We start from the raw sequence: 115343 nt of genomic DNA, 5'->3' as shown, positions 1-115343 counted from the left end.
GCTCGTCCAAATCGCGAAGCAGCGCCGCAAAGTTATAGTCTTTCATATCCGTCCCATAGCCGCCTGTATGGATGCCTGTTAAAACAATCTCTTTATAGCCGGCGCTGACTAGCTGCTGCGCCTGGCGGATAATTTCTTTCGGGTCGCGGGAACGCATTAATCCGCGCGCCCATGGAATAATGCAAAAGGTGCAAAAGTTATTGCATCCTTCTTGGATTTTTAAAGAGGCGCGCGTCCGGTCGCTGAACTCCGGAACGTCCATTTCTTCAAACACGCGCGTTTTCATGATGTTATGAACGGCATTAATCGGCTGGCGTTCACGTTGAAACTGTTCCACATATTCTAAAATCTTTCCGCGGTCTTGCGTGCCGATGACAATGTCCACCCCCGGAATCGCCATTACTTCCGCCGGTGACGTTTGCGCGTAGCACCCCGTCACGCACACAACCGCATCCGGATTCCGGCGAATGGCGCGGCGAATGACTTGGCGGCTTTTTTTATCGCCTGTGTTCGTTACCGTGCAAGTGTTGATGACATACACGTCGGCACGGCTTTCAAAATCTTTCCGTTCATAGCCCGCATTTTTAAACAATTGCCAAATCGCTTCTGTTTCATAATGATTCACTTTACATCCAAGCGTATGAAATGCAACCGTTGGCATTGCTCTCACCTCACTGTAGTTCAAATTGGTACGAAGCAGCCGCCAACAAATAAAGCGGCGCCGTTTCAGTCCGCAAAATCCGCGGGCCAAGGCTGCAGGAAAAAAAGCCATGCTGCTTCAAAAGGTCCACTTCTTCCTCGGAAAAGCCTCCTTCCGGTCCAAACACGGCAAGAAGAGATTGTCCACGCTTCATCTGTTGAAAAATAGCAGCAAGCGTTTGATGATTGCCGTGCTTCGCCTCCTCTTCATAGGCAACGACTCGGCAATCTATCGTTTTCGCAAACTCAATCAGCTCATGGATCGTTAGCGGAGCGTACACATCAGGAATTTGGCTGCGGTGCGCTTGCTCCGCCGCCTCTTTTGCAATCTTTTTCCATCGCTCTATTTTTTTATCCGCCTTTTTTGCGTCCCATTTGACAACAGAGCGAGTCGCCAGAAAAGGAAGGAAAGCAAAAGCGCCAAGCTCCGTTCCTTTCTGAATCACAAACTCCCATTTATCTCCTTTCGGCAGCCCGTGGGCAATATAAATGCGAATCGGCAGTTCCGTTTGTTCTTCTACCCATTCTACAACACGGACTACTACATTCTCACTGGTAATTTGTTCAATTTCACACCGAGCCGTTTTGCCGCCCGAGAGGACGCAAATCAGTTGGCTTCCCTTTTCCATGCGCATCACGCGGACAATATGGTGGTAGTCATCGCCGCCAATGGCAATCCGGCCGTTCGTCTGTTGATTGTCGGGAACAAAATATCGCTGCAACGCAATCCCTTCTTTTCATCGTTTTTTGGCGATAAATGCCACCCAATCTTCCATCACTAACGTTTCCTCAATGACAAATCCAGCCGCTGTTAAACCGTCTTTGACTTCCTGCTTCTTCGCTTGAATAATTCCAGACGTAATAAAATATCCGTCTTTTTCAAGAAGGCGATACGCATCATCAACAAAGCGCAAAATAATTTCCGCCAAAATATTGGCAACAATAATGTTTGCCCGTTCATCGATGTAATCAAGCAGATTGTTTTGCGAAACAGTCACGATATGCTGCACCTTATTTAGCTTGACATTCAGCCTTGCACTATCGACAGCTACTGGATCCAAGTCAAGAGCGCGGACGGATTTGGCGCCTAGCATTGCTGCGGCAATGCTTAAAATGCCGGAACCAGTGCCGACATCAATGACCGTATCTCCAGGCTTTACATATTTCTCCAGCGCTTGAATACACATGACTGTTGTCGGGTGAGTCCCTGTGCCAAACGCCATGCCTGGGTCCAATTCAATAATCAATTCGTCGCTCGACACTGGCTCATAAACTTCCCACGTTGGAACGATCGTAAATTTTTCTGATATTTTCACAGGATTATAATATTTTTTCCAGGCGGTTGCCCATTCTTCTTCATTCACTTCACTGATGGTAATCTTATTTTTTCCAATATCAATATCGTACAATAATAAATTGTTAATCGCCTGTTTAATTTCTTCCACCGTTTCCCCAAGAAAACTGTTGACCGGCAAATAGGCTTTAATAATGACGCCTTCTTCCGGATAATCGTCCGGATTCAGCTCATAAACCTCCCCAAACCAGTCTTCTCTTTCTTTCATTAAATCATGCGGGTCTTCGATCACGACCCCTCCTGCGCCTGCTTCGTGCAAAATATTCGAAATCGCCTCGACTGCCTCATGCGTCGTATGAATGCTGATTTCTGACCATTTCATAAAATTCATGATTCTCCTTTAAACGCTTTTTTTACCTTATCAAAAAAGCGGTCATGTGGTTCATGATGCATGCTCGAACCGCCTAATTGGTCAAATTCGCGCAACAATTGCTTTTGCTTTTCCGTCAGTTTCGTCGGCGTAACAACGCGGACAATGACATGCTGGTCGCCATAGCCATAGCCGCGCACATTCGGCACTCCTTTTCCTTTTAAGCGGAATCTCGTTCCTGTTTGCGTGCCTGCCGGAATTTTCAACTTCACTTTCCCGTGAAGGGTCGGGACTTCGATTTCATCCCCAAGCGCAGCTTGCGCAAACGTAAGCGGCACTTCGCAATAAATATCATCGCCGTCACGTTCAAAAAACTCATGCGGCTCCACATGAAAGACAATATATAAATCTCCCGGCGGCCCACCGTTAATCCCCGGCTCTCCTTGGCCGGCAACGCGCAATTGTTGTCCATCATCAATTCCGGCCGGGATTTTCACATGGATTTTTTTCCGTCGTTTTACGCGGCCGGTGCCGCCACATGTCGTACATTTTTCTTTAATATATTGCCCTGTCCCACCGCAATATGGACAGGTGCGACGATTGACGATGCGCCCAAACGGGGTGGATTGCTCCGTGCTTATTTGTCCTGCCCCGTGACAATGCGGACATGTTTCCGGCTTTGTGCCCGGTTTTGCTCCGGTGCCATGGCAAGTGTTGCACGTTTCTTCGCTCGGAATTTCAATATCGGTTTCTTTGCCAAACGCTGCTTCTTCAAATGTCAATGTCATCGTATATTGCAAATCGGCTCCAGCTCTAGGAGCATTCGGATTGCGCCGGCGACCACCGCCAAAAAAGGTGTTGAAAATATCCTCAAAACCGCCGAAGCCGCTAAAGCCACCTAAATCAAAATCATCGCTGCGGAATCCGCCGAAGCCTTGATTTGGATCGGCGTGGCCAAATTGATCGTAATGGGCCCGCTTTTGATCATCGCTTAAAACTTCGTACGCTTCTTTAATTTCTTTAAATTTCTCCGCCGCATCGGGCTCTTTGTTTACATCTGGATGATACTTTTTCGAAAGCTTCCGGTACGCTTTTTTAATCTCTTCTTTTGTCGCGTTTTTGCTGACTCCGAGAATTTCATAATAATCACGCTTCGCCATGATGATCATCCACTCCCGATTCACTCACATAAAGATAATTTTAGCATTTCTCTCTTTTTGATTGCAATAGATTTAAGCCGGCATCTTTGTATTAGCAAAAAAGTCAAAGCCAAGACAGGCCTGACTTTGACTTTTCCACCAATGTATTATTTATCATCTTTTACTTCTTCGAATTCTGCATCAACTATATTATCATCTTTCTTCGTCGCGCCGTCAGCTCCCGCTTGCTGATTTTGCGCTTGCTTAGCCGCTTGTTCGTATAGCTTAATCGATAGTTGCTGCACCGCTTCTTGCAGCGCTTCTTTCTTTTTGCGGATTTCATCGAGATCGTTTTTCTCGAGCGCCGCTTTCAGCGCGTCTTTTGCTTCACGCGCTTTTTTCACTTCTGCTTCGTCAACTTTTCCTTCCACTTCTTTTAACGTTTTTTCCGTCGTAAATATTAATTGGTCGGCTTCGTTGCGCAGTTCGGCCGCTTCTTTTCGCTTTCTGTCCGCTTCGGCGTTTTCTTCCGCCTCTTTAATCATGCGCTGAATTTCTTCTTCGGAAAGACCGGATGACGATTTAATGGTAATCGATTGCTCTTTGTTCGTGCCTAAATCTTTGGCGCGGACATGGACAATGCCGTTGGCGTCGATATCAAACGTTACCTCAATTTGCGGTACGCCACGCGGTGCCGGCGGAATATCCGTCAATTGGAAACGGCCAAGCGTTTTGTTATCGGCAGCCATTGGGCGCTCCCCTTGCAACACGTGAATGTCGACCGTTGTCTGGTTATCTGCGGCTGTCGTGAAAATTTGCGATTTGCTTGTCGGGATCGTCGTATTGCGTTCAATTAATTTCGTAAATACGCCGCCCATCGTTTCAATTCCAAGCGACAGCGGAGTGACGTCAAGAAGAACAACGTCTTTCACTTCGCCAGCGATCACACCGCCTTGAATCGCCGCGCCGATTGCGACCACTTCGTCCGGGTTGACCCCTTTATGCGGCTCTTTGCCAAGTTCGCGTTTAATTGCTTCCTGTACGGCCGGAATGCGCGTAGAACCGCCGACAAGAATGATTTTGTCAATGTCCGCCGGTGTCAAGCCCGCATCTTGCAGCGCTTGGCGGACTGGCCCCATCGTACGTTCGACAAGATGGGCGGACAGCTCTTCAAATTTTGCTCTTGTTAATGTCGTTTCTAAATGAAGCGGACCGTTTTCATTAGCGCTGATAAACGGCAAGGAAATTTGCGTTTGCGTAACGCCGGAAAGCTCTTTTTTCGCTTTTTCCGCAGCGTCTTTCAACCGTTGCAGTGCCATTTTATCTTTGGATAAATCGATGCCGTGCTCCTGCTTAAATTGGTCGACTAAATAATCAATAATCACTTGGTCAAAGTCGTCCCCGCCAAGATGGTTATCACCGGCCGTCGCTTTTACTTCAAACACGCCGTCCCCAAGTTCGAGAATCGATACGTCAAACGTACCGCCCCCTAAGTCGTAAACAAGGATCGTTTGATCTTCTTCTTTATCCAAACCGTACGCAAGCGCAGCAGCCGTCGGCTCGTTAATAATGCGTTCTACTTCCAAACCAGCAATACGTCCGGCATCTTTCGTCGCTTGACGTTGTGCATCGTTAAAGTAAGCCGGAACGGTAATGACTGCTCTTGTCACCGGTTCTCCCAAATAATCTTCCGCATACGATTTTAAATATTGCAAAATAATTGCCGAAATTTCTTGCGGAGTATATTTTTTGCCTTCGATTTCTACTTTATAGTCCGTTCCCATATGGCGTTTAATGGAGATGACGGTATTTGGGTTCGTAATTGCCTGCCGTTTCGCTACTTCGCCAACTAAGCGCTCTCCGTTTTTAAACGCCACAACAGAAGGAGTAGTGCGGTTTCCTTCCGGATTTGGAATGACTTTCGGCTCGCCGCCTTCTAATACGGCAACGCAGGAGTTGGTTGTTCCTAAGTCAATACCGATAATTTTGCTCATTACGATCACCCTCCTATACTCATTCACTGACTTACTTTCACCATTGCTGGGCGAATGACACGGTCTTTCAGTTTATAGCCTTTTTGAAATTCTTCCACGACCGTGTTCGGTTCATAGTTGCTGTCTTCTACTTGCATCACCGCTTGATGCAAATGCGGATCGAATGGTTTGCCAACCGCTTCGATCGCCTCGACTCCTTCTTTTTTTAAGGCGTCTAATACGGAACGGTAGACCATTTCCATTCCTTGTAAAATCGATTTCGCCTGTTCGTTTTCCGTCTCTATTTTTAACGCGCGCTCAAAGTTGTCCAAAGCTGGCAATAGATCGCTCACTAAACTTTGGGCGCGGTACTTTTCTGCTGCTTCCATTTCCTGACGTGTGCGGCGACGGAAGTTTTCAAAATCGGCATATAAACGAAGATAGCGGTTTTCCATTTCTTTTATCTTCGCTTCGAGTTCGGCAATTTTCGCGTTTGCAGCCGCCAGCTCATCGTTTTGTTCTTGCTCCGCTTTTGGCTGTTCTTCAAGCGCTTCTTGTTGCGCTTGCGTATTTTCCTGCTGCAAGTTTTCCGCATTTTCTTCCTGCAGTTCATTTCCGCCGCGCTCTTCTGCTTTCTCCTCTTGCGGCTCTGGTGCTGTCCACTCTTCATATGTAGCTTGCTCTTGAGTTGCTTTTTGTTCTTGTTCCATCGGTTTCACCTCCCTTTAAAGAAGCCTGTCTATGTATAAATGGTCACAAGGAAAGGATGGATTGTGTCCATCCATCCATTACCAATATGACCATCGCTAACCATTTTGATACCATTTCGTCAACGCGATGGATAAATCGGAAGCCACCCTGTTTAAAATGGTAATGACGCGTGAATACTCCATTCGTGTCGGTCCAAGAATTGCAATGGTCCCCAGCTGCTCATCGCCGATCGAATACGTCGCTGTTATTAGGCTGCAGTTTTCCATTTCGCTCAATTGATTTTCACGGCCGATCGTCACTTGAATACCTTTTCGGTTATGTTTGCGCAACAAACGGTAAAAATCTTTCTCCTGCTCAATCATTTTCATGAGCGGACGAATTTTTTGAATGTCGTTAAACTCCGGCTGGTTAAGCATATTCGTTTTCCCGGCAAAAAACATTTTTTCTTCCTGCGGGATGTCCAGCGTTTCGACAATCGTTTTCAACATGCTATCGTAGTTGTGAATATGCTTGCGCAGCACATCGGCCACTTCTTTATAAATTTTATCCTTCAAATCGACCAGCGGGACACCAATAAGCCGTTCATTGAAAATATTCACCATTTTTTCTAGATCCGATGGATTCACTGACGCAGGAACGGTAATGACATGGTTTTCTACATGTCCTGTGTCGGTAACAATAATCGCCACAGCGGTTTGCTGATTCAATGGAATGATTTGGATTCGTTTTAATTTGTTTTCTTTCACCGCCGGCCCAAGGGCTATCGACGTATAATTCGTCAAATCGGACAAAATTTGCGCCGATTTTTGTACTACTTTCTCCAATTCGTAAATTCGCTCGGCAAAAATGGATTTGATTTTTTGAATATCGTCTTTCGTCAAACGCTGCGGCGATAACAAATGATCGACGTAATAGCGGTATCCTTTTTCCGATGGCACCCTGCCGGAGGATACATGCGTTTTTTCAATATATCCAAGCTCCTCTAAATCTGCCATTTCGTTGCGGATCGTCGCCGAACTTAGTGCAATTTCATGTTTTTTCGATAACGTCCGCGACCCAACAGGCTGCCCGGAGCGGATAAAATCATCAATAATCACTTGCAAAATAAGCAATTGGCGCTCTGTTAACACGCTCATCACCTCTGTTAGCACTCAAATACCCCGAGTGCTAAATCTATTATTAAGGTATCAAATCCATATGCTAATGTCAATGTTTACATTCCGGTGAGAAACGCTTGAAACACCTCGTTGCCAAGGAGTCGGCCGCGGCGTGTCAGGCGCACGTGCGTAGCTGTTTCCTCAAGCAGCCCCTTTTGCTGTTCGGCACGAATGGCTGCCCCAAACACATCATGCACGTCGCTTCCAAACTTTTCAAAAAAGCGCTGTTTGGATACTCCTTCTGTTTTTCTTAGCCCCAAAAACATTTCTTCTTCCATTTGCTCCATCCATGTGACCGGATGAATTTCGCGATACGGCAGGCCCGTTTCCCGTACTTTGGCGATGTATTGTTTAATCGGGCCGATATTGACGCGGCGAACGCCGTTCACATAGCTGTGGGCTCCTGCACCGATGCCGTAATATTCTTCATTGTTCCAATACGTTAAATTATGGCGGCTTTGAAAGCCAAGACGCGCATAGTTGCTAATTTCATATTGCTGATATCCTTGAAGTTCCATCTGCCGCATCGCTTCCTCATACATTTCCGCTTCTTCCTCTTCGCTCGGCAGCGGGAGCGTTCCTTTTCTCCACAAATTGTAAAAAATCGTTTTCGGTTCAATGATGAGGGAATAAGCGGAAATGTGCTGAATATCAAGGGAAAAAGCAACGTCCAAGTCCGCCTGAAACTGCTGCAGCGTCTGGTTGGGCAAGCCATACATTAAATCAATGCTAATATTGTCAAAGCCGACTTCTTTCGCTAATGAAATCGTACACATGACATCGTCATAGCAATGTGTCCGCCCTATTGCCTTTAATAAGGAATCATGAAACGTTTGTACTCCGAAACTTAGGCGATTGACTCCCGCATCTTTTAACAATTGCAGCTTTTCCTTTGAAAGTTCATTTGGATTCGCTTCAAACGTAAATTCCACTTCGCCTTTGGAAAAACGAAAGTGTTTATAAATGCTTTCCAGAAAAAAATCAAGCTGCTTCATTTCTAAAACAGTCGGAGTTCCGCCGCCGACAAACAAAGTATCAAGCCGCTCAGGCGGGAAGGCTTCCACCGTTTTTTTCATTTCTTGTGCCATCGCTTGCAAATATTCATCCACCGGCTGTCCTTGGAAAAACACTTTATTAAAATCGCAATAGTAGCAGATTTGCGCACAAAACGGTATGTGGAAATACGCCGATTTCACCAACGTCAACATCCTTTCCTATAAATAAACAAGGCTATCCCAGAAAAAGGAGACAGCCTTGCACTACCTTTATTTTTTATTATCATCGATTTTTAAGACGGCCATAAACGCTTCTTGCGGAACTTCGACCGAACCGATTTGCTTCATCCGTTTTTTCCCTTCTTTTTGTTTTTCCAACAGTTTGCGCTTCCGTGATACGTCCCCGCCGTAACATTTCGCTAACACATTTTTTCGCAGCGCTTTAATGGTCGAACGGGCGATAATTTTATTGCCGATGGCCGCTTGCACCGGCACTTCAAACTGCTGGCGCGGGATTAAGTCTTTTAATTTTTCGACAATCACTTTCCCCCGCTCGTACGCGGCATCGCGATGAACAATGAACGATAGCGCATCAATTTTTTCACCGTTTAAAAGAATATCCATTTTCACCAATTTCGACGGCTTATAGCCAATCAGTTCATAATCAAACGATGCGTATCCTTTTGTGCTCGACTTGAGTGTATCAAAGAAGTCATACACAATTTCCGACAATGGAATGTCATAAATTAAAGTGACGCGTTTTTCATCTAAATATTGCATATCAACAAAGATGCCGCGTTTCGCTTGGCATAGCTCCATCACCGGCCCCACATAATCATTCGGCACCATAATCGTCGCTTTGACGTATGGCTCCTCAACACGGTCAATTTTTTGCGGCTCCGGCATATTGGACGGATTATCGACTTGTACTTCCGTCCCGTCTGTTAAGTATACTTTGTAGACCACGCTAGGTGCTGTTGTGATTAAATCAATATTAAACTCACGTTCAATGCGCTCTTGAATAATTTCCATATGCAGTAACCCAAGGAAGCCGCAGCGGAAGCCAAATCCGAGCGCTTGTGATGTTTCCGGCTCAAAATGGAGTGCCGCATCATTCAATTGCAGCTTTTCTAACGCTTCGCGCAAATCGTTATAGCGGGCCGTATCGATCGGATACATGCCGCAAAAGACCATTGGGTTTAGCTTGCGGTATCCTGGCAGCGGCTCGGAAGCCGGATTTTCTGCATCAGTAATCGTATCGCCGACACGCGTGTCGCTTACATTTTTAATGGAAGCCGTTAAATAGCCGACATCGCCGACCGTTAGTTCATCGACTTGCTTTGGCTTTGGCGTAAACACACCGACTTCAACGACCTCAAACTCCTTGCCGGTGGACATCATTTTAATTCGCTGCCCCGGCTTTACCGTTCCGTCAACGACGCGAATATAGGCAACAACGCCGCGATAAGAGTCGTACAGCGAATCAAAAATAAGCGCCTTTAATGGTGCGTCCGGATCGCCGGATGGCGCTGGAAATTTCTCAACAATTTTTTCTAAAATTTCTTCAATGCCAATGCCGACTTTGGCCGAAGCGAGCACCGCATCCGATGCGTCAAGCCCGATCACTTCTTCAATCTCCTGGCGGACGCGTTCCGGTTCGGCGCTTGGCAAATCGATTTTATTAATAACCGGCAAAATTTCTAAATTATTATCGATCGCCAAATAGACATTGGCCAGCGTCTGTGCCTCAATGCCTTGGGCCGCATCGACGACAAGAATCGCCCCTTCGCAGGCGGCAAGGCTCCGCGACACTTCATACGTAAAATCGACATGGCCAGGCGTATCGATTAAATGGAAAATATATTCTTCTCCATCTTTTGCTTTATACTTTAACTGAACCGCGTTTAGTTTAATAGTAATGCCGCGCTCCCGCTCCAAATCCATCGAATCTAGCATTTGCTCTCGCATTTCCCGTTCGGAAAGCGCACCTGTTTTTTCTAAAATGCGGTCTGCTAGCGTCGACTTTCCATGGTCGATATGAGCAATAATGGAAAAATTGCGAATCCGCTCGCGCCGTTTTAATCTTTCTTCCCGATTCATCTCTCTCACTCCTATTGTTTCCCGAAACTACACTAGCTTTGATTATAGCAACAGAGCAAGCAAGATTCAATGACATAGTTTTGCAAACGCTCCCGTTATAAAGAAAAAACATTGGCGAACCGTTTTCCTGCGTTTCGCCAATGTCCTTTTGCTTCCCGATTCGAGCCGGTTTTTCACTTCTCGAACAGTTTTGCCAAAAACGAAAGCAGCTGTTCCATCAACGTCTCGATTGCGTTGGCAAATTGTTTGCCAAGCTCGGAAAAGAGGTTGAACGTTTTTATATTTTCGATTTTTTCTTTTTTCTCCTCAAGATCATCTACTTTCACTTTTTTTCCAAATACAGATGCCTCGATTTCTCCGCTTTGGCTTTTGGAAAGATGGAGTACGGACGGCAGTGACGTGTCCTCATATCCTCTCATCTTTTGCATTCCTTCATTTGCCTGCTGCATGCCGAGCAATACGCCAAAAAAGAGGAGCAATACGGCAAAGCAAAATTGAACGATAAATTTGGCCATGTCACTCCGCTCCTTTATTGTTTTTCCGCCGGTGCGGGTGCCTGAACTTTTTGCGCCTGCCAATAATATTCGCTAAACACATCAGCAAGCGCGGATGCAGACCGAAACAGTTCTTCAAATGTATTGTCCACTCCACCGATTTCAATTAAAATTGCATTTTCCGATAAATCTTGATTAAACTTTCCGTTTGTTCCCGCCCCCATTTTCTCAATCACACCTCGGCTAAGTCCCGGATATTTTTTTTGCAGTAAATGGTGTAATTGCGCAGCAAGCTGCAAATTTTTTTCGTATTTCGCGTTTTCGCCGCCGATAATAAAGGCAACGCGGGCATAATCGACGCCATTAATCGTGACAGTGGTGTATTTTCGTCTGCGCGAATCGCGATGGATATCGATAAAATATTGCAAATCACGATCATGGCTCATCGCTTCGACAACAAATTTTCTTGACATATCGTATGCTTGGTAATATTTCATGCCTTTTTTCTGCAGCTCTGCTACAATATCAGTCGTACTTACTTCCGCACCAATTCCTCGTTTTTTCAATTCTTCCGCCAGTTTTTCTCCCACTTTCGTGACATTCACCGTACGATGGAACGCTAAATCAGGATCAGTAACTCCTTTTAAAGCAGGCAAGTATGATTCACGTGTATGCGTAAAGTAAATATATACGACTTTTCTTCCCCCTGTCGTTTGAGACGGCGGGGGAACTTGTTTTTCTTCATGCTGTTTGTCTGATTCTTCCAGACTCTCTAAAGAAGCTTGCCGTTCTGCAAGCATTACCTCAAGCGGCGGAGCGGATTCGTACGGCATGTTGGTGTAGTCCGTCCCCTCTCCCGCAACGATAATTTTGCTGTCATATAAAGCAAATCCCGGAAGCTCGCTGCCAAGCAAGCTGCGGGGATCGTCCGGATTCACGCTGGTTGCCATGCGAAACAGCATTGCGGAATAATTCACTTTTTGCCGCTCCTCTGGCAGCATTTGCGAAAAATAATGGTTTTCAAAACCAAATAAGCGGACAAAGGTCTCATTTGGAAACTGATTCGTTACGTAGTTCACGGACGAAGAAGAAATGCGGTATTCGGGTTTTAATGATGTAATCGCTCCTACCAGCGTAAATACCATCATGCAGCCCAATACCGCTAAAATCATGATTTTTTTTAGGCTAGCGCCTGGAACGGCAACGATCACGTGCGGAGAACGCCACTTTTTCATGTTTTCACCCTTTCCCAGCTTGTCTACTAATTTAACGTATGGCCAAGCTGGAAAAGATAGAACCTCTTTTTTCTCTATTAATGGGTATAGGAACCGGTATTATGCTGATCGACTTGCTCATGCAATGCGGCATTAAGCCCGCTTGCTAATAAATTGGCCATGTCGCCGATAAACATATCGACTTCTTTTGGCGTCACCATTAAATTATGGCCAAGCGGAGCAAGCACTTCATAAATCAAGCGGCGCTTTTCCTCTTCCTCAAGCGTGCCAATCATGCCAAGAAATGTCGAACGCTGCTCTGGCGACGGCATATCATCCTCTGTGAGCGCCTTTTTCTTGCCAAATGTCCATCCCCCTGGGGCAAGAGCGCTAGACGGCCGTTTTCCTTCACGTATTTCCCTGCCAAAATGCTTCAAAATAAAATCAATCGTATCACTTGTAATCGATACCGCATCGACCACGGTTGGCACCCCAATGGAAATAACAGGGATTCCTAACGTTTCTTTACTTAATTCCTTTCGTTTATTCCCTACCCCTGAGCCTGGGTGAATTCCTGTGTCAGAAATTTGAATCGTTGCGTTGACACGTTCAATCGAACGGGACGCTAAAGCATCAATCACAATAATAAAATCCGGCTTTATTTTTTGGACAATCCCATCAATAATATCGCTCGTTTCAATCCCTGTTGTCCCCATTACCCCCGGAGCAATTGCGCTTACCGGACGAAATCCTTCTTCCACGCTTTCCGGCTGAAGCTGAAACAAATGTCTTGTAATCAGCAAATTTTCCACCGTCAACGGCCCCAACGCATCCGGGGTCACATTGGAATTGCCCAGTCCGACAACAAGGCAGCTCGCTTCTTTGCCAATGTTCAATCGCTGCAAAAATTGGCTTAACTCCTTGGCGAATATTTCTTGCACTTTGCGCTGCAGTTCCGTATTATGCTCGCGAATGCCTTGCGCTTCAATCGTTACATAATTTCCCGGCTTTTTTCCAATCGATTTCGCTCCTGCTTCTGTTACTTGTACATACGACAACTTAACTCCATCTATTTCGCGGTCGTGAATCATGACGCCTTCAATCGGTGAGGCGCTTTCTTTTTTCTGTTGCAGGCGTTCCTCGACGGCAATTTCATGAGCTTCGATCGCTAAATCTGTCCGCACCGAATACATGCTTAAATCCACTGACTGATCCATATCGTTCCTCCTAAAACATATTGTTTTTCTTTTATTGTCGCCGCTTTTCGTACTTCTCATTCGTTTTTTGCACCATCAGTAAAGTATTTTTGCTTGAACACTCTTGCATAATTAGACCTCGTTTGATAGAATAACACTTGTTCTTACAAAATTATTTACCACGAAAGCCCGTGACTTAAGTCTTAGGGTGAAGTGGAAAACGGTTTTAAACCGAGCGACAGGGCGTGAAACACCAGCGAGGTGTTTGTCCATGAAAGTTTGGCGGAACAAGAGTGAGCGCCTGCACGCAGGTGTAGGAAAAACTCTTTAGTACGTCAGAACCCACCGACTTTAGTCGTGTGGAGATTCAGTGTTCTTTAATACCTGAAATAAGTAAGAAATGGCAGAATGACGGAGGTGAAAGAACTTGGCAAATATTAAATCGGCCATTAAACGTGCAAAAACAAGTGAAAAGCGCCGTGCTCACAACGCTTCGATGAAATCGGCAATGCGTACAGCGATCAAAAAATTTGAGGCGTTGGTTGAATTAAAAGATGTAGAAAAAGCCCAAGAAGCATTCGTTATTGCTTCCAAAAAGCTAGACAAAGCGGTAAGCAAAGGCCTCATTCATAAAAATACAGCTAGCCGGCAAAAATCCCGTCTAGCGAAAAAGCTAAACAGCATTATCGCATCGTAATAAAAAACGACCTGATGGCAGGTCGTTTTTTATATATGATTATTCGGCTTTAGTGAACATTCCTTCATTCCAGCGCATCAGCAGCAGTTCCATTACCAGCTGCCGGTCCATCGCTCCGCTTTTCATCTCATAGTCCGCCTCGGCGATTTGCCTTACAGCCGCCGTCAACTCTTGTTCGGAAAACAGCGCCGCTTGTCCCATCGCCAGCTTAATGCGAAACGGATGCACTTTTAAAATAGAAGCGATTTGTTGCTGGCCATATCCTCTCGACATCAGCCATTTTACTTGATATAAAAGGCGGAATTGGCTGGCGAGGAGCGCCAAAATTTTCAGCGGCTCCTCATTATTTTCGAGCAAATCGTAAAACACCTGCAGCGCCTCGGCGATTTGCCGCTTCGTCACTTTTTCTACTAATACGAACACGTTTTGCTCTAACGTACGGGAAACGAGCATTTCCACCGTCTCTTGCTTAATCGTTCCTTCCGGTCCGACAAACAAAGCAAGCTTGTCTAACTCGTTGGCAAGCGTTGTTAAATTCGTTCCCGCCAGCTTTAACAAAGCATCAATCGCATTTTCTTCTATCGTTACATTGCCTTGTTTTACTCTCTCCGCAATCCAGACGCGCAATTCTTTTTCCGCAAGTGGGGATGCCGCTAAAACCTCGGCATGTTCTTTTATTAATTTTGTTATTTTTTTACGCTCATCTAATTTTTCATATGGACCCGCGAAAATGACGATCGAAAAAGAAGAAGGAGACATTATGTACGATTCTAATTTTTTTAAGTCATGCTCCACTTCTTTTTCCTTCTCTGCTGTAAAAAAGTAAGGGTTTTTAATAAGAATGACACGTTTCTCTCCAAAAAACGGAAATGTTTCTGCGTCTTCCAACGCTGTTTGCACCGGAATCTCTTCGCAATCGTACACTGATGCATTCCATTCCCGTTCCTCTTCGGTTAATGCGGTGCGAAGCAAAAGTTCATATGTTTCCGTTAATAAAAATGATTCGGTCCCATATAATAAATAGAGGGGAGATAGACGTCCTTTTTTGATTTTTCCCCAAAAGTCCACCACCATATTTCTCTTCTCCATTTCTGTGAACAATTTTTCTCTGTTGAAAAGATACAATGTTTTTCTTATTTTTACAAGGGAACCGGTTAGCGGGAAAACCGGTTCCCCTTTATATAAACGTTGACAAATAAGTCCTAGGACCTTATTTGTCAACGGGTTATTTTTATATTTTCCCGAGCGTAAAAAAGTATTTGTGTTAACTGTTGTCAACGAAGGAAATGGACATGGGGATATAGATTTTTTTTTCTTTTTCGTCTATACTAAAAATGATTGCATGAGGAGGGGTAAAGGATGAACGTATTTGAAAAAGACGTACAAAGCAAACGCAATGATGCCGTTGACTCTGCTGTTGGTTTTGCCGTTTCATTTGGCTTTTTCGCAACGATCTTCATCATTGCCACATTAATTAAATTTTTCGGATCGTAAAGAGATTGCTTACATAAGCAGTCTCTTTTCTTTTTCGTACTATATGTTATGGCAGCATGACAGAAAAGGTTCCATGATTTTTCGCATAAGTATAGCGCACCGCACCATGCTGATCCGTCCGTAAAATAAGCGTATTTCTTTTCTGCAAACGTTCGAGCACGGACGGAGAAGGATGATGGTAACGGTTATGTTCGCCTACCGAAATAACCGCTATTTTCGGCCGTATTTTGTCCAAAAATAATTCGGTTGTCGAAGTAGCGCTTCCATGGTGCGCGACTTTTAACACGTCCGCTTTTAACTGCGGGAACGCGCCGATCAGCTCTTTTTCCCCCGCCTCTTCTAAATCCCCAGTGAACAGCCATGACAAGCCGCCGATTTTCGTATACAATACAACAGAATTATTATTATCATCCGGATGCGTCGTAGATGGATGGAGGACATAAAAAGAGATTCCTGCTTTGCTCCATCGGTTGCCTCTTCTGATTTCCTGCACGCTGACCTGCTTTTGCCGGGCGATTTGCATTAGTTGTTCATATATTACCGAATTTTTTTTCATTCCTTTACTGACTAGCAGCTGCTTGACGTCAAACCCACGCACAATTTCTTCTGCCGCACCAATATGATCGACATCTTCGTGGGTAGTAATCAGCTTTTCAATCGTCCTAACTCCATTCGATTTTAAAAAGGGAATGACAACGTCTTTGCCGACATCCCAGTTTCGATGGCGTTGCTGCCACGGCTCTTTTTGCTGTGGCAATGTTCCGCCGGTGTCAATTAGATACACCGCTTGGCGATAAGGCAATTCAATATAAATGCAGTCCCCCTGTCCGACATCTAAAAAAACAACTTCGCCATAACGGTCGATATACGGGCTCAACGCATGAAACGCGATGACAGCGGCAATCCATCCTATCCCCCAATAACGCCGCTTCTCTATATACACAAAAGCAGCCAAAACCGCCGCAACATAGCTAATCAACAACAAAAACGAAGGGCGCCCGAGCGTAAGCGATAGCGGATAGGAAGAGGAAAACAAGAGAACAACTTTGTCCGACCAAACAATCACCTTTTGCAGCAACCACATAAAAGGAACAGAAAGAAGCGGAGTCATTGCACATGCAGCAACGGATATAACAGAAAGCGGCAAAATAATAAAGGAATAAAGAGGTACAAAAATCATATTAAGAACGATGCTCCATAGCGAAATTTCAAAAAAATAGTAAACAAGAAACGGCAGTGCGCTCAACTGGGCAATCAACGCCGTCCAGAACAGGCGCCACAGCGTGGAATCGTGGAACATTACTACCTGTGAGGATAAAATGAGGGCAAACGTCACCGTAAACGATAATTGAAATCCGACATCCCATAACATATAAGGATCCGTAATCAGCATAAGGAGAAAAGCGATGCTTAACGTGTCCAGCGGCAGCAATGTCATCTTTCGGTAATTTGCTGCTAAAAAGAGCATCGCCGTCAAACAGGCGCGAATGACAGAAGGGGAAGACCCGGTCAGCACGATATAAACAGGCAGAAGAATCAGCAGCATAATCGTAGCTGTTTCCCTTGTGAACAAACGAATCAATAGAAAAAATACTGCTCCAACCAACAAGGTGACATGCAACCCAGAAATAGCCAGCAAATGGATTAAGCCGAGCTTCTGATACCCTTCTAACAGCATCTCATCCAGTTGTTTCCGCTCCCCATATATCAGTGCCTGCACAATGCCAGCCGTTTCTGCCGGAAAATGGTCTTCAATTTGGCGAATTCCTTTTTCACGAAGAGAAAGAAGCTGTTCGTATATGGTAGGAGAAGAATGGTGGCAGTCTTGCAAAAGGATGGATTGAGGGGTTAAAATCCAATGAATATGGTGAAACCACAAATAACGGCGGTAATGAAAAGCATTTGGATTGCGCGGCAACGCCGGACGCTCAAGCGTTCCCTTCACTTTACAGATGGTTCCTGGAGCCAAAAGTGACGAAAGCAATTGTTTTTCCCCTGGAGACTTTATGTAATACACAAGCTGAAGTTTCTCGCCGTCTACATTGGCGATGGCCTGCAGCCGATCCCCATCTATCGTAATAGGGGCCGTCAAACGAAACAAAAATACTGTCATGTCGTCCGAGAGATGTGTGTTATTCTGCTGATCGATATAAACAAAATGCAAGTAAAAAAGACAGATCGTAGCGACAGAAACAAGAAAAAGGCGCCTTTTACGGATGAAGAGAAACAAAACGTAAAGAATGAGAAACAGCCAAGCAGCATTGGACCGCGCATAGGCAGTCGTTATGGCGAAAATAGCGGCTGCAGCTATATAAACAACATTTCCCTTCACGTCTGCGCCCCTTTCTACGCATAATTCCGTCCGTTACTTTTGTAAAAGCGACAATATTTTTTGATCGAATGGTACCTGTTGTACGTGGACTTTCGCTTGTTCAAACAGCTCAAGCGCATATGGATGGTTTTTATAATCTTTCGCATAATATACGGCGCGAATTCCGCTTTGAATGATCGCCTTGCAGCAATGCAAGCACGGAAAATGCGTGACATACATTTCTGCTCCCTCTGTCGGGACGCCAAACTTGGCACATTGCAAAATCGCATTCATTTCCGCGTGGATGGTACGAACGCAATGCCCATCAATAACGTAACATCCCTCATCAATACAATGGGCGCCGCCAGCGATCGAACCGTTGTATCCTCCGGCAATAATCCGCTTATCACGGACGATCGTCGCCCCCACCGCCAGCCGTGTGCATGTGCTGCGCAGAGCTAGCAAATGGCTTTGGGCCATAAAATATTGATCCCATGTAATCCGCTCCATATTTTCTCCCCCGCTTGTCCATTGCAAATCGTTTTTTTCATGTTTATATGGCATACAGACATACTTTTAGTGTAATCGCACAGCTAGCCAGGCGTCAACGCCCGTTATGGCACAACAATATACTCTTTTATCTTTTCAAGCGTCTTTTCGCCGATCCCCGTCACGTTTAATAAGTCTTCCGCCTTTTGAAAAGGGCCATGCTCTTCGCGGTACGCAATAATCGCCTGTGCTTTCGTTTTTCCGATTCCAGGAAGCTGAGATATTTCTTGTTCTGATGCGGTGTTAATATAAATTTTATTCGAATCATCTGCCTGGAGCGATGAGGAAGCGAAAGCATTCGCTTCCCCGCGCACCGGCACGTAAATCATCATTTCATCATGCACTTTCGCTGCTAAATTTACTTTTGTCTCGTCAGCTTTCTTCGTAAATCCTCCAGCTAAAGCGACCACATCATTCACCCGCGCCGTATTCCGTATTTCATACACCCCTGGGTGTGCAACCGCCCCTTTTATATCGACCATAACCGTATTTTTTTCCCCTTCCCCTTTCCTTTCTTGCGCTGTCTGAGGAACGTTTTGTTCTACTAATATCGGTGCTTGTTCTTTTTCCGTTATTTCGTTATTTCTAAACAACATAATGGCGCCGGCCGCTAACATCGCGAAAAACAAGCCGTACCATCTTTTATCATATTTTTTGATCGTTTCCCACACGGGCATCATCCTTTCCATTTAGTCATAAAATAAATAAAGCGCTCATACATATCGTTGAAGAGACATATAGGTAATGCTAGGGGAAGGGGGGCAGTGAAGAATGAAAATTGGTGTTATTGGCACGGGAAATATGGGAAGGATTTTAATTGAGGCATTTCTCGAATCGGGTGCCGTCAAAGAAAATGAGCTGATTATAACGAACCGCACGTTGGAAAAAGCGTTAGACATAAAGCGGGTTTATTCCGGTATATGCGTTGTTGCCAGCGCGGAAGAAGTCGTGCAGCGGGCAACAATCGTATTTTTATGCGTAAAACCGTTAGACATTCACCCCCTTTTGCAACAATTATCTTCCTTTTGGACAAAGCAACATTGTCTTGTATCGATCACTAGCCCGATTAGCGTAGAGCAGCTGGAAGCGGTCGTACCTTGCCATGTTGTTCGTGTCATTCCAAGCATTGCAAACCGCGCGTTCGCCGGCAGCACGCTGATCACGGTTGGAAAACGCTGCTCTTTGCACTACCGAAACTATATTGAAACGCTGTTCCGTCACATTTCTACTCCTGCTTATATTGACGACGAAATTACGCGGGTCGCTTCTGATATCGCGAGCTGTGGCCCCGCCTTTTTTAGCTATTTGCTGCAGCGTTTTATCGATGCCGCCGTTGCAAAAACCGCGATCTCAAAAGAACAGGCAACAGCATTGGCAACGGACATGATCATCGGACTAGGGGAGTTACTAAAACATAATCTTTACACACTTCCAACGCTCCAGGAAAAAGTTTGCGTCAAAGGCGGCATTACCGGAGAAGGAATCGCAGTGCTTGAAAAGGAAATGGAAGGGGTATTTGAGGGAGTATTTGATAAAACACATGAAAAATTTAAAGACGACGTCGAAAAAGTAAAAAAGCAATTTAATCATTGAATTCGCCAAGGCACAAAAAAATCCTGCTTAACTACGAAAAATGTTTCATGAAAAAGAAAACAAGCTTTTCTGTCAAAGCCCGAGCACCATTTCTATACAGGGCTTTGGCAGAAAAGCTATAGTTTTAAGGATAGGAAAAGCATTCCCTTGCGTATTCCTCTGCAAAACCTGCCATCATACTGTTTTTTGTGCAACAAAGAAAATACGCTCAGACGTTTCCGTTGGCGCTTCATCGGTAAAATCCGCAGTTATTTCCAGCACCGTAAATCCCGCTGCCGTTAACCATTGTTGATACTGAATCATTTCATACGTGCGCTGCTGATGCAGCTCATCATACCGCTCATATTTTCCATCGCCGCCGCGGACAAAAAATGTGAGCTCATGCTCCACGCCATGTGGAAAAGGAAGCGGATAACACGACCAAATATAACTGATTTCTTCATCATTGCTGGTAAACACGGCATCGCGAAAAACGTGATCCATTTTATACGGTGAATGAACGTCAAATAACAGCAAACCGTCTTTGCGCAACAGTTTATAAATACAAGAAAATGTTCGCTGCACTTCCCTTTCTTCCAATAAATAGTTAAGAGAATCGCAAAAAATCGTCGCACAGTCAAAGTCGGAAAATCCTTGGAGGTCCGTCATATTTTGCTGAAAAAATTCCACTGCTACCTGTTGCGCTTCCGCTTTGGCTTGTGCAACCGCGAGCATATTTTCCGATAAATCGACACCGGTGACAAAAAACCCTGCTTTTGCCAGTCGAATCGCTAACTCTCCGGTGCCGCACCCAATATCGAGAATGCGTGCTGCACCGCGATGCCCATACTGCCGCAGTTTACGTTGTACAAATGATTGCCACGCATCGTACGGCGCTTCTTCCATTAACGTGTCATACCAATAAGCAGATGACTCATATGTCATTGCTGCAACACGCTCGCCACATCTTCGAGCGGCGCATCTCCCCATAAACGCTCTAAATTATAATAATCGCGCTCTTCCTTATCGAAAACATGGACAACAATATCGCCTAAGTCGACCAACACCCATTTTGCCTCATGAAACCCTTCGATTCGTTTCACTAGGATATGATGTTCTTCCGCTTTCTCTTTTATTTCCCGCGCAATTGCCTGTACTTGTTTTTCCGAATTGCCATGGCAAATAACAAAATAATCCGCGACAAGGGAAATTCCTTTCATATTAAGGACAACGATATTTTCTGCTTTTTTATCGTCAGCCGCGCGAACCACTAAGCGCAACATTTCCTGCTCCGTCATTGTTCTCATTCCCCCTTTATTTCCATCATTAAAGAATTATAAGTATGAATCGTATCCGGGTAAATAAGCTGATTTTTTTTCAGCAAAAATTGAATCGTGTTTTGTAGTGCTTTGATTAGTGCTTTATTCAAATCTTGTTTGGCAAGGTCGCGGACTTCCTCCACCCCTGGGAATATGCGCCCAGGCTCAATATAGTCAGCCAGGTAAATAACTTTTTCCAATACCGTCATATTGGCGCGGCCGGATGTATGATAACGAATCGCATTTAATATTTCTTCATCGTCAATGCCTACTTCCGTTTTCACCAAATAGGCGCCAACGGGCGCATGCCATAGTTCAGTGTTATGGAAAAGCAAGTCTTTTGGCATATTTTGCTCCAAAATAATTTGTTTCATTTCTTCTTTTGGGCGAAACTTGGCATAATCATGAAAAATCGCCGCCAACTCTGCTTTTTTCACATCGGCTCCATACCGCTTCGCCAGCTCGATTGCCGTTTCCATGACGCCAACAGTATGCTGGTAGCGGTGTTCGGTCAATTGCTTTTTAACGATAGTTAACGCTTCTTGTCGCTCCATATAACTTCTTCTCCTCAATATAAAGTCTTACGCCTTCCGGCACTAAGTAGCGAATGGTTTGTCCATTCCTTACCCGTTCGCGAATGAAAGAAGAAGAGACGGAAAACTGCGGCGCTTCCACCTCGATAATCGGGTAGGATGTTTCCATGGAAAAGCCCGGACGTTTGACACCGACAAATGTCACCAACTTGATCAGTTCATCGATTTTATACCAGTTTGGCAAATATTCAACCATATCTGCACCAATAATAAAATAAAATTCATCATCCGGATGCATAGAAAGAAGTTGACGCACCGTATCATACGTATAGGAAGGTCCTTCTCTTTCCAGCTCGATCGTTTCAATATGAAAACGCGGATGACCATCAATGGCTAATTCGAGCATGCGTAAACGATCTTCACTTCTTGTCACTAGTTCGTGTTGTTTATGAGGAGGGATGCGGTTTGGCATAAACCAGATTTCCGATAGCTCAAGGGCGTGCAATACTTCGTTCGCCATTAATAAATGCCCACAGTGAGGCGGATCAAACGTCCCTCCGAAAATGCCTATTTTTCTCATCGTCTTTCCCTCCGCCGTGTCTACACGCGGCTTTGCCGTTCAGTGCGGCAACACAATTTGCTTGTTTTCTTTTGATTCTTTATACAATACAATTGTATTCCCAATTACTTGTACAAGTTCCGCCCCCGCCTCTTGTGCAAGCTGGTCGGCGACAACATGGCGGTCTTCTTCGCAGTTTTGCAGCACGCTCACTTTAATCAGCTCGCGCGCTTCCAGCGCATCGACAATTTGTTTAATCATATTTTCATTTACCCCGCCTTTGCCAACTTGAAAAATCGGCTTTAAATGATGGGCTTTCGCCCGCAAAAAACGTTTTTGTTTTCCTGTTAACATAGGTTACCTCCTAAGTTGTTCCATCACAATTTTTTTCATCCGCTCCACATCCGGAAATACCCCTGTCCACTTTTCGAATGCGAGCGCACCTTGATAAATAAACATGCCGACGCCGTTTTGTACAATGGCATTGCGTTCTCGTGCTTCCTTTAGCCATTTTGTTTCTAACGGGTTATAAATAATGTCGGAAACAATCGTTCCTTCTTTCAGATTGGCAAGCGATAGCGGCATTTGTTCCACGTTCGGATACATGCCGACCGACGTCGTATTAATGACAATATCATATTCCCCTAAACGTTGTTCCGCTTCGCTTAACGAGAAAGCAGCCGACGAAACCGCGGCATCGCCTTCTTCAATAAGCTGTTTTGCTTTGGATACCGTACGGTTGCAAATATCAATCCGTTTGGCTCCGCGATCGATAAGCGAAAAATAAATTCCTCTTGCCGCTCCGCCGGCGCCGATGAGTAAAATGCGCTTTTCTTGGATATCAACGTTTGTTTCTTCCTCAAGCGCTCGGACATATCCTAGGCCATCTGTATTATAACCGATTAAGCGTCCGTTTTCATTGACGATCGTGTTCACCGCTCCGATGCGGCGCGCCTCTGCATCGATATCATCAAGCAATGCCATGATTGCTGTTTTATGAGGGATCGTTACATTTAATCCGGCAATCCCGAGAGCCCTCACTCCGGCAACGGCATCCTGTAAGTGCTCCGGTTCTACATGGAAGGCGTGATAATGAGCAGCGATGTTCATGCGCTGAAACGCATCGTTATGCATAAGCGGCGACAAGGAATGATGAACCGGACAACCAAACAGCGCGTATAGTTTTTCCATTTTCTCCCCTCCCGTTTACGCTGCTTACACAGCCGCTAAATCAATGATTTTCTGATGAAAATGTCGACCCCTTTTGGAGCGTAGGCAGTCACTTGCGCTCCTGGGTCATTGCAAGTTACCCAGCCAAGCCCGGAAAATACGATATCGGTTTTTCTTTCTTTGATGGTAAAAGTGTGAGCCTCTAACGGCGGGAATTGCTCGGCGTAATGTCTGTTTGGCGGCGAAAGAAGTTCGCCTAATTGGCTCGCATATAAGGCATCCGCCTTTTCCAATTTTGTCCGATGAATGAGTAATTCATTGGAAAAATAACAGACGAAAGGCCGCCGTCCTCCTTTGACGTAGTCAAGCCGGGCAAGGCCGCCGAAAAATAACGTTTGCTGTTCATTCAGTTGATATACCCGCGGGTGGATTTCCCGCTTTGGCGTAATGATTTTTAAATCTTTTTTATCCACAAAGTGCGCCATCTGATGATGGTTGATAATTCCCGGCGTATCGTAAAGCGTAGCTCCATCCTCTAATGGAATTTCGATCATATCTAACGTTGTTCCCGGAAAATAAGAAGTAGTAATGACATTTCCTTTGCCTGTAACTTCTTGAATAATCCGGTTAATAAATGTCGATTTCCCGACATTCGTGCAGCCAACGACATACACGTCTTTGCCGAACCGGTATTTCTCGATCGCTTCCATTACTTTCGCCATTCCGATTCCTTTTACCGCGCTCACTAAACAAATATCAACCGGCTTCAAACCAAGATCGTTTGCCGCCTGCTTCATCCAGTGAATAAGCTTCGGATATTTCACCGATTTTGGCAGCAAATCCACTTTATTGCCAACGAGCAAAATCGGATTGTTAACCGCAAATCGATGCAAACCTGGAAGCCAGCTGCCGTTAAAGTCAAAAATGTCGACAATTTTGACGACTAGTGCTTCCGATTGCCCGATGCGGTGCAAAATTTTTAAAAAATCATCATCGGTCAGCGGAATGTCCTGTACCTCATTATAATGTTTCAGACGAAAACACCGCTGGCAAATGACTTCTTCTTTCTCTAGTGCACTTTCGGGAGCGTATCCAGGCTTTGTTTGATCCTCCGATTGGATAACCGCCCCACAGCCAATGCAGCGAATTTGTTGTTCCACCATCATTCCTCCCAGTAAACCATGCCTTTTTTTCGCATCATATCTAAAATTTTTCGCTCCATCTTGCGGTTGAATCGGGTCCACAGCCCATCTGTCTGTGCAACAGGAACGACTAAAATCGTATTTAACCCTAGGCGATTGCCGCCAAATACGTCTGTCAGCAATTGATCGCCAATGACAACCACTTCCTCTTTGCGCAACTGCATCGTCGCTAACGCCTTTTGAAAAGCGCGCGTCAACGGCTTGCGTGCTTCGAAAATAAAAGGAATACCGAGCGGCTCGGCAAAAGATTGTACCCGCTTTTTGTTATTATTCGATACGATCATCACCTTAATGCCTTCCCGCTTCATCTTTTCAAACCACTCCGTTAGCTCTGGAGTAGCGCTCGGCCGATCCCATTCGACAAGCGTATTATCCAAATCAGTAATGATTCCTTTAATCCCCTTCTCTTTTAACTCGCTAGGAGTGATGTCCAATACGCGTTTAACAAACTGATTAGGTAAAAAATAATGAAGCATACCAATCACCTTACCTTTTGGCCTTTTCTTGCCTTTCCTCATCATACATAATTTTTTCATACCTTTCAAAACAAACGTCGACAAATGTATACAAAGAAAAAAATTTTTTCGACAAAATCCGTTATCCACAAAATTGTGGATAAATTTTACCCACATCATTCACAAGCTTACCATCATACTTCCATAACTTTATAAACACATTTTCCACATGTTATCCACGAGTTGCTGTGGATAACAGAACGGTTGTTCTATCCCAAAAATCATGATACAGTTAAAGTAACTTACCATTATATGTATTGATTACAAAATATATTCCATTGCTGAAGGAGGTTTTCAGCATGAAACATCTATCCGATGAGTTGTTGATCGAATCGTATTATAAAGCAAAAGAATTAAATTTAAGTCCTGAATTTATTGCGCTCATTGAAAAAGAAATCCAGCGTCGTTCGTTAAGTCATAAAATTAAGTTGTCATCCTGATTTTCGCCTCAGGGCTTTTTTTATTTTAAATACCCAAGCCGTTCCCCAACTTTAATTCCCATTGGCACGACAATTCGTTCATCAAGCTCAATGCTATCTTTTTCAAATAATAAAACAACGGTAGAACCAAAAGAAAAATAGGCAATTTCCTGTCCTTTTGTCAAATGTTTACTTGCATGGGTAAGCTCAATACTGTTGACAAACATCGCTCCTATTTTTACGATCGCAATATGCTTTCCGTTTGCATCCACTTCTGTAATTATACGATAGTTTTTTGATAACGGCTGTTTGCCGTACTTTAAGCCAAGGCGATTAACTGGATACGATTTTTTTCCAAGCACCCATTGTTTTTGCACCACTCCAGATATCGGACTGTGGATGCGATGATAATGGCTGGGACTTAAATATAAAATAATAAATAATCCATTAACATATTTTTGGGCGGCTTCGCTGCTGCCAAGCATCTCGGCGATTGAATACGTTTTATTTTTCACAACGATTTCACTGTTTTCTCGGATCGTCCCAATATCTTCAATAATTGCGTCTACTGGGCTGATCACTCCGTTTTCCGTTTCGTCAATCGGCCTTGTTCCTTCTTTTAGCTTACGAATAAACAATTGCTGCAACGTTTTATAATTTTTTAATTTTTTTTCCATCTCTTCTTGATTAATATTATAAATTTTTGCATACGATGGAATAAGTACCGCGCTCAAACGGGATTTCGTAAAAAGGGCAATCATTTTTGATGAAAGCGAATGATTAGTCAGTTCAACCATCAGGCGATACAACCATTTCAGCAAACATATTCCCTCCAATTTGCGGTGATTGTGTTTTTTGCTACCTTTCATATTACAAGGAAAATGAGTATAATGGTAGTAGATTTTGTCGGCCGTGTTTGATGGCGAAAAGGAGTGAGGAGAAATGTTTTTATCGGATTATTTAGATTCCACATTGAAAAAGTTAAAAGCAAACATCGCAAATATTCTAACCATAACTAATTTATCGCTAGGCGGTTTCTCCGTCCTAACAACGTTAAAAGGAGGGCTTCATGTCAGCCTGCTCCTTATCTTTTTAGCGGCTTTAGTCGATCGCTTTGACGGGGCTGTTGCGCGAAAACTAAACATTGAATCGGAACTTGGCAAACAATTGGATTCGATGAGTGACATCATATCCTTTGGAGTAGCCCCTGCGCTGTTAATGTATCAGGCCTTACTGTACGAATTTGGCGCACCAGGTGCGTTTTTCACTATTTTATATATCGGCTGCGGCGCCTTTCGTCTTGCTCGGTTCAATATTACAGAAAATAACGGCTACTTTTCCGGGCTTCCCATTACGGCAGCCGGAGTGCTGCTAACGTTAAGCTATTTAACGATTCATTATTTTCCACCGCAGTTTTTTATTTTCCTAATGATCACCCTATCGTTTTTAATGGTCGGAACATTTAAGCTGAAAAAAATATAAAACATAAGCAAGGCTGTCCTTTCCAACAGTGAAATAATAAACGGATTGGGCAGCCTTTTTATTTCCTTATCACACCATTTTCCCTTTTCAATCCTTGTTATTAATTATATGATAAATGTGGACTTATTATAAAGCACAAATTGAATATCGTGCTTTCAATGTAACGGGGGGATTTCATTGGATAAAACATCGATTATTGGAATTCTTCTTGGCATCATCGCGGTTGTATTAGGAATGTACTTTAAGGGGGTCAATTTTAATGTATTAATTAACCCGGCAGCCATTTTAATTATTATCGTCGGAACGATCGCATCTGTTACCATCGCGTTTCCGACCCGCGAAATAAAAAAAATCCCGAAGTTATTAGCCGTCATTTTTAAAGAGCAAAATATTCCAACGGTGGAGGAATTGATTCCGCTGTTTGTCGACTGGGCGAACATAGCCCGGCGTGAAGGGCTGCTCGCCTTAGAGGCGAAATTAGATGAGATTGACGATTCATTTTTGCGGAACGGCTTAAGCATGGTGATTGACGGGCAAACGCAAGAATTTATTCGCGATGTCATGACTGAAGAAATTGAAGCGATGGAAGAGCGCCATGAGACAAATGCATCTATTTTTTCACAAGCAGGTACATATGCGCCGACACTTGGAGTGCTCGGTGCAGTCATCGGGCTCATTGCAGCATTGGGCAATATACAGAATATCAGCGAACTTGGTAAGGCGATTAGTGCGGCATTCGTCGCCACTTTGCTCGGAATTTTCACCGGATATGTGTTATGGCATCCATTTGCCAATAAATTAAGAAGAAAATCAAAGGAAGAAGCAAAAATACGGCAAATCATGATAGAGGGAGTCCTTTCTATTTTGGAAGGACAGGCGCCGCGAACGATTGAACAAAAGCTTGCTTCGTATCTTCCGGAAGGCGAACGTCGGAAACTGATGGAACAGGGAGAAAAAGGAAATGAGTAAGAAAAAGAAGGTGAAGCAGGAACAGCATATTAGCGAATCATGGCTGATTCCGTACGCTGACTTATTAACACTATTGCTTGCCCTTTTTATCGTTTTGTTTGCGAGCAGCCAAATCGACCAAAAAAAATTCCAGGAAATTGCCCGCTCATTTAGCGCTGCGTTCACTGGCGGGACGGGTGTCCTTGATTTTGAAAGCCCGATTGCGCCAAAACAGCCTCCTTTATCGCCAAAGCAAGACCATAAGCAGCAGGAGGAAAATAAAAACGCACTCGATAAACAAGATCAAGAAGAGTTACAGGACGTTAAAGAAAAAATTGATGGGTACATCGTGCAAAATCAGTTAAGCGGGAAATTGCAGACCTCTTTAACGGAAGAAGGATTAGCGATCACGATATTAAACGATATTTTATTTGATTCGGGAAGTGCGGAAGTGCGGGTAAAAGACCGGAAACTTGCCAAAGAAATTTCCGAGCTGCTCGTTATGAATCCGCCGCGCAATGTTATTATTAGCGGACATACGGATAACGTGCCGATTCATAATGCCAAGTTCGCTTCCAACTGGGAACTAAGCGTGATGCGGGCCGTAAATTTTATGAAACTGTTATTGGAAAACCCGAAGCTCGATCCGCGCTTATTTAGTGCGAAAGGATACGGGGAATTTAAGCCGGTCGCATCGAATGACACTCCCGAGGGGCGGATGAAAAATCGGCGCGTTGAAATTTTAATTTTGCCGCATACGAAAACAGCAAACCATTCCCTTAACTGAAAGATTGCATAACCATGTTTGCGCACTAAAGCAAAACAGGCTGGCATATGTTTGCCAGCCTGTTTTTGCTTAAAGCTTAAAAGAAAATTTGATCACTCCGGCTTTTACCATCGTTTCTACTAAAATCACCAACGCCGGCCCAATAAACAATCCGATGAAACCTAGCAGCTGAAACCCTAAATAAACGCTGATTAATGCGGCCAAAGGAGAAATGCCTAAGTTCGTTGAGAACACTTTCGGTTCAATAATACGGCGCACTACAGTAATAATGACAAACAATACAAAAAGACCAATTCCGAGCCCGCTATTGCCATTGGCAATACTAATGATTCCCCATGGCACCAGCACAGAACCGGTTCCTAAAATTGGCAAAATATCCACAATCACAATAATTAATGCCATGACAACAGCATAGTCCACTTTTAACAGCAATAAGCCGGCCAAGGCAATAAAAAAGGTGATCAAACTGAGCAAAAACTGCGCTTTAATAAAGCCAACGCCCGCTTTGCTTAACTGCGCCACCACCATCGCCAGCCGCTGATACGTCCGTTCGGACAAATATTTTCTCGTTCCTTTTTTTAGCTTCGGCAAATCTAAACTAATGAGAAACAACGCTATTAAATATACTAAGAAGTGAATAAGAAAGCCAGGGATAAGCGTGATGTAGTGAACAATCGACTGCGTTAAATTAGTGGCAAACTCTAAAAGCAGATGTTGAATCGTTTTTACACTATTTTCTAATGAATCAATCATTTCTTCCGGAATCGAGCTCGAGTATGACTTCCACATCTGAATTAAGCGATCTAATACTTGCGTTGTCTCACTCAAAAAGTGCGGCAGTTTTTGCGAAAAAGTTATCATTTGCTGTACAAGGATGACGATCAGGAAGTACAAAGAAAAACCGACGATGACGAGAAATAACGAAAAAACCGTCGTTACCGCATGCGCCCGTTTCAACCGATAATCGATTTGCAAACGATTCACTGCCGGTTCCAATAATAACGCCGTCGCTAATGCGAAAACAAGCGGCAAGCTATATGGCAGCAAAAACACCCCTGCTGCAATGATAAGAGCAATAACAATAAATTTTTTCACTATCGTACCCCATTCGATTAAAATTTTTTCTTGAATAAGCGGGAATCTATCATAAATATAGCGAATGACAAAAGAACAAGCAACCATTAGAACCTCTCCCACCTACATTTTATTTAGAGGTGGGAGTTTTGCTAGATCACCGTCTGCGCCGATATACTTGTATGCCGATATAAACGACCATAGCGGCAACTGCAGCAAAGATAATCGGCCGCAAATACGGGCGGGCAATTTCATCAATCTCCTGCCAGTGGCTTCCTAACCGTTCCCCTAAAAAAATAAAGAAAATCGACCACGGAATAATCGCGCACGTTGTATAGAAAGTGAATTTCTTCCATGACATTTTCGCGATGCCTGCCGGGATCGAAATAGCGTGGCGAACAACCGGAACGAACCTTGCGGTAAATATGACGCCTGGACCGTATTTTTCAAACCATTGTTCCGCTACATCAAGATGTTTCTTTTTAATCAACAAATATTTTCCGTACTTATCAAGAAGCGGTCTGCCGCCATAATACCCCATCCAATAAAGAAACAGTTGGGCGATCGTTCCGCCGATCGTTCCCGCTATCACTGCTCCAATAAAGGATATTTCTCCACGCGATACTAAATAGCCGGCATAGGCAAGTACAATTTCGCTTGGAATAATTTCAATCATTAATGCCAAGGCAACTCCGAAATATCCTAAATCCGCCAAAAAGGTAAAAACCGTCTGTACCAACTCGTGCATCGTTTTCCTCCTATGTATAAATATTAGCCAAGCCGTTCATTACAACCTTATTCAGCAACAAATTATACTATACTGCTCGGAAGAAAAAAATAAATTTGACTAAATCGCATGCCAGTCTGCTAAACTTTTGGTTTAGCGGACATCTTCAGGAACTGTTAAATTGGCATGCAACATGCTTGAATTTATCCAAAGAAAAAAGCTGACCTTTCATGTCAGCCTTTTTCTCATTATGCACTTTGCTGCAGTTCGGAAATATATTGTTTTCCTTTTTCTTCGTTATATTGTCCTTCCCATTTGGACATAATGACTGCCGCCAGCGAGTTGCCAACGACGTTGACAGCCGTGCGAGCCATATCTAAAATGCGGTCGATTCCAGCAATAAACGCCAATCCTTCTACCGGAATTCCTACCGTTCCCAACGTTGCGAGCAACACGACAAACGAGACGCCCGGTACTCCGGCGATTCCTTTCGATGTTACCATTAACACAAGCAAAAGGGAAATTTGCTGCGAAATCGGCATATCAATGCCGTACAACTGCGCGATAAAAATGGCAGCCAGCGCCTGATATAAAGTAGAGCCGTCTAGGTTAAACGAATAGCCTGTCGGAATGACAAACGATGTAATCGCTTTCGGACAACCGAATTTCTCCATCTTCTCCATGATTTTTGGAAGAACCGTTTCCGAACTTGCCGTACTGTACGCCAAAATCAATTCGTCCTTCAAAATTTTAATAATATTAAAAATATTTATACCAACAAGCTTAGAAACTCCTCCAAGCACTACAACAATAAAGAAAATCATCGTTGCATAAACGAGAATGACAAGTTTGCTAAGCGGAATGAGCGACTCAACCCCAAATTTCGAAACCGTTACACCGATCAGTGCAAACACGCCAAACGGCGCAAACTTCATAATTTGGTTTGTCACATAAAACATCGCTTCCGCGGTGCCTTGGAAAAATTGCAGCACTGGCTTTCCTTTCTCGCCAATTGCCGCTACCCCTAAACCGAACATGACCGAGAAGAAAATAATCGGCAACATATTTCCAGTTGCAAGAGATTCAAAAACATTTTTTGGGACAATGTTAACGACCGTTTCAATCATGGAGTGGTGCTGCACTTCATTGGTTGTGTCAATATAGCTTTGAATATCTGTTTTCTCCAATGATTTCATGTTCACGCCGGCTCCCGGCTGAAAAATATTCGCCGCCAATAAACCGACGACAATGGCGATCGTCGTGATAATTTCGAAATAAATAATCGTTTTTCCGCCTAGTTTTCCAAGCTTCTTCAAATCCCCTACATTGGCAACGCCAACAACAAGGCTTGAAATCACAATTGGAATCACAATCATTTTAATAAGGCGAAGGAAAATATCTCCAATCGGCTGCAAATAAGTAGCCACGTTTGGATTTCCATAGAAAATAGCCCCAACAGCAATCCCTAGAACAAGTCCGATAAAAATTTGCCAAGCTAATCCAATCTTCCTCATTTCATCGCCTCCTTTAAAGATTTTTGGACAAAAAACGACAAAATTATTTTACTATTACAACATTCGTACGTCAATAATATTTATTATTTACGTCTTTTTGTCCAAACACGTACAACCCCCTTCCGTCATATACATAAGTAATAGGCCATTGCCTACAACGACATAGGGTGGGGTGACAGAATGTCCAGTATTTTATCAGCGTTTGCGTTTCTAATGAAGGAATTGATGTTTTTAGTATCATACATTAAAAACAACGCATTTCCCCAACCGCTAAGCGCTAAAGAAGAAGAAAAATACTTAGAGCTGATGGCGAAAGGAGATCAACAGGCCCGCAATATTTTAATTGAACATAATTTGCGTCTTGTTGCCCATATCGTAAAAAAATTTGAAAATACCGGTGAAGATGTGGAGGACTTAATTTCCATCGGCACCATCGGCCTGATTAAGGCGATCGAAAGCTACTCGTCAAGCAAAGGAACAAAACTGGCCACATATGCAGCCCGCTGTATTGAAAACGAAATTTTAATGCATTTACGCTCGCTAAAAAAATCGCGAAAGGATGTCTCACTACACGAACCGATTGGGCAAGATAAGGAAGGAAATGAAATTAGCTTAATCGACATTTTAAAATCAGAAGGAAACGATATTGTAGATGAAATTCACCTTAACATGGAACTCGAACAAATAAAAAAATACATCGATGTGTTAGATGAGCGGGAAAAGGAAGTGATTATTAGCCGGTTCGGCCTTGATATGCAGCAGGAAAAAACACAGCGGGAGATCGCGAAAGAGCTCGGCATTTCCAGAAGCTATGTATCCCGTATCGAAAAGCGTGCATTAATGAAAATGTTTCATGAGTTTTATCGGAATGAAAAGGAAAAGCGGAGATAAATGTGCAAAAAGGTGTCCCAAGACTGCTGTTAGGACACCTTTCCTTGTTCTTATTTTGTTTGCCTGAAAAGAGAAACTGCCGAACTCGGGCAATAGCTGTAAAGCTTTTCTCCAAAAATAGTTTAAATTTGTTTTCTCGTTGCCATTATTCCTTGTTCGTGTTCCTTAAATAGTAAATATAGTCTGTAGATATTCCCTGATACCCCAACTGTCTGATCATCGCTGAAATATTACCACGATGATAAGTTCCATGGTTAACTATATGGTAAATAATTTCACGGATACTGTTGCTAAAGCGTTTCCCTTTCGTGTTATGGTAAACGACTGTTTGTTCCAAATCATCTTGGCGATTGAGAAATTCTAAAATCTCATTATGTAAATAGGTAAATGCATCATTAATTTCTTGTATTGTCTTAAATTGCTTCGATTCGATGGAATCGACACTTTTGCCGTTTATCCTTAAAAACCATAATTCATCCACGGCATACATATGTGCAAAAGTTTGTGAAATGGAAGGAAAAACGCTATTTACTTCTTTATTAATAATTTCTTTTGGTAACTTGCTAAGATGTTCTATAAGTTGTTTGTTTGCCCACGAATGATAATGAAAAAATTGCAATGTCAACTTTTTCATTTTCTAATTCCCCCTAATTTTTGCGATATACAACAAATTCGCTTAATTTTCCGAAATTTCCTGCTAAATTTATAGCCTTTGTTTTTGTAGCTAGCAATCCATATCTTTTAACATGAATACTTGTTTAGCAAAAAGATGAAAACCTGCATTTTCGAGTGTGGATACGAAATGATCATTGCTTTTCGGAAGATTAATAATTTTAAAATTGGCTCCTTTATAATTTTTGGTGAGAACATAAAAAGCAAAATCAATGATGTCCTGTTTATCTTCAACATCAGCTGTCTTACATTGGAAAATAGTAACATCTTCAACTTTCCCTAATTCATTGCAACTGCGTTTAAACAATACATATCCTAAAAGCGAATGATTTTGATAAATGAACAATACTTCTCCATTTTTTACAGAGCGGAAATCGGTTTGCCAAGGCACAATGTCTGGATAAAAATGGACAGCAGCAAGCTCTTCTGCTAATTTCACCTCTCCACTATATGTAGATAAAAGCTTCTCAGCAATACTATATGTTTCCACTTCTTTTTTCTCCAATAACAGCAGCTCATCTACAATTTGATAACCCATTTTTTCATAAAGCTGAATCGCTTTTTTATTTTGGCTTAACGCTTCTAATGTCGCTATATGAACATTTTCTTTTTTATACATTGCAATGGAGGCCTCAATCAACATCCTTCCAATTCCTTGCTGTCTGTATTCAGGAGCTACGGCCGTTCCCCCATTCCATGCAATGATCTTACCTGTTTTTGTTTTCCTAAGACCGTTTAACACTATTCCAATCGGTTTTTGTTCATCAAAAGCTATGAAAGAATGTTCTGGAGACAGGTTTTGTATATCCATTCTTGAAAGGAGCTGTTTCATATTCATGGATACATTGACATCATACCCTTGAAATCCGTTGTTCCAAGCATTGAGAATGTCGTTTAACGAACATTCTGTTAATTGCTTTATTAAAACTGCCATTGTTACTGCCTCCTTTTTTAAATAGCTATTTTCAACCTATGAAAATTTCGTATTTCTAAAATTATACTTTAATTTTATATAAAAACGAAAAAGAAAAACGGAGATAAATGCAAAAGGTGTCCCAAGATTACTGTTGGGACACCTTTCCTTGTTCTTATTTTATTAATTTTGCGTTTGCGCTTCCGCGCTTACTTCCGCTGTTATAATTAAAGCGATCGATGCTGTAATCACAATCCCCATCACCATGGCGAACATCCCTTGTTCCCCCTCCTTGTAATTCTTCCTCTTTATTTTACACGAAGGAACAAGCGGTTTTTTCGCATGGTTTTGAACAATTTATGAAATTCCATCGTCAACAGCAAAACCCGAAGCATCATTGACACTCCCCCTTCACAGTCAGGTGGAATCTCCCTTTCTTTTCATCCACATCATCATTAATGCTTGAATCATCGTTTTTCCCTCCTTTCTCTTCTTTGATTAAAATGGACGATGATGCATCATACATTTACGGTCCAAGATTTCTTCTTCAATTTCTCGCAAAAAACGTTCTTGCTCTCTGTCTTTCTTAGCTGGTCTTCTGCGCTCGATCGTTATCGTTACGAAAAATAAATGAATCGTCATGATTATATTTCACCTCCTTCATATATAAAGAAAACCGCAGTGAGAATCCCTCGCTGCGGCTTCAAACATAAAAAGCCGCAGAAAGAGGAACTATTCCCCCTCTGCGGCTTTGTTTGCTAATTCATCGTGAACATAATTAAGCCAATGCAACCAGAAGGTCGAATAGCTCTTTCTCGTTGTTTTCTGTTTTTGTGATCATCATTGTCATCATTACTGTCATTGTCTTCGACCTCCTTTTGCTATCATTATTATAGAGGTAATTATATCCAAAAGAAATGGGTTTGTAAACAATTTTTTGACAAAATGGCAAAAAAACCTGCCTCTTCAGCAAGAAAAGGCAGGTTTATTCGTCCGTTTCCCGCAATAAGCGGATATATTTGATCGCTCGTTGAAAAAAGGAAAATGCGCCTATTAACAATATCACAATGAAATAAAGCAAATACGCCTTTTTCTCCGGCGCAGCCGTAGGAAGAAGCGTGCCAATATATAAAAAGACACTTACCGCCAGCAGTACGCCAGCAAACATTTTATAATCAGCCGCTTTTTCCTTCCACTGTTGTTTTTGCCGTTCCATTGTATCCCCCACTTTCCATCCTTAACTGTATCATACAAGACAGAAAAGGTGGGGATGTAATTTTAACCATGCAATGCTTGTGCTAAATCTTCGATTAAATCTTCCACATCTTCCAATCCGACAGAAATGCGGATCAACCCATCGGTAATGCCTAATTGTTCGCGGCGTTCTTTCGGAATGGATGCGTGCGTCATTTTCGCCGGCAGCGAAATTAAGCTTTCGACTGCTCCCAAGCTTTCTGCGAGCGTAAAATAGCGGACACGGTTTAACACTTGGTCGGCTTTCTCTGCACTTCCGACATCAAAAGAGACCATACCGCCAAATCCGCGCATTTGCTTTTTGGCAACCTCATAGTTTGGATGTGTTTCCAATCCTGGATAATACACTTTTTGGACCGCTGGATGGTTCGCTAAAAATTCAACGATTTTTCTCGTGTTTTCTTCATGCTCCTCCATGCGCACGCCAAGCGTCTTGATGCCGCGCATCAAAAGCCATGAATCTTGCGGGCCGAGAATTCCTCCGGTAGAGTTTTGAATAAAATGCAGCTTTTCTGCCAACTCTTCCGAATTGACAACCGCCAGCCCTGCGACCACATCGCTATGGCCGCCTAAATATTTCGTCGCGCTATGGACAACAATGTCGGCGCCAAGGGCAATTGGCGTTTGCCAATACGGGGTGCTGAACGTGTTGTCGACGATCGTCAGCAAACCATGCTTTCTGGCGATGGCGGAAGCAGCTTGAATGTCCGTAATTTTTAAGAGTGGATTGGTTGGCGTTTCAATGTAAAGCGCTTTCGTATTCGGCTGGATATGTTTTTCGATGTTTGAGAGGTCGCTTGTATCAATAAAAGTCGACTCAAGCCCTAAGCGGTTTAGCACTTTCGTCATGACGCGATACGTGCCGCCATACACATCGTCGGTTAAAATGACATGGTCGCCGCTGTTAAACAGCATCATGACCGCCGTAATCGCCGCCATTCCGGAGGCGAACGCAAAACCGGCATATCCTTCTTCTACATCTTTAATCAGCTCTTCTAACGCGTAGCGGGTCGGATTACCAGTACGGGAATATTCAAAGCCTTTATGACCACCAATTCCTTCTTGTTTATATGTGCTAACTTGATAAATCGGAACAGAAACCGCTCCCGTATGCGGATCACCTGGGATGCCGCCGTGAATGAGTTTCGTTTTTCGTCTCATTTAAATCCCACCTTCATAAATTTTTTTGCTTAAATAGCGCTCGCTGCTGTCCGGAAAAATAACGACGATATTTGTCCCCTGCTGCGCCTTTTTGGCCTCAAGCAATGCAGCGTGAAACGCAGCACCTGAAGAGCTTCCGACGAGCAGCCCTTCTTTTTTGGCAAGTTCTTTTACCCGCTTAAACGCATCTTCATCGCTAATCGTATGAATCGCATCAAAATAGCTTGGATCCATATAATCCGGCAAAAATTCCATTCCGATGCCTTCTGTTTTATGCGGCCCCGGCTCTCCGCCGTTTAAAATCGATCCTTCTGGCTCGACAATGACCGTTTTGATATTCGGGTTTTTTTCTTTTAAAAACGTTGCCGTTCCCATAAACGTTCCGCCCGAACCGGCTCCGGCGACAAATATGTCGATTTGTCCGTCAAGGTCTTCCCATAGTTCCGGGCCGAGCGTTTTATAATATGTTCTTGGATTGGCCGGATTGGCAAACTGCTGCGGACAATAGGAGTTCGGAATCTCACGGGCCAGTTCTTGCGCCTTGCGGATCGCTCCTTGCATTCCTTCGCTCGTCGGCGTATGAACAATCGTCGCGCCGAGCGCTTTCATGATTTGCTGCTTTTCGATGCTAAATTTCTCTGGAACACAAAAAATCACGTTGATGTTTTTGCCAATCGCCGCCAGCGCCAGCCCAATGCCGGTGTTTCCCGCCGTCGGCTCAATGATCGTTCCGCCTTCCTTTAATTTTCCCGTTTCTAATGCGTCGCGCAATAACTCTTGGCCGAGACGGTCTTTAATGCTTCCTCCCGGGTTGAAATATTCCAATTTCGCAAATACGCGGACGCCTTCGGGCAGCGGAAATTGCGTAATTTCCATAACCGGGGTATGTCCAATCAGCTCGTGCACATTTTTGGCCACTCGCACGCTTGTCACTCCATTTCTTTACAAACATAGAAAGAGGAAGGAACGCCTTCCTCGGTTTATTTTTGCAATAATGACAGCATCGATACGACTAAACGGGCGGAATGTTTCGCCGCCGTATCTAAAAATTGTTCAAATGATATATCCGATTCCTTGCCGGCAATATCCGAGAGTGCACGAATAATGACGAACGGCACGGCAAATTGTGTACATACTTGGGCAATCGCCGCTGCTTCCATTTCGACAGCGCAAAGCTCCGGAAACTTGCCGCGGACAAACTCGACGCGCTCTGGGTCGTTCATAAACGAGTCACCGGTGGCGATAAGGCCTGTCACTACCTGCACATCGCTAATTTCTTGGGCGCCGCGTTTGGCAATGTCTATTAATGTTTTGTTCGCCTGATAGCGCGCCGGCATTCCTGGCACTTGCCCATACTCATAACCAAAAGCCGTCACATCGACATCATGATGCACCACTTCGCTGGAAATGACGATATCACCGACGTTTAACGTCGCTAAAAATCCTCCCGCTGAGCCGGTATTAATGACGTAATTCGGACGGAACCGCTCCAGCAAAATGGCCGTTGCCATCGCCGCGTTTACTTTGCCAATGCCCGATTTCAACAAAATGACATCGACGCCGTTGATCCGGCCCGTTGAAAATTCGCAATTGGCGATGACCGTTTCTTCCCGTCCTTCCATTTGGTCACGCAAAATCGTTACTTCTTCTTCCATTGCCCCGATAATTGCAACTTTCATGTTTCTGTCTCTCCCTCTTTCTTATTCTTGTTTTACCGCCTCCATCACCCATACAAATGCATTTTTTTGCGTAAATGTGACAGAGAAGCCGTGTTCTGCAAATAGTTTCGTCAATACGTCCAATGTCGTATAATATTCGCGTTCGAGGTCGTCGGCCAAGTTATGGAAACCGCGCGCTCTTGCCTCCTGTACGGTTCGCTGAAACGACTGTTTATCACGGAATGCCGTGTCAGCAAACACTATTTTATCACCTTTCTTTAATAACTCGCCATACTTAGCAATTGCTTCTCCTTTTTCCTCATCGGTAAGATGGTGAAAAGCATATGTGCTGACAATCGTATCGACCGGTTCTGGAGGGAGTGGAAACTGCAAAAAATCCCCGTCCACAATCGACACATGCGCCCCCAGCTTTTCAAGTGCTTTTTTTCGCATCGGTGCAGACGGTTCTACACCGTACACTGTTTTTCCTCGTTCGAGCAGCTTTTTCGTTAAATTTCCCGTGCCGACGCCGAATTCAAGCACGACACTCCCTGCCTTATCAGCGACTGTATTTAAAATACCATCATAATTTGCAAACACTTCGCGGTATTCTTCATCATATCCTTCCACAGATTGATCATATGATTCTGCCCATTCTTCAAACAAATCAAGAAACTCTCTACCCATAGTGTCACACTCCATAATTTTTATAATTCCTATGAATATACTATGTTTTTGCCTCAAATCTGTTCTCAATGTATCATAAGTTTTTATTTTCTTCAATGATAAAATATTTCTTACCTATTCGTTATTTTCCCAGGCAAGAAGCCTAGCTTGCGACAAAAACCGCAAATGTTTTCCGCGCTCCCAATAGATTATCACGTCAAAATCTGTTACACTTGGCGGTGAAAGGAGGCTGGAGCGATGAAGATTTCGCTTGATCTCATCGAAGATAAAATTGAATTTTTTGAAGCTGATGATTTGCAGACGCTCGAGAAAAAAATTAATGAACAAATCGAACATAATAAGGCGCTTTTGCTTCATGTCCACCACGTTTCCCACCAAATGCATGTAGCGGAAAACGGCAAACGGTTTTACAGCGCTGTCGTCCATTTCAAAGCAAAAAAATAGCGGATTTCCTTAAACATAGGAAATCCGCTACTTTCCTATCCCCTTTCTTTCAGCTTTTGCACTTTCGTCGGTTTCCAGCCTTGATTTTCGACCCATTCGATATATACCTTGTAGTGCTGTGTTTGATCTTTCGTAGAAATCGTAGCCACCGCTTTATTCGGCCCGTTATTGCCAATAAACCACACGATCATATCCGATTGGGAAATTCCCGTCGCGTAACTAACCGAGTCGAGCATTTCCTTCCAATCTACCGAATCTTTTTCAAATTGGGTGACATGCGGCTCTGACTGCGTCGTGCCAATCGGCTGCCATGCCGGATTAACGATTTCTTTCTCGATGTTAGAGCCCGGAGCTCCTGGCGTTTCTATCACTTCTTGTTCTTTTTCCTCGCTCGTCTCTTCCACCTCGTCGGATGGCTCACTTTCTTCACTTATTTGCTGCTCATCCCCCATCTCTACCTCTACTTTTTTATCATCATTTTTTTTCGTTTTTTCCATTTTTGCAGATGTGTTCGCCGCTTGCTTATGCGGCTCGTCGTCACCAGCAAATAAATTCCACGCCACTGCCACTATCAACAAAACGACCACGGCAATGGCGGTATTGAGAATACGATTGATTTTCCGGCGCTTTGCCTGCTTGGCAAAACGCGGTCCTATTTCTTTTGCCAACCGTTTCCAACCTGGTTACTAAAATCTATAAAAATCGACTCATCGCGATGGAACCAGCCAAACTGCTTGCCGCTCGGATTCTCACCGAGTTCCATCAGGAAGGGAGTCCCCTTGTCATTCACCTGCTGTGAAAGACACCCCGTGGCTCGCTGTCAGCGACGGCGCCTGTCGTGCACCATTCCTTCCCTCGGTCAGTACACGACAACGATTTTAGCAACCAGGTCTACACCTCCTTCAGTTGAATTTGGTCCTGGTTCAGCCAGCAGAATTTGTGCAAGATATTCCATAATGACCATTCATGCTCTTGTTTGAAGCTCTCGATTTTGCGTAACATCATGCCGAGATATTGTCGTTGTTTTGTTCCGCTTTTTGATTGCTTGTAGGATTCTTCCATCGACCCTAACACCGCAATCAAATGGCGTTTCACTTTCGTTTTTATGAGGTGAATGAGTTCTTTTGGCAATCGTTCATGATACCCTAATCCCCGCCTGCCAATCACCAAAGCGGCGCTTTCATGAACGGACAACCCATACTTTTTCCTATACTTGAAACGTCCAATGACGCTGGTGTACGCCGGATTCACTTTTTTGATGCGAAACCCAAGCCGCATCCCACGGCGAATGATGGTGTCAGTTAGCTTTTTCTTTTTGAAATGATGGGTCAAGCGATTGAATCGTCTGTCCGTATCGTGCCGCTGTCTTAGTTGGATGTTTTCGATGATCACTGCCCCAACATTCTCTTGAAGCAGCCAGTCATATACATCTCTTACGGTTTCTCCAACGATGTTGTTTCGTTTATTCGCCCGCACATATTCGAGTTCATGGCAGTAAAACACTTTCGATTTGATGAAGTTTCCTTGTTTCGAAACGATGCTTACGGCGATGCGGTCAATATTGATATCCATTCCTGCGATTCGTTCCGCTTGAATCGGTTCATCGTAGGAAAGTTCTCTGTCATATACCTCTTCTTCATAGATGAGATGGACATAATATTCCCCGTTTTTGCGTTTGATTTCAACAGTATATGGTTGATATTCGATAATGGGCTTTCCTTTTGCATTCACTCCGACTGGTTCTCCCATAACGAGATCGATGATTTCCTCTTCATATTTTTCAGGAACAGACACAGGGAATCGTAAACGGGGAGCGGTTTTACTTTCCTGTTGTCCAAGTGGATTCGCAATTTCTACATAACATTCATCAGTGTGATCGTCATACACGAGGCGAATATTTAAATTTCCTTTTTTGCTTTTATCGCCTCTGGCGTACAACTGATTGGAACGCAAATCTTTCCATTCTTCGTTCGTGATGTTTCCTTTTAAGCGCTTATAAAAGTTCTCTTTTCCACCAAAAATCACACGTGGAATCGTTCCTTGGTCGAGATGGTGCTTTAGCTCGGCTTCTTTCGCTTTGAGCTTTTCTAACCGTTGGTGCAATCCACCTAGACATGTTGGAAGATCGACTTTTTTTGGTGGTTTTCTTCCATGTTGGTACTCATCGATTTTCTTTTCGGTTTTTTCGATTTTCGCCTGCACATCCTCTAAGCGCATGGGAAGCAACTCAAGTTGAGAAGAAATCAGCGATTGAACAAGCAGGACCGCGTCTTCGGCAAACCGTTTGTTGAGCCGAAATGGGTGTGGAAGGTGCTGGATGATGTCTTTTGCGTTCCTTCCCTCCAACAAACGGTTGAACGCGTATCGCTTCGCGGAACCAAAGACGCGCATCAACTCATCTAATGAACGAAGTTGCGATTCATCATGAGAAACGATTTTCATCCCCCGAACCGTTTTCATCCCCTTACCTTCCCCCTTGTTTGAATCCTTAAGAACATATATTCGCCAAATATTCTTCATTTCCTTTTTACATGAGGAAGGGGGAGATGATTTTTTATCATCAGACAGGTGACGATGGAAAAGATGGAGAACATCCACCTCTCCACGTCCAATAACATTAGATATTTACATTTTCATAGATGTTTATCAAACTGCTTATACCTCCCTCATATAGCTGCTTTTATTGTATCACGGTGTCCCCTCCTAATAAACTGTTTCGTCGCTGTTATGAATTTCTGTCCTGTTTGTCCAACTCATATATTTTTTGCACGAGATCGTAAAAGATATCGTTCGTTACCGCCTCTGAATTGAGGCAGTCCAGTTCGACGACGACGAGCGCGTATTTCGGAGCATCGGCAGGAAAATAGCCGGCAAACCATTTATTCACCAGTTCTTCATTGGCAAGTCTTTTTCCTGTTTCTGCCGTCCCCGATTTTCCCGCAACCGCATACGGAAGCGATTGAAAGCGCCGTCCCGTCCCCTGTTCGTCTGTTACCACTTTTCGCAACAACCGCTGCAATTGATTGGCGGTAACCGGGGAAAGCGGCGGCTCATCGGAAAACGATTGCTGCGGAAACGTAAACAAGGTCGTACCGTTTTTATATAAAATTTTGTCTACCGCCTTCACTTGCCTTGCCTCGCCATTGCGGGCAATCGTCGCCATCATGTTGGCGACCGCCAGCGGTGATACGCGCACGTCTTTTTGCCCGATCGACGTTTGCGCAACGGCAAGGGGAACACGTTTATCGCGCTCATCATGCCATATCGTTCCTTTCCGCTCTTCTGGAAATTGTTTAAAATCTGTTTCATGATAGACATCGCCTCGCCATCCGGCGAGCGGATATAAGCCCAATTTTTTCGCATACGTTTCCAAAATGTCCGGCTCTTGTTCGACAAGCTTTTTGCCAAGCGTCGCAAACGCGTTGTTGCAGCTGACAGCAAAACTTTCCTCAAACCCTAGCGTTCCGTAATCATGATCTCGGTCCGGCGTCACTCCATCAATTTTTTTGCCGCAATCAAACATTGTCGTTGGCGATGCGATCCCTTTGTCGAGCGCAGCGGCGGCAACCACTGTCTTAAAGATGGAGCCTGGGATTTGCGGCAGCACCATCTGATTTTCCGCGCCGTGGTCTTTATACGGATTGTGCGGGTCCATATCAGGGCGGCTCACCATTGCAAGAACGCTGTTTGTTGGGATATCCAATAGTACAATGCCGCCTTTTTTTAAATGATGCTCATCAACCACCGTTTCGGCAATTTTTTGCAAATCGCGGTCTATCGTCGTTTTTACAGAAACAGGATAAAACGGATTGCTAGGGTCACTATACTTGACATCAAGACCAAATAAAGGACCGCCTGCCGCATCAACATGATACAGCAACTTTGTTTCTCCTTCCGGAATTAAAAATTCGTCAAATGCCTTTTGCAACCCATGAATGCCCACTTCCGTATGCGGGGGAAGATGCCGTTTTGGGTAGCGGGTACGCAAAAGCCGGCTGTCCGCGCGGGTAAATCCAATTAAATGGGGTGCATATACCTTTTCAAGCGGATACTGCTTGTTTACCGCAAACACGCCGGGAAGATGCAATTGATTGATCTCTTCCATTTGTTCTTCGCTCAGCACCAATGGACGGCCATCCATAGTCAACGCAAACGGTTCTTTTGCTTTTTGCAGTTGCTCGATGATGACTTGCGGTGAAATATGAAGAATGTTTGCCACTTGTTCTACTGGCCACTTCATCGTTTTTAAAAACGGGAATAACACAAGCGATGGAATATACTGTTTCGTAAGCGGTTTTTCATTTCGATCAATAAACGTTCCCCTTCCGTCGTCAATCATTAACTCCTGTGTCCGTTGTTTGACGCTTTCTTCAATCAAATTGACGTTTTTCTCGGAAAACGACTCTGTGCTTATTAACTGAATTTGAACAAGCCTGCCTATCAGAAGAAAAATGCCGATTTGGATAAGAGCGAGCACCACTATTACTCGTTTTTTCCACATAAATAAAACACCTCATCTTCATTTTCGACGAGGTGTTTTATTTTGAAACCTATTTAACGGCAACAATTTTTACAACCATTTCTCCGCCTGGCGTTTGCACGGTGACTTCTTCGCCAACTTTTCTGCCAAGCAGCGATTTCGCGATTGGGGAATCATTGGAAATTTTTCCTTCAAACGGATCGGCTTCGGCGCTGCCGACAATCGTATACGTTTCTTCTTCCCCATCTGGAAGTTCAATAAATGTCACTGATTTTCCCAGTGAAACGACATCAGGATTTTCCTTGTCTTCCTCAATGATCACCGCATTGCGAATCATATTTTCCAGCATTTGAATGCGCGACTCGACAAATGCTTGTTCATCTTTAGCAGCATCGTATTCCGAGTTTTCCGACAAATCCCCAAAACCGCGGGCAATTTTAATGCGTTCAACTACTTCCTTCCGCTTTACCGTTTTTAAATACTCAAGCTCTTGTTCCAGTTTCTCTTTTCCCTCTTTTGTCATCGGATATTGCTTTTCATTTGCCATCATCTTTCACTCCTCTATATATTTTCTTTTTTTATTGTGTGTATGTAAAACGTACGAACAACAAGAAAAGTTGCTCGTACGCTTACTTGGTTATAATATTTATATTGTTTTTATCTATGCCATGTTATTATAAAAACGATTTTTGTTCAAGAATTGTGTGAATTTTTGTGACCATTAAATCAATGGCGACATGATTTTGTCCGCCTTCCGGGATAATGATATCGGCATAGCGTTTCGTCGGTTCGACGAATTGATTATGCATTGGGCGGACGACGGAAACATACTGTTCGATCACCGACTCAAGCGTGCGACCTCGTTCCTTAATGTCGCGAAGCAAGCGGCGGATAATGCGGATGTCCGCATCGGTATCAACGTATACTTTAATATCCATTAAGTTGCGCAAACGCTCATCCTCTAAGACAAGAATCCCTTCTAAAATAATAACATCTTTTGGCTCGACGTAAATGACTTTATTCGATCGCGTGTGAAGTTTGTAATCATACACCGGCTTTTCAATCGGTTCATACCGCAATAATTTATGAATATGCTCAATTAACAAATCATTATCAAACGCAAGCGGATGATCGTAATTCGTTTTCAGCCGTTCTTCAAACGGGAGATGGCTTTGGTCCTTATAGTAAAAATCTTGCTCGAGCACTAAAATCGAGCGATCGCCAAAATGCTCATAAATTGCCCTTGCCACGCTCGTTTTCCCCGAGCCGGACCCGCCGGCCACACCGATGACAATAGGCTTCTTCCCCATGTTAGTTCTCCTTTCTCATCATGTTGTACGGGAAGACTTCGCGCTCTACTTTAAATTTGACAATTTGCAGTGGATGGCGCGCCGCATCTAATTCGTTTCCATCCTCGTCCCAAATTTTTTCTACTACTTGTGTGAAGTTTTCAATTTCCGGACCAAAAAATTCCACTTCATCGCCTGGTTTAAAGAAGTTGCGCTGCTGCAATGTCACCATTTGCGTTTCTTTATCATAATCGAGGACAAGGCCGGCAAATTCATGGGTCGTTTGGCGACCGTGCGAACCGTACATATGATCGTTGTACCCTGGCATTCCGTTAAAGAAAGACGGAGCTGTATCACGGTTGGCACATTTATCAAGCTCTTTTATCCATTCCTCGCGAATGACAAAATGGTCCGGATCTGCGCAATACGCGTCAATCACTTTGCGGTATACGCTCACGACCGTCGCCACGTAATGGATCGATTTCATCCGTCCTTCAATTTTTAAACTGTCAATCCCTAATTCAATCATGGCTGGAATAGCGCGAAGCAAATTCAAATCTTTGGCGCTCATCGCAAACGGAGCGTCGTTTTCATCAAAGAGTGGGATCTCTTTGTCTCCTTCTAATTTATATAAATCATAATCCCATCGGCACGATTGGCAGCAGCCTCCGCGGTTCGAATCGCGCGCCGTCATATGGTTGCTTAATACGCAGCGGCCAGAGTACGCCGAGCACATCGCTCCGTGAATAAACGCTTCAATCTCAATATCGACTTTTTCTTTAATTTCGCGGATTTCTTGCGCACTCGTTTCACGCGCAAGCACGACGCGCTCCAACCCTTCCTCTTTCCAAAACTGCACCGCTTTCCAGTTGGCGAGCGACTGCTGCGTGCTTAAATGCACTTCCAATTTCGGCGCCACACGGCGCGCCGTTTCGATAATAAGCGGGTCAGCGACGATAATGCCGTGAACGCCAGCTTGCTCTAATGCCTGTAAATATTCCTCAAGGCCTGGAATGTTTTCGTTATGGGCATAAATGTTGGCCGTTACATACACTTTGGCGCCATATTGGTTTGCAAACTGAACGCCTTCTTTAATTTCCTCGATGGTAAAGTTATCAGCGTTCGCGCGCAAGCTGTATTCTTGACCGCCGATAAACACCGCATCCGCACCGTAGTGCACGGCGATTTTTAGCTTTTCCAAGTTGCCGGCCGGAGCAAGCAGCTCGGGTTTTTTTACGATCACGCGTTTGCCGTCAATAATTTTGGAAATTTTATCATTTTTTAGCAGCATCCGCTCATTCCTCCTTTTCTTATTGTCTAGCGCCATGCAACGCATTCTCTGTTAGTAAACCGTTTCTTTAAAGAAAAATCCCGTATCCAATGGACGGTGTTTCGGCTGAATCGCTTCGATTTGCGCCAACAGCTCGTCTTTTTCTTTTTCGTATTGCGCACGGTTTTCCGCACATAAATCAATGGCGCGACGATATAGTTTTGTCACTTCGGTAATATAGCTTTGTTCATGCAGCACTCCATCGATTTTAAAGCTGTCAATCCCCGCGTCTACCATCTCGCTCAATTCGTCAATGATGCAAATATCGTTTGGACTCATAATATGTGTGCCGTTTTCATCCTCGAAAATCGGATATTTATTGTCGCGTTCTTTATCATATAAAAACATGCCTTTTTCATATTTTTTCCGTTCGATCTCCATCACTTTTCCTTGATATTCAAAATAGTTGCCGATCAATGAACGTTTCGACTGGTACATGCACGTCATCCCGTGCACTTGTACTTCGATTTCCACTTCAGCATGCTTTTTAATATCCAAAATCGCCTCCATATTTAATTCACGGGCAAGAACAGCGCGCTTTGCTCCCTTTCTTCCCCAGTAGTTGCACGTATACCAGTTTGTCGCCGTCGTTTCCGTATTCCAGTGCAGCTTCATCTGCGGGGCGACTTCACGCACGGTCATTAATACAGCCGGATCGCCAAAGACGATCGCATCGGCCCCGACTTCGGCAAGAAAGCGAACGTAATCACCAAGTTCGTCGACTTTATCGTTATGAAAAATGGCATTCATCGCGACATACACTTTCATGCCATATTGGTGTGCTGCTTTCACCGCTTCTGCAACATCCGCGCGGGAAAACTCCCCGGCGAGGCGCAGACCGTAGCGCTGCTCGCCGATCATCACCGCATCGGCACCGGCATTGGCTAAATCATGTATATGGGAAACGCTCGTTGGCGTCACTAACAATTCTGGTTTTTTCATTGCCTCTCACCTCGTTTTCTTGATATTGCCACCCCATCTCCAACCGGGAGAATGATCGTTTCGTAATCGTTACGGCTGGCAAGCCATTCGTTATAACGGCGAATTTTCGCCGCTAACTGACGAATGCGCTTGTTTTCAATTGGCTCCTCTGTGGCAACAAGCCCCTTGAACAATACATTATCGGTAATGATCAAACCGTTTTCTGCAAGCAGCGGTTCATACAGTTCAAAAAAGCGCTGATATTGTCCTTTCGCCGCATCAATAAACAAAACATCAAATGGGGCAGCTTTCGCGACATCGCTATAGACGTGAAGCGCATCGCCGAAAATCACGCGAATTTGCCCGCTTGTCCCTGTTTGGTTGATATAAAAAAGGGCGCGCTCATATCGCTCCTTGTCTCTTTCAATCGTAATAATTTCGGCGGCGGGAAGCGCTTTTGCCATGCGGATCGCCGAATATCCTATCGCCGTGCCGATTTCCAAAATCCGTTTTGGCTGGGCGATTTTCAATATGTGCAGCATCACTTCTATTCCCGTCATTTCCATAATCGGAATATCATATTTTTGCGCGTAACGTTCCATCTCTTTTATTTGCTCATCCCGCTCGGGAATAAACTGCTTAATATATTCGATTATTTCTTTCGATATCAAAAGAGCTCCTCCTCGAAAAAATAAGAGTCACTGAAGGACTCTTATTGCAGGATAGCGATTGATAACTTTATATATACTACCACAAAACACGCCAAATGCGAAATATTTTTGTCTATCGTCCAGCAATTCACATTCGATTCTATTGTTTTCCAATATATTTCTCCTTTTGCTGGTTATGTTCCTCTAATGTTTTTGTAAAAATGACATCCCCTGCCGGAGTGGCAAGAAAATAGAAATAATCGGTTTGCTCCGGTTCGAGCGCCGCCTTAATAGACATTTCGCTGCTGTTGGCAATCGGTCCCGGTGGAAGCCCTTTATGAATATACGTATTATAAGGAGATTGTACTTCCAAGTCTTTGTACAAAACGCGATCTTTATGTTTACCAAGCGCATACAAAACGGTCGGGTCTGTCTGCAACGGCATGTCCTTGCGGAGGCGGTTGTAAAACACGCTCGCAATTTTTTTGCGGTCCGCTTTTTCTGTTGCTTCCTCCTCGATTAAGGAAGACATTGTTAACAGCTGATGCACAGGCATGTTGACCGCCTTCCTATTCTGTTCGTACTTCGCTAATACTTCTTCCGTTTTTTTCAGCATCTCCTCAATAATATCGGAAATAGGAGGCTTTTTGTCCGCAAACGAATACGTAGCCGGAAACAAATAGCCTTCGAGCGGATAGCGGATGTTTTTATTGAAAATATCCTTCGACAAAACGGTCGGATATTTTTTCATCAAATGCTCAATATAAGCACGGTCATTTAACTGTTTTAGTATCTCTTCCTTCTTGTATCCCGTTTTTTCGGCAATGATGGCCGCGATTTGCGTTATTTGCGTCCCTTCCGGAATCGTCAGCTTTAGCCCGCTTTTTTCCGTTACTTTCCCTGTTTTTAGAACCGCAATGATGTTTTCCATCGACATGGACCGATTCAAATCATATTCTCCCGCCTGAAAATTGACATGATTTTTAAATTTTACATAATAGCGAAAAACGGTCGCACTTTTAATTAGCCTCTTTTTTTCTAACAGATTGGCAATTTCATTCACGGAAGAGCCGATAGGAATCGATATATGAACAGGCGTTTTATCCTGTGGATCGACTGGTTGCAATGCCGACTTGATATAGAAATAGCTGCCTGCCCCTATCGCTATACAAGCAACTAATATCGCAGCGCAAACCATCAAAACGATTTTTCGAACAATTTGTGTATCTTTTTGGAAAAACTGGTTATTATCCATCGAAAACCTCCTTTCACTCGTGATATTATACTACAAATTTTTGCATTTTTCGCTATTTGTTTGTCTTTTTCCATAAAAAAAGATGGCCCGCTATACCGGCCATCTTTTTCTTCTTACTCCTCCTGCTCCTCTTGTTCGGCACAGAACGTATTCCATACTTCTTCAATCATTTCCCATTCTTCTTCGGACTCAATTGGCAGCAGTTCCCCTTCCTGCTCTCCTTCACCAGGAATAAATGCCGACACATGAATTTCCGTTTCTTCGTCATCGTCTTCAAATTCCGCGCCTACCGGATAATAAAACACATACGATTTTCCAAAGTCTTCCGATTCAAACGTAAACAATATTTCACATAATTGCTCATTGCCGTTTTCATCGACAACAGTAATATGTCGATCGCCATGTTCCATATTTTTCTCCTCCAATTTACTGTTTACTATCCAAATACGACTGCAAAATGACGACAGCCGCCATTTTATCAATGACCTGCCTGCGCTTTTTGCGGCTGAGATCAGCGGCGATTAACATCCGCTCCGCTGCCATGGTGGATAAACGCTCGTCCCACAATATGACCGGCAGGGAAAATTCCCGTTTGAGCAATTCTGCGAAGCGCTGGCTCGCTTCGGCACGCGGACCGATCGTTCCGTTCATATTTTTCGGAAATCCGACGACAATCGTTCCAACCTGATATTCGTCAATAATTTCGCGAAGCCGCTTCAGCCCGTACTCTCCACGTTCCTCGTCAATCGCGATCGTTTCCAGTCCTTGCGCCGTCCAGCCCAGTTCATCGCTGACTGCTACTCCAAGCGTCTTTGTACCCAAATCAAGTCCTAATGTACGCATCGTTTAATCCTTTCGCTGCCCCTGTAGATAGAATTTCACCAATTCCTCAATTAATTCATCACGCTCCACTTTTCGAATTAACGTCCGGGCATCTTTATGGCGGGGGATGTAAGCAGGGTCGCCAGATAATAAGTACCCGACAATTTGATTAATCGGATTGTATCCTTTTTCTTGCAGAGCGTCATAGACTGTCAGCAATACTTCGCGAATATTTGTCTCGGCTGGCTCTTCCGAAAAATGAAACCGCATCGTTTGGTCAAACGAGCTCACCGTCTCCACCTCGCTCTCCGTTCTGGCATCTCCCTATCTTACATCCATTGTACACTATCTTCATCAATTATCAAACGGATTTTATCCATTTTTCGACATATTGCAAGGCTTCTCCAACTTTGCTTGGGTCTTTTCCGCCGGCCTGCGCCATGTCAGGGCGACCGCCGCCACCGCCGCCGCAGCGAGCGGCCACTTCTTTAATTAATTTTCCGGCATGGTATCCTTTTTCCACTAAATCATCCGTCACACCGGCAATCAAGTTTACTTTTTCCTCTTGTACAGCGGCTAGCACGATAATAGCGGATCCTAGTTTTTGTTTCAAATCGTCCACCATCGTCCGCAAATGATTCATATCTGTCGCATTGACTTTGCTAGCCAATACCGGAATGCCGTTTACTTCTTTGACTTTATGGACCAAATTAGCCGCTTCTAAATTGCCAAGACGGGCCGCGAGCGATTCATTTTCGCGCTGCAATTGACGAATTTCGTTCATTAATGCATCCAGACGACTTACTATTTCTCTCGGGTTCGTTTTTAATTTTTGCGCCACTTCTTGCAACAGAGCGATTTGCTCATTCATAAAGCGGTACGCTGCTTCGCCTGTAACGGCTTCAATCCGGCGAGTGCCGGCGCCGATTCCGGTCTCAGAGACGATTTTAAACAAGCCGATCGCCGAAGTGTTCGGCACATGGCAGCCTCCGCAAAGCTCTAAACTGTAATCGCCTACTTGCACGACACGGACAATCTCGCCGTATTTTTCGCCAAATAGCGCCATCGCCCCCATCGCTTTCGCTTCTTCAAGCGGCTTATAGAAAATGTCGACCGGGATGCTGCGCCAAATTTTTTCATTGACAATGGCTTCGATTTGCTCTAACTCCTCTGGTTTCACTTGACCAAAGTGGGTAAAATCAAAGCGCAAGCGGTCAGGAGCGACTAACGATCCTGCCTGGTTGACATGAGGCCCGAGCACATCCTTTAACGCCTGATGCAACAGATGGGTCGCTGTATGGTTTTTAATAATATTGGCCCGTTTTGCCTCATTAATTTGCGCTGTATATGTTTCTCCTTTTCTCAATGTTCCTTTTTCGACAACGACGTGATGCAGGTGCTGCCCGTTTGGCGCTTTTTGGACATCTTTCACAAACGCTTTTGTTGTTTCGCTTTCAATCCAGCCTTGGTCGGCGATCTGCCCGCCGCTTTCCGCATAGAACGGGGTTACATTCAATATGATTTGCGCTTCGTCTCCTTCTTTTACTTCATCGACAAGCTGCCCGTCTTTGACAATAACGGCGACCGTAGATTGCGTATGAAGCTGATCGTAACCGACAAACTTGCTTTCTACTTTAATATCGCCGAGCACACCGCCTTGTACTTGCATCGAGTCGACGTCCTGTCTAGCGGCACGAGCGCGCTCACGTTGCCGTTCCATTTCCCGTTCAAACCCGTCGTGGTCGACTTTCATTCCTTCTTCTTGCGCGTATTCTTCCGTTAGTTCAATTGGAAAACCGTACGTATCATAAAGGCGGAACACATCTTCTCCGGAAATGACATCGCTTCCCCGTTCTTTTTCTTTTTGAATGACGCTTGCTAAAATCGCTAACCCTTCATGAAGCGTTTCGTGGAAGCGCTCTTCTTCATTTTTGATCACTTTCTGAATGAACTCGGCTTTTTCTTTTACTTCCGGATAGAAATCGTTCATGATTTCACCAACAACCGGCACCAATTCGTACATAAACGGTCGCTCGATACCGAGCTGCTTAGCATAGCGAACCGCTCGGCGCAACAACCGGCGCAATACATATCCGCGCCCTTCGTTCGAAGGCAGCGCGCCGTCGCCAATCGCGAACGTAACCGCGCGAATATGGTCAGCGATCACTTTAAACGCCACGTCTTTCTCCTTGTCCACGCCATATTTTTGTCCGGAAATTTGTTCGGTTGCGCGAATGATCGGCATAAATAAATCGGTTTCAAAGTTTGTCGGCACTTCTTGCAAAATCGAGCACATCCGCTCTAGTCCCATGCCTGTATCAATGTTTTTCTTTGGAAGCGGCGTGTACGTGCCGTCTGGATTATGGTTGAATTGCGAAAATACCAAGTTCCACACTTCTAAATAGCGGTCGTTTTCCCCGCCCGGATACAATTCCGGATCGTCCGGATCGTTTCCGAATTCTTCGCCGCGGTCATAGAAAATTTCCGTATTTGGTCCGCTCGGTCCTTCGCCAATATCCCAAAAGTTTCCTTCCAACCGAATGATTCGTTCTTCCGGAATGCCGATTTCTTTATGCCAAATTTCAAACGCTTCCTCATCTTCCGGATGAACCGTGACAGACAATCGGTCAGGGTCAAAACCAATCCATTTTTCGCTCGTTAAAAATTCCCATGCCCAATGAATCGCTTCCCGTTTAAAATAGTCGCCGATGGAAAAGTTTCCGAGCATTTCAAAAAAGGTATGATGGCGTGCCGTTTTGCCGACATTTTCAATATCATTGGTACGGATCGATTTTTGTGCGTTACAAATGCGCGGGTTATCCGGAACTACACGGCCATCAAAATATTTCTTTAATGTAGCAACACCGCTGTTAATCCACAACAATGATGGATCATCGACAGGAATGAGTGACGCGCTTGGTTCAACGGCATGACCTTTTTCCTTGAAAAAATCTAAAAACATTTTCCTTACTTGTGCTGAAGTAAGCTTTTTCATCATGATCCTCCCTTTCTTCGCCATATTGAACTTGAATATAAAAAACTCTCATCCCCCTTCAGGGACGAGAGTTATGCTCGCGGTACCACCCTGTTTATGAACGACAAAAGCGTTCATCACCTCATTGGCCGTAACGTGGCCTAGACGTCAGGTTTTGCCTGCGCTCCGGATTAGCGTTCTGTTACCCTTCATCTGGAATTTCTTTCAGCCGCGGAAATTCCTCTCTGTGCGCGAATTCGCGCTTTAAGATGGACTGTAACATACTCGATCCGTCATCGCATTATGTATTCACTTTTTCATTGTATGATTATAGACAAGCTGTATCGATTTGTCAACGCGACTGGTAATGTTCTTTCCAATGAAGAAGAGCCACCTTCAATACTGCAAGAAGCGGAACAGCAATAATAAGGCCGATCACTCCGGCAAATTCGCCGCCAAAAAGCAAAGCAAACATAATCACGAGCGGATGCATATGCAAACTTTTCCCGACGATGAGCGGCGATAAAATATTTCCTTCCAAAAATTGAAGGAGAAAAATAATAGCAGCGACGATGAGCACCATTTTCACGGAAACGGTTGCCGCTAAAATGACGGCGGGAATGGCGCCGATAACTGGGCCGAAATAAGGGATGATATTGGTGATGCCGATGATGCAGCCAAGCAACAGCGGATAATCCATTCCGACAAGCCATAAAGCTAACGCGGCCACCGTGCCGATCACAGCTCCTACAAACAATTGCCCGCGGATATAGTTGCCAAGCGATTCGTCGACATCTTTCAAAAAGGCAATTCCCGGCTCCCGCCACCGTTTCGGCGTCATATACCATACCGCTTTTTTCAACAGTTCAATATCCTTCAACATGTAAAATACAATAAATGGAATAAGCAGAAACAACACCGCCGAATTGACCAACCCTTTTACACCATTCATCACCATCGTTACCATATCGGCAGCAGTTCGTTCCATTTGGGTCAGCATCGTTTCAATTCGCGTATGAATTTCCATTGGCCATGTCGATGTGTGATTATGAATGTCCTTCGCCCAATTCCGGTATGTTTCGATTAACGTTGGCAAGCTTTCGCTCAACTGTTTCAGCTGTTGAATAAACAGCGGAATGCCTTTATAAAGTCCGTAGCCAATGCCGCCGAAAAAAAGAAAATAGATCAATAAAATGGCTAGCCAGCGTGGGATCCCCTTTTCATAAATGTATTCCACCAACGGATGCAATAAATAAGTAATAAAAGCGGCAATGATAAATGGAATCAACGCAGTAATCAATAAATCAATGGCAGGCAGCCATACTTCTTTCATGCGAACCACTAAATAGATAATCACCGTAATTAGCAACCATTTGCCAATCCGGACAATCGATAACCACTGCTGTTCCCCCATCGTAACACCCCCTATCGTTAGTGTAGGAGAAGGGGGCAGAATTATACAAAAAAGTGCCAATCCCCGCTATGTTCACGGGAATTGACACCAACTTTCAGCGAATGGCGCGGGCTAAACGGCGGCGCATTCTTTTCATTGTGCGGTTGTCCATCCAGCCATTGCGTTGCGCTGCTTGATAGGCAGCAATGCCTAATCCTAATGCCAACAGCGAAGTCATTGTCCGATTCATGCTCGTTCCCTCCTAAAATTGGATCGTGCGCTCATGTTCATCAAATAGATCATCTAACGAGCTTAACGTCCCGTCTTCCTCGACTTGATGGGTATGAATAATCCCTTTTGACACGGACAATTCAATAAAGCAATCCCAGCAATAGTACTGGTTCACACCAATTTTCCCTAAATTTTTGCTTTTACAATTCGGGCAAATGAGCACGAACAGCCACTCTCCTTACATCGTTGTGTTTACAATAATCGCTTCTTCCCCCGCGGTAAAAGGGGCAGCGTCAATTCGCTTTTTTCCTTCCGTTAAATCGGCAAAAAAACCGTCTGTAATCTCATATCCTCCGATTATGCCCAATTGCCCGTGAAAATATACATCCTCTAATAATCCAAGTTTTTTCCCATCGGCCGTAATCACCGGTTTGCCGGCGATTCCGCGTTCACTGTAAAGAGAGTAGCCGGTTTGGAACGAGGAAAATGGTTGTAAACATGCAGCATCCTTTATGATAACCCCATCCGTCCCAACTGCTTGCACGGCGGAAAACGGGAGATAGCGATGGCGGGCAAGCCACCCTTTGCTTTCTACTGCAAATCCTTGCACTGTTCCATTATTCGTAAAACAAATATCGCTGATTTTTCCAACTGTCTTTCCCGTTTTTTGTTCATATACGGGAAGACCTTTCATATGAGAAAATGTTCGCAAAGATCTCCCCACCTTTCCAGCCATGCTTAGCTTGGCTAGCTGCTCATAAAATCATACGGTGAAACGTTTTCCATCCCTATGTTCGCATCTTCCATCGGCAGTTCTCCTTCGGCAAATGGCGCGAGAAACCGTTGCAATTTCTCCGTCAGCGTTGTCTGCCGCGTCCCGTCATCGCTGCGGGCGACTCCGAGCCGAAACGCCTCTTCCTCTCCACATAAAATTAAAAACTGTTTGCTTCTTGTCACGGCGGTATATAGCAAATTCCGCTTCAACATGCGGTAATAACTTTTGACAACGGGCAAAATAACAATTGGAAATTCGCTTCCTTGTGCTTTATGAATCGAGCAGCAATAGGCATGGGTAATTTGCGACAAGTCTTGCCGCGAATACGTGACCTCGATGCCATCAAACGAAACAACGACTAAATCCTGCTTTTCCGTATTTTCTTTCGCGTAAAAAATGGCGACAATTTCACCAATATCTCCGTTAAACACGTTATCATCCGGCTGATTGACAAGCTGCAACACTTTGTCGCCGACCCTGTACACGACATCGCCGACAGAAAGCTCCCGTTTTTTTTCAGACTTTGGATTAAATAATTCTTGCAGCACTTGGTTCATCCGGTCAATTCCGGCAGGTCCGCGGTACATTGGCGCAAGCACTTGAATATCTTTTACAGCAAAACCTTTTTTGCGCGCGTTATCGGCAATTTGCCGCACTACTTCGGCCACTTGTCCTGTCTGGCAACGAATAAAGGAGCGATCCGCTTTTTGGACCGTTAAATCGGAAGGAACAAGGCCGTTTTTCATCTGGTGGGCCAATTCAATAATCGATGATCCTTCCGCCTGCCGGTATACTTCAGTTAGGCGCACGGTCGGCACCACCCCTGCTCTTAGCAAGTCCTTTAACACTTGTCCCGGTCCAACCGATGGAAGTTGATCTTCATCACCAACAAGAATCACTTGCATACCGTCAGGGATTGATTTAAACAGTTGATTCGCCAGCCATGTATCGACCATCGACATTTCATCGACAATTAAAAGCTTGCCGCTAATCGGCTCATCCTCGTCATGCGTAAAACCTTCCGCTCCGTTCCAGCCAAGCAGCCGGTGAATCGTCACGGCCGGAAGCCCCGTCGCCTCGCTCATTCGCTTTGCTGCTCTTCCCGTCGGTGCGGCTAGCAAAATCGGAAACGGCTGGTCTTTCGTATAGTCTTTCGGATCAAGGGAAAGACCATGCAAATCAGCAAATATTTCCACGATCCCTTTAATGACCGTCGTTTTCCCTGTACCGGGACCGCCGGTTAAAATAAAAAGCGAAGAGGAAAGCGCCTGGCGAATCGCTTCTTTTTGCAGCGGAGCGTATTGTACGGACAAACGCTCCTCCAATCTGCCGAGCGCCAGTAAAAATTCCGATTCCGGAAACGTCATGACCACTTCCGTTTGCTGCAGCAAACGTTTTACGTTTGTTACAATACCTTTTTCGGCAAAATAAAGCGACGGAATATAAAACCTTTCCTCCTCCTCAATGAGTTTGCCTTCCTCGGCAAGCATAACCAACATTTGCTCAATCGTTTCGACGCGGATCGTTTCACTGCGTTTTGCTTCTAAAAGCTGCTTCACATGTGCTATCAGCTGATCTTTTGTCACATACACATGTCCCTCTTGCAGGCAATCCTGTTCTAGCACAAATAAACAGGCGGCGCGAATCCGCGCCGGGTGGCTTCCGGAAATGCCAAGCTGGTATCCTAATTCATCGGCGCGGCCAAAGCCAATTCCTTCAACATCTTCAACAAGCTGGTACGGGTTTTGCTGAATAATGGAAAGCGTTTCTTCATGATACACTTGATAAATTTTCATCGCTAACTGAGGCCCAAACCCAAATTGCGAAAGGGCGATCATCGTTTGCTCTAATCCCTCGTGGGTGCGCAGCGTTTCGTACAATTCTTTTGCCTTTTGTTTCGTTAATTTCGGAACGCCATCTAATACGCTTGGATCCTCCAAAATTTTAGAAATGGCATTTTCCCCAAGCGTTTCGACGATGGCCGTTGCCGTTTTTTTTCCGATTCCTTTAAATAAATCGCTCGATAAATAATGAATGAGACCCTCTTTTGTATTCGGGAACTGTTTGCGAAAATGTTCCACTACGTACTGCCGGCCGAACCGCGGATGGTTATGAAATTTCCCATAAAAAATATACGTATCCTGTTCGTTCATTTTCGGAAAATATCCGGTCACTACTACTTCTTGTTCTTCACAGGCTTCATTCGTTTCTTCTACGCGGACGCGGATGACGGAATAAAAATTTTCCTCGTTATGAAAAATCGTGGCAACACATGTTCCTTTAATAAACGACGCTTCGTCTAATGCAAACGATTCCTGTTGGTGCAATGGGAATCCCCTGCCTTTTTATCGTTGTAGCTTTTTTTCCATCATTTTTTTCCCATATCCTGCTAATAGATGATCCGGCTGGATTTCCAAAGCGGTTGCAAACATGTCGTGGGCGGTTTGGATATCCTCTTTGTAGGAATAGATGACGCCTAAATTATAATAGGCATCCGCATGACGAGGATCTAGCTGAATCGTTTTTTGGAAATAGTTCATCGCTTCGTCGACCAATTCGAGATGGGCAAGGCATAATCCTAGTTGAAACACAGCCTCCACGTCGTCTTCCTTCAATTCCACCGCCCTTTGTAAATACGGAAGCGCCAGCCGCGGCATCTCCAAGTTGATTAGCGACATGCCAAGCATAAAAAAGGCGTCGGCATCATGCAAACCTTTTTGAATCGCCTGTTCAAACATATTCTTTGCCTGGGCGAATTGCCCGCGTTTGTAATAAACGGAGCCTATTCCGTAATAAGCGGCGGCTGCATTGTCATCAAGCTCGAGCGCTTTTTGGAAAAACTGCAGCGCCTTTTCCTCTTCTCCCGCCGCGGCTAACACCGTGCCGAAATTAATGTAGCCGACTGGATCTTTCGGATTTTCTTCAATCGCATCATGGAAACATTGGATCGCTTTCTCGTAATTTCCTTGTTGCATATAGGCAATTCCTTGTTGATTTTTATCCCTCACTGTTTTGTCACTCCTTACACCAATTTTAGCACATATGTTCGTAATTTTCTATCATTTACAAAAACACCTCAACCCAGGCAAGAGTTGAGGTGTTTTCAGTCTGTAGCCGCTTTTTTCGCTTTCCAAGGCTATCGTGCTATCCTTTAACCGACGTACCAGAGTTTTTCGCCATCGCGGAACACTTCATCAATGGTGCCGCCGCCAAGGCACTCCTCACCGTTATAAAAGACAACCGCTTGTCCCGGCGTAACGGCACGAACCGGCTCATCAAACACCACTTCGACTCTTTCGTCATCGATCGGATGAACGGTAACGCCAGTATCCGGCTGACGGTAGCGGAATTTTGCCGTGCAACGGAATGACTGCGTCGGTTTGCGATCCGACACCCAATTGACATTGGTGGCAATGAGCGAAGTAGAGTACAAATATTCATTGTTGAATCCTTGCGCTACGTACAAAATATTTTCTTTAACATTTTTGCCGACGACAAACCACGGCTCGCCGCTTCCGCCAATACCGAGGCCGTGGCGCTGCCCGATCGTATAGTACATCACTCCGTCATGCGTTCCTTTTACTTCACCATCCAGCGTTTTCATCACGCCTGGCTGCGCCGGCAAATAATTGCTTAAAAACTCTTTAAAATCGCGTTCCCCGATAAAGCAAATTCCCGTGCTGTCTTTTTTTCCAGCGGTGGCAAGCCCCGCCTCTTTCGCAATTTGCCGCACTTGCGCTTTTTCAAGATGCCCGATCGGAAACATTACTTTTGACAGCTGCGCTTGTCCTAGCTGGTTCAAAAAGTACGTTTGGTCTTTATTTTGATCAACGCCCCGCAGCATTTTATATTCGCCGTCGCGATACGCCACGCGCGCATAGTGCCCAGTCGCTACATAGTCGGCTCCGATCGATAGCGCATGCTCTAAAAATGCTTTGAACTTAATTTCTTTGTTGCACATCACATCCGGGTTTGGAGTGCGTCCAGCTTTATACTCGTCCAAAAAATACGTAAACACTTTATCCCAATACTGTTTTTCAAAATTGACGGCATAATACGGGATGCCGATTTGATTGCAGACGCGCACTACATCTTCGTAATCTTCGGTCGCCGTGCAGACGCCGTTTTCATCTGTGTCATCCCAGTTTTTCATAAAAATCCCGATAACGTCGTAGCCTTGTTGTTTTAAAAGCAACGCCGCCACGGAAGAATCGACACCGCCAGACATGCCGACAACGACACGTGTATCTTTTGGCGCTTTGTTCATGTTGTTTCACCACCTTATTTATTTGTTAATCTTTTCACAATTTTTACCGTTTCCGTCGCTGCCCGCTCAATTTGTTCTTTTGTATTTCCAAGTCCAAAACTAAAGCGAATCGACGAGCGAATTCGTTCCGACTCTTTTCCGAACATGGCGACGAGCACATGGGACGGATCAATCGAACCGGCCGTGCATGCCGAACCACTGGAAGCAGCGATTCCTGCCAAATCGAGATTGACCAGCATCGACTCGACGTTTGTGCCTGGAAACGCCACATTGACGATATGCGGCAATCCGTCTTCGCTTCCGTTTACTGCAAAATCGATGCCGGATTCAGCAAAAATAGACAGCATCGTATTCCGCAGCAGGCGATACTCTTCCTGTTTCTGCTTCATCTTTTTTTGGGAAATTTCCACCGCTTTGGCAAACCCGGCAATGCCGGCGACATTTTCCGTTCCGGCGCGGCGCTTCCGCTCTTGCTCCCCGCCGTAAAAAAGCGGAGACAGCTTGACCGTTTCTCGGGCATATAAAGCTCCAATCCCTTTTGGGCCGTTTATTTTATGGCTTGAAACAGACAGCAGATCAATATGGTTCTCATTGACGTCAATCGGTACAAGTCCATAAGCCTGCACCGCATCCGTATGAAAATAAGCTTGGTGCTCTTTTAGTAATTCCCCGATTTCGCGAATCGGCTGTAGCACGCCTACTTCGTTATTCGCAAACATGATCGAAACAAGAATAGTGTCATCGCGAAGCGCCGCTTTGACATCGGCCGGAGAAACTTTTCCTTGTTCATCTACCGGAAGATAGGTGACATAAAATCCTTGTTTTTCTAAATATTGACATGCACGCAATACGGCGTGATGCTCAATCGCCGTCGTTATAATATGGCGCCCGCGATCACGGTTTGCTACCGCTGTGCCGATGAGCGCCATATTATCCGCTTCCGTCCCGCCGCTGGTGAAAATGACTTCCGTCTCTTTCGCGCCAATGCTTTTTGCTATCAAAGCCCTTGCTTCATCAACCGCATGACGGCTTTGTCTGCCAAAATAATGAATGCTGGACGGGTTTCCAAACACTTCGGTCATAAACGGAATCATGCGCTCGACCACATCCGGATGAACCGGTGACGTAGCGGCATGATCCAAATAAATCCGGTCCAATGATCATTCTCCTTTCCATCAAATATAAAACATATATGCCTCATTGCCATCTTCACTATACTTCGCCAAATCTTCCAGCGTCGTGCTGTCTAACACTTCCTCGACCGCGTCGCGAATGCGAATCCATAATTCCCGTTTGGCCGGTTCTTCTTCCTCAAGTTCTTCGACAGGCGTGATCGGCCCTTCCAACACACGGATCACATCCCCGGCGGTAATTTTCGCCGGGTGATCCGCTAGCACGTAGCCGCCGTAGGCCCCGCGGATGCTTTTGACAAGTCCGGCATTCCTAAGCGGTGTGACAAGCTGCTCCAAATAATGTTCGGACAAATTATTTGCTTTGGCGATCGAACGCAGCGAAATCGGGCGGTCGCCATATTTTTTTGCCAACTCAATCATAATCGTCAATCCATACCTACCCTTTGTCGAAATCTTCATATTACTCCTCCTATCGGCTTAAACCTTGTGTTTCTACATGAATTGGTTCTATGATACGTTCGGTGATTTTTCGACATTGCGGAAGGGCTATGCCAGCCACCGATCCGATCGTCACGCAAAAAATGAGCGTCCCTATCGATACCGGTCCGCCTAGCAGCCAACCGGCCAATAAAACAACCCCTTCCATTCCGATGCGAATATATTGCACTTTCCAGCCGGTTAAATCCATCAGGGCAAGCATCAAGCTATCGCGAGGGCCAGCGCCGACTTTGGCCGAAATATATAGTCCCATTCCATAACCGGCAATAACAATGCCAATCAGCAGCATCGCAAATCTTCCTGCTATTGTAGCAGGAGTTTGCAAATACGGAATCATCATATACATGTCGATAAATATACCGACAAAAAGCATATTCAAAAAAGCGCCGAGTTTCGGCAGCTGTTTGACAAGCAGGGAAGACAATGCCAAAATCACAATGCCGACAATAATCGACCATGTCCCAATCGTCAGCCCGAATTTCCGGTACAATCCGATATGCAACACATCCCACGGCGCACAGCCAACATCCGCTTTAATCGTCAGCACAATCCCAAATGACATCACTAAAAGACCAATAAAATAAATCGCCCAACGAAACAAAGACACGAATTTATGGTGAGAATGGGACATAAGCTCCCTCCATATTAAACAAAGTAAACAAATCGATTGTCATTATATCATAAAATTTTGTTTCCTTCATTTTTGAACATCGTTTTGCCGTTTTAATTGTTCCAGCCGCTCATATACTTTCGCATAATATTTCTCCTCTCCGTGCTCTTTCGGCACATAATATTTTATACCTGCCAACTTCTCCGGCAAATATTGCTGCGCTACCCAGCCGTTTGGGTAATCATGGGGATACCGATATCCTTTTCCGTGTCCAAGCACGCTTGCTCCATGATAATGCGCATCTTTTAAATGATCAGGAATATCGCCGATCTTTCCGGCACGCACATCGGCAATTGCCGCATCGAGTGCTTTATAGGCAGAGTTTGATTTCGCGCTTAAACACAGCTCGATCGTGACAACCGAAAGCGGAATTCTTGCCTCCGGAAGCCCTAACCGTTCTACTGCGTTGACCGCTGCTTGCACTTTCACTCCCATCATCGGATTGGCCAGCCCGATATCTTCATAGGCGATGACAAGCAATCTCCGGCAAACGGCTGCTAAATCCCCACCCTCAAGCAGGCGCGCTAAATAATGAAGCGCCGCATCGACATCGCTGCCGCGCACGCTTTTTTGAAACGCCGATAGAAGCGAATAATACGCATCCCCGTTTTTATCATGGGTAAATCCCCGGTTTGCTGCACACTCCGCTATCGTCTCCTCTTCGACATAAATCTGCCCATCCACTTCTCGAGAAGCATAGACAGCCGCTTCTAACAAATTTAGCGCGACGCGCGCATCCCCGCCGGACGCGCGGGCAATGCGAAAAAGCGACTGTTCTTCGATCACGATGCGAAAATTTCCCAACCCCCTGTCCGGATCTTGCAGCGCGCGCTGCAAGAGGATAACGATATCATCAGGCAAAAGGCGCTTCAATTGTTGAATTTGTCCGCAGCGGCTGCGGATCGCCGGATTTACTTCATGAAACGGATTTTCCGTCGTAGCGCCGATCAGCGTAATCAAACCATTTTCCACATGGGGAAGCAAATAGTCTTGCTGCGCCTTATTAAAACGGTGGATTTCATCGATAAATAAAATGACGTTGCCGGTAAGCTTCGCCGTCTCCACCACTTCTTCGATATCCTTTTTTCCCGACGTCGTCGCGTTAATGGCAAAAAACTCGCGCCCAGCCGTGCCAGCAATCGCATAGGCAAGCGACGTTTTTCCCGTCCCCGGCTCTCCGTACAGCAATAACGAAGGCACATACCCTTTTTGAATCATTTTGTACAAAGCGGTATGCGGCCCAATAATATGTTTTTGTCCGACAATCTCGTCAATGTTTCGCGGTCTCATGCGGACAGCAAGCGGTTCCGCCGTAAAAAGCATGAAACGATCCCTCGCTTATGAAAAATATCGTTGTTCTTTAGCTGCCCATGCAACAAAAGTCCTCTACAGCCGACAGAGAGCTTCTACCCATCGAAATAGCGCTCTATTGCCGCCATTAATTCATTGGCTATTTTTCATAAAGCAGCAGCGCATTCACCATAAACGGCCGTGCTCTTCTCCAATTATAAACCGAACCTTTCGCCATCCCGCTCTGTTCGGCAATTTCTTGCATCGATGTAGCATAGCGCAAACAGCTGCAGAGCCGTCTGAAATTTCTCCTTCCTTATTCCCTGTTTATGATTAATTATAATAGATTCTTTGGGCGAAAAAAATGAAACAAAAACGATGGATGGCCCATTGCAACATGGGCCATCCTTTCATTTACTGTTTCATCCGTTCTGCCTTCGCCTGCCGAATAAAGAATAACTCATACATAACTGGAATAAGAATAAGCGTTAACAAAGTGGAAGAGGTAAGACCGCCGATCACGGTAATCGCCAATCCTTTGGAAATCAATGTTCCTGACTCGCTCGTTAGCGCCAATGGAATCAGCGCTGTCACCGTCGCAAACGCCGTCATTAAAATCGGCCGCAGCCGTGTTTTTCCTGCTTCCATAATCGCGGCGCGAATCGCCATTCCCTTTTGTTCACGGTTTTGTCCAATGCGGTCGACAAGAACGATAGCGTTGGTCGTGACAATTCCAATTAGCATTAATAGTCCGATCATGACGCTGATGGATAGCGGCTCTTTTGCGATGTATAAACCGAGGAGCGAGCCGATCGGCACGAAAATGAGTGAAGACAGAATGACAAACGGAATGCGCGCTTTTCCAAATGTGACGAGCATCGTAATATAGACAAGGCCAATGGCAATAAGCATCGCGATGCCAAGCTCCTGGAACGTTTGCACCGTCTCATCGCTACCGCCTCCTCCCTCTAATGACACATCATCAGGAAGGTTCAGATCATTTTTCACATGGCGGATGACATCATTGGTGACTTTTTGGATGTTATCGCCAACGATTTGCGCGGATACACGGGCAAACACTTTTCCATTCAGTTTTTGAATTGACATATACGTATCTACCTCGTTGACAGATGCCAGCTCGGAGACAGGAACAAGACCTCTCTTTGTAAAAATCATCGTATTTTTCAGCTCATCTACCGATTGCAGATGTTGATTGTACGATAATTGAACGGTCCGCTCTTTTCCGTTTAGCGTCAATGTTCCGACCTCTACCGGCTTCGTGGCATCAGCAATCGTCCCTAAAATTTGAAATCCAGAGACGCCATAAGCGGCCGCTTTTTCCGGATCGATATCGACGACGATTTGTTTTTGCTTATCGGCAAAGTTGTTCGTTACATTTTTCAAATCATGACGTTTATTTAAATAGATTTCTACTTGTTTTGCTGCTTTTTGCAAGGAAGATAAATTGTTGGAATACAAATCAATATCGACGTTGTTATTTGTCGGCGGACCGCCGCTCTCCAGCTCGCTCACGCCGAACTTTGTCCCAGGCGCTTTTTCGTTGACGATTTGTTCCATCCTTTTCTCTAGCTTTTTGATTAATGGCGCAACAGCAACATCTTCTTGTAAATTGATAAAATAGTTTGCCTGGTTTTGACGTTTTAGCCCGCTGCGATAATCACGGCTGCCAATGGCTGCGGTGACGTTTTTGATTTCTTTCTGTTTGGCAAGCATTTTTTCTAATGCCAGTGATACATCATTTGTTTTTTCCAGCGACGTTGAAGACGGCAGTTCGATGCTGGCGACCAGCGTTTTTTGCTCTTCATTTGGCAAAAAAGTAAACCCTAGCGCCGGAGCGAGTGCAAATGAACCGACAAGCAATACAACCGATAGCAGCAAAACAAGCGCTTTATGGCGAAGCGCCCAGGCAATGACGTGTCCGTAAACACGCTGCAGCGCGCCTTCTTTTTCTTCCGGCGGAACTTTTTTAAAGGAGAATTTCGCCAAAATCGGCACAACCGTAACGGCAACAACCAAAGAAACCAACAGCGCGAACACAATCGTTAAAGCAAACGGCAGGAAAAATTCGCCGGTAATTCCGCCGACAAAGCCGAGCGGCAAAAAAACAACCACTGTCGTAATCGTCGAAGAGGTAATCGCTTTTAGTATCTCTCTCGTCGAATCTTGAATAAGTTCATCCGTTATTCCCGTTCTCGCCTTGCGCACACGGCGGAAAATATTTTCAATGACGACAATGCTGTCATCGACGACCCGCCCTACCGCTACGGCCATCCCGCCAAGTGTCATGACATTTAAAGAAATATCCATTCGATTGAGAAAAATGGAAGCGACTAATAGCGAAAGCGGAATGGAAACGATCGCGATGACCGTCGCGCGCACGTTGCGCAAAAAGAGAAGCACCGCAACCGAAGCGAACAGCGCCCCGAGCAATCCTTCACGGACGAGCGATTCGACCGATTTTTTAATTCCTTCCGCGGAATCAAAACCGATCGTGTAATCGAATTTGTCCTTATATGAATCCAATACTTTGATCACTTTGTCCGCCACTTCTACCGTGTTTGCGTCTTGCTTTTTCGTCACTGCCATCGATAGCGCTTCTTTCAAGTTAAAGCGCGTAAACTCGGCCTGATCGGTGACCGTTTCGATACGGGCGATGTCTTTTAACTTAATCGCTGGCTTTGTTTGCGCCACAGCCGGCATGGATTGCAGCACCGGCGATGTCAGCGTCACATTTTCCAGCTCTTTCACCGTTTCTAGCTTTTCTTGCACACGAACAGGAATTTGCAGCGTATCGGTATGAACATTGCCAGCTGGGAAAGACATGTATTTTTCATTGATTTGATCTTTAATCTGTGACAGCGTCAATCCTGCCTGCAGCGCTTTTTGCTTATCGACGGTAATTTTAACAATTTCTTCCTTCTCACCGCCGACAGAGATGGAATTAATTCCATCAATTTTATTTAATTCAGGAATGACTTCTGTCTCTAATATGTTTTGCAAATCCACGTCTTTCTTGGCGAATAAAGAGATATTAAAAATAGGAATCGTTCCAAATGAAAACCGGTTGACTTTTGTCTCTGCATTTTCCGGAAGGTCCGTGCTCTTTATTAATGTGTCAACTTGGCGTTCTACTTCATCCATATCGGTATGAAACGGAAACTCGAGATTAATAACGGCCATGCTTTCGTACGAAGAACTTTGCATTCTCTTTAGCCCTTCAAGCGACTTGAATTTTTCCTCCAGCTTCGCCGTTACTTGATCGTTTATATCTTGCGGTGATGCCCCCGGATAAACGATTTCAATCGATAATTGCGGAAATTCAATGTTTGGAAGCAAATCGACTTTCAGCGATGAAAACGAGTATGCTCCTAAAATAATCAGCAAAAAAGAAATAATGAATACGGCAACTGCATTTTTCAGGCTAAATTTTGTTAAAAAATTCATCTTTCCCCCTCTTTCTTCTCATCCCTATATACATAGTAGATCATATAGATTCATTATAAAAAGTGATCGGCAAACTTTCAAAATATAAAGTTTAAATTTGCTAATAAGGGGAAAACTATTATCTATCTAAATTTATTTGCGGGGTGTAACAAACATGAAAACAAGACAAGATGCCTGGTCTCACGAGGAAGATGTCGTGTTGGCGGAAACGGTGCTGCGATATATTCGTGAAGGAGGAACCCAGCTTGCCGCATTTGAAGAAGTCGGCAACCGCTTGAACCGGACGGCGGCCGCATGCGGGTTCCGCTGGAACGCTGAAGTTCGGAAACGGTATGTTGAAGCGATTGAACTGGCAAAAAAAGAGCGCAAAGAGCGGAAGCGCGCGCTGGAAATGGCCAAAAAACTACAGAAAGAAAATATTCTTCCAACATCAGAAAACATTTCTTATCAAGGATCGTCGCCATTTCTCCCTGCTTCACCGCTCACCCTTGAACAGTGCATCGCTTTTCTGCAAACGTTAAAACACGACTACGAACAGGTCGAAGCAATAAAAAAAGAAAATGAACGATTAAAACAAGAACAAGTGCAGCTGCAAAAACAGCGGGAAGAATTGCAACAAAAATTGGAACGTCTTGAAGCACAGCAATCCACTATTCAAGAAGATTATGAGGTATTAGTAAAAATTATGGAACGTGCCCGAAAACTCGTATTGGAAGAAGAGTACGGAGTACCGCCAGCCCATATTTTCCGTATGGATAAAAACGGAAATTTAGAACATATTGTCCGGTCTTAAGAAAAACGTCGCAGACGAAATGGCTGCGACGTTTTTTAATCTTCTCCAACCCGGTAAATTTTGATGTCTTTTAAGAGTTCTCGCACGACGTATGACGCCATGATCAGCCCTGCCACCGACGGCACAAACGCGTTGGAAGACGGCGGCATTTTCGCTTTGCGGATCGGGGACTGGTCATTGCCTACGACTTTGCGGACATCTTCGCGAATAATAATCGGCTTTTCATCAGAAAATACGACAGGAATGCCGCGGCGAATGCCTTCTTTGCGTAATTTGGCGCGGATGACTTTCGCGATCGGATCCGTGTGCGTTTTCGAAATATCGGCGATGCGAAAACGCGTCGGATCCATTTTGTTAGCGGCACCCATACTAGAAATAATCGGAATATTGCGCTTTAAGCACTCCTTCATTAAATGCACTTTATAAATAATCGTATCAGAAGCATCGATGACAAAATCAAGATCATAGCTGAAAAATTGCTCATATGTCTCTTCTGTATAAAACATTTGCAGCGCAATCACTTCACATTCCGGATTAATATCGGCGATTCGTTCTTTCATCAATTCGACTTTCGGACGACCGATCGTCGAAAGAAGCGCATGAATCTGCCGGTTGATATTCGTGATATCGACATTGTCCCGATCGACAAGAACGAGACGTCCAATGCCGGAACGAGCGAGCGCTTCTACCGCAAAAGAGCCAACCCCGCCGACGCCGAGAACAGCCACCGTTGCTCGTTTTAACTTTTCCAGTCCTTCTTTGCCGATTGCCAATTCGTTGCGGGAAAATTGGTGTAGCATCAATATCCTCTCCGTTGCTTTATTGTAATTTCCATACCGTTTTTTATCCTACAATAATCGGCGCTTTATTTTCAATCACATTTTTATACCAGCAAAACAAAACCCTATGTAAAGGGCGGCCTTTACATAGGGAAGTAGCCTGGCATATGTAGCGAAGCTTCAACTGTCAGTCCCAATCGTGCCGTCGATGCCTTCGTTTTGAACCCGCTCCCAAGCAGGTGGGTGCCCTGTCCCAAGGTTTGCACTTCCTCATACGGGGAGGCATGTACGCTGCTTGGAAACTCCGGGCTCCCGTATAACATATTGTTCGGTCAAAACAATAGGTTATACGACGAACACATCAGGACTATTTCTATTTGTATTTATTGTACCATAGATTCAATCACTTGTGAACCGCTCCGACCACATACTTTTGTGTAATCGATGGAAAAGGTGAAGACGATGAGAACCTGCTTACTCTTCTTTTTCCGATTGGACTGCTAAATGCAATTCTTCAAGCTGCTGCTTGCTGACTGGGCTCGGCGCTTCGGTAAGCAGACAGCTGGCGCTCGCCGTTTTTGGAAACGCGATCGTATCGCGCAAGTTGGAACGTCCCGCAAGCAGCATGACAAGCCGATCTAAGCCAAGCGCAATGCCGCCATGCGGCGGGGTTCCGTATTCAAACGCTTCAAGCAGAAAGCCAAACTGCGCGCGCGCTTCCTCTTCAGTAAATCCTAGGGTACGGAACATCTTTTCTTGCACATCGCGCTCAAAAATCCGCATCGAACCGCCGCCAAGCTCATAACCGTTGAGAACAAGATCATATGCCTGCGCTCTTACTTTTTCCGGGTTTGTTTCCAACGCCGGCAAGTCTTCCCGCACCGGCATCGTAAATGGATGATGCGCCGCGTAGTAACGTCCTTCTTCCTCGTCATACTCAAGAAGCGGCCAGTCCGTAATCCAAAGGAAATGGAGCTTTGTTTCATCAATTAAATTTAAATCTTTGCCAAGCTTCAGCCGCAGGGCGCCAAGCGCATCCGCAACCACCGCTTTTTGGTCGGCGACAAACAGCAATAAATCTCCTTCTTCCGCCTCAAGCGTTTTAACGAGTCCCGCTTGCTCTTCTTCGGTGAAAAATTTCGCGATCGGCCCTTTCAATCCGTCTGCTTCCACTTTCAACCATGCCAGTCCTTTTGCGCCGTAGCGGGCGACAAATTCGGCCAACGCATCGATATCTTTGCGGGAAAATTGCGCCGCTTTTCCTTTTACATTAATCGCTTTTACTTGGCCGCCGTTAGCGACAGCACCGGCAAACACTTTAAATGAAGAATGCTTCACAATTTCCGATACATCGACAAGCTCTAAACCGAAACGCGTATCCGGTTTGTCCGAACCGTAGCGGCTCATCGCCTCATCATACGACATGCGCGGGAACGGAAGGGAAACATCGATTCCTTTTGCTGCTTTTACAACGTGGGCCATCATTCGTTCCGTTAAGTCCATAATCTCTTCTTGGCTCATAAACGATGTTTCGATATCGATCTGTGTAAACTCCGGCTGCCGGTCAGCGCGCAAATCTTCATCGCGGAAACAGCGGGCAATTTGATAATACCGCTCAACCCCCGCAACCATTAACAGCTGCTTAAATATTTGCGGCGACTGCGGCAACGCATAAAATTCGCCTGGATGCACGCGGCTTGGCACTAAATAGTCGCGCGCACCTTCCGGCGTGCTTTTCGTTAAAATCGGCGTTTCCACCTCCAAAAAACCTTCGCCGTCTAAAAAGTCGCGAATCGCTTTCGCCACACGGTGACGCAGCTGCAGCGTGCGGAACATCACCGGGCGGCGCAAATCTAAATAACGATACTTCAAACGCACTTCTTCAGCAACATCTGTTTGGTCAGAAATAATAAACGGTGGTGTTTTCGCTTCATTAATGATGGTGACCTGTTCGGCTTGAATTTCAATTTTTCCTGTTGGAAGATTTGGATTGATCGTTCCTTCTTCTCGGGCAACAACCGTCCCCTCGACGCTTAACACATATTCATTCCGCACTTTCTCAGCAACATGCAGCGCTTCCTGCGATACTTCCGGGCTGAAGACAACTTGCACGATGCCCGTTCGGTCACGAAGATCAATGAAAATGAGTCCACCAAGGTCGCGGCGCTTTTGCACCCAGCCTTTGAGCACGACTTTCTCGCCAATCGCTTTTTCCGTAATTTCCCCACAATAATAGGTCCTGCCAAACATGATCATGCTCCTCCTATGCTAATCGTTCTTTTAAGAAATCGATAAATGACGGCAACGGTACTTCCGTTTGCTCCCCTGTACTCATTTCTTTTATATTGATGACGTTTTTGGCGAGCTCGTCGTCGCCAAGAATCGCCACAAATTTCGCGTTTAACCGGTCCGCTGCTTTCAGCTGTGCTTTTACTTTGCGGTCCTGGTAGTCTTTATCGGCGACGATCCCTGCTTTGCGCAGCCGATTTACCAGCAGCACGGATTCCTCTTGCGCTTTTTCGCCGACAGCAACTACATAACAATCGATGCCTGCGCGAACCGGCAATGTAATGCCTTCTGCCTCCAATGCGGCCAAAAGCCGCTCAATGCTAAGGGCAAAGCCGATGCCCGGCGTTTCTGGTCCGCCGATTTCCTGCACGAGTCCATTGTAACGGCCGCCGCCGCATAATGTCGTAATTGCGCCGAACCCTTCGGCATCGCTCATAATTTCAAATGTCGTATGGTTATAATAATCCAACCCGCGAACAAGGCGAGCGTCCACTTCGAACGGAATGCCCAACTTCGTCAAGTACGATTTGACTTTTTCAAAATACTGACGCGATTCCTCATTCAAATAATCAAGGATCGATGGCGCTGTCGCCATTAACTCATGATCGCGGTCTTTTTTGCAGTCAAGGATGCGAAGCGGATTTTTTTCGAGGCGCATTTGACAGTCTTCGCAAAGCTCATGAATCCGGCCTTGGAAATGATCGATCAACGCTTGGCGGTGCGCTTTGCGGCTTTCCGCATCCCCCAGGCTGTTAATCACTAATTTTAATTGTTTTAACCCTAATGTTTGATACAGTTCCATCGCCAGCGCAATCACTTCCGCGTCCATCGCCGGATCGCTGCTGCCAAGCGCCTCGACGCCAAATTGCACAAACTGGCGGAATCGTCCGGCCTGCGGGCGTTCGTAGCGGAACATCGGCCCTATGTAATACAGCTTCACCGGCTGATTCGGATCGCCGTACATTTTATGTTCCACAAACGAACGAACGACCGGCGCCGTGCCTTCCGGACGAAGCGTCAAGCTTCTTCCGCCTTTGTCTTCAAACGTATACATTTCTTTTTGTACAATATCGGTCGTATCGCCGACGCCGCGCAAAAACAGCTCCGTATGTTCAAAAATCGGCGTGCGAATTTCATGATAATTGTAACGCTCGCAAATATTGTGCGCGATCTTTTCAATATACTGCCACTTTTCGGCTTCACCTGGCAAAATATCTTGCGTTCCTCTCGGAATTTGAAAAGCCATTGCAAAACCCTCCTTTGCCAAAATAAAAACGCCCTTGTTCCCTATAAACGATAGGGACGAGAGCGCTGTTCCCGTGGTGCCACCCTAATTGAAGCAAAAAAGCTTCCACTTGTTGCCGATAACGCGAGACTCGCGTTCCCTTTTACTGGCGCCATGCACGTTCAAAGGGAAACCTACGGAGTGTCTTTCGTTAAGTCATCATGGAGAAATGCTTCCAGCCTCAGGCATTTCCTCTCTGGCCATGTGTATTCTTAACTACTTTTCTCCGTCATTGGTTGTGCATATGTATAATTTTTATAACTTATGTTACGAATGAAACCGCATTTTGTCAAGGAGAAAATCATTGTTTTTAGGAACGAAAAATTTGTTTTTTAAGTTTTTGTACGTCTCTTAACGTCAAGCCAAACTCAGACGCTAATTCAAAGGCGGTATATTCCGCCTCCTTTCTCATAAATTCGTGAAAATCGACATGAAATAATTCGCTTGCCTTGCGATGGGCAAACTCTCCTTTCGCGTTATGCCGCATTTTCCTCATCCTTCCTCATTGGAAATTCGCCGCGTCCGCTTGTTTTATTCTTTCCTATTTCGGCAAAAAATAAAATAAAAAAACGGGTGAACGCCATTAGTTCCCCGTTTTTTCCTTACTTTCGACAATGAGTGTCACCGGACCGTCATTAATGAGCTCCACTTCCATCATTGCACCAAACTTTCCCGTTTCCACGCGAATCCCTTTCTGCCGCAGCGCCTCGTTCAATGCCTCATACAGCGGCAGCGCATGATCCGGTTTTGCGGCTTCCATAAAATTCGGCCGCCGTCCTTTTCGGCAATCGCCGTATAACGTAAATTGCGAAACAGATAAAATATCGCCGCCAACATCCAACACAGAAAGATTCATTTTCCCCGCTTCATCTTCAAAAATACGCAAATGGGCGATTTTATCGGCGACAAAGGCGGCATCTTCGATCGTATCGCTATGGGTGACGCCGACAAGCAAGACCAGTCCGTGCCCAATCGCCCCGACCACTTCTCCATTCACCGTTACTTTTGCTTTTTTCGCTCGCTGTACGACTACTTTCATAAACCGTTTCCTTTCTAGTTATTCATGATTCGTTGTACCGAGTAAATATCTGGTATTTGTTTAATGCGGTCGACCACCTTTTGCAAATGGCTGACATTGCGAATCGCAATCGTCATATTAATGGTGGCGATTTTATTGCGGTGATCGGACCTGCCGGAAACAGCCGAAATATCTGTTTTTGTTTCATTCACCGCCTGCAGCACTTCATTGAGCAAGCCGCGGCGGTCAAAACCGGTAATTTCAATGTCTACGTTATATTCGCGGCTTGTTTTTGCGTCGCTTTCCCATTCGACCGAAATTAAGCGATCGGCCGCTTCTTCCGTCTGCACGTTAGGACAGTCGACGCGATGGACGGAAATGCCTCGGCCTCTCGTAATAAAACCGATAATTTCGTCGCCGGGAACCGGGTTGCAGCAACGCGACAGGCGGATCAGCAAATTGTCTATCCCTTGAACGCGGATGCCGCAATCGCGTTTTTTTCCGGCCGGCACTTTTGTTTCCGATATCGTCTCCGCCAATTTTTTCTGCTGTTCTTCTAAATCGCGCTGCTTCCGCCATTTATCTGTTAAACGGTGAGCAATTTGCGCTGCGGTAATCCCATGATAACCGACCGCGGCATACATATCCTCTTCGTTGGAAAAATTAAATTTCTCGGCAACGCGCTTGATGTTTTCCGCCGTTAAAATTTCTTTTACATCAAACCCGAGGCTGCGGACTTCTTTTTCGACAAGCTCTCGTCCTTTTTCAATATTTTCTTCTCGTCTTTGCTTTTTGAAAAACTGACGGATTTTATTTTTGGCATGGGACGTTTGCGCCAGCTTCAGCCAATCTTGACTTGGCCCATATGAGTGCTTTGAAGTCAAAATCTCGACAATGTCGCCTGTCTGCAACTTGTAATCAAGCGGCACCATTTTACCGTTGACTTTGGCGCCGATCGTTTTGTTGCCAATTTCCGAATGGATGCGATAGGCGAAATCAATCGGCACCGAACCAGCCGGCAATTCGATGACATCGCCTTTTGGCGTAAACACAAACACCATATCGGAGAATAAATCCATTTTCAGCGATTCCATAAATTCTTCGGCGTTGCTTGCATCATTTTGCCATTCCAAAATTTCCCGGAACCAGGAAAGCTTTTCTTCAAACGAATTCGGCTTAATCGTCTTCCCTTCTTTATACGCCCAGTGAGCGGCAATCCCAAACTCCGCGATTTGATGCATCTCAAACGTGCGAATTTGCACTTCAAGCGGCTCGCCTTTTGGACCGATCACAGTCGTATGAAGCGATTGGTACATATTCGGCTTTGGCATCGCAATGTAATCTTTGAAACGCCCCGGCATCGGCTTCCAGCAAGTATGGATAATGCCTAACACGGCGTAGCAGTCTTTAATGCTGTTGACAATAATGCGGACGGCGAGCAAATCGTAAATTTCGTTAAACTGTTTGTTTTGCATGACCATTTTGCGGTAGATGCTGTAAATATGTTTCGGTCGACCGGAAATTTCGCACGGAATCTGAACCTCGTTCAGCCGTTCACGCACTTCCTGAATCACTTCTTCCAAATATTGCTCGCGTTCGGCCCGTTTTTTCTTCATTAAGTTCACGATGCGGTAATATTGCTGCGGATTTAAGTAGCGAAGAGCGGTATCTTCCAGTTCCCATTTGATCTTGGAAATTCCAAGACGATGGGCTAACGGCGCGAAAATTTCCAATGTTTCATTGGCGATACGCCGCTGTTTTTCCGCCGGCAAATGTTTCAACGTCCGCATATTGTGAAGACGGTCCGCTAATTTAATTAAAATGACGCGGATATCTTGCGCCATTGCTAAAAACATTTTGCGATGGTTTTCCGCTTGCTGTTCTTCCTGTGATTTATATTTAATCTTTCCTAGCTTCGTCACCCCATCGACAAGCATCGCCACTTCAGCACCGAATTCCCGTTCCAAATCTTCTTTTGACGCCTCTGTATCCTCGACGACATCATGGAGAAATCCGGCAGCGATCGTGGCAGGATCCATTTTTAAATCTACTAAAATCCCCGCGACTTGAATCGGGTGAATAATATACGGCTCTCCCGATTTGCGATATTGATCGCGATGCGCATGTTTCGCAAACTCATACGCCTTTTTAATAAATTCGACATCTTTTTCCGATAAATAACAGCTCGCTTGTTCAATGACTTGCTCCGCTGTCAATACTTGTTCATTGGCCATAGGATCCTATCACCTTTACGTATAATAAAATCATGTATTGATACTATTATCATGAAAAAATTTTTTTATGTAAAGAGGTATGCAATGCCGGCCGTTTCCATATATAGACAACAACGGCTAATAAGAAAGAGCACTCATGAGAGTGCCCTTTTTATTCATTATAGCGAAAGAAGCCAGTCATGTCGATGGTTAGAATTGCATCAACGTTAAAATATCATAACCTTCTAGCTTTTTGCGTCCGCCTAGTTCGGTAAGCTCGATTAAAAAGGCAATGCCGGCTACAATGCCGCCAAGCTGTTCAACAAGCTGAATCGTAGCGTGAATCGTCCCGCCTGTCGCCAATAGGTCATCGGTAATCAACACTCGCTGCCCCGGCTTAATCGCGTCTTTATGCATAGTCAGCACATCTGTTCCATATTCTAGGCCGTATTCGACACGAACTACCTCGCGCGGTAATTTTCCTTCCTTGCGCACTGGAGCAAACCCGACTCCAAGCGCGTACGCAACCGGACAGCCAATAATAAACCCGCGCGCTTCCGGACCGACAACGATATCGATTTTCTTTTCGCGCGCATACTCAACAATTTGGTCTGTCGCATATTTATACGCTTCGCCTTTATCCATTAACGTTGTAATATCTTTAAACATAATCCCCGGTTTTGGAAAGTCAGGAACAATCGTAATATATTGTTTTAAGTCCATTACACATTTGCCTCCTCGTATGTTTGCGAACCTTTCATTTCGAAAAGACAGCGCTTCAATTGTTCGTAAGTTGAGTACAAAAGCAGATTTTCCAGCTCCAGCTGAGCTTGTTTCAGACGATAGGTCGGTGATTCGTTTAAGTCACGCTTTGCCGGCTGCGGAACAAGCGATATCACTCCATTGCGTTCGGTAATAAATTCGAGCTCTAAAAATACTTTTGCCATAAAGTGGACGGTTTCTTCCGTCCATCCGCGCGCACGCGCCAGTTGGCCGCCATGTTCGGCGATATGAAACACGCCTTGCTTTCGTAAAAATGCATAAAACCATTTAAAATGGTCGCGCGTCGGCAGCGTGCGGAAAAAATGAGTCTCCCTTTGATAGAATAACGCATAAATGCGCGCAGGTAAACTAGAACGCAGTAACATTTTTAAAATTTGCAATGACGGAGGCAGATCCAATAGCACTACATAGCGCCCGTCCAAGCAAAGCGTTGCCGCTTCTTCGCCGGAATGAACATAGTGCAATTCGTCCTTAAATGATGCCATATCTGAAATCTGTTCCGTTTCTTTGCGAAACATAATGAGCAGCCGTTTTTCTTTCGGAAGCGATGCAATCAGTGAATAAATATCCCTTTGGCCGCGAACGTCAAATAATTGGCATTCACTTACAGCGACGTCATAAATCATCAACTGCGGCTTGCGCAATCCATTCCATTCATTCACGGCTAATTCACCGACAACAGATACTTTTGCATCTCGGGCGATTTCATCATATAGATAGCCAAAGCCAAACCCAACGCCATCCACAGTGGCGCCATTTTCGGCAAAAACCACCTTTAAATGCGATTGATCGGCACCGATGCGGCGCATCATTTCCACGGAAACATTTTCGATTAAAAACAGCGGTTTCGCATTGCCAACGCCAAACGGGGCGAATTTTTCCAGCTGTTCTGCTGCCGACAGCGTTAAATCGGAGACGGAACAAACCGCATCGACGACCGTAATCGGAGTGAAATCATCGTCTGACAACGTTTCATCAGCAAGTGCGTTCAGACGCTGCCGCAATTCGTCAATATGATCGATTGATAACGTCATTCCGGCTGCCATTGGGTGGCCACCAAAATGCGGCAAGATATCACGGCATGTCGATAGGCTGGCAAAGAGGTCAAAACCATGGATGCTTCGCGCCGAACCTTTGGCTATTCCTTTTTCAGCATCAATGCTTAAAACGATCGTTGGCCGGTAAAATTGTTCGACTAACCGGGAAGCAACGATGCCAATGACCCCCGGATTCCATCCTTCTTTCGCCACGACGAGCACTTTATTCCTAGCCGGCGGAAACTGTTCACGGACGATTTGCGCCGCTTCTTCCGCTATTTCAGCTACTAACTGCTGGCGTTCGCGATTAAGGTCATCCATTTCTTTCGCCAGCCTTTTCGCTTCCGTCTCATCCTCAGTCATGAGCAGCCTTACAGCCGGGTCCGCTCCACCTAAACGTCCAACCGCGTTCATCCGCGGCGCGATCACAAAGCCAACCGTCTGTTCGTTGATTTCCTTCGCTTCTATCCTGCACTGCTGCCATAAGGCGCGCAAGCCGATGCGCTTCGTGCGGCGCAGTTCGTCAAGTCCTTGCGCAGCCAGCAGGCGGTTTTCCCCCGTTAAAGGCACCAAATCAGCGATCGTCCCAATCGAGACGACATCCAATAAATGGCGTGGAACCTCCCCAAGCAATGCATGGGCAACTTTAAACGCTACCCCGACGCCGGCTAGTTCGCGAAACGGATATGTACTTCCGGGTTTTTTGGGATGAATGATTTCATACGCTTCCGGCAACACCGGTCCCGGCTCATGATGGTCGGTAATAATAACGTCCATACCAAGCTCATTGGCAAGGGCCACTTCCTTCACCGCCGCGATGCCATTATCCACCGTAACAATAAGAGAAACTCCCTGCTCTTTTGCGCGGCGAAAAGCCGCTTCATTCGGACCGTATCCTTCAGTAAAGCGATTCGGAATATAAAAATCAACGACAGCTCCCGCTTCCTTTAAAGCGCTAACCATGACCGTCGTACTGCATACACCATCGGCATCATAGTCACCGTATACTAAAATAGACTCGCCTTGCCGTATCGCCTGCTCTAGTCTCGCAACCGCACGTTCCATTCCATCAAGCAAAAACGGATCATGAAACGGCTGCTTGAGCGGATGCAAAAAGGCTTCTGCCTCTTTCGCCGTACAAACGCCGCGATGCACAAGAAGCTTGGCAATCAGCGGGTCGATGTGCAGCTGTTCCGCTAAATGTTTAACGATATGTTCGTCAGGATGTTTCACATCCCAACGCGTTTTTGCTGTTAACATGTATCCCACCTCAACTCTTCCTATTATACAAAAAGAAAAAAAGGATGGGCAATGAAGTTACGGGTTTTTTTCCGGATGATACATGCCTGTATAAACGAAAAAGTGCTCCGCTTCTTTACGGAGCACTTTTTGATGAATCCCACCAATAATGTTGAGATTATGCTTGCGGTTCCAGCTCTTTCGCAGAACTCTTTTTTCCTTTTCCTTTTTTCAGCTGGTTTCCTTTCCAAACTACCCATAATTGCGACGCAATGCATAATGAAGAGTAAACGCCGCAAACAAGCCCAGCGAGCAAGGCGATATTAAAGGTAAAAATCGCTTCGCTGCCAAAGATTAAAAGAGCGACAACGGTAAAGATCACCGTTAATACCGTATTAATCGAGCGGGTCAACGTTTGTTGCAGCGCTCTGTTGACGATATGTTTCAAGTCGTCTACCGTTTTTACTTTCCGCTTCTTCATCAAATCGCGGATACGGTCAAACGTAACGATCGTATCGTTGATCGAATAACCGATGATCGTCAACACCGCGGCGATAAACGTTAAATCCACCTCCAACCGCGTCAGACTGAAAAAGGTGATAATGAAAAACGCATCGTGAAGCAGCGCGACAATCGCCGCCAGCGCCATATACAGCTCAAAGCGGATCGTCACGTAAAGAATGATTCCAAGTGAGGAAATCAGCACGGCAATAAACGCGTTGCGCGCCAATTCTTTTCCAACGACCGGCGACACCGTGCTTACGTTCGGCTCGGAGCCGTACTTTTGTTTAAAATGCGATTTCAGCTCGGCAATCTCCTTTTTGTTTAATACGCCGATAAAACGAGCCACGCCAACGTTATTGCGGTCGCCGGACAACACAACATCCTCCGGTTTCAGCCCAAGCTGCCCGAATTCATCTTTTAGCTGTTCCGCGTTTATCGGCTTGTCGCTCATCACTTCGACGCGCGTCCCACTCGTAAAATCGATGCCAAGATTAAGCTTCATCGTTAATAAGGCAATAATCCCGATCACCGTTAACAAACCGGAAAAAACGAAAAACTTTTTACTATGTTTAACGAAATCCCAACGGTCAAACTTAGTCGGCACTTCCGTATCATCCGTTGTTTCCGCGATATTTAAGATTTCCGATTTTTTTACGCCAAAATAGCCTGGTTTATTGTTTAGCCAGCGGCTATGAACAAGCAGGCCAAGGAGCAGGCGCGTGCCGTACACCGCCGTGATGAAGCTGGCTAAAATGCTGATGATGAGCATCGTCGCAAACCCTTTGACCGAGCTCGTCCCGTAAATGAAGAGAACGACACCGGCGATAATCGTCGTAATGTTCGCATCCAAAATCGTCGCAAACGACCCTCTATTCCCAGAACGGAACGCCGACATAATCGACTTGCCGAGCTTAATCTCCTCTTTAATCCGTTCATACGTAATGATGTTGGCGTCTACCGCCATCCCGACACCTAAAATAAGCGCGGCGATTCCTGGCAGCGTCAAGACGCCGTTCATCAAATCAAAAATAAGAAGAATCAAGTAAATATATACCAACAATGTAATGACTGCGATAACCCCTGGCAAGCGATAAAACAAAATCATAAAGAGGAAAATCGCAGCTACCCCTACAATGCCGGCAAAAATCGTTTTTTGCAGAGCGTTTTGGCCAAACTGTGCTCCGACCGATGTCGAGTAAATTTCTTTTAACTCGACTGGAAGCGCCCCGGCATTGAGTAAATCAGCCAACTGCTGCGCTTCCTTCACCGTGAAATTGCCCACAATGGAGACATCAGTTTGGTTAAATACTTGGTTTACCGCTGCCGCGGAAATAAATTTTGGATGCGCTTTTCCTGCTTCTTTTTTGTAAGAGTCCACTCCTTCTTTAAAATCCAGCCAAATGACCAATAAGTTATTTGGCGGTCCCATTTTATATACTTTTTCTGTTACTTGTTTAAATTTGTTCGCATCTTTTAATTTAATGGCGACACTTGGTTTCCCGTTTTCATCGAAAGACAGCTTTGCTCCGCCTTGAACAAGATCGCTTCCATCCATTAACACGTTGTCATTGACGTCGCGGAACGTTAATTTGGCTTGCGTCGATAAAATTTCGCGCGCTTGATTTTGGTCCTTAACCCCAGCGAGCTGGACGCGAATGCGGTTTTTTCCTTCGATTTGAATGTTCGGTTCGCTCACGCCAAGTACGTTAATCCGTTTGTTTAACGCGCTGACCGTGCTTTTTAACGTTTCTTGATCGATTTTATCGCCTTTTTTTGCCGGCTTTACTTCATAAAGCACTTCAAAACCGCCTTGCAAATCAAGGCCTAATTTCATGTTATGTACAATACCTTGAATCGTCGGCCCCATCACTCCTGCCAAAAGCAAAAGCAACAGGAAAAACGCGACAATGCGACTGCGTTTCACCATCGTAAAAAAATCCTCCTTCAGCTCATCTTCCCGCTAAGGGCTCTTTCTGCTCCATTAACGGATTTTTGCAGATTATCTCGACAACTAGTTTTGCATCCGCCGGCATCAAGATATCTCTCAATATCCCAATTATGAAACAGCAAACGAAAACTGTCAATTTCCTACATCACTATAATAATTCTTTCAACACCGCCTCTAAATCATCATCCCCCGCCAAACGCTGTTCTTTATAGGATCGCATCGTAATAAATGACATATATTCGCCAATTTGCAGTGATAAAATATCATTGACAAGCTCATATACTTTTCTTTCTTCCCCATTTTTCCACTTCTTTTGCACCAAACACTCCCATATTTGTTCCATGGTCACTTGCTTATAGCCAAGAAGGCGAAATTCGTCATATTTGCATTGCAGCGCCGGCATCAGCAGTTCACGCAATTCCTTTTGTTTTTCCATTTTCTCCTCTTCTCCCCCTGCACACTCGCCCATAATACTTGTCATGCTTGTTTATATGTACTGCATATAGTTAATTGTATAAAAGATTATGGCATTTGAGAAGGTAGGGAGAGGCGATGTCTAAATTTTTACAAGGAACGATAATTTTAATCGTTGCTGGCTTCATTACAAGAATACTTGGATTTATTAATCGCATTGTTGTCGCACGTGTCATCGGCAGTGAAGGTGTCGGCTTATATATGATGGCGGTGCCGACATTAATGCTTGCCATTACCATTACGCAAATGGGACTCCCTGTTGCCATTTCCAAACTTGTCGCGGAAGCGGAAGCCGTCGGCGACCGAAAAAAGGTGAAAAAAATTCTTGTCGTCTCGTTAACGATCACCGGTGCGCTTAGTATAGTCTTCTTCCCTGCGATGATTTTGCTCGCCCCATTGTTATCGCGAACGTTATTCACTGACCCGCGTACTTATTATCCATTAATTGCTATCGCTCCGGTCGTCCCAATCATCGCCATTTCTTCCGTGCTGCGCGGGTATTTCCAAGGGAAACAGCAAATGAAACCGTACGCCTATTCCCAGCTTTTAGAACAAATCGTCCGCATTAGCTTGATCGCCGTGTGCACAAAAGCGTTATTGCCGTACGGCATCGAATACGCCGCCGCCGGCGCCATGTTATCTTCCGTCATCGGCGAATTGATATCGCTAATCTATTTGCTTTGCATGTTTCGATGGAAAAAATCGATCAAACTGCGGACAAAGTTTTTCCACTATGTCAAAACGGGAAGAGAGACGTTTACCAGCTTAATGCGCATCGCGCTGCCAACGGCAGGAAGCCGTCTCATCGGGTCGCTTTCCTGGTTTTTAGAGCCGATCGTCGTCGCCAACAGCTTGGCTATCACCGGAGTTGCCACTTCCCTAGCGACAAAACAATACGGCCAACTCACCGGTTACGCGCTTCCGTTATTAATGCTGCCTTCCTTTATTACGTATTCGTTGTCGGTCTCACTTGTCCCGGCAATCAGCGAAGCGATGGCGCAAAAACAGATGGTGCTTGTGGAGCACCGCATCCAGCAGGCTATGCGCCTTTCGCTTGTGACCGGCGGTCTTTCCGTCGTTGTTTTATACGTATTTGCCGAACCGCTCATGCAATGGATGTACGGAACAAGCGAAGCAACGATTTTTGTGAAAGTGATGGCTCCATTTTTCCTTTTCTACTATTTTCAAGGTCCGCTTCAAGCCGTACTGCAAGCCCTTGATTTAGCAAATGCGGCGATGATCAACAGCCTGATTGGCACCGCGGTAAAGCTGGCCTGCATTTTTGCACTTGCCACACGGCCTAGTTTAGGAATTATGGGGGCGGCGCTGGCGATCGCCATCAATACGGTGCTTGTCACCTTGCTCCATTTAGCAACGATGATGAAGGTGGTGTCCTACTCCATTTATGTCATGGAATATATGAAAGCGTTTCTAACTATGATTGCAGCAGGGATTGTCGGATATGTATCCTTTCACTACTCTTTCGCTGCCCTCCCTCTTTCGCTGCAGACAATGGCATCTATCATCGTTACTACTATCGTTTACTTGCTTCTATTAATCATCTTTGAATTAATCAAGCGGGAAGAGCTTGCCTATATTCCTGGAATCGGCGCCTTCATCGCGAAAAAAAAGCGCTAATAAACTTCTAAACATGTCCAAAGCGGAATATACTTTGGTGAAACGTATTATCAGCGACAGGGGGAAGAGAGATGTCAAGATGGGGAACAGCGATTGTTTACGGGGTTGTTACTATTTTCTTGCTGGCGGCAGTGATCAGTTTCTTTCTATCTCTTATCCTCAAGTGGACAGATGTGCAGGAAGCTTCATTAACATGGGTTATTTTTGCCGGGTCGCTTCTTTCCATGTTCATCGGCGGGCTGGTCGCCGGTGGAAAAGGGAAAGAAAAAGGATGGCTGACCGGCGGGATTACCAGTTTATCATTTACTGCCATCGTATTTTTCTTTCAATTTTTAGGATTGGAAAAATCCTTTACCATGGAACAATGGATCTATCACCTCATCTTTTTCGTAGCGGCGGCACTTGGCGGCATCGTCGGCGTCAATTTGAAAGCATCGCGCAGCTAAAAGAAAAGCGGCTACCTTTTTGGTAGCCGCTTTTCTTTTATTTATTATTACTTTCCGCTACTACTTCGCGCACCGCCGAGCGGTCATATGTAAGACGGGTGCCGTCGCCTGCACGAATCACCACTTTATCTTCATCAACGGAATCGATAATCCCGTGCAAGCCGCCAATCGTGACGATTTTATCCCCTTTTTTCAAGTTCGCCTGCATTTGCTGCACCGCGCGCTGCCGTTTTTGCTGCGGCCGAAGCAGCAGGAAGTAAAAAATGACAAAAAACAGGACAATTGGCAATAAATTTACAATCGCTGCGTTCATTCCTTTCCCTCCTTTCTTGATCGTTAAAAGTTTTTCGCATTTGGTTTATTGAAACCGTAACGCTCGAAAAATTCCTCGCGGAAATCGCCGAGACGATCTTCGCGAATCGCTTGTCTCACTTGCTCCATTAATTTTATCAAAAAATAGACGTTATGGTAAGAAGTTAAACGAATGCCAAATGTTTCTTCACATTTGATGAGATGGCGAATGTACGCGCGCGTATAATTGCGGCAAGTATAGCAGTCGCAGTTCGGATCAAGCGGCGAAAAATCGCGGGCATATTGCGCGTTTTTAATGACGACCCTTCCTTCGCTTGTCATTACTGTTCCGTTGCGGCCGATCCGCGTCGGCAGCACGCAGTCGAACATATCAATGCCGCGAATCGCCCCGTCGATCAGCGAATCAGGCGAGCCGACTCCCATTAAATAGCGCGGCTTATTCGCCGGCAACAGCGGCGTCGTAAACTCGAGCACCCGGTTCATTACTTCTTTCGGCTCGCCGACAGATAAACCGCCGACCGCATAGCCTGGAAAATCTAACGACACTAAGTCTTGCGCGCTTTGTCTGCGAAGATCTTCAAATTCCCCGCCCTGCACAATACCGAATAATCCTTGTTCATTCGGACGCTGGTGCGCTTTTAAACAGCGCTCCGCCCAGCGGCTTGTCCGCGCTACGGATTTCTTCATATATTCGTGCGTGGCCGGATACGGCGGGCATTCGTCAAACGCCATCATAATGTCCGAGCCAAGCGCGTTTTGGATTTCGATCGCCTTCTCCGGAGATAAAAACAGTTTATCGCCGTTTAAATGATTGCGGAAGTATACCCCTTCCTCCTCGATGCGGCGAAATTCGCTTAAACTAAACACTTGGAAACCACCGGAATCGGTAAGAATGCCGCGGTCCCAGTTCATAAACGAATGGAGGCCGCCCGCTTCTTTCACGATATCAGGCCCTGGGCGCAGCCAGAGATGATACGTGTTGCTTAAAATCACGCCGGCGCCCATTTCCTTCAATTCTTCCGGCGATAACGTTTTTACGGTCGCCAGCGTCCCGACCGGCATAAACATCGGCGTTTCAAACGAGCCGTGCGGCGTGTGAAGAATACCGAGACGCGCTCCTGTTTGTCTGCATGTTTTGATGAGCTCAAAACGAATCGGTGATGTCAATCGAACGTTCCCCTTTCTTAAATAATCAGCATCGCATCGCCAAAGCTAAAGAAGCGATAGCGCTCTTTTACCGCCACATGGTAGGCATGTAAAATATTTTCACGGCCGGCGAGCGCACTGACAAGCATAATGAGCGTAGATTTCGGCAAATGGAAGTTGGTCACCAGCCCATCAATTCCTTTAAATTCATAGCCTGGATAAATAAAAATATCGGTCCAGCCGCTTTCCGCGACAAATTTGCCGTTATGTCTCGTGGCAATCGTCTCTAGCGTACGTGTCGAAGTGGTGCCGACAGCGATAATGCGGCCGCCTTGCTGTCTCACCTCATTTAACAGCTGCGCGGTTTCCTCAGACATTTGATAAAATTCCGCATGCATATCATGCTCCTCAATGTTTTCGACGCTCACAGGACGGAACGTGCCAAGCCCGACATGAAGGGTAATAAACGCGATATGCACCCCTTTGGCGCGGATGTCGTCCAACAGCTGCGCGGTAAAATGCAAACCCGCTGTCGGCGCCGCCGCTGAACCCACCTCACGGGCATAGACGGTTTGATAGCGTTCCGGGTCCTCTAATTTTTCTTTAATATACGGAGGCAGCGGCATTTCGCCAAGCTGTTCGAGCACTTCATAAAAAATGCCTTGATAGGAAAATTCCAAGATGCGGCCGCCATGCTCTAATGTATCGATACATACCGCTTTCAGCCGGCCATCGCCAAACGTAATTTCCGTGCCGACTTTCACGCGTTTCGCCGGCTTCACTAACGTTTCCCAGCGGTCCCCTTCCAACTGTTTCAAAAGCAATACTTCAATATTGGCGCCCGTATCCGTTTTTTCGCCATAAAGCCGCGCCGGCATGACACGCGTATCATTCAGCACTAGACAGTCTCCTTTGTGCAAATACGAGATAATATTGCGAAAAGCTTCATGGCGGATTTCCCCGGTTTTTTTATTTAACACCATCAGCCGCGAAGCGTCGCGGTTTGATAGCGGCGTCTGCGCAATTAACTCTTCTGGCAGTTCAAAGTCAAACAAGTCAATTTTCATGCTGTTCTCCTTTCTTTAGCGAAACCTTCCTAGCACATAAAAAATAAGCGACAGCACCACGCTTAGCAAAATCGATGTGACAACCGGAAAATAAAATGTCGTATTTCCTTTGCGGATAATAATATCCCCAGGGAGCCGGCCGAGTTTTATAAACTGCATCAAAAATCCGATGATAATGAGCACCACGCCAATCGTCATAATGAGTTTAGGCAGGCTGTTCATCGCTTTGGAACCTCCATTCCAAAATGTTCGTACGCCATCGGCGTTACAACGCGGCCGCGCGGCGTCCGCTGCAAAAAGCCGATCTGGAGCAAATACGGTTCATACACATCTTCGATCGTCTGCGTCTCTTCGCCAATCGTCGCGGCAATGGTCTCCAGACCGACCGGCCCGCCGGCGAATTTTTCGATAATCGCTTTCAAGAGCTTATGATCGATATGATCAAGGCCCAATCGGTCGACTTGCAGCAACTCGAGCGCTTCTTCCGCCAACGGAAAAGTAATCGTCCCGTTTCCCCGCACTTGCGCGAAATCGCGGACACGCCGCAGCAGTCGGTTGGCGATGCGCGGCGTTCCGCGCGAGCGCCGCGCGATTTCTGTCGCTGCTTCCGGTGCGATTTCGACCTGCAAAATTTCCGCTGTCCGTATCACAATTTGGCTAAGGTGTTCTACACTATAATACTCTAAACGGCTGATGACGCCAAACCGGTCGCGCAGCGGGGCAGATAAAGCACCCGCCCTTGTCGTGGCACCAACGAGGGTAAACGGCGGCAAATCAATGCGAATGGACCGGGCTGTCTGTCCTTTGCCGATGACAATATCCAAACAATAATCTTCCATCGCCGGATACAGCACTTCTTCCACCGTACGGTGCAGCCGGTGAATCTCATCAATAAATAATACATCCCCTGGTTCTAATGACGTTAAAATGGCCGCCAAGTCGCCAGGCCGCTCAATCGCCGGACCGGAAGTGGTGCGCAAATGGACGCCCATTTCATTGGCAATAATCGCCGCCAACGTCGTTTTTCCCAGCCCCGGCGGACCGTATAATAGGACATGATCGAGCGTTTCCTCACGCATTTTTGCCGCTTCAATAAATATTTTTAAATTTCCCTTCACTTTATCTTGTCCAATATATTCGTGCAAAAATTTCGGGCGGAGACTGTATTCAAGTGAAACGTCTTCACGGTGGACGTCACCGGAGACAAGGCGTTCTTCCATCATCCACCCCTCCCTTTATTTTAACAGTTGCTGCAGCGCGCGCTTCACATATTGCTCAGTAGATAAGTTTTCTTTGCTAAGCGCTGGTATGACTTTTTGAATTTCCCGTTCCCCGTAGCCAAGCGCTTTTAATGCTGCGATGGCCTCCTCCAGTGCGGCGGCGTGAAGCGGCGCTGTCTCTTCCTGATGGAAAACAAAGCGGGTATGCGGAGTTGCCATAACCGAAGCCAGCTTTCCTTTTAAATCAAGGATCATTTGCCGGGCTGTTTTTTTCCCGACCCCTGGAAATTTGCATAAAAACGCTTCATTTTCTTGTTCAATCGCTTCAACCAGCTGCTCCGGCTGCCCCGCGGCTAAAATCGCCAATCCGCCTTTGGGGCCAATTCCCGATACTTGCAATAGTTTGGCAAACAGCATTCGTTCCTCGCGGGTGCGAAACCCGTACAAAGCAACGATATCTTCACGGACGTACTGATATGTATAAACGGTTACGATCGTATCGCGGCTTTCTTGAAAGGAAAACGGATTCGGGGTAAAGATTTGGTACCCGACGCCATTATTGTCGATGACAATATATTCCGGGCAGACGTAATCGACATACCCGCGGACAAATTCGATCAACGCTGAACTCCTCTCCTTTTCTTTCTGCCTTTCCATTGTATCATACCATTACATTATAACAAAAAGCGAATGTATATTCCTGTTTGGAACATAAAAAAAGACTTACCAAAATGATAAGTCTTTCTATCGGATCACGGCAAAATGGCGATATGTTTCGATCACATCTTTATATTGCGATTTCGAGAGGACGCGAATTCCTTTTTTCAGTTGCTCATGCTGACGGCTCTCCAGTTTTTTTACATCAATTTGAAAAAATGATTGAATAATCCGTGTGGAATGTGCAGGTTTGCCCTCAAAAATAGATAATGTTCCGTCTTCCGTAATTCCAAAATAACCATTCGCCTTTAATAATGGAGAAATATCATTCACTGTTTTGCGAAATACAATCGTTTGATCATCCATATCCACAAGCTGCCAGTCTTTATATTTTTTCCATATCTCTTTCATGGAAACAACGGTTTCTTCCTTTGTTTCTTGGCTCACTTCTCCGTCTAAGTATTGCCGTTCTAAAATAATCGTCATTTTTACGGAAGATGGCGCAGCAATAGCAGTTTGTATGAGCAATACATAGGAAGCAATCATAATGAAGAAAGTGGCAAGAATTCGCATCTCCTTTTCCTCACTTTCAAGGTAAAATAAACAATATGCTTATTTCTATTCTCACCAACGTGAGAAGTTTTATCCATTTTCTTTCGATTTCCGCACTTGTTAACGTTTTATCTTCCTCTGTTCTGCCTTATTTTTGCGAATCGCCATTCGATGCAATCTGTTTCAAATTAAGTAAAAAATAATACCCGACGCCTCAAGGCATCGGGCATTTCGCTTACTACTCTTCCAATACCGATTCGTCCAGATTATGGTACACCTCTTGGACGTCGTCGTCATCTTCAAGGGTATCGATTAGTTTTAACATTTTCTTTAAATCGTCGCCGGCAAGCGTCGTATACGTTTGCGGAATCATCGTAATTTCCGCGCTGGCAAACGTAAAGCCTTGTTGCTCTAATTGTTGCTTTACTTCTTCGAATGTTTCCGGCGTTGTATAAATTTCAAACGAATCTTCGGTCGTTTCCATTTCTTCCGCTCCTGCTTCGATCGCTTGCAGAAGCATCTCATCTTCGTCGATGTCCAGTCCTTCGCGGGCAATCACCAGCAGCCCTTTGCGCTCAAACAAATAAGAAACGCAGCCGGTTTCGCCTAAATTGCCGCCGTTTTTCGAAAAGGCCACGCGTACGTTCGAAGCGGTACGGTTTTTATTATCGGTTAAACAAACGACCATCACGGCAACGCCGCCAGGCCCATATCCTTCGTAGCGAATTTCTTCATAGTTTGTATGTTCTTGGTTCCCCGTTGCTTTTTTAATCGCGCGCTCAATATTTTCGCTTGGCATGTTAGCGGCTTTTGCTTTTTCGATCACCAGGCGCAAGGATGAATTCGACGCTGGGTCGCCTCCGCCTGTTTTTGCCGCTACATAAATTTCTTTCGCCAATTTCATAAACAATTTGCCGCGCTTTGCGTCTTGCGCGTTTTTCCGGCGTTGAATATTCTTCCACTTGGAATGTCCAGCCATCGAAATTTCTCCTCTCATCGCAACGAAATTTCCGATATTACTATACCAAAAAAAGAGGAAAATGTCATATAACAAAAAAATATGCCGATTCCTCTTCCACTTAGCCAGCTTTGCTCGTTAAAGACTATGTTTCGCTAAAAATGGGAACACCTAAAAAGGTGTCCCCACTTTTTCACCATTAACGGGTGTTGGCTGGACGTTCGTTAATTTTTCCATCAATAAAAATCGTTTTTAAATCCCGTTCGATTTCTTCCATTGGCCGGCCGCGGCGGATATCGTTATCGATCGTACGGACGCGGTTGTACATGCTCGGGTTGGAAACGACGCGCACATGTTTGCCTTTCGTATACGGCGCGACCGCTTGGGCGACAAGGCGCTCCACGTGATCTGCGTATTTGGAGTTGGTCGAAATCGCAACAAGCACATGATCACGGTAAACAAGCGTCCGCGCATCGTTGACTCCTCTTACTGCATCAGCGCGGCGGGAGATTGTTTCTGCTAAGTTTCCGCTATAACTTCTATAGTAAGAAGGATTTGGTTTACTTTCCATCGAATTTAAATGTCCATGGTAGTTGCGGTCCGCATCCCCGAAATCCGCACCGCGTGGAAGCGCAGGCGTATCCGTATCAAAACGAGTAATTCCCGGTATACGTGCACGGTTATTATCTGTATCGAAAAAATCGGTCGCTGGTCCGCGGCGGCTTAATATATAGTTGTTATCATAATTAGTCGTATTTGTTCCGTAGCGGCCGTAACGGAAGTCATTGTCAAAACGTTCCGTGGAATAATAGCCGATCGGACGCGTCGCATCATTGTAGCGTCTATCATCGTTGTCCGCATAATTGGCGCATGCAGCCATCACGCTTAAGACAGAAACAGCTCCGATAATTTTTATTGCATTTCTCAATGGAAAAACCCCCTTATTTTCCTTCGCACCAGGCCAAAAAATTTTCGGCCTTATTATTAGCTTGGCGAAGGAATGGGGGTTTTATGGCTGTCAGTTAGCGGCAAAATTAAAATTTGGGCGGCGCAATCGCCAATTGCCGTTTATGCTGCGAACGTTTATGTAGCCGTTCAATAATTTGCCGGTCTTTTTCTGGAATTTCTTCTCCCTTTAGATACTTATCGATCATTTCGTATGTTGTTCCCATCTCATTTTCATCTGTCTGTCCTTCCCATAATCCCGCGCTTGGCGCTTTTGTAATAATTTCTTCAGGAACGCCAAGAATACGCGCCATTTCGCGTACTTCGCCTTTGGTGAAATGAATGAGCGGCACTAAATCGACTCCGCCGTCCCCATATTTAGTAAAGTACCCAGTATGCCACTCTGCGGCATTATCCGTTCCGACTACGATATATCCGTAATTATTGGCGACGGCATACAACGTTGTCATGCGCAAGCGCGCTCTCGTGTTGGCATCTCCTAACCGCGCCGCTTCTTCATTCCATTCCCCTTTTTCTTTCAGCTGTTTTTCCACTGCTCCAAATAACGTATTGTGTGTTTCCGTTAAATCAATAATAAAATGTTTAATGCCGCAGCTTTCCACTACTTTTAATGCGTCTTCCATATCTTTCGGATTGCTTTTGCAAGGCATAATCAGCCCGAGCGAGTTATCAGGAAACGCGCGTTTAATTAAATGGGCAACGACCGCAGAATCAATGCCGCCGCTAACTCCGACAATCGCTCCGTTCAATCCGGCATTCGCTACTTGTTCGCGCAGCCATTGAATCAGCTTTTCAATCTTTTCTTCCATTGTTTTTCGACTCCCTTTCTCTAAAAATCGCATATGTTTATTTTAACATACTTACAATCTTATGAACAAAGGATTCCCGTTCCTTGCGGGCAATCGCGAGCGGTTTGTTATATTTTAATGCAAAGCGCCATTCGCGAAAAATATCGGCTGGAAATAAAAGCGCGTGTAGAAACCAAGGTTTGGCAAGCCAATCGGAAAAGGGAGAAAAACGAAACAACGCGGAAACAGACCATTGCAAATGCGGTAAAATCCGGCTCGCATACTGCAAATAGTCGATGCCTGGAGAAGCAATGGCAGCCGCATCATAGTCGATTAAGTATACTTTTCCCTTTTTCGTGCGTAAAAAATTATGGGCGGCAACATCACCGTGAATGATCACAATCCTTTCCTTTGCCAACGATGATATATAGCTAGCGCAAGTGGAAAGACAATATTCGGCACATTGCATCGTAAAGGCGATATCTTCTTTCTCCATAATTTGCTCAATAAACGGCAAATGGATATAAAAATCATAATAGCAGCGCTGCCATTTTCCATATAAATGATAATCCGGGAGCATTGTTCGCCATAACGGGCGGCAAAGAAGCATGTCCGTAATGGAATGATACGTCTGCAGTAATTGCAGTCCTGCCGCAATATCCTGTCTTTCCGTAAAGGACAGCACTTTCGCGCCGGAAATATAGAATTGCATAAGCCAAAAATGACCGGCAAAGAAAAATACACCATGTTGTCCGATGGCCGTATATACCGCAGGAACATGACGAAAGCCCATTTGCCTTAACGATTGCATAAGCATTGCTTGTTTCATCGCTTCGAAAAAAGTGCGGTATTTTTTTACCACCCAGCGTCCTTCATGCGCCGCAACCATCCATACGTTATGTTTCAGCATGTTGATCCTTTTCACACCCAACCCGTATACCTCTTTCAGAAGAAAAAAGAGACGACTTGCAACATCGTCTCTTTTTCGTTTATAGTTCGCCATAGTCATTGCTCTCCTCGTCTTGCGGTTCGGTAAACACCCGTCCTTCTGCATACGGGAATGTGGCGGCCGTTGGCGTGAACGGGTATGCTGATACTGGCATATACGGTTGCGGTGGATACGGATAAAAAGCGGTTGGAGCTGGTGCATAATAATGATGCGCAACCGGAGGCATCGATGGATAGACCGGCGGACACCATCCGTACCCTTGTACCATTGGCAGCGGCGCATATGGTTCCGGATAGAAGGCAGGTGCATATGTTGGAGTAGGCGAATATCCAGCAGGTGGAATATGGGCCGCTGTCGGATTTTCTTCGTGATATCCCATTGTCGGATTTTCTTCGTGATATCCCGGCATTGGCGGTGCTTCATCTAATTCACTGCCGCTTTCCTCGATTCCCGGAAAAGCATGGGAATTGCTTTCCATACCCATGCTAGCGAACGGCTGGGTGTAAGACGGATAAGGAACCGGAACAGCTGGCATAGACGGAAAATAATATCCATAACCTGGAAACATCGGCGTTACTGGCATGCAGTGCTGCTGGGATATTGGCGCAGTTGGAAACGCCCCAGGCAAATACGGCTGCTGCATCATCGGAACGTACGGAACTTGTGGCAGCTCCGGCGGTGTATTATCGTCATCCTTGAACGCTTTTTCTTTTTCTGTTTCTGCTTCGGCAGGACTTTCTAACTCTTGTTCCATAATCCCCGGCAAAATATTTTTCGGTTTTGGCGGAATCGGCGGAACGTTAGGAATAACATTCGAAAAGTTAATATTGACATTTGGCGTTACCGGTGGAATCGTATGTGATAATGGTGGCATGTTGAGCTGTTTTTCCCCAGAACCCAATCCTTCATTAGATGTTCCGGACGGTTTGTTCCCCATTGATTTCGGCGCCTCATTGATCGGCACGTTTGATTTCTCATTGATTGGTGCTTTTGGCGCTTCCTGGATCGGCGCTTTTGGTGCTTCTTTCGCCGGTGCTTTCGGCGCTTCTTGGATCGGCGCCTTTGGCGCTTCTTTCGCCGGCGCTTTCGGCGCTTCCTTGATCGGCGCTTTCGGCGCCTCATTGATTGGCACGTTTGGCGCTTCATTGACCGGCGCTTTCGGTGCTTCGTTAAACTCCGCCTCAATGTTCACCGATACAAACGGCTTTGTATTGGCATATGGGTGCTCTATGTTTTCTTCTTTTTTCGGAGCCAAATTAATTTTTGTCTCTTTTTTCGGTGCTTCTTTCTTTACCGGAACCCCTGCTGTCGGCACTTTAATTTTCATTCCCGGCATAATCATATCCGGATTGCTTAAATGTCCGTTTATTTTTTTCAATTGTTCAAAATCCACTCCGTATTTTTGGGCAATTTTCCAAAGTGTATCGCCCTTTTGAACAATATGGATTTTCACTCCGTTCCCCTCCTAAACCGAAACTGTTCGCATTGTATTTCAGCCCCTGCTTGTTGTCGCTATCATCCTTCAACACAATCTATGATTCATCCCCTTGTTTTATGATAAAAAAATCATCCTGTCCTGCAGCCCAATGCTGCTTGACAGGATGAGTGTTTCAGGCGAGCGCCAGCATGCGGTCAAGCGCCTGTTTTGCCTCTTTGGCAATCATTTCAGGAACGGTAATTTGATTGACGACGATTCCTTTTTCGAGCGCTTCAAGCGTCCATAATAAATGCGGCAAATCGATGCGGTTCATCGTGAGACATGGACACATATACGGATTTAGCGAAATAATTTCTTTATCTGGATGTTCGCGCATCAAGCGGTTCACCAAATTCATTTCCGTACCGATCGCCCATTTGCTGCCGGAAGGGGCATTGCGAATCGTTTCAACGATATATTTCGTCGAACCGGCATAATCAGCCTTTTGCACAACGTCCCAACTGCACTCTGGGTGCACAATAATATTCATATCTGGCTTTGTCCGGCGGATATGTTCAATATGGCGGACAGTAAAATTTTCGTGAACGGAACAATGCCCTTTCCAAAGAATCACTTTTACTTTCTTTATATCGCCTTTGTATTCCAAATGATCGGCATGCGGATCCCATACCGCCATCTCGTCTAACGAAATTCCAAGCTCATAGGCTGTATTTCTGCCTAAATGCTGATCTGGCAAAAAGAAAATTCGCTCTTTTTGTGTAAACGCCCATTCGACCATCTTTTTCGCGTTCGAGGAAGTAACGGTCGCGCCGCCGTGGCGTCCAACGAACGCTTTAATCGCCGCCGTCGAATTCACGTATGTTAACGGCAAAATCGTGTCGCCAAACAAATCTTGTAATATCGGCCACGCTCGCTCCACTTGTGTAATGTCCGCCATATCAGCCATCGAGCACCCCGCCCGCATATCCGGCAAAATGACTTTTTGATCATTGCTCGTTAAAATGTCTGCTGTTTCTGCCATAAAATGTACACCGCAAAAGACAATGTATTCTGCTTCACTGTTTTGCGCCGCTACTTGCGCAAGCTGCAGCGAATCGCCTGTCGCGTCGGCAAATTGAATCACTTCGTCTTTTTGATAATGGTGCCCCGGGATAAACAATCTTTTTCCAAATCGTTCTTTGATGGCGCGCACGCGCGCTTCCATCTCTTCCATGCTCATTGTTTTATAACTTTCTGGCATATCATCAAGCCGTTTCATTTGTTCTAAAATGTTCATGTGCTTTTCCCCCGTTTCCGTTATTGTAAATTGAAGCTAATATCTAGCGCGGCGGCCGAATGCGTCAGCATGCCAAGCGAAATATAATCAACTCCCGTTGCACCGTACTCGGCCAGATTTTCAAGCGTAATTCCGCCGGACGCTTCCGTTACGATCGACTTTGGTACGAGTGAAACAAACTCGCGCACTTCTTCTGGGGTACGGTTGTCAAACATAATGACATCAGCACCAGCCGCAACCGCTTCCAACACTTGCTCTTTCGTCTCCGTTTCCACTTCAACTTTGACCATATGCCCAAGCTTCTCGCGCACCGCCTGCACCGCTTTCGTAATCGAGCCGCAAAACGCGATATGGTTATCTTTGATCATGACGCCATCATATAAACCAAAACGATGATTATAGCCTCCTCCACATACAACGGCATGCTTTTCTAACATCCGCAGCCCTGGCGTCGTTTTGCGTGTGTCACAGATGCGCGTATGGCTGCTGTTTAAAATCGTAACCGCCCGATGTGTTAAAGTAGCGATGCCGCTCATGCGCTGGAGGAGGTTTAAAATCACGCGCTCGCCGGTCAGCAGCGGAGCGACCGGTCCGGACGCAATGCCAATCGCTTCCCCTTTTTTTACTTGTTCGCCATCACGTTTATAAAGCGTTACATCAATGTCTGGATGCAATAGACGATATCCTATCACAATAATATCTGTACCTGCTAACACCCCATCTTCCTTCGCCGTGAATGTTCCTGTCGCCCGTTCATTGTCTGGAAAAATCGTTTCACTCGTAATATCGCGTTCACCAATATCTTCAATGAAAAATTGCTGCAACAGCTGTTGTAATTTGAGTTGGTTCATCGTCTTTCCCCCGTTCTTCCGGTGTGGATACTTTCTATTACATTTAGCTCGCTCTTTGTCCGCCAAATCCGCCGCTGCTTCCATTGCTTCCGCTCAAATGGATAGTCGGAACGGTAATGCCCTCCCCGGCTTTCTGTACGTTGCAGCGCTGACGTCGTGATCAGCCAACCCGCTAGCAACATATGAATAATTGCAATTTCATGAATGGAAAAATGATCAAGAGAGCTGTTCGCCAAATATGACAATGGAAATTGTTCAAACCATTTTTTTGCATATTGCAATCCTTGTTCATCACGAACGATGCCGACATATGTTGACATGATCGTTTGAATCTCCGATATATCTGGCAAGCCGCTTGCATTCCTTTTTTCATCGGACGGTGCGTGACGCTCTTTTTGCCAAAACGGCATGAAAGATGCAGTTTCGTTTTGAATCGCCTTTGCTGCTCGCTCTCCGAATACTATTCCTTCAAGGAGCGAATTGCTCGCCAGCCGGTTGGCGCCGTGGACGCCAGTGCATGCCACTTCCCCGACGGCATATAGCCCTTCGATCGATGTCTGTCCGCGGTCATTCACATGGATGCCGCCCATTAAGAAATGGGCGCCTGGAACGACCGGAATCCTCCCTTTATCGATGTCTATCCCGTATGATTGGCATAGTTTCGCAATCGTTGGGAATCGTTCGTGAAAACGAGCAATCATCGAAACATCTAAATAAACGCGATGACCGCGCTGGATTTCAGCGTAAATCGCGCGCGCGACAATGTCGCGCGGCGCTAGATCCCGTAATGGATGAACGGACTCCATCACCTTTCGCCCGTCTTCCGTCACTAACACCGCCCCTTCGCCACGCACCGCTTCCGAAATTAAACCGACCGCTTTTCCATCAGCCAATAACATCGTTGGATGAAACTGGATGAATTCCATATCGGCAATTTTCGCGCCTGCCCGGTACGCCAACGCAATTCCATCGCCCATCACCGCCTGGGAATTAGAAGAAAAAGCATAGATGCCTGCACATCCGCCAGCCGCAAGCACGACAGCGCTCGCGTAATGGAACGCGATTCGCCCTGAACGGTTTTTCGTTTTTATCCCGACGCACCGTCCCTGTTCAACAAGCAGTTCCATTACATATTCATCCTCAATGATTGGCACTCGTCCCGCTAGCTTTTCGAACAAAAACGCAACGATCATTCTCCCTGTTTGGTCGCCTCCCGCATGCAAGATGCGCCGCTTTCCATGCCCCCCTTCGCGCCCGAATTGAATGCTTCCATCTTCCTGTGTATCAAACCGTAGTCCCGCCTCTATCCATTCGCGAATTCGTTTTGGCCCTTCGCGAACAAGCAGTTCCACCATTTTTTCATCATTATGGTAGCAGCCAGCCGCAATCGTATCATGAAAATGGCATTGCCAATGATCTTCCGCGGAAATGACCGCAGCCACTCCACCTTGTGCCAACCATGAATTGCTTTCTTCTTTTTTTGCCTTTGTGAAAATCATCACATTTTTATGCTCATGCAAATAATAAGCAGTGGTTAATGCTGCGATGCCACTTCCGACAATAATAACTCCATTTTCTGGCATAAAATTGCCTCCTGATTTTATTGTGTCTTGACACCTATATTGACATATATTTAAACTAATAACAAGAGTTTTGTTAACATTTTGTGAACAAAAGGGATGATTTTGATGATTTATCTCGACTATGCCGCTACAACGCCGATGAGCAAAGAAGCGCTAAATACCTACACAGAAGCGGCTACCACTTACTTTGGAAATGCTAGCAGTTTACACGATATCGGAAGCAATGCCGAACGGCTTTTAACCATTTGCCGAAAAGAACTTGCCGCGCTTATTGGCGGCGAGGAACGGGGGATTTATTTTACCAGCGGGGGAACAGAATCCAATATTCTTGCTGTTCGTTCGCTCATTAACGCACATCGCCACCGCGGTAACCATCTCATCACAACCGAGATGGAACATGCTTCTCTTTATCATCTATTCCAACAATTAGAAAAAGAAGGATTCGAGGTCACTTATTTGCCGGTTAACCGTTTTGGACAAATTGATATCGGCGATTTACAACGAGCAATTACCACAAAAACGATTCTCGCTTCGATTCAACACGCTAATTCAGAAATCGGAACAATGCTGCCAATTGCCGAAATTGGACAGCTACTGCGGCGTCACGGAGTAATCTTTCATAGCGATTGTGTCCAAACTTTTGGTAAAATACGAATAGATGTGAAAAAGATGTTTATCGACAGCCTTTCCATTTCTGCTCATAAAATTTACGGACCAAAAGGGGTCGGGGCAGTATACATTGACCCGCGCATCAACTGGCAACCATGTTTTCCTAACGCCACCCATGAATATGGATTTCGTCCTGGGACAGTCAATGTGCCTGGAATCGCTTCTTTCATCACCGCGGCACAGCACATTTGTGAAAATATAGATGCCGAACAAACGCGTTTCGAGCAGCTGCGTCGTTACTTGCTGGCACTTATTCGCGAAAAAGGCTTGCCTGTTACGGTAGAAGGGCATCCTAATGTTTGCCTGCCACATATTATCGGGCTTTCCGTTCACGGAATCGAAGGGCAATATGTCATGCTCGAATGCAACCGCGATAACATCGCCATTTCCACTGGAAGTGCGTGTCAAGTTGGAAAACAGGCTCCGTCGCGGACGATGTTGGCAGTTGGAAAATCCGCAGAGGAAGCAAAACAGTTTATACGTGTTTCATTTGGGAAATGGACGACGGAAAAAGACATTGACCAACTCGTATCTTCCCTTGAGCGAATCAGTCAGCACAGAAAGGAGTTTGAAGTGAGTTGAAAGAAGAGAAAAAAATTCTCGGGGAACAGCGGCGCCAATTCATTTTGCAATGGCTGAAAGAAAACAAAAGGCCGATCACCGGCGCTGAACTCGCAGCAAAAACGAATGTCAGTCGCCAGGTAATCGTGCAGGATATTTCGCTCTTAAAAGCGCGCAATGAACCGATTATCGCCACAAGCCAAGGCTATTTATACTTGACACCAAACATTCCGGAACAAACATATACGCGCACGATTGCCTGCTTCCATACGCCCGAACAGACAAAAGAAGAATTATATATTCTCGTCGACCATGGCGTCACTGTCAAAGATGTGAAAATCGAGCATCCCGTATACGGAGATTTAACCGCTTCTGTCATGGTCAGCAATCGGCTTGAAGTCGATCAATTTATTCAAAAAATTGAAGAAACGAAGGCATCGTATTTGCTGCAGCTGACAGACGGCACTCATCTTCATACGATTGAAGCAGACTCCATCGCCAAGCTTGATGCCGCTTGCCACGCTCTCAAAAAAGCAGGGCTACTCATTGAATCATAGAGATTCACCCCTTACACTAGATGGTAAGGGCTCTTTTTTTATTTTTTGAAGCAACAGAAAGGAAGAACGATATGGGTTACATTGAAGAACTGCGCGCCCTTGTCGGCCATCGCCCCGTCATTTTGGTTGGCGCGTTAGCAATCATTAAAAACGAAAAAAATGAAGTATTGCTGCAGAAGCGCAAACAACCGCATGGATATTGGGGGCTTCCCGGCGGATTAATGGAGCTTGGAGAATCGGCTGAAGAAACAGCAAGACGGGAAGTATGGGAAGAAACAGGACTCACCATCGGAAGTTGCCGGCTTCTCGATGTCCTTTCCGGACCGGACACGTACGTGAAAGTTCCTAATGGAGATGAATTTTATGCCGTTACGATCGTATATGAAACGAATGAATTTTCTGGGGAAATCCGCATCAATCCCGAGGAATCATTAGATGTGAGATTCTTTCCAATTAACCAGCTTCCAGAACAAATGATCCAAAGACATTACCGTATCATAGAGAAACATATAAAACCATCCCTGCTGCTATAGTGAAATAGCCCAATAAAATAACACCTCCTAAATCGAATGTATAATTCCATTCGATTCAGGAGGTGTTTGTTATATGTGGACAAGAGTTCATTATCCGGAAGAAACAAAGTGGAAAGCGAGCAAGATGAAACAAAAAATCATGCAAAAATGGAATTTTCCATGTCGAGTTTTCCGAGGTGAATACGTTAACGAGTCAGAATATGAATGGCTACGGCAGCGTTTCCGCCATTCAGAAAACCGCCCACATTGTGTGTCAATCCAACCTTCGCTTGCCCCGGAATTTGCCTTTTTCCCGCCTGGCCCCGAAGCTGCCAGACTATTTCAGCAATCTGGGCAATCCCAGTAGCTCCTACTGGATGACCCTTGGCAATCAACCCGCCGCTAGGATTGACAGGAATCCGTCCTCCGATTTCGGTGGCTCCGGATTCCACCAGCTGTGCCGCATCCCCCGGTGCGCAAAATCCTAAATGTTCATACGCCCAAAGCTCCCCGGGAGCTGCAGCATCGTGAACTTCCGCCACCTGCACATCCGATGGCTCGATTCCAGCCAACGCATAAGCTTTAGCCGCTGCCCTTTCGGTGTTGGACGGACCTACATCACCGCTTCGGTTACTCGAATAAACCACGGAGCTTGCGACAAACACCGGATGGTTCGTCAGCTGTCTGGAAACTTTCTCACTGCAAAGGATGGCGGCGGCCGCCCCATCGCTTAACGGCGAACACATGAGAAGGCGCAAAGGATCGCTAATGATCCGCGACCCTAGGACATCCTCGAGCGTTTGTTGTTTTTGATACTGGGCGTTGGGATTCAAGCTTCCGTTACGGCTGTTTTTCACCGCGATTTTGGCGAAGGTTTCAATGCTCGTTCCATATAGTTCCATATGTTCGCGGGCTTCCATCGCATAGTAATCCATAAACAAACTTTGGTTGTCCCTGTCCTTGCCGCCTCCCGGGAACTTGTCGAGCTCTTCCACATCCGCGGCCCCTTTCAAGGCCTGAAAGGCTCTCGTACGCTCGGGATGAATCATTTTTTCAGCCCCCAAGGCAAGTACCACATCATACATCCCTGAAGCAACAGCCAGCCACGCCATATGGAAAGCGGAAGAGCCGCTGGCACAAGCATTTTCGACATTGAAAATAGGAATCCCTTCCAAGCCTGTTCCTGACAACATCACTTGCCCGCGGATGCATTCTTGCCCTGTAATGATGCCGGCCATCGCATTTCCTACATAAGCCGCTTCAATCTGCGAAAGGCTGATTCCTGCGTCCGTTAACGCCCCATGAAGCGCTTCCCGTGCCAATTCTTTCAAACTCCGTTCTGGATACTTGCCGAACCGGGTCATGCCAACTCCAAGCACAACGACTTTTTGCATTTTGCTCCCTCCCACAATTAGTTTATTTGCCGCTCCTTATTCGCCCAGAAAGGCGCCCGCAAGGCCTTTTTGTCAATTTTTCCATAGGCGGTCAAAGGAAGCGAGTCGACAAATTCAATCGATTTTGGCACTTCATATTTGGCTAAGCGTTGTTTGCAAAATTGAATCAGCTCTTCTTCACTGAGTCGGCTGGCTGGATCTGCCACCACAAACGCTTTTACCGCTTCCCCCCATTTTTCGTCCGGAACCCCGATTACCGTCGCCTGGCGAACGCTTGGATGTTCAAACAGGGCTTTCTCTACCGCCGTGGTGTAGACGTTGAATCCACCGCTGATAATCATATCCTTCTTGCGGTCCACTAAGTAAATGTAACCTGCCTCATCCTGATATGCCATGTCTCCGGTATGCAGCCAGCCATTGCGGATCGTTTTTTCGGTTTCTTCTTCCATCTTCCAATAGCCTTTCATCATATGCGGACCCCGGGTGACAATTTCCCCGACCGTTCCCGTCGGAACCTCCCTGCCTTCCTCGTCGACAATTTTCACCTGGGACATGATGATTGGACGGCCACAGGAAGACAGCCGCTTCTCCTCCTCTACAGAACAAATTAGATGATCTGATTTAGTTAAGATCGTCGTTTGGTTGGCCACTTCCATTTGTGAATATACTTGGACCAAAACGGGACCCCAAGCTTCTAACGCCTGTTTGATCCGGGACGGAGCCATCGGCGCAGCACCGTAAATCAAGGTACGAAGGCTGGATAAATCATATGATTGAAGACCCGGAAAATCGAGCAGTGCATAAATCATGGTCGGAACGAGAAATGCAAATGTCACTTTTTCCTTTTCCACAGTCTCGCAGAACTTCTGCGGATCAAAACCTTGCTGAAGAATATGTGTCCCTCCGCGCAGCAGACCTGGCAGAATCATGAAACCAGCCGCATGGGGTAGCGGCGCCACGTGCAACATCACCACCCCGCGTTCCAGCTCAAACTCAACGATTTCGCTATACATGAGGGAAATCGTTGATTTGTGCGTATGCATGACCCCTTTAGAACGGCCGGTCGTGCCCCCCGTGTACATGATTGCTGCCAAATCTTCGTATCCAACCGCAATCTTCGGAGGCTCAGGAGAGGCCTTCTCGATCAAAGACTTTAGGCTGTGTTCCCCTTCGTTTCCCACCGTGATTACCATCGGCTCGGTGGAGGTTTGTTGTAGGATATTTTGCACACGTTCCATGTATTCACTGCCGCATATCACCGCTTTAGCCCCGGCATCCTCGAGCCGGTAAGCCACTTCCGCATCACTTAAAAAGGTATTCAGCGGCACGCGGACAGCCCCAAGTTTGGCAATGGCAAAATCGCAAACAATGTATTCAATGCAGTTTTGCATCCATAAGGCTACACGGTCTCCGGGCTGTGTCCCCTTTTGAAAAAGGGCGTTTGCACAACGGTTGACTTCTTCCCCGATTTCCGCGTACGTGATGCGACGGCGTTGGTCTTTTACCGCGATTTTGTCCGGATATTGTTTCACCGCTTTATCGAACAATTCGCTGATTGTCGTTTCCAACACCGTTGATCCCCCCTGTCTAATTGATATTCCGGCTTGCCAAATCCCAATAAGGCTTGCGCAGCGCTTTTTTGTCGATTTTTCCGTACGGGGTCAGAGGCAGTGCATCGACAAATCGAATTTCCTTAGGCCGCTTGTATTTGGATAGTTCCTTGGCGCACAGTTCCCGAATGTTTTCCTCCGTCAAGGAATAACCTTCTTTTGGCACAATGATGGCCATTACCGCTTCCCCCCAGTCCGGGTGGGGAACTCCAATTACGGCAACTTGGCTTACTCCGGGATGCTTTTGAATGGCATTCTCGACTTCGGTCGTATACACGTTCATTCCGCCGGTAATGATCATATCTTTCTTGCGGTCCAGCAAGTAGACATACCCGTCTTCATCCATCATTCCGACATCCCCCGTATGCAGCCAACCGTCTGTCAATGTTTCAGCAGTCTTATCCGGCTGCTTGTGATACCCGATCATGTTATAAGGAGTCCACGCGATAATTTCGCCCTTCTCTCCACGCGGAACTTCATTGCCTTCTTCATCCACAATTTTGACCTCGGACATCGCAACCGGTTGTCCACAGCTTCTTAACCGTCTTTCATAAGAGGGATCTATCGTGTGATCCGATTTTTTCAAGCGGGTAATGAAATTCGGCGCTTCGGATTGTCCAAACAGCTGCGTAAAAACGGGCCCAAAGATTTCAAGCCCTTGTTTCAGCCGTTCCACGGTAATCGGCGCTGCACCGTAGAGAATGGTTCGAAGCGAACTGAAATCGTATTCCCGCCCCTGGATTTGGTCCATGATGCGATAAATCATGGTTGGCACCATAAATGTTAAGGTAATCTTGTTCTTTTCCAGATGATCGAGGACCCCTTGCGGATCGAATTTGCGTTCAATGAAATTGACGGCCCCTTTGATCAAGCCAGCCGATAGAATAAAACCTGCACTATGCGGCAAAGGAGATGTTAACAGTATTCTTTCATCATCCTGCAAACCAAGCTCAATGATATGTGAAAACAGATTTATCACAATGTTCTCTTGGGTGTGTACAACCCCCTTGGGCAAACCGGTTGTCCCCCCGGTATAGATGATCAAGGCTAGGTTATTCGAGGAAACTTTAACATCCACGTCTGTTTCTGGTTCATTGGCTTGAAAGTCTTCCCACGAAATAAAGCCATCCGGGCACTGTTCCGCCGGAGCAATCCCCACGATCGTTTTAAGTTCCGGTAAATCATCCTTGATTTTGTTCAAAACATCGAAAAAGTTCCTGCCCACGATCACGACTTCCGCATTCGAGTCCTTTAATATATAAGAAATTTCTTTTTCTCCCAACATATCATTCAAAGGAACTTTTGCAGCACCAGCTTGAATGATGCCCATATCACTGATGACGTACTCCAAGCAGTTCGACATCAGCAATGCCACCCGGGTATCCAGTTTCACCCCACAGCGAATCAATGCCCGGGCCACACGATTGGCGGATTTCAGCAGTTCTCTATAGGTAATCGATTTCCCTTCAAATACTGCGGCTATCTTTTCGCCATGTTGATAGAGCGCTTTTCGATAGAGACTTTTCAAAGTTAAATAGGGGTTGAACATAGTTGTACCTCCTTCTGGTATCGTTTACAAACCAATCCCTATGCCATTTAGAAAAGAACCTCGTGACCCAGATAGGCCACGAGATTATGGATGGTTTCAAAATTCATTATGACCGCAGCTTTTTCAATTGGGACAGAACCATTTCCGGTTCAGCCTCTTCCGGAATTTCCCCATAAGCAAACCCACTATCGGAGAGTGGGGGCACATTTTGCTCACCCGACCAGAAGTTCCTGTTTAATCCCCCACCGATATTTAACCCCTTCTCCCAATAACCGCTTATTGCTGCCGGGTCTGCATTTGACATGAGATAGAAGTCGACTTCATCGTCCCCTTCAGAAAATTCTACCGTCGCTCCGCTTAGGGATATTCCCACCGACCATTGATAATGGTTTACCAGATTTACAATCGGCTGATACAGGGGGATCGCTTCCTTGTGCTGAATAACCGGATCAGCAGGTTCTTCCAACACAACGGCCGCCAAACCTGAGGTGGAAAAAGCGCGTACATATTCCGCTAAATACATGGCCGCAGCTTCCACATCATCGCTGTTTATAGAGATCTCTTGTCCCGGACGAACCTTTGTGTGCAGCCATTGAAGCCATTTTTGGGGAGAGGGGAGCGTTAAGACAATGGGCTGAACTCCTCGGTAAAGATTTTGCAATCCGGCTAACACTTCCCTCAAAAACTCCCGTGGTTCGTCAAGGGCAAGAAGCTTTTTCAAGGCGAATGTCGGTCTCTTTCCTGCCCATTCTTCAACTAAACCGGATTCCCGCTCCAATAGTCTTACATACACTTCGCCTACAGGAATATTCAGTACGTCCGACCGCAGCAATCCCTGACCTTGGCTATAGACAGATAAAAAGGTATCTGGATTTTGCCAAATATCATTTCTTCCACCGGAAAACAGGCGGTTTGCGTAGGGTATAAAATCCAGCCACACCTTTCTTTTTAAATCCATTTGAATACTCCCCCCTTGCTGACTTGTTCGTTATTGTTTTTGTTTGTTTTTCAAGGCTTCCAGTTCCGCCTCCAATTGAGCGATTCGCACATCCTTCGGATTCGGCAGCCATACGGCCTTCAGGTTGCCTTCCGTCATTTTGTTGTCAGGCGATCCGGCATAAATAATCTCTCTATCCTTCCAGCAGCCATAGAACGGAAGATGGGCAGGCGGTTCATCCGTTACCCAATTCTTCACGAATTCACGATAAGGAACACCGCGTTTTTTCCGTGCTTCTCTCTCCTGCCTCCGTGCTTCTTCGGTTTTTTCTACGTCCAGTACGAGCGTTTCCGGATCATAGAATACCTTGTAAATGTTATTGGCGGTTTCTTGCGAGATCAGATCTTCCTCCACGTCCTTAATCACCAATTCCGGATCACGGTCGAGCACGTCTCCGTATCCGCCGCCTGCCCCTTGCGTATAGATATAGATTTCGCCTTCTTCGGCCAGTTCAAACTGCATTCCGAAGTGATGCGTGGTGTAGGTGGCGTTTTCGAACGGACGATTGTTCATGATCTCTTCGGTTGTATAGACCATCTTTTCCGGTTCATTTTTCATAATCTCGAAAATATTGACGCCCTTGATTTTGCACAGCGGGTATGTCGGGCAGCCATAACCTCCAAAAATCCCATACGTGGACGGATATTTGGAACCGATGGTCGTTGACATGAACCCGAAGAAATCGGAATCCTTTTGCGTGATGAACATCTGATAACCCTGTCCGCCGCGATACTTCCCGAATCCCTGGTTGTCTTTCATAAGCCGACGGGAAAGCTGCATAATCGGCACTTCTTCCTCAATCAGCTCTTGCTCCCCTTGCTCCGCCATCGGGGCAAAGATCGGCGCAATGGCATGCTCGCCGTCGAGACCTTCCCTTGCTCCGCCCGGCATCCCGTTCAAGTCTGCGCACAAGTTACCTACGGTTTCCCCGTGTTGGGTGACCCCACCATAAATACAAGTTCGAATCATGTTGTACCAAGGAGCCAGAACCTTCGTCGCTTTTTCCGGGCTGCTGTACAAGAATTTGGCCAAAGCCGCCTGCGTTACCGTAAACGCCGGGAAGAAGGTCATCATACTTTGCGCGTTCGGAACGTCGTAGGAAGCATTATAGATAGAATGTTCATCAATGATAAACTTCATCGGAGCCAACACCGCCTGGTTCCTAGGAAGATCCGGCCAGACAAAGGAAAGGAACAACTGTGCGAGCATCCCTTTCATCGCACTGGTGACCGAGTTGTTCGGGCGATTGGCGAACTCGGGTGATGACCCGCGGAAATCAAGCGTAAGTTCATCTCCTTTTTTGGTCAGCTCGAGATTCACCTTAATTAATAGGTTTTCACGCAAGGTGCTGTCTGCAATTCCCATCATCCGCACTTTTCCATCCGGCCATTGGGAAATGCGGCGCTTGACTTCTTCCACCGTATCGTCCAAGGTTTTTCTCAATACCGCAATCACCGCATCCACGCCGTATTCCTCAATCGTTTCCTTAATGCGCTGTTCAATCCGGAGGGCGGCATGAAGCTTGGCTTTCATATCCACCAATTGCAATTTCGGCTCACGTACCGAGTTTTGGAAATACGTAACAAGGTCTTTGTAAAACTTATAATTTTCTCCGACCTTAATCGGTGAAATCATCAGCCCTTGGTCATACACCTGTTCGGCAGCGGATGGCATTCCGCCCGGTTCAATCGCTCCGTTTTCCCCTTCATGGACAACCGTAACGATCCAAGCGATTAACTCCCCTTCGTGGAAGACCGGCAAAATCAGGTTTTGGTCGGTATTGTGGACCCCGCCATAGCGGGCGTCGTTGTAATAAAAGATATCGCCAGGTTTGACGCCTACCTCAGGATCGTTCAACCAGTTTTGCACAATATATTTTACGCCGTATTGAGTACATCCGGCGAAGATGAGCACCCCACCAGAGCTGACGATGGACAAGTCCCCTTTCGCCGTAAAGATCCCGCAAACCAAATCTCCCCATTTCGCACCGGGTGCGGCCCCGATTTGCTCCAACATTTCGAAGGCTTCGTTGGTTCCCGCCTGCATTTTGCTGCGCGCCACACTAAGCACGGAAGGATTGTTGACCTTGCGGATGGCTTCCACTTCTCTCTCCGTAATCGGAGCTAGAGTATGGTCTTGCATCAATTCCGGCGTTGGACCGAGGAAAAGGGTGGTTTTTTTTAAAAATTTCTCTACCAGCTCTTGTTCGCGTTTGTTCACATCAATAGCCATCGTTCCACACTCCCTTTTTTAATTTTTGCCCAGCGATTCGAGTTCCATTTTTTCCACAAGACTGTCCTTCTGGGTTCTGACGATCCAGGCCGAGTTTTGTTCGCCCATCACCAATTTCCAACCCGGCTCAATCAAATACGTCGTGCGCGGCGATTCGACCAGCGCAGGTCCTTCGATCACAGAACCAGGTTCAATCGTTTGCGTGCGATACACATTGGTCAATACGGGACCTTCGATATCAACAAAGTAGCATTCACGTTGGCTATGCGGCTTCGGTGTTTTCGCTGGGCCTTCCACCGGCTTTTTGAATTCGATCCGATCCAGCTCGACGTAGGACAGGACACGAATCGTATTGATGCGGATCCCCGCTTCAGGCTGCTGGCTGCCTTCCCCAAAACGTTCACCATAGTTGACGCTGAAAGCCTCAACCAGTTGCAGCACTTCGGACATGTTATTCAAGCGGTTGACGGGTGAGATAACGGAGGTCTGGGTCAATTGGTTTCCGTACCGCATGTCCAATTCCAAGCGGTGCTGGATGGCTTCCGCTGGAATACCTTGGCGCAGCAGCTCTTCTCTTCCTGCCTCTTCCAATTCCTCTACATATTGATTGAAGCGGTCAAATTCGCTAAAGAGACTGCGCGTATTAGAATCATAAATGTTCATGAAAACGGATTTTTCATGAATATTGACGAGATTCATGATGCCCGCTCCCACTGCCGAGAAGATCGGAGAGAAAGGCGGGATGAGAATCTTCTCCATCTCAAGTACTTTGGCGATACCGCAGCAGTGCAGCGGACCGTTACCGCCATAAGCCAGCAGCGTGAAGTTTTTCGGATCATACCCTTTTACGCCGAGCTCCTTGAAAATGGCATGGGCCATATTGGTGTCCACTTTCTTCTTGATCTGACGAGCCGCTTCCACCACGTCGATATCCAGCTCTTCGCAAATCGCTTCGCGAATGGCAAATTCAGCGCGTTTTTTGTTCAAGCTGATATGGCCTTCGGCGTAATACTCCGGATCCAGATAGCCCAAAATCAAGTCGGCATCCGTAACCGTCGGATTCATTCCGCCGCGGTCGAAGCATGCGGGACCGGGATCGGAACCGGCGCTGGCTGGTCCTACTTCAATGTGTTTCAGTGTTTTATCATAACGCGCGATAGAACCTCCGCCGGCACCGATAATTCCCAAATGGAGCATCGGGACGCTGACCAGCCAGCGGTCAATGACCGGGTTGAAATCATAGAAGCGGATCCCGCCGCCGACAACGATCCCGATATCGCAGCTTGTTCCCCCCATATCCATGGCCACCAGGTGCCCAACCTCAAATTCTTCCGAGAGGTGTTCAGCCGCATTGATCCCCGCAGTCGGACCGGAATGGATGGTTTGCAGGGCATGGGTGGAGTTCAGCTGAGCCATACCGCCGATATTGTGTACGACCAGCATCGGTTTGTTATAGCCGTATTCTTTCAGCGTCATTTCCAGCGAGCTCAACGCGTGATACATTTGGTCATGTAGGTAGGCATCCAAAATCGCGGAGGTGATGCGCACATACTCCCCTTTGCGTTCAGCAACCTGATGGGACAAAATAACCGGAATCGCGCCTAACATATGCGTAGGATATTCTTCGTGAATAATTTCTTCCACGCGGCGTTCGTGCACCGGATTGACGACGGAATTCATCAGACCGATGACGAACGCCTGGGCCCCGCGGTCAACGAGAAGCCGGATTTGTTTGCGAAGATGTTCTTCATCGAGCGGCATCACAATATCCCCTTTATAGTCGATCCGCTCGCGAACCCCTGCGATCATGGGAATCGGCACAATCGGTTCCGGACGCCGAGCGGCGGGCAAATCCTGCTGCTCTAGTGGGGTCAAGCCATCGCCATATCCGCGGCCGCGGCTTAAAGGAACTTGACTCTCATAACCGGCTGTGGTCAATAAACCGATTTTCGGTCCTTTTCGTTCGATGAGGGCATTCGTTCCCAAGGTCGTTGCATATCGGATGGAATCCAATTGGGAAAGCACGGTACGAATGTCTTTCCCGAGCTCTTTGCACGCTTGCTCAAGTGCGTCCATAAAACCAAGAGCCAGGTTGTGGTGTGTTGTTAACGCTTTCGTTTCCAGATAAATGTCATCCCATACCAAAAAGCAGTCGGTGAAGGTTCCACCAATATCCACACTTACTTGCTTCACGGCTCATTTCCCCTTTCTTGTTAAATAGCGCTCTTTCAAGGCATCGATATCAAATTCCATGTCATGAATCGGCGGATGGCCCGGCGGCAGATACTCCACTTCAACCTGGGTAGCGCAACTCGGGCAATAATACTCGAGGATTTGGCACCAATTCGGATCCGGGGCGAAGGTAAATTCATACCAGTCTGGATTAATAATCGGCCGATGAATTTCCCGCGGGTCGCGATTGTACACAAGCAGACCTTCTTTATAGTTTTCGCGTGCCGGCGCTATCTCGTGATTGCACTTGCGGCAGCACCACAACTCTTTTTCTAGATCGATCGCCAAATACTCAGTCATATTGATTTTCATTACGATTTCCCCCCTTCATCCTGCAAGAAGATATCCTTGTTTTCATTAATCCGGAATGTCCAGCCTTCCAATACGCGGCACGTGAAATATTCATCTTCAATCAAGGCCGGGCCAACACCGGCAGCACCTGGCTGCAAGTCATCGAAACGGTAAACAGGAACCTCAACCGTTTGATTGTCTGCATGAAGGATCGATTTCTGATAAGCCGGTTGCGGCTTGTAGTCTTTCAGTTCCTTGCTCTCTTCTAACTTAAAGTGAGAGATTGGCTTGACCACCTTCAGATGAAGTCGAATATCCGACGCACCTTCCAAAGCGACATTCAATCCGTCCTTCTTATCAAAATCTATGGTTTGGTACTCGCCTTCACGGAAAAAGCTGAGATGGGTGTGAATCGTACACTCGGAAATGTCAAACCCTTCGGCAAACATATCCCGTTTTGCACGTTCTTCCAACTGGTCGAGTTTTTCTTGCAATACCTGACGGTTCAGTTCGACAATGTTCGCTTGATATTCATGTGCAATATCACTGAAGGTAATTCCGAAAGCACTGAAAACTGCAGCCAAGCGAGGTACGATAATCTGTTTGATTCCTGCCGCTCTCGCCACACCGCAAGCACTCATCGGTCCGGCACCGCCAAAAGCCAGCAAGGTCACGTCATCCGCTTGATTTTGATAGATCCTCAATCCGTCAGCGATTTTCTCCACATAAGCCTGTTCCATTTTTAAGAGAGCATCTTCCAGGCCGATCCCCAACGGCTTCGCGATTTTTTCCTCAATTGCCGCCCGGGCACGGGATTCATCGAGAACCATGCTGCCGCGGAAATAAGAACGGGAATCCAATACTCCCATGAGAAGATAAGCATCCGTAATCGTAGGTTCCGTACCTCCACGCCCGAAGCATGCTGGCCCAGGTGCTGCCCCTACACTTTCCGGCCCCACCACAATTTTTCCGTCGACCACCTTAAAGATCGAGCTTCCTCCTGCACCCACGCTAATCAGGTCGCTTAGCGAGAATGATGTGGAAATCCCTTCGATCCTTCCGTATACATCCTCCTTAATCTGGCCTGCCTTTACCAAACCAATATCGGATGTCGTTCCTCCAATATCCAAGGTCAATAATGCCGGGATCTTGTAGTGTTGGGCTAAAGCCTTCGTCCCTTCCATTCCTCCACGCGGACCCGACCCATAGGTTTTGATCGCTGTGGTTTTGGCCACTCTCGCCGAGTTTCCATCATTGTGAAAAATAAGCATCGGGTTTTTCACGCGGTATTCCCGCAAAAAGTTTTCCGCATTATACAAAAAGCGTTCCATCCCGGGGTGAAGGAAGGAATTGATTAAGGCTCCCCATGTCCGCTTAACGTCATCTTGGTCTTCCACCAGTTCATGGGAAAACAGGACTGGAACCGCTCCTAGCAAGTGGCGTGGGTACTTACGCAGAATGATATTGCGAATTTTCTTTTCGTCTTCCACCATTGTTGGCCCGCCCAGACTGACTACCAATCGGTTGGCGCCTTGTGACAGCAATCGGTTGACGGCTTCTACGACTCTCGCTTCCAGTTTGCTTTGCTCTTCGTTGACATTGATTCCCACCACCCGATCATCCACCATGGCCGCAAACATCTCTCTCTCTTCCTGACCCTCGAGGAGAAAGGCCGGGTCCACCCCTTCGCGCAAAATCAAGCCAAGACGTGGGCCTTTTTTCTGGACGATAGCATTCGTTCCCGCCGTAGTGGAATAGCGGATATAGTCAGTCTCTGCTAAAAGCTTTTGCAGGTTTTCCTGGCCGTACAGCTCTTTTGAACCCGCTTTCAAAACTTCAATGAAACATTTGGTCAAATCATAAGGTGTTGTCAACGTCTTGGTGCGGACTACTTGCTCTCCGGCCACGAGGCAAACGTCCGTGAAGGTTCCGCCGTTGTCGATGTTGATTAATATTCCCACATTGGATTCTCCTTTCCTTTTCTGTTTTTTGTGTGCAATAGCCTACTAATTGTTGCTAACGCTTGATTCCCCCCTTTTTCTCATTTCTGCTTTTTTATATTGCAAGAAGTGTGCCAACTTAGAATGATGATTAAATTATCTGAAAATAACGAAAAAAGAGGCATTTCTGCCCCTTTTTGTCTTTTTATCGTCCTTTTTGTTACTTTTGTGACAAATGTGACACATGTAACAATTTTAAATTTGTGACAATTTAAATATTTGTGACAATTGAAATATCCGATGAACCTTATTCCAAACCAAATTCTTTCAGTTTGCGGTAAATCGTCATCCGAGACACGTTTAGCAGCCGGGCTGCTTCCGATACACATCCATTTGTTTTCTTCAGGACTTCGATCAAAATTTCCCGGGTCAGCTTCTTCTTTCGCCCTGTCCATTTGTTGGAATCGGGAGTCTTTTTTAAATCTATTGACGGTTTTTCCATTCCCGCCAGCAGTTCCTGTGGAAGATCATTGATCGTGATGACCTCGCCATCGGAATGAAAAATGGCTTGTTCCACTACATTTTTCAACTGCCTGATATTCCCCGGCCACTGGTAAGAATGGAAAATCCTCCATACCTCATCCTCGATTTGCGGACAAACCTTCCCTTCACAGGCATCGCGAAGAAAAGATTCAACCAATAAAGAAATGTCGCCGCGCCGCTCTCTTAATGGAGGAACCGATAAGGAAATGACATTCAGCCTATGGTAAAGATCTTCTCGGAAATTACCTTTTTTGATCTCTTTTTTCAAATCCTTATGCGTAGCGGCAATAACCCTTACGTCAATGGGAATCGGCTCCGTTCCGCCAATAGGGAAAACCGCGCGTTCCTCTAGTACCCGGAGAAGGTACACTTGCGCATCCAACGGGAGATCCCCAATCTCATCCAGAAAAATAGTTCCCTTGTCAGCGAGAAGAAATTTTCCCTTCTTTCCTTGTGATTTTGCCCCAGTAAACGCTCCTCCCTCATAACCGAATAATTCGCTTGCCACCAGTTCCTTAGGTATGGCACCACAGTTAACTCCAACAAACGGTCCTTGCCGTCGGGGGCCATAGGCGTGAATGGACTGTGCCAGAACCTCCTTGCCCGTTCCCGTTTCACCAGTAATCAACACCGTTTTATCGCTGAATGATGCTTTTCCTGCCAGCTTGATCAATCTTATCATCAACGGTTCCTTCGTCAGCAGATGGTTAAAGCAATACCTGGTGCTATTGCCCTTTGGGCGGACGTGTACGGACGTTTTGCTGCCGATCTTCTGAAAAATGGCCATTCCCCCAAACAAATAGGTCCCCATTTTATACGGTTGGATGCGGATCCGCCAATCAGTTCCATCTTTTCCGCGAAACAACGCCTGCATTCCTTTGTTCGACAGATCCTTCAAATCTTTCCGGTAAATCGGGGCATCCATGTAACTTTCTATACGTTCTCCTATTTTAATTCCCAGCAAAAATCTGGCGGCATCATTATGCCGGGTGATCCTCCCATCCATGTCAAAAATAACGAAAGGGTCATGAATGGTGTCCAACACTGATTCAAACGAGAAAATATTTTGCTGCATGAGATGGAATCCGATAGCTTGCTCGATCTTTTGAGCCTGGCTGACAACCAAAAAGATATCATGGGCTTGTACCAGCCTTTTCTTGCCTGTCATGTTCAATACACCGATAATTTGCTCCGTAAATGGGTCACGGATAGGGGCAGCAGAGCAAACCCACGGATGCCAACCTTGGCAGAAATGTTCAGCCGAAAAAATCTGCACCGGCTTTTTCTCCATAAGCGCTGTGCCAATGGCATTCGTTCCCGCTACTTGCTCGTTCCAGTCCGCACCCGGTTGAAATCGGATACGCTCTAACATGCGCTTCGTATTCTCATTGGCTTTTCCTTCAAGAATGATTCCATCTTGATCACACAATACCACCATGATGTCTTCATCATTGAAATAACGAAACATCTCTTCTATATAAGGTCGTGCAAGATCAAGAAGAAATCGGTGCTGTTCCTTTTTTTCAAGCAAGGAGGAGTTCTCGTAAACCACCCTCGCTTCCTTTTTCAAGGGGTCTACCTGATTTCGTACGCAACGCTCCCAAGAAGATGTAATGATAGGTCGGTGACCATGTGGTAATACGCCATCTACAAGAAAACGCTCCCAATTTTTTTCGAGAATTTTGACCAAATTGTTAAATTCATCAAAACGGCTCACGACCATTTCAGGCATACCAGTCCTCCTCCCCCAGTCTTCATCTACTATAAGACGATGATCACATTTCTCTTTTATCGGAAACAGTCATGCCGCAATTCAGCCGAGTCCAATGCCATTCTTGCAGCAAAAAAATGAAAGAAAATGGACTGAGACTGAAACAATCTCCCAGCTTGGCGAAACCACCCTTTCGTTTTTGGGTCAACTTGGATGGAAAAAACAAAACACCTCCCGTTTCCAAATGTTATAGATGATTGCATATATCTAAAATATTATAATAATTAAAAATAAATTGAAAGTTATGTATTTAAATTGGTCTCAAAATACTATTGAATAAAAAAATGACACCTGAAAACAGGTATCATAATAAATAACATATGAATTATTTTAATTTTTTCGCTTCCTTTGTAATCGAATAATATGGATAGCTTCCTAACACTTGCACAGAGCATCCGAGCGCTTCGATTTCCGCGATGGCTCCGGGGATGAGCACCTCATCCATCTTTTGGTCAATATCAATGATAAAAAAGTAGTTTCCTAATCCCGTTTTGGCAGGGCGGGATTCGATTTTCGTTAAGTTTAATTTGCGCCAGGCAAACGCGGACAGCACTTGGTGAAGCGCGCCGGGTTGATCTTTCGGAAGCATGACGACAAGCGTCGTTTTATCGCCCGCATAAAGCGGCGAATCGATATCGAGCGGCTTATTTTGTTTGCGGACGACAATAAAACGCGTATGGTTATAATCGTAGTCATGAATGTTTTCACGCACAATCGTCAAGCCGTACTCTTGTGCTGCCAGCCGGTTGGCGATCGCCGCAACCGGAAGATGCGGGTGTTCGCTGACAAACTTGGCCGCCGCACTTGTTGATGTCATATACACCTGTTTGGCGTTTTTCAAAACCGTATGCAAAAATTTATGGCATTGGGCGATCGCGTGGGAGTGCGAATAAACTTCTTTTACCTCCCTCCAATGATGGGCGTGGTACGGATGCACCA

Annotated in this window: 111 protein-coding genes, 1 other RNA gene and 2 other annotated features (2 of these 114 only partly in view); of the genes, 15 read left to right on the top strand and 97 right to left on the bottom strand. The window is 45.7% G+C overall.

All coding sequences use genetic code 11. From position 1 onward, the window contains the following. From mtaB to gpr, 12 genes are all read right to left on the bottom strand, one after another. On the bottom strand, positions 1–661 hold the beginning of the coding sequence (gene mtaB / locus AC1WMD_RS05460; RefSeq protein WP_043905522.1) for a tRNA (N(6)-L-threonylcarbamoyladenosine(37)-C(2))-methylthiotransferase MtaB. The gene continues 695 nt to the left of window position 1, outside the view; the window shows 661 of its 1356 coding nt (coding positions 1–661); the start codon lies at positions 659–661; its stop codon lies beyond the left edge, outside the window. 10 nt (positions 662–671) lie between these two features. Next, the gene (locus tag AC1WMD_RS05455; protein WP_043905523.1) at positions 672–1421 is read right to left on the bottom strand and encodes a 16S rRNA (uracil(1498)-N(3))-methyltransferase; all 750 of its coding nucleotides are present in this window, start codon (positions 1419–1421) and stop codon (positions 672–674) included. Between the two features lie 15 nt (positions 1422–1436). Further along, positions 1437–2375 carry a 50S ribosomal protein L11 methyltransferase gene (gene prmA / locus AC1WMD_RS05450; RefSeq protein WP_043906618.1) on the bottom strand — a complete coding sequence of 313 codons (939 nt, stop codon included), beginning with the start codon at positions 2373–2375 and terminating at the stop codon, positions 1437–1439. Between the two features lie 5 nt (positions 2376–2380). Further along, positions 2381–3523, bottom strand: coding sequence for a molecular chaperone DnaJ (gene dnaJ, locus AC1WMD_RS05445; RefSeq protein ID WP_494256232.1), 1143 nt, complete (start codon positions 3521–3523; stop codon positions 2381–2383). Positions 3524–3669: 146 nt separating this feature from the next. Next, positions 3670–5496 carry a molecular chaperone DnaK gene (gene dnaK, locus AC1WMD_RS05440; protein ID WP_043905525.1) on the bottom strand — a complete coding sequence of 609 codons (1827 nt, stop codon included), beginning with the start codon at positions 5494–5496 and terminating at the stop codon, positions 3670–3672. Positions 5497–5519: 23 nt separating this feature from the next. Beyond that, on the bottom strand, positions 5520–6185 hold the full coding sequence (gene grpE / locus AC1WMD_RS05435) for a nucleotide exchange factor GrpE (RefSeq protein ID WP_494256230.1): 666 nt from the start codon (positions 6183–6185) through the stop codon (positions 5520–5522). A gap of 96 nt (positions 6186–6281) precedes the next feature. Continuing rightward, on the bottom strand, positions 6282–7316 hold the full coding sequence (hrcA, locus tag AC1WMD_RS05430; RefSeq protein ID WP_494256304.1) for a heat-inducible transcriptional repressor HrcA: 1035 nt from the start codon (positions 7314–7316) through the stop codon (positions 6282–6284). 83 nt (positions 7317–7399) lie between these two features. Beyond that, positions 7400–8542, bottom strand: a complete 1143-nt coding sequence (gene hemW, locus AC1WMD_RS05425) for a radical SAM family heme chaperone HemW (protein ID WP_494256228.1) — start codon at positions 8540–8542, stop codon at positions 7400–7402. Between the two features lie 66 nt (positions 8543–8608). Further along, positions 8609–10438 (bottom strand): translation elongation factor 4, encoded by a 1830-nt coding sequence (gene lepA, locus AC1WMD_RS05420; protein ID WP_494256226.1) that lies wholly within the window; start codon positions 10436–10438, stop codon positions 8609–8611. Positions 10439–10611: 173 nt separating this feature from the next. Beyond that, a complete protein-coding gene (locus AC1WMD_RS05415; RefSeq protein ID WP_043905530.1) occupies positions 10612–10953 on the bottom strand; it encodes a DUF3679 domain-containing protein in 342 nt (113 codons plus the stop codon). A 14-nt stretch (positions 10954–10967) separates the two neighbouring features. Continuing rightward, positions 10968–12167, bottom strand: a complete 1200-nt coding sequence (spoIIP, locus tag AC1WMD_RS05410) for a stage II sporulation protein P (protein WP_043905531.1) — start codon at positions 12165–12167, stop codon at positions 10968–10970. A gap of 77 nt (positions 12168–12244) precedes the next feature. Then, positions 12245–13363: a GPR endopeptidase gene (gene gpr / locus AC1WMD_RS05405; protein ID WP_043905532.1), complete on the bottom strand. Its 1119-nt coding sequence runs from the start codon at positions 13361–13363 to the stop codon at positions 12245–12247. A 406-nt stretch (positions 13364–13769) separates the two neighbouring features. Between gpr and rpsT the strand changes: the two genes are divergently transcribed. Further along, positions 13770–14039, top strand: a complete 270-nt coding sequence (gene rpsT, locus AC1WMD_RS05400; protein WP_043905533.1) for a 30S ribosomal protein S20 — start codon at positions 13770–13772, stop codon at positions 14037–14039. Between the two features lie 39 nt (positions 14040–14078). Here the strand turns inward: rpsT and holA are convergent, their stop codons facing one another. Continuing rightward, positions 14079–15113 carry a DNA polymerase III subunit delta gene (gene holA, locus AC1WMD_RS05395; RefSeq protein WP_043905534.1) on the bottom strand — a complete coding sequence of 345 codons (1035 nt, stop codon included), beginning with the start codon at positions 15111–15113 and terminating at the stop codon, positions 14079–14081. Between the two features lie 285 nt (positions 15114–15398). On the opposite strand from holA, the gene AC1WMD_RS05390 reads away from it, so the two are divergent. Further along, positions 15399–15533 carry a YqzM family protein gene (locus AC1WMD_RS05390; protein WP_043905535.1) on the top strand — a complete coding sequence of 45 codons (135 nt, stop codon included), beginning with the start codon at positions 15399–15401 and terminating at the stop codon, positions 15531–15533. A 46-nt stretch (positions 15534–15579) separates the two neighbouring features. On the opposite strand, the gene AC1WMD_RS05385 is transcribed toward AC1WMD_RS05390, so the two are convergent. From AC1WMD_RS05385 to AC1WMD_RS05375, 3 genes are all read right to left on the bottom strand, one after another. Further along, entirely contained in the window at positions 15580–17865 is a 2286-nt protein-coding gene (locus AC1WMD_RS05385; RefSeq protein ID WP_494256222.1) for a DNA internalization-related competence protein ComEC/Rec2, read from the bottom strand. 33 nt (positions 17866–17898) lie between these two features. Next, the gene (locus AC1WMD_RS05380) at positions 17899–18354 is read right to left on the bottom strand and encodes a ComE operon protein 2 (RefSeq protein ID WP_043906619.1); all 456 of its coding nucleotides are present in this window, start codon (positions 18352–18354) and stop codon (positions 17899–17901) included. 104 nt (positions 18355–18458) lie between these two features. Next, complete coding sequence (locus AC1WMD_RS05375) at positions 18459–19064, bottom strand: helix-hairpin-helix domain-containing protein (RefSeq protein ID WP_043905537.1); 606 nt, start codon at positions 19062–19064, stop codon at positions 18459–18461. Positions 19065–19164: 100 nt separating this feature from the next. Between AC1WMD_RS05375 and comER the strand changes: the two genes are divergently transcribed. Continuing rightward, positions 19165–19986: a late competence protein ComER gene (comER, locus tag AC1WMD_RS05370; protein WP_494256218.1), complete on the top strand. Its 822-nt coding sequence runs from the start codon at positions 19165–19167 to the stop codon at positions 19984–19986. 174 nt (positions 19987–20160) lie between these two features. On the opposite strand, the gene AC1WMD_RS05365 is transcribed toward comER, so the two are convergent. From AC1WMD_RS05365 to AC1WMD_RS05330, 8 genes are read right to left on the bottom strand one after another with little or no spacing between them, the layout of a single operon-like run. Then, positions 20161–20910 (bottom strand): class I SAM-dependent DNA methyltransferase, encoded by a 750-nt coding sequence (locus AC1WMD_RS05365; protein ID WP_043905539.1) that lies wholly within the window; start codon positions 20908–20910, stop codon positions 20161–20163. Beyond that, positions 20907–21263, bottom strand: coding sequence for a ribosome silencing factor (gene rsfS / locus AC1WMD_RS05360; protein WP_043905540.1), 357 nt, complete (start codon positions 21261–21263; stop codon positions 20907–20909). The genes AC1WMD_RS05365 and rsfS overlap by 4 nt, the downstream gene beginning before the upstream one ends. 5 nt (positions 21264–21268) lie before the next feature. Beyond that, positions 21269–21838 carry a bis(5'-nucleosyl)-tetraphosphatase (symmetrical) YqeK gene (gene yqeK, locus AC1WMD_RS05355; RefSeq protein ID WP_043905541.1) on the bottom strand — a complete coding sequence of 190 codons (570 nt, stop codon included), beginning with the start codon at positions 21836–21838 and terminating at the stop codon, positions 21269–21271. After that, entirely contained in the window at positions 21807–22397 is a 591-nt protein-coding gene (locus AC1WMD_RS05350; RefSeq protein ID WP_494256216.1) for a nicotinate-nucleotide adenylyltransferase, read from the bottom strand. The genes yqeK and AC1WMD_RS05350 overlap by 32 nt, the downstream gene beginning before the upstream one ends. A 39-nt stretch (positions 22398–22436) precedes the next feature. Then, a complete protein-coding gene (yhbY, locus tag AC1WMD_RS05345) occupies positions 22437–22730 on the bottom strand; it encodes a ribosome assembly RNA-binding protein YhbY (protein ID WP_043905543.1) in 294 nt (97 codons plus the stop codon). 3 nt (positions 22731–22733) lie between these two features. Next, positions 22734–23567 carry a shikimate dehydrogenase gene (gene aroE / locus AC1WMD_RS05340; protein ID WP_043905544.1) on the bottom strand — a complete coding sequence of 278 codons (834 nt, stop codon included), beginning with the start codon at positions 23565–23567 and terminating at the stop codon, positions 22734–22736. A 35-nt stretch (positions 23568–23602) separates the two neighbouring features. Continuing rightward, complete coding sequence (gene yqeH / locus AC1WMD_RS05335) at positions 23603–24709, bottom strand: ribosome biogenesis GTPase YqeH (protein WP_313769983.1); 1107 nt, start codon at positions 24707–24709, stop codon at positions 23603–23605. Continuing rightward, positions 24709–25224, bottom strand: a complete 516-nt coding sequence (locus AC1WMD_RS05330; RefSeq protein ID WP_043905545.1) for a YqeG family HAD IIIA-type phosphatase — start codon at positions 25222–25224, stop codon at positions 24709–24711. The genes yqeH and AC1WMD_RS05330 overlap by 1 nt, the downstream gene beginning before the upstream one ends. Before the next feature lie 338 nt (positions 25225–25562). Between AC1WMD_RS05330 and AC1WMD_RS05325 the strand changes: the two genes are divergently transcribed. After that, positions 25563–25703, top strand: a complete 141-nt coding sequence (locus tag AC1WMD_RS05325; RefSeq protein WP_043905546.1) for a sporulation histidine kinase inhibitor Sda — start codon at positions 25563–25565, stop codon at positions 25701–25703. Positions 25704–25723: 20 nt separating this feature from the next. Here the strand turns inward: AC1WMD_RS05325 and AC1WMD_RS05320 are convergent, their stop codons facing one another. Beyond that, the gene (locus AC1WMD_RS05320) at positions 25724–26503 is read right to left on the bottom strand and encodes a phosphatidylserine decarboxylase (protein ID WP_043905547.1); all 780 of its coding nucleotides are present in this window, start codon (positions 26501–26503) and stop codon (positions 25724–25726) included. A gap of 121 nt (positions 26504–26624) precedes the next feature. Between AC1WMD_RS05320 and pssA the strand changes: the two genes are divergently transcribed. The 3 genes from pssA (at position 26625) to motB (ending at position 28899) form a co-directional block, all read left to right on the top strand. Continuing rightward, on the top strand, positions 26625–27164 hold the full coding sequence (gene pssA / locus AC1WMD_RS05315) for a CDP-diacylglycerol--serine O-phosphatidyltransferase (RefSeq protein ID WP_043905548.1): 540 nt from the start codon (positions 26625–26627) through the stop codon (positions 27162–27164). 177 nt (positions 27165–27341) lie between these two features. Beyond that, complete coding sequence (gene motA, locus AC1WMD_RS05310; RefSeq protein WP_043905549.1) at positions 27342–28133, top strand: flagellar motor stator protein MotA; 792 nt, start codon at positions 27342–27344, stop codon at positions 28131–28133. After that, positions 28126–28899, top strand: coding sequence for a flagellar motor protein MotB (gene motB / locus AC1WMD_RS05305; protein WP_043905550.1), 774 nt, complete (start codon positions 28126–28128; stop codon positions 28897–28899). The genes motA and motB overlap by 8 nt, the downstream gene beginning before the upstream one ends. Positions 28900–28968: 69 nt before the next feature. Here the strand turns inward: motB and ytvI are convergent, their stop codons facing one another. From ytvI to gltP, 3 genes are all read right to left on the bottom strand, one after another. Next, positions 28969–29994: a sporulation integral membrane protein YtvI gene (ytvI, locus tag AC1WMD_RS05300; RefSeq protein ID WP_494256302.1), complete on the bottom strand. Its 1026-nt coding sequence runs from the start codon at positions 29992–29994 to the stop codon at positions 28969–28971. Between the two features lie 136 nt (positions 29995–30130). Continuing rightward, positions 30131–30721 carry an undecaprenyl phosphate transporter UptA gene (uptA, locus tag AC1WMD_RS05295; protein ID WP_043905551.1) on the bottom strand — a complete coding sequence of 197 codons (591 nt, stop codon included), beginning with the start codon at positions 30719–30721 and terminating at the stop codon, positions 30131–30133. Between the two features lie 227 nt (positions 30722–30948). Next, on the bottom strand, positions 30949–32214 hold the full coding sequence (gene gltP, locus AC1WMD_RS05290; protein ID WP_043905552.1) for a glutamate/aspartate:proton symporter GltP: 1266 nt from the start codon (positions 32212–32214) through the stop codon (positions 30949–30951). Positions 32215–32394: 180 nt separating this feature from the next. Between gltP and sigK the strand changes: the two genes are divergently transcribed. Then, on the top strand, positions 32395–33105 hold the full coding sequence (sigK, locus tag AC1WMD_RS05285) for an RNA polymerase sporulation sigma factor SigK (RefSeq protein ID WP_494256210.1): 711 nt from the start codon (positions 32395–32397) through the stop codon (positions 33103–33105). A 145-nt stretch (positions 33106–33250) separates the two neighbouring features. Here the strand turns inward: sigK and AC1WMD_RS05280 are convergent, their stop codons facing one another. The 8 genes from AC1WMD_RS05280 to AC1WMD_RS05245 form a co-directional block, all read right to left on the bottom strand. After that, positions 33251–33739 (bottom strand): DinB family protein, encoded by a 489-nt coding sequence (locus AC1WMD_RS05280; RefSeq protein WP_043905554.1) that lies wholly within the window; start codon positions 33737–33739, stop codon positions 33251–33253. 90 nt (positions 33740–33829) lie between these two features. Further along, entirely contained in the window at positions 33830–34711 is an 882-nt protein-coding gene (locus tag AC1WMD_RS05275) for a GNAT family N-acetyltransferase (RefSeq protein WP_494256208.1), read from the bottom strand. Positions 34712–35188: 477 nt separating this feature from the next. Next, positions 35189–35332: a YrzI family small protein gene (locus AC1WMD_RS05270; protein ID WP_088124192.1), complete on the bottom strand. Its 144-nt coding sequence runs from the start codon at positions 35330–35332 to the stop codon at positions 35189–35191. 343 nt (positions 35333–35675) lie between these two features. Continuing rightward, positions 35676–35906 carry a YrhC family protein gene (locus AC1WMD_RS05265; RefSeq protein WP_494256206.1) on the bottom strand — a complete coding sequence of 77 codons (231 nt, stop codon included), beginning with the start codon at positions 35904–35906 and terminating at the stop codon, positions 35676–35678. A gap of 62 nt (positions 35907–35968) precedes the next feature. Next, complete coding sequence (locus AC1WMD_RS05260; RefSeq protein WP_494256204.1) at positions 35969–37105, bottom strand: bifunctional cystathionine gamma-lyase/homocysteine desulfhydrase; 1137 nt, start codon at positions 37103–37105, stop codon at positions 35969–35971. Further along, a complete protein-coding gene (locus AC1WMD_RS05255) occupies positions 37106–38029 on the bottom strand; it encodes a PLP-dependent cysteine synthase family protein (protein ID WP_494256202.1) in 924 nt (307 codons plus the stop codon). Positions 38030–38085: 56 nt separating this feature from the next. Next, complete coding sequence (mtnN, locus tag AC1WMD_RS05250) at positions 38086–38784, bottom strand: 5'-methylthioadenosine/S-adenosylhomocysteine nucleosidase (protein WP_043905558.1); 699 nt, start codon at positions 38782–38784, stop codon at positions 38086–38088. A gap of 21 nt (positions 38785–38805) precedes the next feature. Beyond that, positions 38806–39450, bottom strand: coding sequence for a class I SAM-dependent methyltransferase (locus AC1WMD_RS05245; RefSeq protein ID WP_043905559.1), 645 nt, complete (start codon positions 39448–39450; stop codon positions 38806–38808). A 237-nt stretch (positions 39451–39687) separates the two neighbouring features. On the opposite strand from AC1WMD_RS05245, the gene AC1WMD_RS05240 reads away from it, so the two are divergent. Beyond that, on the top strand, positions 39688–39894 hold the full coding sequence (locus AC1WMD_RS05240; protein WP_043905560.1) for a YrzA family protein: 207 nt from the start codon (positions 39688–39690) through the stop codon (positions 39892–39894). Positions 39895–39929: 35 nt separating this feature from the next. Here the strand turns inward: AC1WMD_RS05240 and AC1WMD_RS05235 are convergent, their stop codons facing one another. The 25 genes from AC1WMD_RS05235 to AC1WMD_RS05115 all read right to left on the bottom strand — a co-directional run bounded on the left by AC1WMD_RS05235 (position 39930) and on the right by AC1WMD_RS05115 (position 67337). Then, entirely contained in the window at positions 39930–40562 is a 633-nt protein-coding gene (locus AC1WMD_RS05235) for a YrrS family protein (protein ID WP_043905561.1), read from the bottom strand. Between the two features lie 223 nt (positions 40563–40785). Beyond that, on the bottom strand, positions 40786–42354 hold the full coding sequence (locus tag AC1WMD_RS05230; RefSeq protein ID WP_494256199.1) for an SSO2105 N-terminal domain-containing protein: 1569 nt from the start codon (positions 42352–42354) through the stop codon (positions 40786–40788). Positions 42355–42619: 265 nt separating this feature from the next. Then, complete coding sequence (locus AC1WMD_RS05225; protein ID WP_043905562.1) at positions 42620–44395, bottom strand: peptidoglycan D,D-transpeptidase FtsI family protein; 1776 nt, start codon at positions 44393–44395, stop codon at positions 42620–42622. 49 nt (positions 44396–44444) lie between these two features. Then, positions 44445–44921 carry a transcription elongation factor GreA gene (gene greA, locus AC1WMD_RS05220; RefSeq protein WP_043905563.1) on the bottom strand — a complete coding sequence of 159 codons (477 nt, stop codon included), beginning with the start codon at positions 44919–44921 and terminating at the stop codon, positions 44445–44447. 127 nt (positions 44922–45048) lie between these two features. Next, positions 45049–45684: a uridine kinase gene (gene udk / locus AC1WMD_RS05215; RefSeq protein WP_043905564.1), complete on the bottom strand. Its 636-nt coding sequence runs from the start codon at positions 45682–45684 to the stop codon at positions 45049–45051. 1 nt (position 45685) lies between these two features. Beyond that, complete coding sequence (locus AC1WMD_RS05210) at positions 45686–46954, bottom strand: peptidase U32 family protein (protein WP_043905565.1); 1269 nt, start codon at positions 46952–46954, stop codon at positions 45686–45688. A 51-nt stretch (positions 46955–47005) separates the two neighbouring features. Next, a complete protein-coding gene (locus tag AC1WMD_RS05205; RefSeq protein ID WP_494256196.1) occupies positions 47006–47935 on the bottom strand; it encodes a peptidase U32 family protein in 930 nt (309 codons plus the stop codon). Further along, positions 47932–48585 (bottom strand): O-methyltransferase, encoded by a 654-nt coding sequence (locus AC1WMD_RS05200; protein WP_494256195.1) that lies wholly within the window; start codon positions 48583–48585, stop codon positions 47932–47934. Before AC1WMD_RS05200 ends, AC1WMD_RS05205 begins: the two co-directional genes overlap by 4 nt. 139 nt (positions 48586–48724) lie before the next feature. Then, complete coding sequence (gene mltG, locus AC1WMD_RS05195) at positions 48725–49819, bottom strand: endolytic transglycosylase MltG (RefSeq protein WP_494256194.1); 1095 nt, start codon at positions 49817–49819, stop codon at positions 48725–48727. Between the two features lie 113 nt (positions 49820–49932). Beyond that, on the bottom strand, positions 49933–50229 hold the full coding sequence (locus tag AC1WMD_RS05190) for a DUF1292 domain-containing protein (protein ID WP_494256193.1): 297 nt from the start codon (positions 50227–50229) through the stop codon (positions 49933–49935). 16 nt (positions 50230–50245) lie between these two features. Beyond that, complete coding sequence (gene ruvX / locus AC1WMD_RS05185) at positions 50246–50662, bottom strand: Holliday junction resolvase RuvX (RefSeq protein WP_043905570.1); 417 nt, start codon at positions 50660–50662, stop codon at positions 50246–50248. A gap of 3 nt (positions 50663–50665) precedes the next feature. Beyond that, entirely contained in the window at positions 50666–50932 is a 267-nt protein-coding gene (locus tag AC1WMD_RS05180; protein ID WP_043905571.1) for an IreB family regulatory phosphoprotein, read from the bottom strand. 70 nt (positions 50933–51002) lie between these two features. After that, complete coding sequence (gene alaS, locus AC1WMD_RS05175) at positions 51003–53636, bottom strand: alanine--tRNA ligase (protein WP_494256299.1); 2634 nt, start codon at positions 53634–53636, stop codon at positions 51003–51005. Between the two features lie 57 nt (positions 53637–53693). Then, positions 53694–53921 (bottom strand) — a binding site (T-box leader). Between the two features lie 46 nt (positions 53922–53967). Beyond that, positions 53968–55029 carry an AI-2E family transporter gene (locus tag AC1WMD_RS05170; protein WP_043905573.1) on the bottom strand — a complete coding sequence of 354 codons (1062 nt, stop codon included), beginning with the start codon at positions 55027–55029 and terminating at the stop codon, positions 53968–53970. A 94-nt stretch (positions 55030–55123) separates the two neighbouring features. Next, entirely contained in the window at positions 55124–55258 is a 135-nt protein-coding gene (locus AC1WMD_RS05165; RefSeq protein WP_088124193.1) for a YrzQ family protein, read from the bottom strand. A 12-nt stretch (positions 55259–55270) separates the two neighbouring features. Next, positions 55271–55462, bottom strand: coding sequence for a YrzR-like zinc ribbon domain (locus AC1WMD_RS05160; protein ID WP_043905574.1), 192 nt, complete (start codon positions 55460–55462; stop codon positions 55271–55273). 15 nt (positions 55463–55477) lie between these two features. After that, on the bottom strand, positions 55478–55951 hold the full coding sequence (locus AC1WMD_RS05155; protein ID WP_043905575.1) for a PRC-barrel domain-containing protein: 474 nt from the start codon (positions 55949–55951) through the stop codon (positions 55478–55480). 35 nt (positions 55952–55986) lie between these two features. Beyond that, positions 55987–58341 (bottom strand): SF1B family DNA helicase RecD2, encoded by a 2355-nt coding sequence (recD2, locus tag AC1WMD_RS05150; protein ID WP_043905576.1) that lies wholly within the window; start codon positions 58339–58341, stop codon positions 55987–55989. A gap of 18 nt (positions 58342–58359) precedes the next feature. Further along, positions 58360–59022 (bottom strand): tetratricopeptide repeat protein, encoded by a 663-nt coding sequence (locus AC1WMD_RS05145; protein ID WP_043905577.1) that lies wholly within the window; start codon positions 59020–59022, stop codon positions 58360–58362. 143 nt (positions 59023–59165) lie between these two features. After that, positions 59166–60281, bottom strand: coding sequence for a tRNA 2-thiouridine(34) synthase MnmA (gene mnmA, locus AC1WMD_RS05140; RefSeq protein ID WP_043905578.1), 1116 nt, complete (start codon positions 60279–60281; stop codon positions 59166–59168). A 14-nt stretch (positions 60282–60295) separates the two neighbouring features. After that, positions 60296–61438 carry a cysteine desulfurase family protein gene (locus AC1WMD_RS05135; protein WP_494256192.1) on the bottom strand — a complete coding sequence of 381 codons (1143 nt, stop codon included), beginning with the start codon at positions 61436–61438 and terminating at the stop codon, positions 60296–60298. An 18-nt stretch (positions 61439–61456) separates the two neighbouring features. Continuing rightward, entirely contained in the window at positions 61457–61873 is a 417-nt protein-coding gene (gene cymR, locus AC1WMD_RS05130; RefSeq protein WP_043905580.1) for a cysteine metabolism transcriptional regulator CymR, read from the bottom strand. A 10-nt stretch (positions 61874–61883) separates the two neighbouring features. After that, complete coding sequence (locus AC1WMD_RS05125; RefSeq protein ID WP_043905581.1) at positions 61884–62543, bottom strand: YczE/YyaS/YitT family protein; 660 nt, start codon at positions 62541–62543, stop codon at positions 61884–61886. 66 nt (positions 62544–62609) lie between these two features. After that, a complete protein-coding gene (locus AC1WMD_RS05120) occupies positions 62610–63905 on the bottom strand; it encodes a replication-associated recombination protein A (protein ID WP_494256191.1) in 1296 nt (431 codons plus the stop codon). 381 nt (positions 63906–64286) lie between these two features. Further along, positions 64287–67337, bottom strand: a complete 3051-nt coding sequence (locus tag AC1WMD_RS05115; RefSeq protein ID WP_494256190.1) for an efflux RND transporter permease subunit — start codon at positions 67335–67337, stop codon at positions 64287–64289. 154 nt (positions 67338–67491) lie between these two features. Here AC1WMD_RS05115 and AC1WMD_RS05110 point away from each other — a divergent pair, with 154 nt between their 5' ends. After that, on the top strand, positions 67492–68130 hold the full coding sequence (locus AC1WMD_RS05110; RefSeq protein WP_043905584.1) for an RsfA family transcriptional regulator: 639 nt from the start codon (positions 67492–67494) through the stop codon (positions 68128–68130). 35 nt (positions 68131–68165) lie between these two features. On the opposite strand, the gene AC1WMD_RS05105 is transcribed toward AC1WMD_RS05110, so the two are convergent. From AC1WMD_RS05105 to AC1WMD_RS05055, 11 genes are all read right to left on the bottom strand, one after another. Further along, positions 68166–68930 (bottom strand): tRNA threonylcarbamoyladenosine dehydratase, encoded by a 765-nt coding sequence (locus tag AC1WMD_RS05105; RefSeq protein WP_043905585.1) that lies wholly within the window; start codon positions 68928–68930, stop codon positions 68166–68168. Positions 68931–69095: 165 nt separating this feature from the next. After that, positions 69096–69280, bottom strand: a non-coding RNA gene (gene ssrS / locus AC1WMD_RS05100) — 6S RNA. A 103-nt stretch (positions 69281–69383) separates the two neighbouring features. Continuing rightward, on the bottom strand, positions 69384–71159 hold the full coding sequence (gene aspS, locus AC1WMD_RS05095; protein WP_043905586.1) for an aspartate--tRNA ligase: 1776 nt from the start codon (positions 71157–71159) through the stop codon (positions 69384–69386). Between the two features lie 13 nt (positions 71160–71172). Then, complete coding sequence (gene hisS / locus AC1WMD_RS05090; protein WP_494256189.1) at positions 71173–72444, bottom strand: histidine--tRNA ligase; 1272 nt, start codon at positions 72442–72444, stop codon at positions 71173–71175. Positions 72445–72493: 49 nt separating this feature from the next. After that, positions 72494–72725 (bottom strand) — a binding site (T-box leader). Between the two features lie 68 nt (positions 72726–72793). Then, on the bottom strand, positions 72794–72979 hold the full coding sequence (locus AC1WMD_RS05085; protein ID WP_494256313.1) for a hypothetical protein: 186 nt from the start codon (positions 72977–72979) through the stop codon (positions 72794–72796). An 87-nt stretch (positions 72980–73066) separates the two neighbouring features. Continuing rightward, positions 73067–73522, bottom strand: a complete 456-nt coding sequence (dtd, locus tag AC1WMD_RS05080) for a D-aminoacyl-tRNA deacylase (protein WP_043905588.1) — start codon at positions 73520–73522, stop codon at positions 73067–73069. A gap of 14 nt (positions 73523–73536) precedes the next feature. Next, entirely contained in the window at positions 73537–75735 is a 2199-nt protein-coding gene (locus AC1WMD_RS05075; protein ID WP_043905589.1) for a RelA/SpoT family protein, read from the bottom strand. A gap of 189 nt (positions 75736–75924) precedes the next feature. Beyond that, positions 75925–76437, bottom strand: coding sequence for an adenine phosphoribosyltransferase (locus AC1WMD_RS05070; protein ID WP_043905590.1), 513 nt, complete (start codon positions 76435–76437; stop codon positions 75925–75927). After that, complete coding sequence (gene recJ / locus AC1WMD_RS05065; RefSeq protein WP_043905591.1) at positions 76437–78794, bottom strand: single-stranded-DNA-specific exonuclease RecJ; 2358 nt, start codon at positions 78792–78794, stop codon at positions 76437–76439. The genes AC1WMD_RS05070 and recJ overlap by 1 nt, the downstream gene beginning before the upstream one ends. Before the next feature lie 157 nt (positions 78795–78951). Continuing rightward, positions 78952–81204, bottom strand: a complete 2253-nt coding sequence (gene secDF / locus AC1WMD_RS05060) for a protein translocase subunit SecDF (protein WP_043905592.1) — start codon at positions 81202–81204, stop codon at positions 78952–78954. A gap of 169 nt (positions 81205–81373) precedes the next feature. Next, positions 81374–81661 (bottom strand): post-transcriptional regulator, encoded by a 288-nt coding sequence (locus AC1WMD_RS05055; protein ID WP_043905593.1) that lies wholly within the window; start codon positions 81659–81661, stop codon positions 81374–81376. A 116-nt stretch (positions 81662–81777) separates the two neighbouring features. Here AC1WMD_RS05055 and spoVB point away from each other — a divergent pair, with 116 nt between their 5' ends. Both spoVB and AC1WMD_RS05045 read left to right on the top strand, forming a co-directional pair. After that, positions 81778–83337: a stage V sporulation protein B gene (gene spoVB, locus AC1WMD_RS05050; RefSeq protein ID WP_043905594.1), complete on the top strand. Its 1560-nt coding sequence runs from the start codon at positions 81778–81780 to the stop codon at positions 83335–83337. A gap of 71 nt (positions 83338–83408) precedes the next feature. After that, complete coding sequence (locus AC1WMD_RS05045; protein WP_043905595.1) at positions 83409–83783, top strand: TIGR04086 family membrane protein; 375 nt, start codon at positions 83409–83411, stop codon at positions 83781–83783. A gap of 37 nt (positions 83784–83820) precedes the next feature. Here AC1WMD_RS05045 and yajC read toward each other — a convergent pair whose 3' ends face one another. The 15 genes from yajC to nadB all read right to left on the bottom strand — a co-directional run bounded on the left by yajC (position 83821) and on the right by nadB (position 97546). After that, positions 83821–84096 carry a preprotein translocase subunit YajC gene (yajC, locus tag AC1WMD_RS05040; protein ID WP_043905596.1) on the bottom strand — a complete coding sequence of 92 codons (276 nt, stop codon included), beginning with the start codon at positions 84094–84096 and terminating at the stop codon, positions 83821–83823. Between the two features lie 23 nt (positions 84097–84119). Further along, on the bottom strand, positions 84120–85262 hold the full coding sequence (gene tgt / locus AC1WMD_RS05035) for a tRNA guanosine(34) transglycosylase Tgt (RefSeq protein WP_494256186.1): 1143 nt from the start codon (positions 85260–85262) through the stop codon (positions 84120–84122). 17 nt (positions 85263–85279) lie between these two features. Then, entirely contained in the window at positions 85280–86308 is a 1029-nt protein-coding gene (queA, locus tag AC1WMD_RS05030) for a tRNA preQ1(34) S-adenosylmethionine ribosyltransferase-isomerase QueA (RefSeq protein ID WP_043905598.1), read from the bottom strand. A 15-nt stretch (positions 86309–86323) separates the two neighbouring features. Beyond that, entirely contained in the window at positions 86324–86530 is a 207-nt protein-coding gene (locus AC1WMD_RS05025) for a DUF2905 domain-containing protein (RefSeq protein ID WP_043905599.1), read from the bottom strand. Continuing rightward, entirely contained in the window at positions 86527–87528 is a 1002-nt protein-coding gene (gene ruvB, locus AC1WMD_RS05020) for a Holliday junction branch migration DNA helicase RuvB (RefSeq protein WP_043905600.1), read from the bottom strand. The genes AC1WMD_RS05025 and ruvB overlap by 4 nt, the downstream gene beginning before the upstream one ends. Positions 87529–87543: 15 nt before the next feature. Further along, entirely contained in the window at positions 87544–88149 is a 606-nt protein-coding gene (gene ruvA / locus AC1WMD_RS05015) for a Holliday junction branch migration protein RuvA (protein ID WP_043905601.1), read from the bottom strand. A gap of 123 nt (positions 88150–88272) precedes the next feature. Next, positions 88273–88758, bottom strand: a complete 486-nt coding sequence (locus tag AC1WMD_RS05010) for an intercompartmental signaling factor BofC (RefSeq protein WP_043905602.1) — start codon at positions 88756–88758, stop codon at positions 88273–88275. Between the two features lie 217 nt (positions 88759–88975). Continuing rightward, positions 88976–89716: a YebC/PmpR family DNA-binding transcriptional regulator gene (locus AC1WMD_RS05005; RefSeq protein WP_043905603.1), complete on the bottom strand. Its 741-nt coding sequence runs from the start codon at positions 89714–89716 to the stop codon at positions 88976–88978. A 178-nt stretch (positions 89717–89894) separates the two neighbouring features. Continuing rightward, the gene (locus tag AC1WMD_RS05000) at positions 89895–90623 is read right to left on the bottom strand and encodes a YhcN/YlaJ family sporulation lipoprotein (protein WP_043905604.1); all 729 of its coding nucleotides are present in this window, start codon (positions 90621–90623) and stop codon (positions 89895–89897) included. 106 nt (positions 90624–90729) lie between these two features. Further along, positions 90730–91470 carry an NAD(+) synthase gene (nadE, locus tag AC1WMD_RS04995; protein WP_494256183.1) on the bottom strand — a complete coding sequence of 247 codons (741 nt, stop codon included), beginning with the start codon at positions 91468–91470 and terminating at the stop codon, positions 90730–90732. A gap of 37 nt (positions 91471–91507) precedes the next feature. Continuing rightward, the gene (locus AC1WMD_RS04990) at positions 91508–92452 is read right to left on the bottom strand and encodes a phosphotransferase (protein WP_494256182.1); all 945 of its coding nucleotides are present in this window, start codon (positions 92450–92452) and stop codon (positions 91508–91510) included. Beyond that, on the bottom strand, positions 92439–93851 hold the full coding sequence (safA, locus tag AC1WMD_RS04985) for a SafA/ExsA family spore coat assembly protein (RefSeq protein WP_494256181.1): 1413 nt from the start codon (positions 93849–93851) through the stop codon (positions 92439–92441). The genes AC1WMD_RS04990 and safA overlap by 14 nt, the downstream gene beginning before the upstream one ends. A 157-nt stretch (positions 93852–94008) precedes the next feature. After that, a complete protein-coding gene (nadA, locus tag AC1WMD_RS04980) occupies positions 94009–95112 on the bottom strand; it encodes a quinolinate synthase NadA (RefSeq protein WP_043905608.1) in 1104 nt (367 codons plus the stop codon). Positions 95113–95132: 20 nt separating this feature from the next. Then, complete coding sequence (gene nadC / locus AC1WMD_RS04975; protein WP_494256179.1) at positions 95133–95963, bottom strand: carboxylating nicotinate-nucleotide diphosphorylase; 831 nt, start codon at positions 95961–95963, stop codon at positions 95133–95135. Next, positions 95960–97546 (bottom strand): L-aspartate oxidase, encoded by a 1587-nt coding sequence (nadB, locus tag AC1WMD_RS04970; protein ID WP_494256178.1) that lies wholly within the window; start codon positions 97544–97546, stop codon positions 95960–95962. The genes nadC and nadB overlap by 4 nt, the downstream gene beginning before the upstream one ends. Positions 97547–97651: 105 nt before the next feature. Here nadB and AC1WMD_RS04965 point away from each other — a divergent pair, with 105 nt between their 5' ends. The 3 genes from AC1WMD_RS04965 to AC1WMD_RS04955 all read left to right on the top strand — a co-directional run bounded on the left by AC1WMD_RS04965 (position 97652) and on the right by AC1WMD_RS04955 (position 99866). Continuing rightward, positions 97652–98797 (top strand): IscS subfamily cysteine desulfurase, encoded by a 1146-nt coding sequence (locus tag AC1WMD_RS04965; RefSeq protein ID WP_494256176.1) that lies wholly within the window; start codon positions 97652–97654, stop codon positions 98795–98797. After that, positions 98794–99333, top strand: a complete 540-nt coding sequence (locus AC1WMD_RS04960; RefSeq protein WP_494256175.1) for a transcription repressor NadR — start codon at positions 98794–98796, stop codon at positions 99331–99333. Before AC1WMD_RS04965 ends, AC1WMD_RS04960 begins: the two co-directional genes overlap by 4 nt. A 71-nt stretch (positions 99334–99404) precedes the next feature. Beyond that, on the top strand, positions 99405–99866 hold the full coding sequence (locus AC1WMD_RS04955; protein WP_043905613.1) for an NUDIX hydrolase: 462 nt from the start codon (positions 99405–99407) through the stop codon (positions 99864–99866). 185 nt (positions 99867–100051) lie between these two features. Here AC1WMD_RS04955 and AC1WMD_RS04950 read toward each other — a convergent pair whose 3' ends face one another. From AC1WMD_RS04950 to pheA, 10 genes are all read right to left on the bottom strand, one after another. Further along, entirely contained in the window at positions 100052–101239 is a 1188-nt protein-coding gene (locus tag AC1WMD_RS04950) for a thiolase family protein (protein WP_494256173.1), read from the bottom strand. A 17-nt stretch (positions 101240–101256) separates the two neighbouring features. Continuing rightward, positions 101257–102810 (bottom strand): long-chain-fatty-acid--CoA ligase, encoded by a 1554-nt coding sequence (locus AC1WMD_RS04945; RefSeq protein ID WP_494256172.1) that lies wholly within the window; start codon positions 102808–102810, stop codon positions 101257–101259. 16 nt (positions 102811–102826) lie between these two features. Then, positions 102827–104398, bottom strand: a complete 1572-nt coding sequence (locus AC1WMD_RS04940) for a class I adenylate-forming enzyme family protein (RefSeq protein ID WP_494256171.1) — start codon at positions 104396–104398, stop codon at positions 102827–102829. Positions 104399–104504: 106 nt separating this feature from the next. After that, positions 104505–105356: a hypothetical protein gene (locus tag AC1WMD_RS04935; RefSeq protein WP_494256170.1), complete on the bottom strand. Its 852-nt coding sequence runs from the start codon at positions 105354–105356 to the stop codon at positions 104505–104507. A 30-nt stretch (positions 105357–105386) separates the two neighbouring features. Next, positions 105387–107627 (bottom strand): hydantoinase B/oxoprolinase family protein, encoded by a 2241-nt coding sequence (locus AC1WMD_RS04930; protein ID WP_494256169.1) that lies wholly within the window; start codon positions 107625–107627, stop codon positions 105387–105389. A gap of 18 nt (positions 107628–107645) precedes the next feature. Then, a complete protein-coding gene (locus tag AC1WMD_RS04925) occupies positions 107646–109820 on the bottom strand; it encodes a hydantoinase/oxoprolinase family protein (RefSeq protein WP_494256168.1) in 2175 nt (724 codons plus the stop codon). Between the two features lie 3 nt (positions 109821–109823). After that, entirely contained in the window at positions 109824–110171 is a 348-nt protein-coding gene (locus AC1WMD_RS04920) for an acetone carboxylase subunit gamma (protein WP_044894651.1), read from the bottom strand. Then, entirely contained in the window at positions 110171–112111 is a 1941-nt protein-coding gene (locus tag AC1WMD_RS04915) for a hydantoinase/oxoprolinase family protein (protein ID WP_494256167.1), read from the bottom strand. Before AC1WMD_RS04915 ends, AC1WMD_RS04920 begins: the two co-directional genes overlap by 1 nt. A gap of 286 nt (positions 112112–112397) precedes the next feature. Next, the gene (locus AC1WMD_RS04910) at positions 112398–114365 is read right to left on the bottom strand and encodes a sigma-54-dependent Fis family transcriptional regulator (RefSeq protein WP_494256165.1); all 1968 of its coding nucleotides are present in this window, start codon (positions 114363–114365) and stop codon (positions 112398–112400) included. Positions 114366–114729: 364 nt separating this feature from the next. Continuing rightward, positions 114730–115343, bottom strand: partial view of a prephenate dehydratase gene (gene pheA, locus AC1WMD_RS04905; protein ID WP_494256164.1) — the 3' portion only. The gene runs 259 nt beyond the window's last position; only the last 614 of its 873 coding nucleotides appear in the window; its start codon lies off the right edge, out of view; it ends in the stop codon at positions 114730–114732.

The organism is Parageobacillus sp. NEAU-HV-2, from assembly GCF_059115485.1.
This window is presented reverse-complemented; position numbering and strand designations above follow the sequence as displayed.

Coding starts and splice junctions, on each gene's coding strand:
- prmA (WP_043906618.1), bottom strand. CDS start 2,375: ATGAAATGGTCAGAAATCAGCATTCATACGACGCATGAGGCAGTCGAG.
- dnaJ (WP_494256232.1), bottom strand. CDS start 3,523: ATGGCGAAGCGTGATTATTATGAAATTCTCGGAGTCAGCAAAAACGCG.
- dnaK (WP_043905525.1), bottom strand. CDS start 5,496: ATGAGCAAAATTATCGGTATTGACTTAGGAACAACCAACTCCTGCGTT.
- grpE (WP_494256230.1), bottom strand. CDS start 6,185: ATGGAACAAGAACAAAAAGCAACTCAAGAGCAAGCTACATATGAAGAG.
- lepA (WP_494256226.1), bottom strand. CDS start 10,438: ATGAATCGGGAAGAAAGATTAAAACGGCGCGAGCGGATTCGCAATTTT.
- AC1WMD_RS05415 (WP_043905530.1), bottom strand. CDS start 10,953: ATGGCCAAATTTATCGTTCAATTTTGCTTTGCCGTATTGCTCCTCTTT.
- spoIIP (WP_043905531.1), bottom strand. CDS start 12,167: ATGAAAAAGTGGCGTTCTCCGCACGTGATCGTTGCCGTTCCAGGCGCT.
- gpr (WP_043905532.1), bottom strand. CDS start 13,363: ATGGATCAGTCAGTGGATTTAAGCATGTATTCGGTGCGGACAGATTTA.
- holA (WP_043905534.1), bottom strand. CDS start 15,113: ATGGTGGTGGACTTTTGGGGAAAAATCAAAAAAGGACGTCTATCTCCC.
- AC1WMD_RS05390 (WP_043905535.1), top strand. CDS start 15,399: ATGAACGTATTTGAAAAAGACGTACAAAGCAAACGCAATGATGCCGTT.
- AC1WMD_RS05380 (WP_043906619.1), bottom strand. CDS start 18,354: ATGGAGCGGATTACATGGGATCAATATTTTATGGCCCAAAGCCATTTG.
- comER (WP_494256218.1), top strand. CDS start 19,165: ATGAAAATTGGTGTTATTGGCACGGGAAATATGGGAAGGATTTTAATT.
- AC1WMD_RS05365 (WP_043905539.1), bottom strand. CDS start 20,910: ATGACATATGAGTCATCTGCTTATTGGTATGACACGTTAATGGAAGAA.
- rsfS (WP_043905540.1), bottom strand. CDS start 21,263: ATGACGGAGCAGGAAATGTTGCGCTTAGTGGTTCGCGCGGCTGACGAT.
- yqeK (WP_043905541.1), bottom strand. CDS start 21,838: ATGGAGCGACAAGAAGCGTTAACTATCGTTAAAAAGCAATTGACCGAA.
- AC1WMD_RS05350 (WP_494256216.1), bottom strand. CDS start 22,397: ATGAGAAAAATAGGCATTTTCGGAGGGACGTTTGATCCGCCTCACTGT.
- yhbY (WP_043905543.1), bottom strand. CDS start 22,730: ATGTTAACAGGAAAACAAAAACGTTTTTTGCGGGCGAAAGCCCATCAT.
- aroE (WP_043905544.1), bottom strand. CDS start 23,567: ATGGAAAAACTATACGCGCTGTTTGGTTGTCCGGTTCATCATTCCTTG.
- yqeH (WP_313769983.1), bottom strand. CDS start 24,709: ATGGTGGAACAACAAATTCGCTGCATTGGCTGTGGGGCGGTTATCCAA.
- AC1WMD_RS05330 (WP_043905545.1), bottom strand. CDS start 25,224: ATGCTTCATTATTTTTTACCTAATCAGTTTGTTAAACGCGTATTGGAC.
- AC1WMD_RS05325 (WP_043905546.1), top strand. CDS start 25,563: ATGAAACATCTATCCGATGAGTTGTTGATCGAATCGTATTATAAAGCA.
- pssA (WP_043905548.1), top strand. CDS start 26,625: ATGTTTTTATCGGATTATTTAGATTCCACATTGAAAAAGTTAAAAGCA.
- motB (WP_043905550.1), top strand. CDS start 28,126: ATGAGTAAGAAAAAGAAGGTGAAGCAGGAACAGCATATTAGCGAATCA.
- uptA (WP_043905551.1), bottom strand. CDS start 30,721: ATGCACGAGTTGGTACAGACGGTTTTTACCTTTTTGGCGGATTTAGGA.
- gltP (WP_043905552.1), bottom strand. CDS start 32,214: ATGAGGAAGATTGGATTAGCTTGGCAAATTTTTATCGGACTTGTTCTA.
- sigK (WP_494256210.1), top strand. CDS start 32,395: ATGTCCAGTATTTTATCAGCGTTTGCGTTTCTAATGAAGGAATTGATG.
- AC1WMD_RS05280 (WP_043905554.1), bottom strand. CDS start 33,739: ATGAAAAAGTTGACATTGCAATTTTTTCATTATCATTCGTGGGCAAAC.
- AC1WMD_RS05275 (WP_494256208.1), bottom strand. CDS start 34,711: ATGGCAGTTTTAATAAAGCAATTAACAGAATGTTCGTTAAACGACATT.
- AC1WMD_RS05270 (WP_088124192.1), bottom strand. CDS start 35,332: ATGACGATTCATTTATTTTTCGTAACGATAACGATCGAGCGCAGAAGA.
- AC1WMD_RS05265 (WP_494256206.1), bottom strand. CDS start 35,906: ATGGAACGGCAAAAACAACAGTGGAAGGAAAAAGCGGCTGATTATAAA.
- AC1WMD_RS05260 (WP_494256204.1), bottom strand. CDS start 37,105: ATGAGACGAAAAACGAAACTCATTCACGGCGGCATCCCAGGTGATCCG.
- mtnN (WP_043905558.1), bottom strand. CDS start 38,784: ATGAAAGTTGCAATTATCGGGGCAATGGAAGAAGAAGTAACGATTTTG.
- AC1WMD_RS05245 (WP_043905559.1), bottom strand. CDS start 39,450: ATGGGTAGAGAGTTTCTTGATTTGTTTGAAGAATGGGCAGAATCATAT.
- AC1WMD_RS05240 (WP_043905560.1), top strand. CDS start 39,688: ATGAAGATTTCGCTTGATCTCATCGAAGATAAAATTGAATTTTTTGAA.
- AC1WMD_RS05230 (WP_494256199.1), bottom strand. CDS start 42,354: ATGAAAACGGTTCGGGGGATGAAAATCGTTTCTCATGATGAATCGCAA.
- AC1WMD_RS05225 (WP_043905562.1), bottom strand. CDS start 44,395: ATGTGGAAAAAACGAGTAATAGTGGTGCTCGCTCTTATCCAAATCGGC.
- greA (WP_043905563.1), bottom strand. CDS start 44,921: ATGGCAAATGAAAAGCAATATCCGATGACAAAAGAGGGAAAAGAGAAA.
- udk (WP_043905564.1), bottom strand. CDS start 45,684: ATGGGGAAGAAGCCTATTGTCATCGGTGTGGCCGGCGGGTCCGGCTCG.
- AC1WMD_RS05210 (WP_043905565.1), bottom strand. CDS start 46,954: ATGCTGCTAAAAAATGATAAAATTTCCAAAATTATTGACGGCAAACGC.
- AC1WMD_RS05205 (WP_494256196.1), bottom strand. CDS start 47,935: ATGAAAAAACCAGAATTGTTAGTGACGCCAACGAGCGTTTCCCATATA.
- mltG (WP_494256194.1), bottom strand. CDS start 49,819: ATGGATAATAACCAGTTTTTCCAAAAAGATACACAAATTGTTCGAAAA.
- AC1WMD_RS05190 (WP_494256193.1), bottom strand. CDS start 50,229: ATGGAACATGGCGATCGACATATTACTGTTGTCGATGAAAACGGCAAT.
- ruvX (WP_043905570.1), bottom strand. CDS start 50,662: ATGCGTACATTAGGACTTGATTTGGGTACAAAGACGCTTGGAGTAGCA.
- alaS (WP_494256299.1), bottom strand. CDS start 53,636: ATGAAAAAGCTTACTTCAGCACAAGTAAGGAAAATGTTTTTAGATTTT.
- AC1WMD_RS05170 (WP_043905573.1), bottom strand. CDS start 55,029: ATGGGGGAACAGCAGTGGTTATCGATTGTCCGGATTGGCAAATGGTTG.
- AC1WMD_RS05165 (WP_088124193.1), bottom strand. CDS start 55,258: ATGAATCGGACAATGACTTCGCTGTTGGCATTAGGATTAGGCATTGCT.
- mnmA (WP_043905578.1), bottom strand. CDS start 60,281: ATGAACAAAGCGCCAAAAGATACACGTGTCGTTGTCGGCATGTCTGGC.
- cymR (WP_043905580.1), bottom strand. CDS start 61,873: ATGAAGATTTCGACAAAGGGTAGGTATGGATTGACGATTATGATTGAG.
- AC1WMD_RS05125 (WP_043905581.1), bottom strand. CDS start 62,543: ATGTCCCATTCTCACCATAAATTCGTGTCTTTGTTTCGTTGGGCGATT.
- AC1WMD_RS05120 (WP_494256191.1), bottom strand. CDS start 63,905: ATGCTTTTTACGGCGGAACCGCTTGCTGTCCGCATGAGACCGCGAAAC.
- AC1WMD_RS05115 (WP_494256190.1), bottom strand. CDS start 67,337: ATGAATTTTTTAACAAAATTTAGCCTGAAAAATGCAGTTGCCGTATTC.
- AC1WMD_RS05110 (WP_043905584.1), top strand. CDS start 67,492: ATGAAAACAAGACAAGATGCCTGGTCTCACGAGGAAGATGTCGTGTTG.
- AC1WMD_RS05105 (WP_043905585.1), bottom strand. CDS start 68,930: ATGCTACACCAATTTTCCCGCAACGAATTGGCAATCGGCAAAGAAGGA.
- aspS (WP_043905586.1), bottom strand. CDS start 71,159: ATGTTTGGCAGGACCTATTATTGTGGGGAAATTACGGAAAAAGCGATT.
- hisS (WP_494256189.1), bottom strand. CDS start 72,444: ATGGCTTTTCAAATTCCGAGAGGAACGCAAGATATTTTGCCAGGTGAA.
- AC1WMD_RS05085 (WP_494256313.1), bottom strand. CDS start 72,979: ATGAGGAAAATGCGGCATAACGCGAAAGGAGAGTTTGCCCATCGCAAG.
- dtd (WP_043905588.1), bottom strand. CDS start 73,522: ATGAAAGTAGTCGTACAGCGAGCGAAAAAAGCAAAAGTAACGGTGAAT.
- AC1WMD_RS05075 (WP_043905589.1), bottom strand. CDS start 75,735: ATGGCCAATGAACAAGTATTGACAGCGGAGCAAGTCATTGAACAAGCG.
- AC1WMD_RS05070 (WP_043905590.1), bottom strand. CDS start 76,437: ATGGACTTAAAACAATATATTACGATTGTTCCTGACTTTCCAAAACCG.
- recJ (WP_043905591.1), bottom strand. CDS start 78,794: ATGTTAACAGCAAAAACGCGTTGGGATGTGAAACATCCTGACGAACAT.
- secDF (WP_043905592.1), bottom strand. CDS start 81,204: ATGGTGAAACGCAGTCGCATTGTCGCGTTTTTCCTGTTGCTTTTGCTT.
- AC1WMD_RS05055 (WP_043905593.1), bottom strand. CDS start 81,661: ATGGAAAAACAAAAGGAATTGCGTGAACTGCTGATGCCGGCGCTGCAA.
- spoVB (WP_043905594.1), top strand. CDS start 81,778: ATGTCTAAATTTTTACAAGGAACGATAATTTTAATCGTTGCTGGCTTC.
- AC1WMD_RS05045 (WP_043905595.1), top strand. CDS start 83,409: ATGTCAAGATGGGGAACAGCGATTGTTTACGGGGTTGTTACTATTTTC.
- yajC (WP_043905596.1), bottom strand. CDS start 84,096: ATGAACGCAGCGATTGTAAATTTATTGCCAATTGTCCTGTTTTTTGTC.
- queA (WP_043905598.1), bottom strand. CDS start 86,308: ATGAAAATTGACTTGTTTGACTTTGAACTGCCAGAAGAGTTAATTGCG.
- AC1WMD_RS05025 (WP_043905599.1), bottom strand. CDS start 86,530: ATGAACAGCCTGCCTAAACTCATTATGACGATTGGCGTGGTGCTCATT.
- ruvB (WP_043905600.1), bottom strand. CDS start 87,528: ATGGAAGAACGCCTTGTCTCCGGTGACGTCCACCGTGAAGACGTTTCA.
- AC1WMD_RS05010 (WP_043905602.1), bottom strand. CDS start 88,758: ATGCGAATTCTTGCCACTTTCTTCATTATGATTGCTTCCTATGTATTG.
- AC1WMD_RS05005 (WP_043905603.1), bottom strand. CDS start 89,716: ATGGCTGGACATTCCAAGTGGAAGAATATTCAACGCCGGAAAAACGCG.
- nadE (WP_494256183.1), bottom strand. CDS start 91,470: ATGGAAGAAAAGATTGAAAAGCTGATTCAATGGCTGCGCGAACAAGTA.
- AC1WMD_RS04990 (WP_494256182.1), bottom strand. CDS start 92,452: ATGGCGAACTATAAACGAAAAAGAGACGATGTTGCAAGTCGTCTCTTT.
- nadA (WP_043905608.1), bottom strand. CDS start 95,112: ATGAACATTTTAGAACAAATGAAACGGCTTGATGATATGCCAGAAAGT.
- nadC (WP_494256179.1), bottom strand. CDS start 95,963: ATGAACCAACTCAAATTACAACAGCTGTTGCAGCAATTTTTCATTGAA.
- nadB (WP_494256178.1), bottom strand. CDS start 97,546: ATGCCAGAAAATGGAGTTATTATTGTCGGAAGTGGCATCGCAGCATTA.
- AC1WMD_RS04965 (WP_494256176.1), top strand. CDS start 97,652: ATGATTTATCTCGACTATGCCGCTACAACGCCGATGAGCAAAGAAGCG.
- AC1WMD_RS04955 (WP_043905613.1), top strand. CDS start 99,405: ATGGGTTACATTGAAGAACTGCGCGCCCTTGTCGGCCATCGCCCCGTC.
- AC1WMD_RS04950 (WP_494256173.1), bottom strand. CDS start 101,239: ATGCAAAAAGTCGTTGTGCTTGGAGTTGGCATGACCCGGTTCGGCAAG.
- AC1WMD_RS04940 (WP_494256171.1), bottom strand. CDS start 104,398: ATGTTCAACCCCTATTTAACTTTGAAAAGTCTCTATCGAAAAGCGCTC.
- AC1WMD_RS04935 (WP_494256170.1), bottom strand. CDS start 105,356: ATGGATTTAAAAAGAAAGGTGTGGCTGGATTTTATACCCTACGCAAAC.
- AC1WMD_RS04930 (WP_494256169.1), bottom strand. CDS start 107,627: ATGGCTATTGATGTGAACAAACGCGAACAAGAGCTGGTAGAGAAATTT.
- AC1WMD_RS04920 (WP_044894651.1), bottom strand. CDS start 110,171: ATGAAAATCAATATGACTGAGTATTTGGCGATCGATCTAGAAAAAGAG.
- AC1WMD_RS04910 (WP_494256165.1), bottom strand. CDS start 114,365: ATGCCTGAAATGGTCGTGAGCCGTTTTGATGAATTTAACAATTTGGTC.